This window comes from Myroides fluvii, from assembly GCF_009792295.1.
GTDB lineage: Bacteria > Bacteroidota > Bacteroidia > Flavobacteriales > Flavobacteriaceae > Flavobacterium > Flavobacterium fluvii_A.
Genome location: NZ_CP039934.1, coordinates 392,501 through 507,843, shown reverse-complemented (window position 1 = coordinate 507,843; position 115,343 = coordinate 392,501). Strand labels below are relative to the sequence as shown.

Here is a 115,343-nt window from a genome sequence, read left to right as displayed (position 1 = left end):
TGTCATTAATTAATTTAGGAATTGGACTAGGCTTTTTTGGTTTGCTGATTATCAGTAATTTACTGGGTATTAGAAATACAATCTATTATGCAATTATCGGTATTGGCGGAATTTGGTTGGCTTTTATGTTGTCTGGGGTTCACGCTACTATTGCGGCTGTATTAGCTGCATTTGCTATTCCGTCTACAGCCAAAATTCACGAGCCATTTTTCCGTAAAAAATTAGAACAGCTAAAAAATAGATTCAACAACATCGATCCAGATGATAAGATTCCAACTTTGACAGGAGAGCAAATGGATTGTGTCGGAGATATTCAAGATTTAGCAAAAAATAGTTTACCACCAGCGATTCGTTTAGAACACAGCATGCACAATTTTGTAGCTTTCTTTGTTATGCCTGTATTTGCTTTAGCCAATGCTGCTATTCCTATTAGTACAGGTGGAGGTGAAGGAGTAAGCGCTGTAACTTTAGGGGTGGCCCTTGGCTTGTTGGTAGGGAAAGTTTTGGGTGTTTTCGGCCTAACTGCTTTGGTTATCAAATTTGGCGTGGTAAAAATGCCGACAGGAATGACCTATAAAAACTTGTTTGGCTTAGGGTTGTTAGCTTCGATTGGTTTTACGATGTCGTTGTTTGTAACAGAATTGGCTTTTGATATAAATTTACATCCAGAGTTTCCTGGTCAAGCGAAATTGGGAATTTTAATAGCTTCTGGCTTAGGAGGATTATTGGGATTTATTGTATTGAGTTTGGCGGGTAAATCAAAAAAATAAGAGAAAATAGAATGCAATAAAAAAGCCGAAGATAAATGTCTTCGGCTTTTTCTATTTAGAAATATTAATCTTTCTTTTTCTTGGCTGCGCGTTTAGCGTCAACGGCGCGATTCCTAGGCTTTGTTTTTCTTGGTTTTCTCTTTCCGGGTCCACCTAGATTAACTTTGGCGTTCTTTTCTTTTTTCGCGTGAAAAGCAGCTCCTTTTTCAAGTGGTTTTTTCGATTTCACCAATTGTTTTGCTTTTAGTTTCGATTGCTCAAATTCCATTAATTTATCTGAGATTTCGACTGTAGCGGGAATTTCAATTTCTCTTAGCTCTTTTTCCATTAGCGCTTCCGCTTCAAAAAGCATTTCTTCTTCTTTTGGATCAACAAGAGAGATGGCAATACCCGTTTTATCTGCACGTCCTGTACGTCCAATACGGTGAACGTATTGTTCAGGTATGTCAGTAAACTGTAAGTTGACCACGTGACTAATATCTGAAATATCAAGACCACGAGACATAATATCCGTTGTTAATAATCCTCTTAATTCACTGGCTTGAAATTCTGCCATGGAACGCATACGGAAATTTTGCGATTTGTTGGAGTGAATCACTGTAAATTCATCGGGAAATGCTTCCTCTAATTGAGTCATAACAACATCAGCTAAACGCTTACTGTTGATGAAAATTAGTACGCGGTTGAAGGTTTCCTTATCTTTCAATAAGTGAATTAAAACGTTCATTTTAGTGTAGAAATTGGGAACGCGATAAACTTGTTGATCAATTTTCTCTAAAGGAGTCCCCGAAGCGGCTAAGGAAACCTCTTCTGGAAAGTCAAAAAAGTCTTCCAATACCTCATCTACTTCTTCTGTCATGGTTGCAGAAAACAATATATTTTGTCTTTTGCTTTTCATCATGGCTAGAATGGAGGTAAGTTGCGTTCTAAATCCTAAGTTTAATATTTCGTCAAATTCGTCAATGACTAGTTTTTGTAAGTTGTCAAAACGCAAAACACCATCTAGCGCTAAGTCCATCATACGACCAGGTGTTCCTACTAAGATGTCAACCCCATCGTACACGGCTTTGCGTTGGGTGTTAATATTGGTCCCACCATAAACGCCCAAAGAGCGAATAGACATATATTGCGTTAGTTTATTCACTTCATCAACAACTTGAACAACTAACTCACGGGTTGGTACAATAATAACAACGCGCGGTGTATCCACGTGGGCAAATTTCCATTGTTTTAAAATGGGAAGTAAATAAGCATAAGTTTTACCCGTACCTGTTTGGGCAATCCCTATTACATCCCTTCCTGATAGAACAACAGGAAATGATTTGGATTGAATAGGTGTAGGCGTCGTAATTTGAAGCTCATCTAGGGCTTTTTGTAAAGCTTTCGGTAGATTAAATTGCTCGAAAGTATGCATAAAATATCTTATTTGGACAAAGATACGTTTTTTTATGCTTGTAGTAAGTATTGGAATAAAATTGGATAAAAGACAAGTTGAAAAATTACAAAATCTTTTTGATCACGCGTAATTTATGGGTGTGTTTTCCTGAATCGACATTGTAAATACCCAAGTGATCCAAGCGGTCAATACGCACCTTGCCATGAGCGTGAATAATGTAGTTGTTTTCCATGATAATTCCAACGTGGATGATATTGCCTTCTGCATTGTCAAAAAAGGCTAAATCCCCTGCTTCACTTTCTTCTATAAAACTCAAGGCTTCACCTATGGTTGCTTGTTGAGAAGCATCTCGTGGAATTAAATGACCATTGATTTTATACACCATTTGCGTAAACCCAGAGCAGTCAATGCCGAAAGGAGTTTTTCCTCCCCATAAATAAGGGGCATTCAAATACATAAATGCTGTTTTTACGAATTGGCTTTTTGTGAAAGTTCCCGTAATGGAGCGTCCTTCAAAAGCAAATTTTAACGGATTGGTCGTAGCGTGTTTTAAGACGTTGAGGTTACTGCCTAAAGGGATAGACATTAATTGATTGTCTGAGGAATGCAAAAATTCTACAAAATCTCCTGCATAGATAGGAGCTGCTTGGTTTAAAGTGTCGTATTCGCCTTTTGATATTACTTGATATTGTTTATTGTCAATCCAGCCTTGGTATTGATCAAAAGTTAATTCAATCTTAGACCACTTTTCAGTTTGTTCTAGTATTGTAAACAATTCTCCAAACAGCAGTTGAGATACCAATTCGCTTTTATCACTAGGTTCTGCGCGCAGGGGAACAATAGAAAGGTTACAATAGGCAAACATCATATAGTTTTTTTGTATTAAAATGCAAAAATAAAGATGAGTTTGAATAAATCAAACCCATCTTTTATTCATCGTATTAAAAATCTTGATTTTGAATTAAGCTCTTTCAATAACAATAGCAGAAGCACCCCCACCACCATTACAGATAGCTGCAGCACCAATTTTAGCCTTGTTTTGTTCTAAAACGCTTAACAACGTTACAACGATACGCGCTCCAGAGCATCCTAGCGGGTGTCCTAAAGCTACAGCACCACCGTTTACGTTAATTTTGTCTGTGTTTAAATCTAAAAGCTTCGCATTTGCTAATCCTACTACAGAGAAAGCCTCGTTGAATTCGAAGAAATCAACATCAGAAATAGCTAAGTTTGCTTTTTTCAATGCGATAGGCAATGCTTTTGCAGGCGCAGTTGTAAACCAAATGGGTTCTTGTGCAGCATCTGCATAACTTCTGATGTAAGCTAATGGCTTTAATCCTAAGTCTTTTGCTTTTTCTTCGCTCATTAATACTACTGCAGCAGCACCATCATTGATTGTAGAAGCATTAGCAGCAGTAACCGTTCCTTCTTTAGTGAAAGCTGGACGCAATCCTGTGATTTTGTCTAACTTTACGTTTGAATATTCTTCGTCTTTTGAAACGATGATTGGCTCTCCTCTTCTTTGCGGAACTTCTACAGGAACGATTTCCATGTCGAATTTTCCTTCTTCCCAAGCTTTTGCTGAACGCTCGTATGATTGGATAGCGAAAGCATCTTGCTCTTCTCTTGTGATATTGTGTACGCTTGCTGTATTATCTGCAGCTACACCCATTGCTTGGTTGTCATAAGCATCAACAAGACCGTCATTTTGCAATCCGTCAACTAAAGTTGTAGGACCAAATTTTTGTCCGTTTCTCATGTGTACGTAGTGTGGAATTAAACTCATGTTTTCCATTCCACCCGCAACAACTACCTCAGCATCTCCAGACATAATTGCTTGTGCACCTTGCATGATTGCTTTCATTCCTGAAGCACAAACTTTATTAACTGTAGTACAAGGAACATTACTGCTTAATCCAGCGTAAATAGCAGCTTGACGAGCCGGAGCTTGTCCAACACCTGCTTGAACAACGTTGCCCATTAATACTTCGTCAACTAAATTTACGTCTAAATTAATTTTGTCAATCGCGCCTTTAATTGCAGCAGCTCCTAATCGCGTTGCAGGAACTGTAGATAATGAACCTAAAAAGCTACCGATTGGTGTTCTAGCAGCAGATACAATTACTACTCTTTTACTCATAATAAATAGTGTTTATCAATCCACTACTGGCGATAGAGTCGCGGAACAACTTAAAGATACAGGCAATTTGGTGTTGCAGGTAACGTCGTCACGCATGCTATTCGCGTTTGCGGATATTAGTTAGATATTTTTTGATTCAATGTGAAGGACAAATATACATTATAAATTTATTTGGTCGAATTGTCGGGGGGAAATAATCGGGTATATTAACATTAATCCAGCGATAAGGCTGTTTTTATCGATTTATGAGGTGGAGAAAAGGAAAGGAGAGAATGGAATGTGGAGGAATAAAGCAGGGATTTAGAAAGTATTTTATTTTTTGTTTCAAAAAATAAAAAAAAGATGAGGCTGTATCTGCTTGATAGATAATCGATTTGTTGAGGGAGCCTGTTTTTTTTGTTTTTTTCTCGTAGAAATATTTGGAAACAACGAAAACTCGTGCTACTTTTGCATCCGCATTACAGAAGATAAGTCTTCTTGAAAGCAACGGAGAGGTGCCGGAGTGGTAACGGAGCAGATTGCTAATCTGTCGACTGGTAACGGTCGCCAGGGTTCGAGTCCCTGTCTCTCCGCAAATTCGGGGTGTAGCGTAGCCCGGTCATCGCGCCTGGTTTGGGACCAGGAGGTCGCAGGTTCGAATCCTGCCACCCCGACCACTACAAGTAGTGTAGGGTCCAATAGCTCAGCTGGATAGAGCAACTGCCTTCTAAGCAGTAGGTCTCAGGTTCGAATCCTGATTGGATCACGAAAAAGTCTTAACGAAAGTTAGGACTTTTTTTGTTTTTGTGAGATTCGCACGGTTTGCTTTTTTGTGAAATTTTTTGGGTTATCGATCTATTGATCTGGTTAGAACATTTGAACCGTTAATCACTTCCTAGTTTAGTTCTAAAGAAAGGGGAATGACTAAAGAAATAATAGTACCTTTATTCCGCTCTAATAGAGAAGTCTACATAAAATAGCATACATTCAAGCAATAAGATTTGTCTTAAACGAATAAATCCCAATGAATATCATAACCCTTCCTACTGACCTGAATCTCGATCAATCTAAACCCATTCAAATTTTTGATTATTGCAGTGCTCAAGAAATCGATCGACAACAAATTGTACTGAATCAGCATACATTTAGTTTCTTGCTTGAAGGAGTTAAGGAAGTTGTTTTTGATCGTGCAATTCAATCTATCAACCCTTCCCGTTTTCTTCTCATGAAGTCGGGGCATTGTTTAATGACAGAGAAATTGTCGGAAGGTAAAAATTATAGAAGTATATTGTTGTTCTTTTCCAATGAGATGGTTCAACGATTTGCTTATAAACTTGAATTAGATTATTCGAAATCCATCGAATATCAATCCATTTATTCCTTTGAGTATGATGATTTTATTCATCGATTTGTATCGAGTTTACTCGATATAAACAAATTGTCAAAAGCGATTCAAAATCGCTTGTTAGAAGTTAAATTTGAAGAAATAATGTGGTATCTCGTGGAAATTTACGGACTGGGTTTTCTGCATTCTTTTCTGGGCAATAACGAAGATAGTATGCAAAAGTTTACGCGTACCATCGAAAGCAATCAACTTAGTAAATTAACAATTAAAGAACTGGCATTTCTTTGTAATATGAGTGTTTCTACATTTAAGCGAGTATTTGAAAAGCAATATTCCGAATCACCTATGCGTTGGTTTCAGAATAAACGCTTAGAACATGCTCACTATTTGTTGAACTTTGAAAAGAAAACGGCTACCGAAATTTATTATGAAGTAGGGTATGAGAGTTTGTCAAGTTTTATTCAAGCTTATAAAAGTAAATACGGTATAACGCCAAAACAGCAACCTAAGAATTGAACTTCTAGCAACAGTTTTTGAACGGATATCAAAACCTCTTACAGCTGTTCCAAAGTAACTTTGCTTGAAAATTTAATTCAATTCAAATGAAAAAAGCACAGGTATTAGTACTGCTAGTTTTGATGGTGTCAACGTCAGTATTGGCACAAAAAACATTTACCCTATCGAGTAAAAACTTAGGAGGATCAGGAACAAAAACAATGGAGTTTAATGGATTTGGTTGTTCTGGGGATAATCAATCGCCTCAGTTGTCTTGGGAAAATGCTCCAGAAGGGACGAAAAGTTTTGCTGTTACGATGTATGATCCCGATGCTCCAACGGGAAGTGGATTTTGGCACTGGGTGGTATTTGATATTCCCTCAAACGTAAATGAATTAGTTGCAGATGCTGGAAATGGTAGTCTTAATTTAGCACCTAAAGGAGCGATTCAAAGCGTGACCGATTATGGAATCAAAGGTTTTGGAGGACCTTGCCCACCAGAAGGACACGGGTTTCATCAATATATCATTACCGTTTATGCATTAAAAACGGATTCATTAGGACTTGATGCGAATGCGAACCCAGCGTATGTTGGTTTCAATTTGTGGAATCAAACCTTAACTAAGGCAAGTATCATCGCGTATTATAAGCGATAAATATCAACTAATGAATACAAAAGAGTCTTCGATTTTTCGAAGACTCTTTTGTATCTATCGCCTGTGTTATCCCAAAATGGAACAACTTGTTTCTTCTGGTGTATAAGTAATTTCTTTCTTTGTTGTTCCTGTTGCTTTACCCCATTTCGCAATCGCCTCAAGTAGTGGAATTAGCGTTTGTCCAAAAGCAGTTAATTCATATTCTACTTTTAAAGGTGGTTTACTGGTATAAACGGTTCGACTAATTAAGCCATGTTCTTCCATTTCCTTTAATTGTAAACTCAACGTGCGTTCCGTAATCATCGGAATAGCTTTTCTCAATTCGTTGTATCGTTTTTTTTCTATTAAATGAATGAGAATAACGGCTTTCCATTTACCACCTATATATCTCATTGTTAAGCTTGTACTGCATGGGAAATCTTGATTGTCTATCGTGTACATCTGTTACTATCCTTTTTGACCGTTCTTGCAAAGATAATTTACTATATATAAGTTTGCAACTATAAAAAGTATAGTATTAATTATAATTCCATTTTATATGAATTTTTTAGATCTTGCCCAACGCAGATATGCTACGAAAAAGTATGCTGTAACAAAAAAGATTTCGCCAGAACAAATAGAAGAATTGAAAAACATCCTTCGATTAAGTCCTTCGTCTATTAATAGTCAACCGTGGAAATTTACGTTTGTGACCGATGAAAAAGTAAAAGCTGAATTAGCCGCACAATCGTATACGAATGAAAATTCCATCAATACGGTTGGATTGGTCGTTGTGTTTAGTGTGATGGATGATATTGAACACTTCGAACAGCAGAATATTTCCATTCTACCTGAAGGATGGGTCAAAGGGTTTTATGAGCCACTGGTTAAATCTCGTGGAGAACAAGCCACAAAATCGTGGATGGAAAATCAAGTGTATCTTTCCTTGGGCTATTTTTTATCTGCTTGTATAAGTTTGGGGTTAGATGCAACGCCAATGGAGGGAATTAACCGTCAAGCCTATCAAGGGATATTGAAACAAGAGGGATTTGCTCCCTTGTTTGCGGTTACGGTTGGTTATGCTGATCTAACGGACCCTGCGCATCCAAGCGTTTTACCTAAATCTCGGTTTGCTTTGGAAGATGTGATTGAATCGATTTAAAAACAAAAAAGGGTGGTCTTTTAGGCCACCCTTGTATTTAGAAAATAAAATCTCTTATTTTTCATTACTTGTGTTTCTTTTCTTTCTTAAAAAAAGAGAAGCAGCATACACTATGGTAAAACCGCTGAAAATTGTACCAGCTATAATTGAACCATAATGAACTAGAAAAGCAGAAAAAGCCATTCCACTCATGATTATAATAAAAGCAAATAGAATTCCCATAGTATTGATTCTAATACTACCTTTTACATCATTTTCTAAAATAGTAGTCCTATGATTGAAAGCAGCAGGTCTAAAATCTTGTTCTTTTTCAGCTCTTGCTTTTAACCAGGTCATAATTTCAGGGTCCATTTCTTTTAGTTTTTGAATTTCAGTAGCGTCAGGTAGTAAATTATCATCAAAAACTTCGGTGTGTTCTTGTTGGTATCCGTTTCCATTCTTATGATCAACAGTTGTTTGTTTTTGTGTTCTCTGTTGTTTAGCCATAAGATTAACGTTCCTTCAGGTAGTATTCGAACGCTTTTTTATAATCTTTAGCTATATGATGAGCATCATTGCTAAGGTTATGTCTGTCGTCTTTAGTTGAAGGAATACGATTTTCTTCCCTTAATTTTTTCTCAATTGAATAACTTCTTTATTATCCGATTGATATGCTCCATTGAAACTATCTCCAACATTTTGGAAGAGTGAGTCAAAAAGAGATTCTATTTTAAAAATTAAACTACTCATTCGTTTTTTTTTGATTAATTAAGTATTTTACAAATCAGGATGACTTTTATATAAAAATGAATATAAAGATATATAGATGCAGCTGTAAAAACAATAAAATAATCAAATAATATATTGATTTATAAGTTGTTATGTTTGTTTTTTGTGTTTTTTAGACGTGTTGATTTGATAAGTTAATTATCAACCTGCTAGTACAACCTAGGATAAAAAGCTCAATGATAGCGTCAGGGTAAGTTGAAGTAGGCTAACTGTTTTAAAAAGTAAGGAAGAGTGAACTACCAAGCTCTTTTATCTGTGATAATCGGTTTTGTGATATCAAACACCACATTAAAACTCGTTTTAGATCCTGCGCGTTGTAAGTTATAACTGTATTCCTTGTCGTCAAGGGTCACCCACCAAAGATTAGAAGCTGCCGCAGGGATATCTAATGCGGTTTCTTGATCTGCAGGGAAATATTGGATATGTTCGGTTCCAGTATTGGTGGTTGTTCCGCCATACATGGTTATTTCGTCAGGTTGTCCATTGGGTTGACGGTGATCGTGTTTCAATTCGATTCGGTCTCCTTTTAGGGTAAATACCCAAGTACGCGATAAATCATCTCCAACGAAAAAAGCGATTTTTACTTCGCGTTTGTCGCATGCAGCTACGTACATAATTAATTCCTTGTTGTCAAAATCAGCAGGAACTGGGGAAGAAACAATACTTCCTTTGTACGCCTTACCACAGTGCTGTGCAAGGTTTTGGATGAATTGCGTTGAAGAATTTGACGTTTGCGCTTTTGTGTAAAATACACTGCTGATACAAAACAGCAGAACAAGTAAGTTTCTCATGATGAATGTATAAAAGACTAAAGATAGGAGGATAAACCATGTTTACCTAATTATCGACAGAAAGAAGAGCGTTTATCCTATGATATCTTGCCCTAATCCCCGACAAAAATCTTATTTTTGAGGAAAGCTAAAAAACAATGATTAGATTGATAGAGCAAACCGTTCAAGTGGATGGGCAAGCCATATTCGTGCATTTGTATGCTTGTGATACTTCCAAAACAGAGACGACTTTGGTTTTATTGCACGATTCACTGGGCAGTGTGGAACTGTGGAGGGATTGGCCTAGCTTATTAGCAGAACAATTGCAATGCAATGTTATGGTGTATGACCGCGTGGGCTATGGAAAATCACAGCCGATGCAAACGTCTTACCGGGCACAGGATTATCTAGAACAAGAAGGGGAGTTTTTGGAGCGTTTGCGTCAGGTTCTGCAATTGGGGCAACTTGCGGTATTTGGGCATAGTGATGGAGCTTCTATTGCGTTGTGGTACGGGGTTTTATATCCAGAAAACACGACGGCAATGGTGATAGAAGCGGGGCATGTTTTCGTGGAACAGGTAACTTTACAAGGAGTTGCCGACGCGAAAAAAGCCTATGAGGAAACAGACTTAAGACACCGCTTGGCAAAATATCACGGTGAACGCGTAGAGAAGCTGTGTTATGCTTGGTTTGACATTTGGTTGGATCCTGCCTATCGCCATTGGACGATGGTGCCTGAATTGCATCGTATAACCGCTCCTTTGTTGTTCTTACAAGGAGATTTGGATGAATACGGAACATTAACACAAGTAGAAGAGACAGTTAGTCACGTGAGCGGTATTGCTGAAAAATACATCTTTGAACAAGTGGGGCATATCCCACATAAAGAACAAAAGGAGAAAACCCTGACGTTGATTACCTCCTTTTTAAATCGTTACTTATAGTTTGAGTAAATGTTCAATTTTATCTAAAAACAATTGTTCTATTCGAGGGTCTTTGGCTTGTAAATACGAAGATTTTAAGCTGTTTAAGTATTGATCTAAATTGGTAATTACACTCCCTTGGGCCAATTCGAATGGCACTTGAAGGTTTTTGGCTTTGATTGTTTCTAGGGCGGTTTTGATATAGGTTTCTTTATCCATTGTGTTTGTTGTATCGGTCGCAAAGATATAAAATCATTTGCAGGATAAAAGAGTGACAAAAATAATAGCCTCATCTTGGAAAGAGATGAGGCTAGTTTTAGTTAACGAGGTAACTCGATGGTGTAGGTTTTACCTTTTGTTTTTACGCTGGTATTCACCAACCAAGGATTGTATAACTTCAATAATTTATAGTTAGAACCTTGTTCGATGGCGAACATCGGTAGGTCGTCAATATCCTTATCCAAAGTAACGGTGCGCATTGAAATAGGAGGATATTTCTCTGATTTAGGAATGTCGTAGCCGTATTTCTGAGGATTATTCATAATCTCTTTCATAGCTAAAATTCGAAATACATAGCGAGAGGTCTCTTGATTTAAAAATAAATCATAGTAATTGTCTACGTATTGAGCGTTCATAGCTTTAGTCATTCCACCCATTCCTCTGTTGTATGCAGCGGCTACCATCGTCCAAGAACCAAAACGAGCTTTGGCATCTTTAAAGTATTTACAAGCGGCTTCAGTTGCTTTTTCTAAATGGTAGCGCTCGTCAATATAGTCGTCTACCACCAAGTTGTATTCACCCGCTGTTCCCTTCATAAATTGCCAAAAACCAGAAGCCCCCGCAGAGGAAACGACATTAGACAACGTACTTTCAATTACACATAAGTATTTGAAGTCGTCGGGTATATTGTTTTTCTTTAAGATAGGTTCAATAATGGGGAAATAACGTTCTGCCCTTTTTATCACTAGCGTTGTGGATGAATGAAGATTGGCGTTGATGATCATCTCACGATCAAAGCGCTCTTTGACATCAATCACGTCTAGTGGCGTTTTCTCCCCTGCAAAATTTGCAGTTAATGGAAGAGGCACATGGTGATCCGTTGGATTTTTGGTATCCTCTGGATTTACAGTTTCATGCGCGGTAGCAAAAATAAAAGTAGAGGCTATACCGACAACTGCTGCTGTGTAAAGCACATTTTTGAGATTCTTTTTCATCGTTATTTCAATATAATTTTCTCTAAATTTTGGTTAAACCACTTGTGTTTGACAATAATCATCGCGTGCGTTCCTCCTGGAACTTCAATTGCATTTCGTATGTTTTTGAAGGGAAATACTTCATCTTTTGTGCCGTGAATATGAACTACATGGTCTAATTCTTCTTTTTGATTCCAAGTTAGAACAGCTTGTATGCACCAATTGAGATAATGGGGATCCCGAATAGACAAGTAACGGTTATAGAGCGCTACTCGTCTTTTTTGTTTATCCTTGCCATAGCGTTCAATTAACCGCAGTAAAAACTCAACTCCATGCGTTGGAATCAATTTGTATAATCGAGTATATTTTGCCCATTTAAAGTGTTTTGGAAATTCTTTGTTTGACCGTACACTAGAAATGATAACTACTTTTTGCACACCTATGAGCTTCGATAGTTCTTGTGCAAGAATCCCACCAAATGAAACGCCTACCAAGATAGGATTATTATGTTGAATGAGGGGAATGTATTTTTGGGTATAATTGACTAAGCTTTCTTTTTTATCACATGGCAACCATTCTAAAAAGTATAATTCAAAACGCGAAGTATCCCATTCCAATCGTTCAAAAATGAGGGAGGTTGACGACATTCCAGGAAAGAAATAAATTGGTATTTTGTTCATTTTAAATAAATTAACATACTAAATAGGGGTAATGTGGAAAAAAATGACGAACTTTGATAAATATAGGAATAAAACTTTTTGTATTCACTGTATAAATCCGCTAAAAATTTCTTAGGATCTAATTTTGTTATGGAAAGACTCTTTGAGAGTCTATATTTTTTTTTGCTGTGAAAAAGACATACGCCTAACATGAAAATATAAAATTTTAGTATAATGGAAATTAAAGACAATGAACTACTTCGTCAGTTTGAGCTCGAAACCGATCAAGGTTTGCTTAGTGTGGAGTATTCGCTTCAAGAAAGAAAAATCTTTCTTACCAAATTAAAGGGATTCGAAGAAGGAGTGCAGGCGCAATCCATCGATTTCTTAAAAGGAGTACTTGATATCGTTCGAGAAAAGAGATTGAGAGTCGTTCCTACACATCCAAAAATTGTTTCTTTCTTTAGGAAAAATCCTACGTATAAAGAAATGCTTCCTCCAGGGATAAGAATTTAATCCTGTGAGATTTAAAAACCACTTATAACATACACAACATACCCCTAATTGGGTGAAAAAAGCAAAAAACCTGTTTGAACTTCAATTCAAACAGGTTTTTTTATTTAATCTAGAAAATCAAATCGAACGATACCGTCTTCATCAATCTTGGTTAACTTTATAGGTCGTAGTGTATTCACTAAAGCGGGATTCCAAGGGGTCTTTACTTTGACGTAGTTCTCAGTAAAACCGTGGATGTATCCTTCTTTGTTTTCACTTTCAAATAAAACTGTTTTATCTAAGCCCAATTGTGACTCGTAGAACGCTCGACGTTTCTTTACTGACAATCCACGCAACATTTTACTTCTTTTATTTCTCACTTCCATTGGAACAACATCTTCCATATCGACTGCTTCTGTATTATCGCGTTCTGAATAGGTGAATACGTGTAAATACGAAATGTCTAAATCGCTCAAGAAGGTATAAGTCTCGAGGAATTTTTCATCTGTTTCACCCGGAAATCCAACAATCACGTCTACACCAATGCAGCAGTCGGGCATTACTGAACGGATTTTGTCTACGCGTTCAACATAGAGTTCGCGCATATAACGGCGTTTCATTTTCTTTAAAATGTCGTTGCTTCCCGATTGTAGGGGAATGTGAAAATGCGGAACAAAGGTTCTACTTTGTGACACAAACTCGATGGTTTCGTTTTTCAATAAGTTAGGCTCAATCGATGAGATACGCAAACGCTCGATACCTTCTACCTTATCCAATTCTTGTACCAATTCCAAAAAGGTGTGTTCGTGCTTTTTATTGCCAAATTCACCTTTTCCATAATCGCCAATATTTACCCCTGTTAAGACAATTTCTTTGATATCTTGAGCCGAAATCTCCGCCGCATTTTTCAAGACATTTTCCATCGTATCGCTACGAGAAATTCCTCGAGCTAATGGAATGGTACAGTACGTGCATTTGTAATCACAACCGTCTTGAACTTTTAAAAAGGCTCTGGTTCGATCTCCGATAGAATAGGAACCGACATAAAAATCAGCTTCTGAAATTTCACACGAATGTACCTGACCCATTTCATTTTTTGAAAGGTCATTGATGTAATCGGTCAACTTGAATTTTTCCGTTGCACCTAAAACCAAATCAACCCCATCTACATTGGCTAATTCGGCCGGTTTTAACTGCGCGTAACAACCGACAGCGGCAATAAAAGCCTTGTCGTTTTTCTTTTGCGCTTTCTTTACTATTTGTTTGAATTGTTTATCTGCATTTTCGGTTACAGAACACGTATTAATTACATAAATGTCTGCCACATCCTCAAATTCAACACGATCAAAACCTTCATCTACGAAACTTCTTGCTATTGTTGAGGTTTCAGAAAAGTTTAGCTTACATCCTAAGGTGTAAAATGCTACTTTTTTTCTATTTTCCATAATCATTCTTTACTATGAGTAGTAACTTTGAAGTATATTTACTCTTTGTTGTCACAAAGCTTGCAAATTTACGTACAAAATTCGGTTTGATGAAATCAATAATTTATTATATATCAATTCTTTGCGTTGTCTTCACTGTTTATTCTTGTCAAAATAAAAGAGATAAAAATGAGAGAGGGGCAGTATTTCGATACAATGAAAGTTCAAATATTCAAACACTTGATCCTGCATTTGCGAGAAGTATGGCTATTATTTGGCCGTGCAACCAGTTGTTTAATGGATTGGTTCAACTTGATGATCAATTGAATGTTGTGGGAGATATTGCACAGTCATGGAAAGCTTCTCCGGATGGTTTGACGTATGATTTTACCTTGCGTCAAGGAGTCTATTTTCATCCGCATTCTGCTTTTGGACCTAAGCAAACTCGAGCAGTTACCGCAAGTGATTTTGTTTATAGCTTGGATCGATTAACCGATGCAAGAACAGCTTCTCCTGGTGCGTGGATTATGCAGAAGGTCAAGCGCTATACAGCACTAAATGATACCGTGTTTCGCTTGGAATTAAAAGAATCGTTTCCCGCAATTTTAGGGTTGTTATCCATGCGTTATGCCTCTGTAGTTCCCCGTGAAGTAGTGGAAGATTCACAACACGATTTCAGAACGCATCCCATCGGGACAGGCCCTTTTTATTTTAAATTTTGGGAAGAAAATGTCAAGTTGATTTTAAGACGCAATCCCCGTTATTTTGAAAAAGATGAAAAAGGGGTGCAATTGCCTTATTTAGAGTCGGTCGCTATCACTTTTTTACCAGATAAACAGAGTGCTTTTTTGCAGTTTATTCAAGGTAAATTAGATTTTATTTCGGGATTAGATCCTTCGTATAAGGATGATTTAATCACCCTAGAAGGACAATTGCAAGAGAAATATCAACCGGTGGTGCAAATGGAAACAGGACCTTATCTCAACACAGAGTATTTGGGTTTTAATATGGAAGAAAAACAAAGTGCTATTCAGGATAAGCGAATTCGACAAGCACTAAACATGGGATTCGATCGCGAAAAAATGATTAAGCATTTGAGAAGCGGGATGGGAACGACGCAAGTAGGAGGGATAATTCCCAAAGGACTTAAAGGCAATATTCAGCCAAAAGTGCGCTATGATGTAACAACCGCTAAAGCTTTAGTAGAGGAGTATAAAAAAGAATACAAACAGTCTAAAGTGGTGATTGCTTTATCTACCAATGCGGGTTACTTAGATATTGCGGAATATTTGCAAAGAGAGTGGCAAAAAATCGGGTTGACTGTTGAAATTGACGTAATGCCACCAGCAACATTAAGGCAAGGGATGGCATCAGGGAAAATAGCTTTTTTTCGCGGTAGTTGGATTGCAGATTATCCCGATGCGGAGAACTATTTATCGCTATTTTACAGTAAAAACAAAGCTCCTAATGGGCCTAACTATACTTTTTTTTCCAATACAGGGTATGATCAATTGTATGAAAAAGCACTTCAAGTTACGGATCAAAAAATAAGAGAGCAATTGTATGAACAGATGGATCAGTTAATCGCTGAAGAGGTACCCGCACTTATTCTGTTCTACGATCAAGCCGTTCGTTTTAGTCGAAAAGACATTCGTCAGTTGGGAATAAATCCAATGAATAATTTATTCTTGAAAAAAGTTAGTAAAGATTAGAGGAAAAGATTTTCTTTTAGTGGAGAATTCTTTCGGATATAGTATCTTTGAATGCACAGCAAATCAAGGAGATATTCGATTTGCTATAGTACAACCTTACATACGAATTATTATTATGAATGAATTAGTCGTTCTAATTGTGGATGACGAGATGAAAGTTGCCGAAGTATTAAAACACCGATTGCTCCATAGCATTCGCAGTCAACATAAGATGGTGTTTTATACCGCAAAATCAGTCGAAGAAGCAATAAAAATGATTGATCAATATGCGCCAGATTTAGTTTTTTTGGATATTCAAATGCCCAGAGAAAACGGATTGGCCTTGTTTGACTATTTTAAAGAACCGCTTCCGTTCGAGGTGGTAATCACCACAGCTTATAGCCAATATGCATTAGAAGTACTGAACCAATATGCTTGTTTACATTATTTGTTAAAACCAATAGCTGTTGAAGAACTGCAATTGGCTTATGATAAATTTGTTGAAAGAGAGGATCAACAATATTTCATCAAATTGATTAAAAATAATCAAAAGAGAGAGGCAGTTTCCGTAGAAGATATTATATACTGTAAAGCGGATGATAATTACTGTGAGATTTACCTAAAAGACCAAAAGTTTTTGGTATCCAAAACATTAGGGGCAGTTTCATCTAAGTTACAACACCCGCAATTTCATCGTGTAGGACGTTCTTATGTGGTTAATATAAAGCATATTAAACATATTGATATGGGAACGAATCGCATTGTATTTAAGGATAAAATCATCATTAATGAGCAAGAAGTCAATCACTATATTACAATTTCAGCTGCTAAAATGAAAGAATTTAGATGGCTTGAATTATGAAATGGGGGATTGCATTTCTACTGTGCTGCTTTAGTTTTTCCTTACTTTATGGACAAGCAACAGTTACCAAGCGTTATACGGCTGAAGATGGACTGATTGCCAACGATGTTAGAGCATTATTGTTAGATAGTAGCGGTGTACTTTGGATTGGGTCAAGAGCAGGATTAAGTGTGCGTCAACAAGGGCGGTTTGCGATTGATGAGGAGGCGTTGCATTATCGTTTTACCAATGTAACTTCTTTAGTCGAAGATCAAGATCAAGGCATTTGGATTGGAAGCTATGGCCAGGGAATTTTGTATAAAGGCAAGAAGCAAACGCTTTTGTTTAATGAAAAACAAGGCTTGGCAGCCACCCGGGTTAATGCGCTCTTTGTATCGGGTACTACGCTGTATATTGGAACATCAGAAGGAATCTCTTTACTCGATATCCAAAAGTTGACATTTGAAACTTACCAAGGAAAGTATGTGCTTAAAACCCCAAGTCCAGTCTCTAGTTTTTATCAAATTGGACAGGCTATTTTTGTCACGACGATTAATCATGGTGTTTTTAAAGTAGAAGGAGAAAAGTTAATCCCTCTAAGTGAGAATAAAGAAATAGTAGCTTCTCTTTTTAATTCAAAGGATCAAACGCTATTCTTGGGGTTGAAGTTTGACATAGAAATGCACCAACTTCAGTCGAAGCAGGCTGTGGTTAAATACCCAATTAAAGGAACGCGATTTTTTCAACAAGTGGAGAATCAAGTGTATTGGGTAGGGGCTGATATATTAAATGAAGGTGGTGGAATTTATGCCTGGGATGGTAAACAAATAAAAAATCTCAATCAAAAGTATGGCATATTCAATACAGAGCTCCTTAGTTTAGCCTATGATGCAAAACGGAAATTTTTATATGTAGGAAGTGAGAAACAAGGATTATTCCAAGTTGATCTAACTTCTCCTTTGCGTTTCGATTCGCGTTTTGGTTCCATAGAAGCCACGGCGTTACACCAGCATACCGTTTATGTATTTGGAGTACAGGGACTATACTTGTTGCAGAACAACCAAGTAGTACATACTGTCGATAAAACTGCGTTTAAAGCTTTTCAATTGGCGCATAACAAAAAGTTTATCGGCTTAACAACGCGAGCCAATCACTTTTTTGAAATCGAACATCGGATTCCAGCTGAAAAAATCCAGTTTTACAAAGCGATTCCAGCTCTAAATTCCATCTGGGTGAGTACCAATATTGGTCTTTTTCAGTTGAATTATCAAGGAGTTATTGAAAATTATCTCGGTATTCACACCTATCAGTATGACTTTATTCAAGAAAAATTAGTAGAGACAGATCCGTACGGAGGGGTAAGACTTTATCAAAACATCCCTGATTTTCAATATCAGTTTTTCGATCGAGCGGAAGGAGATTTTGTTCCTCGTGATATTGTAGCTATGCAGGCGATTGGAGATAAAATGTACTTGGCAGGTGCATTGGATGGATTGTATGTCTATGAAAATAATCGATTCCGCTCTTTATTAGGCGAAGGAGTATTTGTAGAAAACCGCTTGAAATACCTTGAAAAAGGAGAAGGAGAAACGCTATATGTAGCCACGGATTTTGGTGATATTTACTGTTTAGATGTCAGTGGTCAATCCCCAAAAGTCATCCGGAAAATCCCACAACAAGCTATTTTAGGTCATGGAATAACCTTCTTGCACTATCGCAAAAATCAATTGTTGATTGGAACGAATAAGGGTGTTACAGTAATAGATCCCGAGGGAACTTTTCTGTTTAATATTGAACAAGGATTAGATAATTATAACGTAAAAAGCAGTGCTATTTTTGGAAATCAATTGATTTTGGGAACAGATGCGGGACTCTATACGTTGAATCTGGATTACTTTAAACCCCAAAAAGTAGCGTATAACCTCGTTCTCTCGTCGATTAAGGTAAACGAAACAAAAGTAGATCTACAAGTCTTAGCGCATGAAAAGCAAAGAAAGTTAGAATTGCCCTATGATCAAAATTCTATTTTTGTCAATTTTGTGCTGTTAGGAGCAAAATATCCTGAAAAATTAAGTTTTCAATATCGCGTAAAATCAACAGCAGAATGGATTGATTTAGAGCAAAACACAATTTTATTGAGTTTTTTAAATTCCGGAGAATATGCGATTGAAATTCGAGTGTATGACTATGACAAAGGAACAGAGCAAATCATGCCTTTACTCTGGCTTACAATTCAACCTCCCTTTTATTATAGCTGGTGGTTTTTTAGTTTAATCGGACTTGTTGGAATAGGTGTTGTAGTGCTTGTTGTCCAACGAATGAAACGCCAACAAGAAATAAAAGATAAGCAATTGCGCTATGAGAAGAAAGTAGCTGAATTAAAAGTATTGTCGATTCGAAGTCAATTGAATACACATTTTATTTTCAATGTATTGAGTTCGTTTCAATATTTTATCATTGCACACAAAGACGAAGAAGCCTTGTATTATCTCGAGCGTTTTGCTGCTTTAATACGAAAAACATTGAATTTATCTATGATGGATGAAGTAACCCTAAAAGAAGAATTAGAGTATATAAAAGGGTATTTTGAGTTGGAAAATATGCGATTGGACGAACGGGTTCAACTGGATATTACTGTTGATCAAGGCGTGTGTTTAGATCAAATTAGGATTCCCCCTTTACTACTACAACCCTTTGTTGAAAATAGTTTGATTCATGCCTTTCCAGAAAGTATTGAACATCCCATAATTACAGTAAAAGTGTATCAAGAAGGTCAGGATGTGATTTTGGAATTGATTGATAATGGAATAGGAAAGCAACTAATACCACAATCGTTGCCAATACACGATTCGAAAGGACTATTTTTAGTGAAAGAACGCATGAAGATGATTCAAAACTATTTGGATGAACACATTAGTATTGAATCTACAGCAGCAGGAACCCGTGTTCGCTTGGTTTTAAAGGACACGTTGAGTAAAGAAATCAAATAAATTCACGTCAATTATTTGTTAAGAAAACGGGGGAATAAAAGAAAGGATTGTATTATTGTCGTGAGGCAATTGAAAATCCTGATGAAAGAGGATTGTGCTGAATTAATATTTGTTTTATGAAAGGAAGATTGTTGTTTGTAGGAATTTTTATTGCCTATTTTTTAGCTAATATCTATTTGGGAATTCGCGTATATCCCTTATTTGACACCGCGATTTGGAGTGTTCAAGTTCTCTACGGATTGGCCGTTGCTTTTTTGGTGATTTCCCCTATTTTGTTTTTTGCCTTTAGAAAACGCGTTAGTGTACCTAAAGCGGCAATCTTGTATAAGGTAGGAGCGGGATGGTTGATGTTGATTATCTATTCTTTTCTCTTGGCTTTAGTTTCGGATTTACTCCTCTTCATATTATCTAGATTCTCAGACGTAACGAAGGCTGTATCAGGAAGGATCGATCAATATCAAGCAGGATGGATTGTTCTAGGGACGCTTTTGATTGCCTTGGTTGGCAATATAAATTACTACAAAAAGAAAGTCGTACGGCTAATTTTGGATACTCAAAAACCGTTAAATCAATCCATAAAGATTGTTGTTGCAAGTGATTTACATTTAGGTCATGCCATCAGTCGAAAAGAATTAAAACGATGGGTCGCCTTCATCAATGAACAACAAGCAGATGTTGTTTTATTTGCAGGAGATATCATTGATAATAGCTTGTTGCCTTTGACCTATTATAAATTAGATGAATTGCTACGCGAAATACAAAGTAAACACGGGGTATATGCTTGTTTGGGCAATCACGAGTATTTAGCTAATGTCGAGATGAGTTTGGCCTTTTTGGAGAAATCAAATATTACAGTTTTGAGAGATGAGGTTGTTGAAATCTTAGGTGGGCAAATTCAGCTTATTGGGCGAGATGATAAATCCAATCCACATCGAAAAGCACTCAAAGAGTTGATACAGCCAAATCCCAATGCAGTTCAAATTGTATTAGACCATCAACCCTACACCTTGGAAGCAGCAGCAGAACAACAGGTTGATTTTCAGTTTTCTGGGCATACACACCGCGGACAAGTCTGGCCTTTTTCTTGGGTGACAGACTATCTCTTTGAAAAATCTCATGGTTATTTGAAAAAAGGGACGACCCAATACTATATTAGTTCAGGATTGGGGATATGGGGAGGAAGATATCGCATCGGAACACAGTCAGAATATGTGATTGTTACCCTATATACGAAGAAGAATACGGAGAAAGTGTAAGGGGTGGGAATACAAACTTTTTTAATGGAGAATAAAAGGCTATTTTTGTCAAAATTTTGTCACAGTGAATTATTTATCAGTAGAAAATATATCGAAATCTTTTGGGGCACATAACTTGTTTGAGAATGTGTCATTTGGTATTAATAAAGATCAAAAGATTGCCTTTGTTGCAAAAAACGGATCCGGAAAATCGACGATCTTAAAAATATTGAATGGCTTGGATGATCCCGATAAAGGACAAGTTGTTATCCGCAAGGGAATTCGAATGGAATTCTTATCTCAAGAACCCAATTTACAAGATGAATTGACGATTGAAGAAAGTATTTTTGCTTCGGATAGTGCCATTTTAAAGGTAATTGAAGGCTATGAAAAAGCATTAGAGAATCCAGAGGATCAAGATGCCTATCAAAGTGCTTTTGAACAAATGGAAATTCACAACGCGTGGGATTTTGAAACCCAATACAAACAAATCTTAACCAAGTTGAAGCTTGATGATTTGAAAATAAAGGTTAAAACCCTATCTGGAGGACAAAAAAAGCGTTTGGCTTTGGCGATTATCTTAATTAATAAACCCGATTTATTAATTCTCGATGAGCCGACGAACCACTTGGATTTGGAAATGATTGAGTGGTTGGAGAATTACTTTGCCAAAGAAAACATCACCTTGTTTATGGTAACGCACGACCGTTTTTTCTTGGAGCGTGTGTGCAATGAAATTATCGAATTAGACAATGGATTGATTTACCAATACAAAGGGAATTATTCCTATTATTTAGAGAAGAAAGAAGAGCGTATTGCAGCTGAAAATGCTAGTATTGATAAGGCACAGAACCTTTTTGTCAAAGAATTATCTTGGATGAGAAGACAGCCGAAAGCCCGTACGACCAAATCGAAATCGCGTATTGATGATTTTTACGTGATCAAGGAAAAAGCGAGTAGCAGAAGAAAAGAGCACCAAGTTGAATTAGAAATCAACATGGAGCGCATGGGAAGTAAAGTAGTCGAATTACACAAGCTGAATAAATCATTTAAGGATAAAGTAATTCTGAATGACTTTAGCTATATGTTTAATCGCGGCGAGCGCATTGGTATTATCGGAAAAAATGGATCTGGAAAATCGACGTTTTTAAATATTTTGACTCAAGGGGTTCAACCGGATACAGGAAAAGTAGTTATTGGAGAAACAATCAAGATTGGGTATTATACACAAGGTGGAATCACAATTAAGCCAGAACAGAAAGTAATTGATGTAATCAAAGAGTTTGGAGAGTATATTCCTTTAGCAAAAGGACGTTCAATCTCTGCAGGGCAGCTTTTAGAGCGTTTCTTATTTGATCGCAAGAAACAGCACGATTTCGTTGAAAAGTTAAGTGGAGGGGAGTTAAAACGCTTGTACTTGTGTACGGTTTTAATTCAGAACCCCAATTTCTTGATTCTCGATGAGCCAACGAATGATTTGGATATCGTAACCTTAAATGTATTAGAGAGCTTCTTATTGGATTATCCAGGCTGTTTGGTGGTAGTGTCACACGACCGTTACTTTATGGATAAGATTGTCGATCACTTATTTGTGTTTAGAGGTGAAGGGGAGATAGAAGATTTTCCAGGAAACTATTCTGATTTTAGATCCTATGAAGATAGTATCGAACCGGTAAAAGACGAAGAACCGAAAGAAAAGGTAAATTGGAAAGCGAATCAAGTGAAAAATGGATTGAGTTTCCAAGAGCAAAAAGAGCTACAAAAAATTGAGCGTGAAATGGCGAAATTGGCAGAGCAAAAACAAGCAATTGAAAAAGAATTTGCCGATGGAAAAGTAACCGATGATCAAATTGATGTGAAAGCAAATAGTTTAAAAAAGATGATCAAAGAGCTCGAAGAAAAAGAGGAAAAATGGTTTGAATTATCAGCCAAAATGGAGGGGTAATTTGAGACGTGAAAATAGAAAAAAAGAGGGTGAAAAAAGTTTTTTCATCCTCTTTTTTTCTTTTTGAGATCGAATAAAGCTATAAAATATAGTGAAATTTTAAGATTTTAACAAGAGTTGAAATGTTAAAGTTTTTTCTTCTATCTCTTTGTTAATCAGTGTTTGTGTGTAAAAGTAAGGTTAAGGGAATGTAATTTAACGATTAAAAAATAGGCAGATTTAAAAAAGGGGGTAACTTTGCGGAGTGAAATTTCAAGTGGTGACAGGGCTTGAGAAATTAATTTTAATGAGGAAAAAATGTTCTTTTTTTATTGGTTTATTACTGCTTTTAGGTGGAGTTTTTTCGGGTTTTAAAAAGTATGAAGTCATACTTTTAGAACAGTATAAAATTGTACCTACAGAAGCGCTTTCTTATCATCTTCCTGAAGAAAAAATCACGGAAGTAAAGAAGGCTGATCAAGCTGCAGTAATACCATTTACAGGGAAAACCTATATAGGGTTTAAACAGGCCCTAGGTGCACGTGAATCAAATGGATTGTACCGAATTGTCAATTCGTTTGGTTACATCGGAAAGTACCAATTTGGAAGGTTAGCTCTACGATCAATTGGAATTTTTGATTCTGAAGAGTTTTTGAATGATCCGCAATTACAAGAAAAAGCATTTGATGCTTTAATTGCAAAAAACAAATGGATTCTGAGAAACGAGATTAAAACGTTTGAAGGTCGAAGAGTTGATGGGATCAAAATCACGGAGTCGGGGATACTAGCCGCTGCTCACTTAGGTGGTGCAGGATCTGTGAGAAAGTATTTAAGAAGTAATGGAGCTAATTCATTTAGCGATGGATACGGAACTTCAATCAAGACCTACTTGAAAAAATTTAGTGGGTATGATGTTTCAGAGATTGATCCAGAGAAAAATGCATTAGTAATGCTGTAAAAGTATAAAAGGCGGTCTAACTTTAGACCGCCTTTTTTTATGTATAAAAAAGCAAGATGCATTTAGCGATTCCGTGAAGCTATCTTCTCGTGCCTTCTTTTATGGATTTCTCATTTTATTTGGTAGATAGAAAATAATTTTTACCTTTACACCTTCAAAACAAAGAAAAATGAATTTTAAACATACAAACAATTGGTGGTGGAACAACTTACGTCAAGACGTCGTGAGCTGTCCTGCTATTGGTATGTATGAAGAAAAAATATAACGGAACGCGTATATTATTCCTACACCTCTAAGGGCTTGTCATCACGACAAGCCCTTTTTTTGTGCCCAAAATTTTTAAATCAATTGTGAATATAAAACAAACAAATATGAAGTATCAAGTCAATCAAGAAGGATTTTATGGCGATTTTGGGGGAGCTTTTATCCCTTCAACCTTGCAACCTATTGTAGAAGAACTACAAGCCAAGTATCTAGAAATTATGGAAGAGCCTGCGTTTCAGGCAGAATATCAAAAGCTATTAGCGGATTATGTAGGTCGGCCTACACCGCTTTATTTTGCAGCTAGGCTATCCGCCCTCTACAATACCAAAGTGTATTTAAAACGAGAGGATTTATGCCATACAGGCGCCCATAAGATTAATAATACGATTGGTCAGGTATTGTTGGCTAAACGCCTAGGAAAGAAGAAAATCATTGCTGAAACAGGAGCAGGACAGCATGGCGTAGCTACAGCAACGGTTTGTGCGTTAGCAGGATTGGAATGCGTGGTCTTTATGGGGGCAACAGATATTGAACGTCAAGCGCCCAATGTAGCGCGTATGAAGATGTTGGGTGCTGAGGTTCGCGCTGCAAAAACAGGAACACAAACCTTAAAAGAAGCGGTGGATGAGGCGTTGTTGTACTGGATTGAAAACCCAGTTGACACGTATTACTTAATCGGTTCTGTGGTTGGGCCTCATCCGTATCCGGATATGGTCGGGCGTTTTCAATCGGTGATTTCCAAAGAGATTAAAAAGCAGTTGCTAGAGAAAGAAGGCGTGGATAAACCCAACTACATCATCGCTAGTGTGGGAGGTGGGAGTAATGCAACAGGTGCGTTCTATGAATTCTTAGAAGAGGAAGAGGTGAAGCTTATCGTTGCAGAAGGGGGAGGTTTGGGCGCTAATACCAATCAAACGGCTGCTACTTCTTTTATTGGGAAACCAGGGGTATTACACGGAAGTAAAACGCTATTCATGCAAGATGATGCAGGGGAGCCTTTAGAAGCGTATTCGATTTCTGCAGGATTGGATTACCCTGGTTTTGGTCCGTTATTCGCCTTGATGAAACAAGAAAATAGAGCGGAGTTCTTCGCTATTAAAGATGATGAGGCAATGGAAGCCGGTTTAAATCTGTGCAAAATGGAAGGGATTATTCCTGCCATAGAAAGTTCACATGCTCTCGCAGCTTTACAACATAAAACATTTTTGCCAACTGATATTGTAGTTGTAAACCTTTCCGGTAGGGGGGATAAGGATTTACAAAATTATACTCACTACTTTCAGTTATAGTTTTTTCAGGAAAAGGCCCACGTAGGAGTGGGCTTTTTTTTATGGATAGAGATGTTAATCAGAGTGCTCAAAATTGATTGGTAGTTTTATAAAAAAGTTTCAGTCCATTTGTAAAATCATTTTGTATTGTGTAAATTTACACTATACGTTTTTGAAAAGTGAGTATTTTTAATTTAAAGAGAAGAACGATTGCATGATAAAAACATTTAAGAGTAAGAATTTAAAATCCGTTTGGGAGACTGGAAATGAAAAAGGATTACCTCCAAATTGTGTTCGTAGAATTGCTAAAATTCTCAATTTGATTGATCAAGTGAGTGATATTACTGATTTAGGTGCTTTCGGAGCAGCATATAGAATCCATAAATTGAAATCACCTCCTTACATAGGATATTATTCAATGGATGTGACGGGGAATTTTAGAATCATTTTTGAAATTGAAAAAGGAAATGTTTATCATGTTCATTTTCTAGATACACATTAGAAGAGTCTATTTTAGAAATCTTTTTACTAGTACATCATTATAATTATCTAAAAAAGATACAATATCAAAAGTAAGTAGAGCACTTTTTATAATTAATATACCACAACGAAAGAATTGTCAAAATAAAAAGCCCAAATATGAAATCTAATCTCATTATACATCCTGGTTTATATTTAAAAGAGGATGTAATAGAAGCAAATCAGCTATCTGTAACGAAAGCAGCAGAACTTTTAGGTGTAACGCGAGTTAATTTATCTAATATTCTCAATGAAAAAACGAATATAAGTGCTAGTATGGCTATTCGCATAAGTCAAGTTTTTGGTGGAACGGCTGATATTTGGCTTAAACTACAAATGCAGTATGACCTAGTAGTAGAGCAAAAAAAATTTGAAGAAAATAAGATTCATTTAGCTAAGTATGAACCTGTTTTATAATTGAGTTCTATTTGTTTAAATATAAAAATGCCAAACGCATCAAAGTGGTTTTTTATACCTATATATAAGGTATAAAAATCATCTCCATAAAAATATCCCATCCAAAACAAACAAATACTATATTTGCACCGGTTTAATAAAAATACAATATGATAACAGTTAATGATGTTGCTGTCCAATTTGGTAGTACAACGCTTTTCAGTGGCGTAAGTTTCTCGATTAATGAAAATGACAAAATTGCCTTAATGGGGAAAAACGGTGCAGGTAAATCTACTTTGCTTAAAATTGTTGCAGGCGTTGACAAACCTTCGTTAGGGTCTGTTGCTGCACCAAGAGAAGCCGTAATTGCTTATTTACCACAGCATTTATTAACTGCGGATGATTGTACGGTTTTTGAAGAAACATCCAAAGCGTTTGCGCAAATTTTCTCGATGAAGAATGAAATTGAGCAAATCAATGAAGAATTAACGGTGCGTACGGATTACGAAAGTGATGCGTATATGAAGTTGATTGAACGCGTATCGGAACTAAGCGAGAAGTTTTACTCGATTGATGAGGTAAACTACGAAGCTGAGGTAGAGAAAGTATTGAAAGGATTGGGATTCTTGCGCGAAGATTTTACGCGTCCGACCTCTGAATTCAGTGGAGGGTGGAGAATGCGCATCGAACTAGCAAAAATTTTATTGCAAAAACCCGATTTAATTTTATTGGATGAGCCAACCAACCACATGGATATAGAGAGTATCCAATGGTTAGAGGAGTTTTTGTTAACACAAGCTAAAGCGGTAATGGTCATTTCCCATGACCGTGCGTTTGTCGATAATATTACCAATCGCACCATTGAAGTAACAATGGGTAAAATTTACGATTACAAAGCGAAATATTCAGATTATCTAGTTTTGCGTCAAGATCGTAGAGCACATCAGCTCAAAGCATATGAAGAGCAACAAAAGATGATTGCCGAAACGACAGAGTTTATTGAGCGTTTCAAAGGAACCTATTCGAAGACTTTACAAGTGCAATCACGCGTAAAAATGTTGGAGAAGTTAGATATCATTCAAGTGGATGAGGTAGATAATTCAGCTCTTCGCTTAAAATTTCCTCCAGCAGCGCGTTCAGGACAATATCCTGTTACGATTGCTGAAATGGGTAAAACCTATGGGGATCATATTGTGTTTAACGACGCGAATTTAGTGATAGAACGCGGACAAAAAGTTGCCTTTGTAGGAAAGAATGGAGAAGGTAAATCAACGATGATCAAAGCGATTATGAAAGAGATTGATTATACGGGAACCATCGAATTGGGACACAATATTCAAGTGGGGTATTTTGCACAGAATCAGGCGTCTCTATTGGATGGGGATATCACTATTTTTGATACGGTAGATCGCATTGCAGAAGGAGATATCCGCACGCAAATCAAAAATATATTAGGAGCATTCATGTTTTCTGGAGATGACATTCAGAAGAAAGTAAAAGTACTTTCAGGAGGAGAGAAAACCAGATTGGCCATGGTGAAGTTATTGTTAGAACCGTATAACTTATTAATCCTGGATGAGCCAACCAACCACTTGGATATGAAAACAAAAGACATCATCAAAGCAGCGTTGAAAGATTTTGAAGGAACCGTTATCTTAGTTTCTCACGATCGTGATTTCTTGGATGGATTAGCAGAAAAAGTATTTGAATTTGGAAATAAACGCGTCAAAGAACACTTTGAAGATATCAAAGGTTTCTTAGCACACAAAAAGATGGAAAGCTTACGCGAGATCGAAAAATAAACCCCTCGATTCGCTGAATTTTTAAAAACTCCTTCTCTTAAAAGACTTATGGCATGTGTTTTGTTAAGTTTTTTAAGGGAAGGAGTTTGTTTTTTTAATATTTACAAAAGATTTTTAGAAACGCTACGAATCAAAACGCTCTTTTTCTTTCTCCATCGGAGGATAGTATTATATTTGTAAAACGAATGAAAATAATGCTTCATAAAATGAAAAAGGTCGTATATTTATTGAAGCATTTAGGTGTAATTAACAACATTAAGTGAATGAAAAGAATAAACTTAAAACGTTTTTTTCTGCTTATCGGAGGAACTGTACTTTATTTTTCTATGTCGGGAATTAGCTATGGACAACGTTTGTCTTTTGCTGATGCGATGCGCGTGATGAATGAGGAGAATAGCTTGATTAAAGCGATGGAAAAACAAGAGGAAGTTCACCAATATGAATGGAAAGCCATGAAAGGCTTGCGTTCACCATCGGTTAAAGCTTTCGGAATGGGCCTTTACATGGATCGTTCTTTAGGATTAGATTTTAATGGACTTCGAAACCAAGTAGGTGATTTTGTGCATTTACCCAACTCAGAAGTATTGGGGAATTGGTCTGTAGATTTCAATAAACGAGACATGGCTTTTGGTGGTTTTATGGCTACTTGGCCTTTGTTTACTGGAGGAAAGATTAATGCCGCGGTAAAAGCAGGGAAACTAAAAAGTGAAATTGGAGAAAAAGACTTGGAGCAAACCAAGCATAAATTAATATCTGAACTTGTTGTCCGCTATTATTCGGTGAAATTAGCTGAACGCGCTTTAGTGGTGCGTCAAGAGGTTTTAACGGGTATGGAAAAGCACCAACACGATGCTTTGAAATTAGAAGAAAATGGCATGATAGCTCCTGTGCAACGCATGGCGGCGGATGTTGCTGTTTCGGATGCGAATCGCGAATTTGAAGCGGCTAAAAAAGATGCCACATTAGCGCGTTTAGCCTTAGCCAATACAATGGAAGTAGAAGAAGTAACCGAGGATTTAAGCAGTGATTTTTTTGTGCTCCCTCAATTGGAAAGTTTAGACTACTATCAAGTTTCAGCTACGGATCACTATCCTGCTTTGCAAAAAGTTGCCTTGCAAAAAGAATTGGCTGATCAAGGAGTGAAAGCCAAACAATCAGCGAATTATCCGACGGTGGTTGCTTTTGGACAAACGATTTTAGCGCATAATAATCCGATTAGTGGATTGGATGTGCTTTATGATAATAACAAGCCTTGGACTGTTGGTGTTGGTGTTACGTATACCTTATTTGAAGGATTTCGCAATAAAAATGAAATCAGAGCAGCTAAAGCAACGAGAGAAAGCGTAGCACTTTTTGAAGAAAAAGCAAAGGCTGATATTAAAATGTTAGTGGCTAAATTGTATCAAGATATCCAAAAACAAAACGAACAGATTGTGAGTTTAACCACTCAAGAATCGATGGCTATCGAATATCTCAGAGTGCGCAACAAAGCATTTGTTGAAGGTTTTGCTACCTCGACGGAAGTAGTTGATGCAGAGTTAAATTTATCGGTGGTTAAATTAAAGAAATTACAAGCGCATTTTAATTATGTAGCCAATGTAGCTTCTCTCTTTGAATACACCGGATTGAGTAATGAATTTGTCCAATTTGCAAAATAAATTGAAGGTAAGATGAAAAATAAAGTAATAAGTGCTATTGTTGGAATTGTGGTTGTCGCGATTGTTTTCGCTGTTTCTATTTGGTATATGAGTGCGCCCCAAGAGAGCTACATTCAAGGACAAGTAGATGCCACTCAAATTAATGTATCGTCTAAAATTCCAGGAAGAATTGACAATATTCTCGTAAAAGAAGGAGATAAGGTTCAAGCAGGACAAGTATTGGTTCAGATTAGTACACCTGAGATAGATGCTAAATTACAACAAGTAGAAGCCTTAAAGGCCGCTGCACAAGCACAAGATGCTAAAGCCAATACAGGAGCGCGTAAAGAAGAAATTCAAGCGGCTTATAATATGTGGCAACAAGCCAAAGCAGGGGCGGATTTTGCTCAAAAAACCTATGCAAGAGTAGAAAATTTATACAAAGAAAAGGTGATACCTGCACAGCAAAAAGATGAGGCCTATGCGAAATATACAGCAGCACAAGAGGTAGAAAAGGCAGCACATGCAACCTATCAAATGGCAAAGAGTGGAGCGAGATCGGAAGATAAAGCTGCGGCTTTAGCTGTCTTCAATCAAGCGAAAGGAGCCGTGGAGGAAGTGTTAATCTACAAAGGAGAAGGAGCTGTAAAATCACCCCAAGAGGGTGAGGTTTATACGATTATGCCTAATAAAGGAGAAATCGTTAATTCAGGTTATCCAATTGTTAACCTAGTGGATTTAAATGACGTCTGGGTGAATTTTAATATTCGCGAAGATTTGATGAGCAAGTTCAAAATGAATACCAAATTTCAGGCAAAAATTCCGGCTTTAGGCAATCAAGAAATTGAATTAGAAGTACAATATATTGCGGTACAAGGGGATTATGCTACTTGGAGTGCAACCAAAGCAAAAGGGGATTTCGATATGAAAACCTTCTTAATCAAGGCGTATCCTACACAAAAAGTGGAAGGATTAAGACCAGGAATGAGTGCTTTAGTAGTAGAAAGTAGTTTGAAGTAAAAATACAAATAACGTGAGTAAAGGTTTTTTATCCCTATTGAAAGAAGAGTGCAAGCGAATGCTGACAACACCTCGTATTTTGGTGTTGATTCTTGGCATTCCCTTGTTGCTGTTTCTATACTATGGGGCGTTGTTACAAGAAGGGGTTTCTCGAGATTTACCGGTAACAATCCTCGATTTAGATAAAAGTAGTACGTCACGTAAACTAGCGAGTTTTATTGATGCCAGTTCAGCTATGCAAATCGTTTATGAAGTAAATGACGAGCTAGAAGGACAAAAAACGGTGCGAAGCGGAGATTCTTTTGCGTTAATTATCATCCCTAAAGATTTTCAGAAAAACGTACAGAAAGGAGTGAAAACCAATGTAACTTGTTATTACAATGGGCAATATTTACTGCCCGCAGGTTTAATTCAACGCGACTTTCAAACAGCTGCAGGTTATCTCGCAGCTGGAGTTCGTACTATATCGTTAGAGCAAGGAGGTCTAATGCCTAATCAAGCTTTAGCGGCGGTAGCACCAATAAAGGTAGAAGAACACGTACTTTTTAATCCCTATACTAGCTATGAATATTATTTAGGCTTGGCTTTTATGCCCATGGCCTTGCAAATTATTATGCTAGTTGTTTCAATTTACGTTTTTGGTGTGGATTTAAAATACAGACGAGGAAAAGAACTACTAGAACGAGTGGACAACAAGATGTGGATGTTAGTTTTAGCAAAAATATTGCCTTATACCTTGGTTTTTATGGTATTGGGACTGTATATGAATAGTTATGTATTCTATAAGTTGAGTATGCCATTCAAGGGAAATTTCTTCGTTTTGAATGCCTTTTTCTTCCTGTTTATTTTGGTTTGTCAAAGTATGGCCTTTTTTCTAGCGTCGGTGATGAATAGCTTGAGGATTGCCTTAACCATAGGTGGAGCTTATGCGGCAGTAGCCTTCTCTTTTGCAGGTTATACGTTTCCGCCAGAAGGAATGAGTGGTTTTGTACGTGGGGTAAATTATGTATTTCCCTTTCATTCCTATATGCGTTTTGTTGTGAATTATGCCATTCGCGGTATTTCTTTCAATGCAGAACAAGCCGGGTATTTAATCGCTTTTGCAGTATTCATCTGTTTGGGGTTGATTGGAATCCCGTTTTATTATAAAAAATTACAGAAAGGAGGCTATGATGCTTAGAGGATTTATAGCAAATTGCACGTTGATTACGGAGTCTTGCAAAAGAGAAATCAAAATGATTTTCAAAGATTCTGCGATTGTGATTACGTATCTTGTCTGTGTGCTCCTAGTTGCTTTTGTGTATTCGTATGTGTATTCAAAAGAAGTGATTACAGCATTACCTGTAGCCATTGTTAACCAAGATCAATCGAAGATGAGCTTTCAACTTGATCGCATGTTGGATGCTACGCCTCAATTGAAGGTGGATTTGCGTACGGCGAGTATGGACTTGGCTCAGGAAGCATTTTATCAAGAGAAAATTAAAGGAATAATCGTTATTCCAGAACATTTCGGACGCGATTTGCAAAAAGGTAAAGTACCTACATTGGGTGCTTACTGCGATGCTTCTTATATGTTGTACTACAAACAAACCTTAGGGGCTGTTATGGTTACTGCTGGAACTTTAGGCGGACAAGTAGAAGTGAATAAGATGATGGCAGGAGGAATGCCGATGAAGCAAGCAGCAGCCACGAGACGTCCTTTTGATGTAACGGCTAAGCCTTTGTTTAATATTAATGGTGGGTATGCTACCTTTTTGATGCCTGCTGTATTCTTAATTGCTATTCAGACTTTACAATTGAATGGAATGGGAATTTTAGCGGGTACGCTGCGTGAAAAAAGACGTTTTGGTCAAGCCTTTGCCTATGCAACGGGACGATTTTCGAATTTCTTTTTAACGATAGGAAGAAGTTTGGCCTACCTCATATTATCTATGCTGATGATGTGGTTCGTACTGGGTGTGGTTATGCATCTTTTTACCTTTCCTCAACGTGGAAATTTAGTTGAAATTACCTTGTTTTTAATTCCATTCTTGTTAGCTGTTTCCTTTTTAGGGATGACGTTAGCGAATTGCTTTAAACACAGAGAAGATTCGATTATGACTATTACCCTTTTTTCTATTCCGACTTTGTTGATGACGGGATTGTCTTGGCCCACTACTGCTTTTCCGACGGCAATTAAGGTGATTTCCTTTTTTGTACCCTCTACAGTGGGAACGAAAGGCTTTGTAGCGTTGACTCAATTTGGGGCTTCTTTACACGATATAAGGGATTTATTTATGCAAATGTGGTTGGTCTGCCTCTTTTATTTTATGTTGGCTGTATGGACCAATTGGCGCTTGAGAAGAAAAGAAGAGGAACTTATTTCCCCAGAGATATAAAAAAAATAGGATCGTATATACGATCCTATTTTTGTATGGTTAATTGATAAATCGATGTGGGTAAGGTTGGATTGTCTGGATCAGTGCATAGGAAGAAGGATACTTCTTTCTTGCTGTTTTTATAAACGGTGATCCCTTCGAATTTTTGATTCGTACTGATGGTCTTCGTTTTCTCGAGCTTCATTTTCTTGGTGTTGATTTTTCCTACAATGGATCCTTTAATTTCACCATCTGCATAGGTAGAACCCGAATCTTCTGCTGTTGCAATGAAATAAAGCTCTTGATCGACTAAAACAGCATCCGTAAATCCTGTTTGTACGTTGTCTAATTTGGGCAATTTGATGGGAGTATAGGTAATTCTGAAATTGTCCAAAATACTCTCTCCTGTTACCACAAATACGCCATTTTGCTGTTTGGGACCATTGCCTCGATTGAAGAAGTACCAGGTTTCACTGTCGTAAACAACACCTTCAATATTAAAATCCGCGTCGTCTAAGTGAGCGAAAGCTTTCATGGATGCATACAACAAATCCAAGGATTGTTTACTCACAGGTTCATTCGTCATTTGATGAATTTCATACAAATCGGTTCGATTGGGTTTAGAGCCCGAACCAAATAAGTAGTAATTAACACCATCGAACGTCATGGATTCTAAATCGGGTTTTTCTGCTTTTGCAATGTGTTCTTGCCCGATATAATCCTCCGTGAGAGCTGTCTTGTTCAGTTGCTTTGACGGTATATCGTAGTGATATAAATAAGAACTATCGTCCGCAATTAAATGGAGTTTGTCTTCCGCATAGTATAAACCCGATGCCGCACTTAAGCCAATAATATGATAGAGGAACTCTAAAGTTAGTTTTCTCATGGTTACTTGAATTGAATTTTATAAATTTAATACATCCGAACTACTTAATGAATTAATTTGATATGAGTTTTGAAAATAAATACAAGGCAATAGGGAAGACTGATTTAAGTAAATTATCGACGGTTCCCGATTTTGAGATGAGCCCCAAAAAAGCCATACGTAAATTAGAAGAAGTAAGTAGACACTTGAGTAAGTTTCAAGAATTGATGTATGCGCACAATCGCTATAGTGTTTTGATTTGTATTCAAGGGATGGATACGGCAGGTAAAGATAGCTTGATTCGAGAAGTATTTAAGTCATTCAATGCTAGAGGCGTGGTGGTTCAGAGTTTCAAGAAGCCTACTTCTACAGAATTGGAACACGATTATTTATGGCGACATTATATCGCCCTACCTGAGAAGGGGAAATTTACAGTGTTCAATCGCACGCATTACGAAAATGTATTAGTTTCTCGTGTGCATCCCGAAATTATTTTGAATGAGCGTTTGCCTCAAATTACGCATACAGATACTATAGGGGATGAGTTCTGGGAGAAGCGATACAAGGAAATAAGCAATTTTGAAGAGCACATCAGCAATAATGGCGTAATTGTACTTAAATTTTTCTTGCACTTGAGTAAAGGCGAACAGAAAAAACGCATTTTACGTCGTTTGGGCAAAGAAAAACACCATTGGAAATTTGCGCCTGAAGATGTTCGAGAACGCGAGTTTTGGGAGGATTATCAAAAGTACTATGAAGATGTTATAGAAAAAACAAGTACAACAGCTTGTCCTTGGTATGTTATTCCAGCCGATAACAAATCGCTGTGTCGCTATATTTTTGCCAATATACTGCTCGAAGTAACGGAGCGATTAACGGATGTGAGTTTGCCCGAATTACCGGATCATATCAAAGATAATTTATCCAAGTATAGAGAGCGTTTGCTCAATGAACAATAAAATTTAGAATTGATTATAGGAGCGTTTGACTCTCCTCTTTTTGTGTAACTAGGGGATATGGAATGAAATGGTTTTGTCATTCTTTACAAAGAATTTGTTAACCTGACTAATTCTTTTACTTTCAAGTCAGTATATTTGCACAAATTTTAGTGCATGAATCTTTCTATTTATATTAAGGAATTTCGATATAATATTCAATTAGCTTACCCCATTATTTTAGCCATGTTAGGACATACGGTGGTTGGAGTGATCGACAATATTATGGTAGGTAAAATTGGACCAACAGAATTGGCTGCCGCTTCTTTAGCGAATAGTTTTGTTTTTATTGCGATTTCTTTAGGTGTAGGGTTTTCTACGGCCATTACACCTTTCGTAGCAAAGAGTGATGCGGCAAATGATTTAGAAGGAGGACGATCAACTTTTGTAAACGGACTTTTTCTGTGTACACTTTTAGGTGTGTTTTTATTTTCTATCATCTTTTTGGCTAAGCCTTTTTTACGCTATATGGGACAACCAGAGGAGGTTACTACTTTAGCTAAGCCTTTTTTGGATATTGTTGCATTATCGATTATTCCCTTGGTTATGTATCAAGGTTATAAACAATTTGCAGATGGAAAGTCTCAAACCAAAAATTCAATGTATGCGACGATAATTTGTAATACAGTAAACCTATTATTTAATTATTTACTGATTTACGGGGTGTGGTTTTTCCCTACACTAGGTATGTTAGGGGCGGCTTATGGCACATTGATTTCGCGGGTTGTCATGATTATTTATATGCATTTTGCTCTAAAGAGACAAGTCTTGTTTATGCCTTATATGAGTAACCTTCGTTTTGCTGAAATTAAAAAATCAGTACTTACGCAAATTACTAAAATTGGCATTCCTTCAGGTTTGATGAGTTTTTTTGAAGTAGCTTTATTCGTGGGAGCTGTTTGGTTGTCGGGAATGTTAGGTACTGTTTCTCAAGCGGCGAATCAAATCGCCTTGAGTATGTCATCTATGACGTTTATGTTTGCGAGTGGGTTAGGCGTAGCCGCTACGATTCGCGTAGGAAACCAAATGGGACTGAAGAATTATACGCATATGCGAACCGTTGCGCGTTCGATCATGCTAATGGCATTGATTATTTATGTGATTTTCGCACTTTTATTTGTCTTATTTCACAACTATATTCCCCTGCTTTTCTTGGATGCAAAGGATGCAACTAATGCGGTGATGAATGAAGAAGTAATCAAAATAGCCGGACAACTCTTATTAGTAGCTGCTATCTTTCAAATTTCAGATTGTTTGCAAGTAGTGACTTTAGGAGCTTTACGCGGTTTGCAAGATGTAAATGTACCGATGATTATTACCTTTGTATCGTATTGGATTGTAGGGTTCCCAATGTCCATTTACTTAAGTTTATACACCGATGTTGGAACTCCAGGCATTTGGATTGGGCTACTAGCGGGATTGACAACCGCAGCCATTTTGCTTTATGCGCGTTTTCACCATATATCGAATCGATTGATTAATACTAATTTAAAATAACTATATAATGCAATTACCAAAATTTGTTTTAGCAGATAATACAGATCATTTAGATGATATCTTTATTATACACTTAGAGTTTCCTCGTTTCATCATCAACTTAAATACAGATGAAATTGAGTTTTTAGAAACAATTGAAGAGTCAGAAGAATCAGAAGTAGAAGCAGAGATGGAAGCTTTAGTGGTACAAGCGGGAGAATTCTACGAAAGAGAAATGGCAAGATATGTGGAATCAGAAGAGTTAGAAGACTAATTCCATCTGAACAAAAGGTATAAAAAACAGCGGTAAAGAATTCTCTTTAATCGCTGTTTTTTTATTTTAATCTAGCAGTGAAAGTGCTGTTTGTTGAGGTTTTATTGAGAATTGTGGATTTTTGGTCTTCGGTTTTTGGTGTAAATGATGCATTTAAGTAAAGTTTTTGGTGTATAATTTTAACTATTAAAACGATTGTGAAAAAAACACCACGCTTTTGGTAGTAATGCTATTTTGAAACAGTAAAAAGAATGAAGGAATGAAAATTCGTTACCTTTGTATACTTTAAAATTTAGGGTATGAACAAAATTTTAAGTATCCAGCATAAGGTGTTGGATAAGGTTAATAAACAAACATTATCGCATCAGACCGTTTATCCAATCTTATTGGCTATTAGTTTCGGACACTTATGCAATGATTTACTACAAGCGATCGTTCCTGCAACGTATCCGCTCTTGAAAGAAAATTATCAATTGAGTTTTGCACAGATTGGATTGATCACGTTCTTTTATCAAATGTCCTCTTCCTTATTGCAGCCTTTAGTAGGAAATTATACCGATAAAAAACCGCAACCGTATTCGCAAATTTACGGTATGTTGTGTACTACTTTGGGAGTTATCTTGTTGGCCTTTGCACCGAGTTATATTTGGGTATTGGTAGCGGTCACTTGTATTGGAATAGGATCGTCTATTTTCCATCCCGAATCATCTCGTGTTTCTTATGTAGCCTCTGGAGGAAAGCGAAGTTTAGCCCAATCCATTTTTCAAATTGGCGGAAATACAGGTACTGCTTTAGCACCCTTATTGGTTGCTTGGATTGTTTTGCCAACCGGACAACAGCAATTACTGTGGTTTGTTGCCATTGCGATTGTTGCTCAGTTTGTTTATTATGCGATAGGAACTTGGTATAAAGGAGTGTTGAGCCATGCTGCAACTAAACAAAAAAAGAAAATATTAATTCCAGAATTATCTTCATTCCGCGTAAATAGTGCTATTGTAGTACTTTTACTATTGATCTTCTCTAAGTATTTTTATGTAGCGAGTATTTCGAGTTATTTCCAATTCTATACGATGGATAAATTTGGCATTACAGAAGTTCAAGCCCAAGTATATCTATTTTACTTCTTGATTGCCGTAGCCTTAGGTACGTTAATTGGAGGGTTTTTAGGAGACAAAGTCGGACGAAAATACATCATTTGGTTTTCAGTTCTTGGGGCGGCACCATTTACCTTGTTGCTCCCTCATGTGAGTTTAGCGTGGACGGGTATCTTAATTGTTATCATCGGATTTATTATCTCTTCTGCTTTTCCTTCTATTTTAGTATATGCACAAGAATTGTTACCTAAGAAAATCGGAATGGTTTCTGGGTTGTTCTATGGATTCGCTTTCGGTATGGGAGGACTAGGTTCAGCACTTTTAGGGTGGTGGGCGGATCATACGTCAATTGAATATATCTATAGCGTATGTGCGTATTTACCTTTATTGGGTATTATTGCTTGCTTTTTACCCAATATGAAAAAAGTTGCATTTAGAGAAGAATAATTTCGTAACTTATTGAAAAATAACAAGATGAAAATATATTCTTTTTTAATTGCTAGCGTCGTATTCGTTGCAGTTGCTTCTTGTCAAACGCAAAGAGAAAGTGTTCAACAAGGGGTATCTTATGCAGATGATTATAAAATGCACATTGAGAGCTATCAAGATTCAGTAAATCTCCAGTTGTATTATCAGACAGATCGTCAACAAGTATTTGTTCCAGAAGGAACAATAATTAACATAAAAAAATCCGATGCGAACTAACGCATCGGATTTTTTTATGTGATTTATTTTCTTTGTTATAATAGTTTTCCAGAGAGGAATAGCGCGGCAATGGTGAAGTAGATGATTAAACCAGAAACGTCTACTAAAGTGGCTACAAAGGGTGCAGAAGCCGTTGCGGGGTCCATACCAAACTTTTTCAAGACGAATGGGATGATCGATCCCGATAAGGTTCCCCAGAGTACAATGAACAGTAAGGAAACGGAAACACTTAAACCTACATACAACCAAAACTCACCATAATCATAGATACCAGCTTCTTGCCAAATAAAAATACGCACAAAACCGATAACTCCCAAGATACCACCTAACATCAATCCAGAGGCAATTTCTTTGCGCATGACATACCACCAATCACTTAGTTTTAATTCACCTAAAGCCATGGCGCGTATAATTAAGGAGGCGGCTTGTGAACCTGAATTTCCTCCACTGGAAATAATTAGGGGTACAAATAAGGCTAAGACAACCGCTTTTTCAATCTCTTGATCGTAATAACTCATGGCCGAAGCCGTTAGCATTTCTCCTAAAAAGAGCACAATCAACCATCCGGCACGTTTTTTAACCAATTCAAACAGGGGGGTATGCGTATAGGATAGATCCAATTCTTCCATCCCCCCAAACTTTTGGATATCTTCTGTATCGCGTTCTTTAATTTTATCCAAGATATCGTCAAAGGTAACAATACCAACGAGTACTCCTTTTTCTGTGATAATCGGTAAAGCAGAGCGATCGTATTTCTCAAAGTCGTCAAAGGCTTCTTCCATTGGTGTAGTCGTGACCAAAGAAACAAAGGTGTGATCAATTAAATCAGCAATCAAGGTATCTTCGTCAGCCAATAATAGCTGCCCCACTTGTAAGTCGTCAATTAATACATTGTGGTCATCAACTACGTAAATATAATTTAGCGTTTCTGCCTTCTTCCCGTATTTTTTGATGTGCTGAAAAACTTGTTTAACCGTTTTATTGGCTTTCGTTTGAATATATAAAGGCGTCATCAAGCGCGCAATACTGTCTTCTTTATAGCCTATTAAATTTAACGCAATTTGCTTTTCGGTGTCATTTAATAAGTTGATAGAATATTTGATTAATTCATCAGGAAAATTCTCTAGTAATTCTGTTCTATCATCAGGTTCTAGGTTATTGAGTACTTCAGCATAATCTTCTCGTGTCATGCTGCGCACAATTTCTTCTTGAATATTAATCTCTAAAAATGAAAACACTTCGACCTTCAGTTCGGGGGAAAGCTTTAGAAAATGAAGATTTCGTTCTCTCCTTCTCATTGCTGAAATAGCTTCAGCAACGTCGGCTGGGTGCATATCTTTAAAAAACATAGTTAGAATTTTATAAAGTGTTTAACAATCATTTTTTCAATTCGAATGCAAAAGTAAAGCTTAGATATAGGAAATTAAAATTTCTAATCATATTCTAATAATAAAAGTAATCAAAATTAAGCAGACCTGATGGTAGGGAGAGATTATATTTTGTGAAGTTGTTGGTTGCTTTTTTGTCAGGCGATGGGATGGAGAGGCGATGAGATTTTCGTCCTTTAAAGCAAATACCTTCTACGTTTTTCACAACTCACAACTCATCAACTCACCAATAGTTATTCTTGAAGTAAATCGGGATCAATTGTCTTTTTTGTCTTGGCTCCCATGTCTTTTAATTTCTGAACTGAAGTCAGTAAGTTACCTTTTCCTAGGCTGAGCTTGTTGAATGCACTGTCGTATTCATTTCGCGTTTCGTCTAATTTTCTACCTATTTTGGTTAAATCGTTGATTAATCCAACAAATTTATCGTGTAATAAACCTGCTTGACGCGCTATTTCATAGGCATTTTCCTGTTGTTTTTGTTGTCTCCAAATCGTTTCTACCGTGCGTAAAGTAGCGAGTAGAGTGGAAGGAGTAACGATGACGATATTCTTTTCGAATGCTTTGGTATACAGTGTATTATCTGAGTTTATTGCGATGGAGAAAGCAGTTTCAATTGGGATAAATAACAAGACAAAGTCTGGGCTGGTGCCTTTGTATAGCTCGTAGTAATTCTTGTCGGATAAGTTTTCGATATGTCTTTTAATTGACAAGATGTGTTCTTGTAAATAGCGGTTTTGTTCCTGTTTTTCGGTGGTGTTGATGTATTGCTCATACGCAACCAGGGAAACTTTGGAATCCACTACTAAATGACGATGGTCTGGTAGATAAATGACTACATCAGGCTGTAAGCGATTGCCGTGATCACTGGTGTAACTTTGTTGCGTTTTGTATTCTCGATCTTTTTCTAAGCCCGATTTTTCCAATACGCTTTCCAAAATCATTTCTCCCCAATTGCCTTGCATTTTATTATCGCCTTTCAAGGCTTTGGTTAGATTCAATGTCTCTTCACTCATCTTGGCGTGTACTTGTTGCAAACCAAAAATTTGCTGACGCAAAGCGGCATGATGATCAATACTCTCCTTGTGTGTTTGCTCCACTTTCTGTTCAAATAAACCTATTTTCTCTTGTAAAGGCGTTAAAATAGTTTCCATTTGAGCTTTGTTTAGCTGCGTGAATTTATCGCTTTTTTCTTCGAGTATTTTATTGGCTAGATTTTCAAATTGCGTTGTAAACTTCTCTTGTAATTCTAGGGTTTGTTTTTGCTGAAAATCAAGCTTTTCCTTTAAATGAAGTAGTTCTGTTTCGCGAATAGAAATACGTGCGATGAGTTCTTGATTGTCTTGTCGAAGGATTTCGGTTTGTTCTTCAACCTTTTTTTTATCGTTTTCTACTTGATTTATTTGTTGTGCGAGGAATTCTTTTTCAGCTAGTAATTGGATTACTTGGGAAGAATCATTCCCCTTATTTGTTGTCTTTTTTCCAACGAAAAAGGCAATAATAAAAGTAGCGAGAACTAAAAGACTTAAGATAATTTCTTGTGACATGGTATATAATTCGATTCAACTCCAAAAATAGGTATTATTCGGTTCTTAGGTATCGTTTTGTTTGTGCTTATTTATCGCAAAAAGAAAGGGGGGTGTTTATTTTAATTAACGAACAGAACAACCTTTTATATTTTTGTACACGGAGATATTTGTGAGAAGACAGAGTATTGCCGAAAACACTTTACGAACTGGAACAAACGTATTATAATGAAATAAAGTGGTGTAGTTTATACTAAAAACAGCGTCAATAAAGTTAGGCAGGTGGAGAATGCAGGGCATTCGAATTGTGCGGAGGCTTCGGATGTTAGGCATATTAATAGCAGATGCAACACTGAAGATGCTCGTTTCAGATACAAACAAGTGAAAAAAAAAATCCCGCTCATAGGAAGCGGGATTTTTAATCTTATTTGCTTAAGTACATTTTTCTACGTGAATAGATTTCATAGAATTGATCATCTCTTAAGTTGTCAATAAACAAGATGCTTTCTCCTGTTGATTTCATCTCTGGGCCTAAAGCTTTATTTACATTTTTAAACTTGTTAAAAGAGAAGACTGGTGTCTTAATTGCATATCCACTTAATTGTGGGTTAAAAGTAAAGTCAGTTACTTTGTTGTGACCTAACATTACTTTTGTTGCGTAATTTACATAGGGTTCACCATACGCTTTTGCAATAAAAGGAACCGTTCTAGAAGCTCTTGGATTGGCTTCGATGATGTAAACGATATCGTCTTTAATGGCAAACTGAATGTTGATTAAACCAACTGTTTGTAAGGCAACTGCAATCTTTCTTGTGTGGTCTTTGATTTGATTTAAAACAAATTCTCCTAAGTTAAATGGCGGTAACATAGCGTGACTATCTCCTGAGTGAACTCCACATGGCTCAATATGCTCCATGATTCCGATAATATACACGTTTTCACCATCGCAAATCGCATCTGCTTCTGCTTCGATTGCTCCATCTAAATAATGGTCTAATAAAAGCGAGTTACCTGGGATTTGGTTTAATAAATCAATTACGTGTTCTTCTAATTCTTTTTTGTTGATGACAATCTTCATTCCTTGTCCTCCCAATACATAGGATGGACGAACTAATAAAGGGAAGTCTAATTGATCTGCTAACTGCAACGCTTGATCTGCCGTTTTAGCTACGCCGAATTGAGGGAATGGGATGTTTAACTCTTCTAATAAGGTAGAGAAACGTCCGCGATCTTCTGCTAAGTCTAATGCGTCGAAGCTTGTTCCGAAAATTTTGATTCCGTGACGGTGTAATTTTTCTGCTAATTTTAAAGCCGTTTGACCTCCTAATTGAACAATTACTCCCTCTGGTTTCTCATGGCGGATAATATCGTAAATGTGCTCCCAGAATACAGGTTCGAAATACAATTTGTTAGCTGTATCGAAATCCGTTGAAACCGTTTCAGGATTACAGTTAATCATGATGGTTTCATATCCTGCTTCTTCTGCAGCTAAAACTCCGTGTACACAAGAGTAATCAAACTCAATCCCTTGACCAATACGGTTAGGTCCTGATCCCAAAACCACTACTTTTTTCTTGTTTGTCACAACACTTTCGTTTGACACGTATCTCGTTCCGTCTGCCTTTTGAATATCAGCTTCGAAAGTAGAGTAGTAGTATGGTGTTTTTGCAGGGAATTCAGCCGCACAGGTATCCACTAATTTGAATACGCGTTGAATGTCCATTTTATCTCTTAAATCGTGAACTTTACTCTCTAATGTTTTCAACATATGAGCAATTTGTCTATCAGCAAATCCTTTTTGTTTTGCTTCTAGTAACAAATCTTTTGGTAGCGTTTCGATGGTATAGTTTGAAATCTCTTTTTCTAATAGATATAGTTCTTCATATTGTTTCAAGAACCACATATCGATTTTCGTGATTTCGTGGATTCTGCTCAATGGAATACCGTGTTGAATTGCATCGTAGATGACGAATACACGATCCCAACTTGCATGCGTTAGTTTGTCGATGATTTGGTCGTAGTTCGTATTTCCTTTACCATCTGCTCCTAAACCATTGCGTTTAATCTCTAACGATTGCGTTGCTTTGTGTAGGGCTTCTTGGAAAGAACGTCCAATTCCCATTACTTCTCCAACCGATTTCATCTGTAATCCTAAGGTTCTATCTGCTCCTTCGAATTTATCAAAATTCCAACGGGGGATTTTTACAATTACATAGTCTAATGTTGGCTCGAATAAAGCAGAAGTAGATTTTGTAATTTGGTTTTGCAATTCATCTAAAGTATATCCTAAGGCTAATTTCGTTGCGATTTTAGCAATTGGGTATCCCGTTGCTTTAGAAGCTAAAGCCGATGAGCGAGAAACACGTGGGTTAATCTCGATTGCAACGATATCTTCTTTTTCATCTGGTGAAACAGCAAACTGTACGTTACATCCTCCAGCAAAGTTTCCGATACTGCGCATCATCTTGATAGATAAATCACGCATTCTTTGGAAGGTTCTGTCCGATAAAGTCATCGCTGGTGCCACTGTGATACTATCTCCGGTATGGATTCCCATAGGATCCATATTTTCGATGGTACAGATGATGACTACGTTGTCATTTTTATCGCGTAATAATTCTAATTCGTATTCTTTCCAACCTAATAACGCCTTGTCAATTAAAACTTCGTGAATAGGAGAAGCCTCAAGTCCATTTGTCAATAGATCGTCAAAATCTTCTGCGTGGTGAACAAAAGCTGCACCTGTACCTCCTAAAGTAAAGGAAGGACGAATAACTAAAGGAAAACCGAATTCTTGTGCGATTTCTTTTCCTTGTAGGTAAGAAGTAGCTGTTTTTGCTGGCGCAGCAGGTACATCGATACGCTCTAATAACTGTTTGAATTGTTCGCGGTCTTCTGTAACATTAATCGCGTTAATGTCTACACCAATTAAACGAACACCAAAGTCTGCCCAAATTCCCTTTTCATCACATTCCAGACATAAGTTTAGCGCTGTTTGACCTCCCATAGTTGGTAATACAGCATCAATTTCTGGATGAGCAACTAAAATTTCAATAATTGAACGTGCAGTTAATGGCTTTAGATAAATATGATCCGCCATCGATGGGTCGGTCATAATTGTTGCGGGATTCGAGTTAACTAAGATAACTTTAATTCCCTCTTCTCTTAATGATCTTGCTGATTGTGAACCTGAGTAATCAAATTCGCAAGCTTGTCCGATGATGATTGGTCCTGAACCAATGATTAAAACGGTCTTGATAGAAGTGTCTTTAGGCATTTTCTTGTGTTGTTTATTATGTACTACTTTAGTAAAAAAGTAAGTATAGTGTGTGTGATTGTATTGTGATGCTTCCGACAAAGTATAAAAAAAGGCGTTACCACCAAATGAGTAACACCTTTATTTATATTTTAATCAAAACATTAATGTTTATGTTTTGTTTCACAAGAAACAGTTAATTTATGTCTTCCTTTAGCTCTTCTTGCAGCTAATACTTTTCTACCGTTAGGAGTAGACATTCTTTCCATGAAACCATGTTTGTTTCTTCTTTTTCTATTTGAAGGTTGAAACGTTCTCTTGCTCATTGCGTTTATCTTTAAATCTTAGTATTTTACTTTTCAAAAAATTCAGCTTTGATATACTTGCGCCAAAACCGAGTGCAAATATATAAAGTCATTTGATTCTTACAAAGTCTTTTTGTAAAATATTTTTAGAAACTTGCGATTATGTCTTATTTAATCCCTATTTCTAAGGAGAAAAGAATAAGTCATCTGTCCAAAGATAAGAAAAATATTTTTTTTAAGGCCTGAAAATAGGGTTTTGTAGCGCATATAACCGTTTTTTCTGTTAAGAAAATTAAAAAAAATCTTTGATGCCAAAAAATAGCGGTTTATTTTAAATCTGGACTTGTTGCTTCAATTTTATGCTTTTTTGATTAAACCATATTCAATGGCTAAGGTAATCACCGAACTGAGGTTTGTTGTTTGAAATTTTTCAATCAAATTCTTGCGATGACTATCTACCGTATGTGTACTGATAAACAGACGATCGGCAATCTGTTGAGTTGTGAAACCTTGTGCTGCTTCTACCAAAACTTCTTTTTCACGTCGGGTGAGCTTTGGAATGGTGTTTAATCCATTTTTATTTTTTTTCTCTAATACCACCTGTGTTTGCGAACACAAGTAGGGATTGTGATGGTATACCGTATAGATGCCTTGTACAATTTCATCTACAGAAGCATTTTTTTGAATATATCCTGAAGCTCCTTCCTGTAGTGCACTATTAATTACCGCATATTCATTGTGAACACTAAGCATGATGATTTGCATTTCAGGCTGTTTTTTCTTCAAAGGTTTAATCCAATCTAAACTATTAATGTCTTCTAAATTAATATCGAGCAATAAAATATGAGGGGGATTTTTTTTCAGCCCCTTTTGCAAGTGGTCTATGGAAGGATAACAACCCGTGACTTGAATATTCTCCTGTTTGTTTAAAATATTTTTTAATCCTTCTAATAATAAAGGGTGGTCGTCCGTTAGCGCTACTTTTATCATGTTTTATTGTTTTGGGAATTGAAAATCGATACTTGTTCCAAGGTTTTGTTCCGAATGAATGTGTAATTCTCCTTTCAAGAATTGCACGCGTGATTGAATGTTGTGTAATCCTGCAGATTGGGTTTGTTGTACTTGGGGTAGATCAAAACCACAACCGTCATCTTCAATGGTAACTAAATAGGAGTTCTCGCTTTCAACGAGTTGAATAATGATTTGTTGAGGATTTGCATGTTTTAAGGCATTGTTGACTAATTCTTGAATAATGCGATATACTAATAACTGCTTGTCTTGTTGTAAGGTATCGGTATAGCCCAAAAATTGGACATCAATATCCAATTGATCGGTAGACATGCGATTGGCATATTCTTTAAGTGCTTCTTCCAAGCCATATTTGAGCAGTAAGTCAGGCATTAAATTATGAGCTACTCGTCTTAACTCATCCACAGCATTATCTAAATGCTCAATGGATTTTGTCATTTCAAGCTTATTGGCGTCGGTTATCTTGTTGTTTAATGTACTCAGTTGAATTTTAGTCCCAGAAAGGAGTCCTCCTAAACCGTCGTGTAAATCTCGTGCTAAACGGGATCGCTCTTGTTCTTGCCCATCTAGCAAAGCTGTCAGCGTTGCGATTTTAGCGTGTTGTTTTTCTTTTTCTAAAGCCAAGTTATATAACTCCTTTTGTTGTTTCATACTCTTGGTTCTCTGTTTGTACACATAGAGTAAAACAAGAAGTAAAACAGCCAAGGCAATCGCTAGGGATAGAAAGTAAAACTTGACCTTTTCTTGAAAGGAAAGTGTCTTTTTAAAGTGTTGGATATCCAATAGTTTATTGTCGTTTTCCAACTGAGAGAGTTTTAATGCTTGGGCATGTGTCTCGGTTTCTAGTTGACTAATCTCAAGTCGTTTGCGCTGGTTCTCCTCTGAGAGTTTTAGATTCTCCAACTCTTGCTTTTGCTGTAAACCTATGGTTTTCATTAGCTTAATTTGTTGCTCTTTTTTTTCAGATGATAATTGCAACGTCAGCAATTGCTGTTTTTGTTGTTCTTTTTCATATTGAGCCTCTAGTCGTCTGCTAATTTCTAGTTTATCTTTATTGTATATTGATTGATACGTTTGCAAGTATAGTTTTTGAAAATGTAAAGCGCCTAGATAATTTTCTTCAGTCTCATTTAATTGCGCTAAACTTTCATAAATGGAAAGCAAGGTGTTTTTATCTGGTAAATGAGTACTGTTAATGGTCGTTAAGGCAGAAAGCAAATGAGCCGTGGCCGTTTTTCTATCATCTGTTTGTAGCGCAATTTCAGCCAAAATCCCATAGGATGAGGCTAGGAAATTTACCTGATGCGTCTCTTTGGCTTGTTGTAGGGCTAGGTTAGCATAATAAGAAGCTTGTTCGTTGTATTGTTTCGGAAAAGCGCGCAAGTAGAGACTCGCTAAATTATTAGCTACAAAGGCCAAATCGGATCGAAAAGGAATCGTTTCTCGATTGTTTTCATAGGTTTTGATGGCCTTTTTATAATATTTTTCGGCTAAATCTCTCGCATAAATATTATGGGTATTTTGAGCAAATTCACTTTCGTATAAATACCCCATCATCATATAGGCGTCGAATAACGCATTTGGATTATTTTGTTGAATGGCAATATCGAGGGTAAGTTTGCTGTATTTTTCTTGTAATTCATAATCATCCCAACTCGCATAAATGCTAGTTAACTCTTTGTATGTAGCTGACAATCGAACTAATTTTGTAGGCGAAGGAGGGGCTTTCTCATAAAGTGAAATTGCAATCAACAAAGAGTGAACAGCTTTAGCTTCTTGATTATCTCGGACATACATCCAACCACGACAATAGTTAACATAGGCCTTGATTTCATAAGCGTCGATTTGTTGCGCATAATCCAAAGCCTTTGTTATCGCCTTCTTAGCCTCTGTTGTATTTTCATTGAGTTGGGCGTTCATCGCTAAAATTGAATAAAGATAAGCCGCATTGGTTTTGTCTTCTTGTCTTTCAGCGATGCGAATGTTTTCTTTTAGTACTTGTGTCGCTTCTTGTTGTTTTTCTTGGAAAAATAACGCTTGGGCGTATTTTCCTACCAATTCAAAGCGCTCCGCACTTCCAGCTACAGTCTTGTCATATTGTTCTTTATAGGTTGTCACTATTTCTTGCCCATGCATTGCAGTAGGAGCGCACCAAAGAAGTACGCACCAAAAGAAAGAAAGTAGAAATAAGTGTGCTCTAGGAGAATTTGACATGAATAAGTACTTAGAAACGAATGATGTTGGTTATTTTTGAAAAGAGATTCGAATTAAATGATGTTCATCCGAATCGATGCTATTATTTAAATTACGATCAACAACAAAGTAAAGATATAATTCGCCAATGCGATAATTTTTCCAAGCAATTTCATTCCCGTCAATCGTTACCCCATCGAGATTCCATTGATAAATATCCCATTCTCTTTGTTTGCCAATTTTGTTGATGCGGTGATCGCTATTCGACGCATAATACAAGTATTGATGTCCATCCTCGCTTAAATTTGGGAAAAACTGATTTTCATCAAAAGTCGCTGCAAATCCCGTCCCTGGACTAAAAAATGCGATGTCGTCAAAGGACATCGATTCGTATGTATTGGAAAATTGACTGTTGTCGGTTAATAGTGCTTTGGCCGAATAGAAAAGCTCTTGTCTTTCTTGATACGGCTTGTTCAAAAACTCTAGGCTAAAACGCTCGGGTTTTAGGGTGATGTTTTGTGTTTTTTGGTTAATTTCAATTGTTGTGTTTCCTTGTCTAATCAAGATGTTTTTAGTTGAAATTTCTTGAGCATGCGTCAAGCTAAAAGCACCCAATCCTAGGGCTAAGGTTAATAAAAGCGTCTTCATAAATAGAAAGATTGTTCGTTGATTACAAAAATAGCGAATCTACACTTTTGTTGTACTCCCTATAAATGATGAATTTAAGTGGATCCTAAAACGTGTTTGGTTTACTTCTTGAATTTTCCGTAGTTAACTGCTTCAAGACTACCGTCTTCTTTCTTGATAAACGTCTCTTTTCCACTTTGTACTTCTGCATTTTGAGCAGCGAGGCAAAACCAAATTCCGTCTATTTTTTGAACCACAAATAAGAATAAAGTGTTTCGGATATGCGGAGGGACATTTTCCGCTAATGCTGTCTGATTGCTGAGTCTTATTCGAGCATGTACGGTGGCAATATCATCAGTAATATATCTAACTTTGGTGCGCTTTGATTCCAATTTGGAGTGGTTGAAAATAACGCCTAAACCATAGGCATGAGCTTGATAGATAGCTTCTTTGTTATGCCACCACAATCCTGTAACATTAACAAAATCCGCATCATCAACAAAGATTGCGGCTAATTGCTCCGCATCATATTGATTCCATGCGGCAACAAACTGTTCGGCAATATGTTCAGGTAAGGTTCTAGTCATGTTATGTTTTTAAATATCACACAAAAATAAGTAGAGGGTTTGATTTTATACCGCGAATTAACTTACTCGTAACGAAGTGCCTCTACTGGATCTAATTTCGATGCTTTTATAGCAGGGTATAAGCCCGAAATAACCGCAACAACTAAGGTGGTAATAAAAGCCGCTGAAATAGCCTCCCAAGGAATGGCAAACGTAAAATGAAGGAGGGAAGTCATCAGGTAAGCAGTGCCAATACCTAACATTGTTCCTATTAATCCACCTAATTGACCAATGATTAGCGTTTCAGTAAAAAATTGCTGTGCGATTGTCTTTCTTTTTGCCCCTAGTGATTTGCGAATGCCAATTTCTTTGGTGCGTTCAGTAACAGAAACAAGCATGATATTCATCAAGGCAATAGAAGACCCCAAAATGGTAATCATTCCAATTAACCAAGCTGCCATATTCAAGATGTCTACTTGCTTTTCTAAGGAGCGAATCATATCATCACTGCGTTCGATACCAAAATTAGAAGGATTTGCGGGAGCGAGATTGCGACTCGCTCGAAAGTCTATCGTTGCTTGGTCAATTGCTTCGTTGAGTAAGCCTTCTTGGAGTACCCCAACTTTAAGGGTATAGTTGATGTTCGTTTCGTTGAAAATAGTACGCGCAAGCTGAAGGGGAATAAAAACACGCTGATCTTCATTCTGCCCAAATGTACTTCCTTGCTCTTTTAAAATACCAATGATTTTGAATTTATAACCGCGAACTGAAATCTGTTGGTTGATCGGGGATTGTCCCTTAAACATGTTCTTGGAAAAATCGGAACCTACCACACAAACAAAGTGATTGTTTTTACTGTCTGTATAGGTTAACCCCCTTCCTACTTCCACTTGTAAGCCACTGTTAGACAGGTAATTCTCATCACAACCTACAATACTAACCTCAGGATCACTCTTTGCGTAATCATTTTTGACCTCAATATTACTCGCTGCAGTAAAAGACAGGGAAACTGAAGAAAAAGGATAGGCATAACGCGTTTTAAAATCTTGTGCTTGTGCATAGGTAATCGGTGGATTCTCTACTTGAGTGGATTGGTTTTTTGCGATTTTACCTGCTGTATCATATTGACTTAAGGTAAAGGTATTTGCCCCCATGGAAGAAAAGTCCGCTACAATCGTATGTTTTAATGCATTAACAACCGATAGAATCCCTACTAAAGCCCAAATACCAATAGCAATAATAAATACCGTAATACAGGTACGAAGAAGTTGACTCTTAATACTCGTTGCTGCAATTTTTATATTTTCAAGCGTTATTTTCCACATGTCTGATTAGTAGCTGAAAGGGGTGAACTGTTACAAGTAAAGGTAGGGAAAAGTTGTTAAATATGGAGAGAAGAGAGAAGAGAGGGGAAAGGGGAACGTCCTGAACGTCCCTAAATAGGGTTGACCGTTTTAGAATAGACAATTGGACACCTCCCAACAACAAACTCCCAGTCAACAAAAAAGCAAAAGCACGAAAAAAGTTGTTTTTTCAAATAAAAGAGAATATTTTCTTTATTTAGAAAAATTCTCCGCTCTCTTCTTTATTTCATTAGGTTTATATTTTATATTGGTGAGCAATGAATATATCTCACCTATTTTATATTTATTTTAGTGTTCGATGAATCTTCACTACGTTTCGATTTGCACTACGTTTCGATTTCTTCTTTATCTCACCAAGTTATTATTTTATTTTGGAGTTCGATGAATATATCTCACCTATTTTATATATTATTTTAGTGTTCGATGAATATATCTCACCTTATTTTATATTTGTTTTAGTGTTCGATGAATCTTCACTGCGTTACGATTTTCACTACGTTACGATTTTCACTACGTTTCGATTTTCACTTCGCTCCGATTTCCTCTTTCTAATTAAAAATAGTTTTATTTAAACGGAAATTTACAAAAACACAAAAAAGCAACTAACAAAAAAGCAAAAGCACGAAAAAAGTTGTTTTTTTCAAATAAAAGAGAATATTTTCTTTATTTAGAAAAATTCTCCGCTCTCTTCTTTCCTCTTTCCTCTTTCTAATTAAAAATACCTATTTTTGTATGATTAAATAATTTGAAAATTAATTGAAAATGGCAAAGAAACCAGGAATTCCAAAAGGGACACGTGATTTTTCTTCGATTGAAGTAGCAAGAAGACAATACATAATGCAAACAATCCGTCATCATTTTGAGCATTTTGGTTTCCATCCCATAGAGACACCCTCTTTTGAAAATTTGGAGACGCTCTTAGGGAAATATGGAGAAGAAGGAGATCGATTGATTTTTAAAATTTTAAATTCAGGTGATTATTTGAGTAAAGCAGATCAAACGCTGTTAGACGAAAAGAATAGCTTGAAGGTAACCAGTCAGATTTCTGAAAAAGCGTTGCGTTATGATTTGACGGTGCCTTTTGCGCGTTATGTAGTGATGCACCAAAATGAATTAGACTTTCCTTTTAAACGCTACCAAATGCAACCCGTATGGCGCGCAGATCGCCCGCAAAAAGGACGATTCAGAGAGTTTTACCAATGTGATGCTGACGTGATTGGATCCAAATCCCTTTGGCAAGAAGTAGAACTAGTTTTGTTGTATGATCGTGTATTTACTGCTTTAGGAATAAACGGAGTAACCATTAAGTTAAACAACAGAAAGATTTTAGCGGGAATTGCGGAGGTGATTGGAGCAAGTGATAAATTAATTGATTTTACCGTTGCTTTAGATAAGCTGGATAAAATTGGTGAAGAAGGCGTGAAGAAAGAAATGATTGAAAAGGGAATTGACGAAAAGGCGATTGAAAAAGTACAGCCTTTATTCAATTTTACGGGATCATTTGAAGAGAAAATAGAGAAATTACGCCAATTATTAGCCGAATCGGAACAAGGAACAAAAGGAGTTGAAGAGCTGACTTTTGTAGGAAAAGAGATTGCTCAAATTGGACTCTCTACTGCGACATTGAATTTAGATGTTACCTTAGCACGTGGGTTAAATTACTATACAGGCGCTATCTTTGAAATAGGGGCACCTGATACAGTTCAAATGGGTTCAATCGGTGGTGGTGGACGCTATGACGATTTAACGGGTATCTTTGGATTAAAAGACATGAGCGGTGTTGGAATTTCATTTGGTTTGGATCGCATCTATTTGGTGATGGAAGAGTTGAATTTATTCCCTGCAACGGTAAATGCGGCTTCTAAGGTGATGTTTTTAAATCTTGGAGAGGAAGAAATGAGTTATGCGATGCAAGCGGTAGCCCGATTGAGAGATGCAGGAATTAAAACTGAAATCTATCCCGATAAAGCAAAAATGGGAAAACAATTCCAATTTGCAGATAAGAAAAATATTCCATTTGCCGTATTAGCTGGAAGTGAAGAAATTCAACAACAAAAGTATACGGTGAAGAATTTAGTTTCTGGTGAACAACAGACGGTAAATTTAGAAGAATTAAAAGACCTTGTGAGATAAGATACAAGGACAAAGAAATCGAACATAAAAAAAGATAAGGGTTGCATGCTGAAGCATGCAACCCTTATCTTTTTTGTATTTTGTTGATAGACAGGAGGTACTAAATTGTACGTATCAAATGCGCTCAAGTGCTTTATTGTAGTTGTTTGCTGTATATTTATTAGAATGAAAAAGTATGCAAAAAATGCTATACAAAAAAAGGAGACCAAAATTTATGTAGTACCTTAGCAAAAGGAAAAAATGAATTTAAATATGGGAGTATGACGGTAGAACATGTTGGAATCCAGTCTTTTATTGAAAATTATGATATGGCAGATCGCGATTGGTTGGAATTAAAATGGAACGGAAAATTTGGGGCGAAGTTCAAAGATGAAAATTACATCTTTAGACAACAGATCGCAAGTATCGTTTGCGATCAGATACACACGGTTAATATTGATCTAATTCGCGATTTATTTATTGAATTGGGCAAAGTAGCTCAAGTGAGTTTTTCTGTCTTTCAAAATTACCACATCTTGGCTCAAGAACTCCTCGAAAGAGGAGGTAAACACTACCTTTTTGATTACGTTTGTGCAGCCCATATTTCGTTTGATACGTTTTTAAGCACAGCTAATATTCAACTTTCACCAAAGCGAACGGATGAAATACTCTCGCATTTTGATTTTTTGAAACAAACCGAATCCGATCCTCAAGTGCAAAAAATGCTAACGGATCATATTCGAAGTCGGTTTATCTTACAATAATTGGGTGAATAAGTATATCAATAAACCCACTAATCCGCCCACTAAGGTTCCATTGATTCGAATAAACTGTAAATCTTTTCCCACTTCGAGTTCAAGTTTATCGCTGAGTTCACGGCCATCCCATTGATCCACTGTATTGCGGATTAAGGTACTCACTTCTTGGGTGTTGCGCAAAGCCATGCGATATAAGGTAACTTGTGTCCAATGATTCAAACGGTGCTGTAAATCTACATCCTGATTAATCGTATCTGCAAGCGATTGAATCGTGTTTTTTAAATAAGAGCGAAAAGTAGAATTTTCCGTTTTTAATTGGATGAGAAGGGATTCTTTTGTTGTTAGCCAAAAATCAGTTAAGTACTGCCTAATAACGTCCTTCGTTACAAATTGATGCAACATAGCTTGTAATTTTGTCTTCCATTCCAAGGAAGATTCAATATCCTTGGCTAATTGAATCAACTGAAGGCCAATTTCTTCTCTTACTTTGTGTTTTTCGTTGGTTTGAATATCAGCTAAAAAAGCATGTAATCCTTTGATTAATTGATTGGTAACCGTTTTACCTCCGACTAATCCTAAAAGCGGTTTCTTTTCTATAATTTGCTCGTAAATTTCTGTGCGATGATGCTCAACATAGTCTTGTATTTTTGGTAAGACTAAAGAAATCAACCGATTGTGCTCATTCTGTTTCAAAGCATACTGTAATCCCTGTGCAATAAATTGTTGTATGTTGATTTCATTCATTCCCTCTTCTGCCTTCTGAGATAGAAAATCAATGATTTTTTTCTCATCTATATCTTGGATAATGGATTGAAGTAAAAAGAGCAATTCCTGCTCTAAAAGCTGTTGGTTTTTGGGTTGATTCAGCCATTGTGATAGAAAATGGGCTACTTCAAGTTTGTTAATATAAGGGCGGATCGTGGATGGCGTTAGGAAATTCTCCGTGACGAAATTGCCTAAATTGTCTCCAATATCATTTTTCTTGTTTTCAATTAGATTGGTGTGGGGTATTTTCAATCCCATAGGATGGCGAAACAAAGCTGTTACAGCAAACCAATCGGCCAAGGCACCCACCATAGCTGCTTCAGCAAACGCTTTAACATAACCCATCCAACTCGCAGGACTATATTTCAAAAGGTATACCATGAAGAGGTATACAACAGCCATGACTAGAAATAATCCCGTGGCAATTCGCTTGTGTAGCCGAAGTTGAGCTTTTTTATCTCGCATAACCTTGTTTATTTTAGCTAAAGATAAGGAGTTATGAGAAATGAGTGACTTTTCTGATTAAAGAAGAGCTATTTTTTAACCGAAAATGGAATAAAATCACAACGAATAAAAAAGCAACTAGCAAAAAAACAAAAAACAACCGCTATCAAAATTGCTCTTTCACTTGAAAAGAAACCGTTTCATAGGTTTTCGGATGTTTAAACGTAATTGATTCCGCGTGTAAAAACAAACGACTACTCTTGGTGCCATAGAGATCATCACCTACAATAGGCGTATTCAGTCCCAGGGGATGAGAAGCATGCATGCGCAATTGGTGCGTTCTCCCTGTAATGGGATAAAAATACACTTTGGTTTTGCCCTCTTTTCGTTCGATCACCTCCCATTTTGTTTTAGCAGGTTTACCGTGTTCGTAGCAAACCATCTGACGCGGGCGGTCTTCTAAATCGACACGCAGCGGTAAATCGATAACGCCTTCCTCTCCTTGGATGATTCCGTCTAAAAGAGCCACATAACGCTTCGTTACTGTTTTTTTGATAAACTGACTTTGTAAGGCCTTATGTGCTTCTTTGTTTTTGGCTATGATTAAAATACCAGATGTCGCCATATCCAAGCGGTGTACAATAAGGGGACCCGTCGCTTTGGGATAGCGTATTTTCATGCGCTCATAAATGGAATCTTGAATGTAAATTCCAGGAACGCTTAAAAACTCCTCGGGTTTATTGACAATAGCAAAGTCCTCATCCTCATAAACAATTTCAATCGGGCGCTGTAGCTCTGGATTGATTAGCAGTGGATTTTCATCCACATCTAACCCCTGTAACATATGCCCTAAGATCGGTTCACATTTACCACGACAAGCCGGGTAGTAGTGCTGGTGTTTGCGAATCTCTGATTTAGGTGATTCACCCCACCAAAATTCCGCCATAGCAAGGGGTTTATAACCGTTGAGGTAAGCGTATTGTAATAATTTAGGTGCCGCACAATCACCCGTTGCTGCAGGAGGTTGTTGAAGTGCTGTTTGCTCAAAAATATCCAGTAAATCTTGCTCTTCTTTGTTGTAGTTGAGAAAGCGATATTGCTGAAAAAGCTTGCGCTGCAAAGCATTGGATTTCTGCTTTCGCTCTTCTTTTAAGGTCGCAATATGCAGTTCAAAATCAGCAATGCGCTGTTGTGTTGCTTGGACTTGTTCTTGCCAATAGGCGGTGAGCATGCGCAGTTCATGTTTATCGCGTAAACTTTGTTTGATTAAATCGTCATGTAATAGTTCAAATTCTGCCGAACTAAGGATTGCTATTTTTGCGTCTCGTTCCGTTTTTCGCTCCTGTTTTAGCTGTTTCAGTGCTGCCTTTTTTTGAGTCAAAGCCTCTTTTTCCTCAGCTAGTTGTCGTTGGAGGAGGTCCGTCGCTTCTTTGTAGGTCTGATCTTGTTGTACTTGCTCCAGTTGCGCATTAATAGCATTTAATACCGCTTCTTCTTTAGCAAAAAAACTGTCCTTATTCCATAAATCAAATACAGGAGGAACAAATCCTTCCAAATGCGTATAGGAGCCTAGTTTACCCGAAAAACCACGTAAATAACCCAATTCTCCGCTTCGATTTTCAACAAGTAATACCCCAAACATTTTGCCTGAAGGTAAACCTAGCGGGTGAGAAGCGTCAAAAAGAGGAAGAAATATTGCATTGCTTTCCAGTTCACGTTGTAGTTCTTCACAAGCCACAATACTCAATGGATGAGGTTCGTAGTAAAAAGGAAACGTGAATTTTTGAGGTTTGTTGATTAGCGAAATATCCGATTGAAATCGTCTAAAAGCAGCATCGGTGTTGGACATGATTTTGAATTTGGTTGCTGCAAAATTACATATTATTCACGGGTGTACAATTGGAATTTTGAAGATCAAGTGGGAAAGGGCGTTTACGCTTTGATTGGCTTACACAGCTAATACGTTGATCAATTAAGAGAGAATCCTTTACGTGTATGTTGGAAGAGTATGGATTAGTCAGAAAATGGTTTATTTCTTATTGGAAGATGAACACAGAAAAACAGCAGTTCAGTCAAATAAAAAAATCAAGCCATCCTATTACGGGATGGCTTGATGCTTTATAAGAAAATAAGGAAGGGGTTATAAACGATAAGCTCCCATGGTTTTACTTCCTTCTCTTGATTTCGCATTTAAATCAGAAGTAAAAACTTCAATAGGAATGGCGATTCCCAATCGATTGCGAAGTTCCATTAGTTCTTCTACACTCATTCCTTTAGTAGCAATCGGACTAGATGCATTACTAGGCATAATTTGTACCGGATTTGCCGTTTGAATATCCTGAGCTGTAAAAGTTCCCGTTAGGATATTTTCTGCCCCAAAAAGTTGGTTGTGTACTGCCGATGCTGTAACGCTTAAGGTTCCTGCTGGATTAATTCCGTTGTTATTGACCGTACTTGGGTTGTCAAACAACAAGCTGTTGTAGAGGTAAATGGTATTGTTTGCTTGGTTGTTGATAGCACCATATAGTTTTTGAGATTCGTTTCGGTACAACGTGCTGTTAATCAGGTGTAATACAGCGCCATCATGAGTGGAGATTCCTCCCCCTTCTGTTGCGGTATTGTTATAGAAATACGAATTGATGACTACAGATTTTGAATTGCCTCTGTGGTAGAATCCACCAGCATTACTATTGGCTTGGTTATTTGTAACCGTTACGTTAGTCAAGTTGATTTCCGAATTGTTCAACGTTTGGATTCCACCGGAAACCCCACCTGCTTTGTTGAAAGAGACATCCGTAAAGGAAAGGTTCATCGTCGAATTATTAACAAAAATTCCACCAGCATTAGCGTTACTGTTTACCCCTGTATTCTCATTAACGATGCTGTGCGTGATGTTTACGATACTTTTTTGTGTAGCAAAAATTCCAGCTGCATGACGTCCAGATTGGTTCTTGATAATTTTACAGTTGTTCATTGTTACTGCAGATTCCATGATGATGATTCCCGCTCCGTGATCACGAGGCACACTGAATCCTTTGAGTGTTAAATTGCTCGCTCCTGCGTCGCCATTTCCTTGCGTTATTGTTAAGTTTTCTAGCATGACTGTTAAACCAGTTATTTTTTGAGCCAAAATAGTCATAACATGTACACTTTGATTGGCACCCGAAAGGATAGATTGCGCATTGGGGGCAGGTTTACTACCCGTTGTAGCTGTTTTAGGGTAACCGCCAATTAGTTTGATATTTGCTTGAATCAAAAATGTTTTGTCTTTATCTGCTGTATTGGGAATGAGTTCATGAGCCCCAGGATAGTAGATTCCTTCCGTTAAGTGAATGACATCATTGTTGTTTACCGCGAGTTGTAAGGCTTGATCTAAGGTAGTGGCTTGTTCCCAACTACTACCATCACCCGTGCCATTCTCTTTGACATAATAATGTGTATAGGTATCGTCAATACTCGCTTTGGCTTGTTTGATGGTGATCTTTTCCTTGCTGTCATCCGTAATTTTGATAAGCAGTGTGCCGAGGCGATCTTCTAAAGCGAGGTTTTTGTTGTAGGTTATTTTTAACGTATGTTTACCCGCATCCCCACGGAGGAGATTAGAGGTAATCCAATTGGTGTTGGATTCCACACGCCAAGGTAAATTGGATTCAAAACTCACTTCCAATTCTCCTTGTTCCTTACTTACTTCAAATGCTTTTTGAGCAAGGGATAAATTTGGATTGGTTGGGGTAAAGCCATAGCGATTATCGTCTGCACTACAACCAACAAAGAAAAACAAAAGAGAATAGAGTACCCCTAAAATAAAGAGTGGTTTGATTGACTGTGTCTTCATGTTTATTTGGTTTTAGTGATGATGATTCCATTTCCAACAGCTCGTTCAATTCCTCCATTGTCTGAAGGTAAGTTGCGGATAAGAAATTTATTAACAGCAAAGTTGGGGTTGATAAAAAAGGTTGAACTTCCCCCGCCATCAAGATTTAAAGCTCGTTCAGAACCAATGCTACGCATAAAATCACCTAAATCTTCGTAATTCATCCCATTAGACCAAGTGTAGTTTCTACCATCTACAACCATCAATAACAATTGATTCTTAGCCGTGATTCCAACCGCTGTACGCGGGTGAATTTCCTTGTCTGATTGAACAACCGTTTGTCCATTCTTAACCAACCAAACACCCCCTGATACGGCTTGTTGGAGTTGACTTGCCTGTTCATCGAAGTTTTCGATTTCTTCCAAACTTACTTTGTTTTGTTTATCGACTGCAAGATATCCTTCATTTCTAGCGATATAAGATGCTCTTAAAATTATCCCATTAAAAACAAATATTCCTCTAGGAACCCCCGTTGTCATATCGTAAAAATCACCATTTACACCTCCGACAACCTCAAAATTGGGGTTGAGTAAAGCGGTAGCTTGTCCCGTCATGGGTTGCATGGCAAATTCAGGCTTGTTGTGCGGCATAGAGGCAACCACACTTAGTTGAGGATTGTTTAAATCTACGGTATACACATAGGTTTTCATGGTATATCCTTTTTTAGCTAAGTACGATAATTCATTGACCTGAACGCCACTTGTTAGGGTATAGGTTGAATCCTTGAATATTTGTGCGATTAAATTGCTATTTCGAACCAATTGAGTACCCATTTCCGTTTTTGGAATCGCCTCATAAGTTGTGAAAGTGTCGTCCGATTTGGTTTGACACGATACTTGAAAATGGATGAATAGACCGAATAATAAAAGTTTTAAAGATCTCATTAGTAACCAGGATTAGGAGTTAGTTTATCATTTAATTGTAGTTCACCACCAGGAATAGGCAGTACGTGTTGGTAGTTCAAAAGGCCTAAGTGTTGGGTCGCCGTATTGGTACGTACATAGTCATAGTAAGCAAATCCTTCCGCTAGAAATTCTTTTCGTCTTTCTTCAAGAACTAAGGCCACCATTTCAGTTTGTGTAGCTGGGTGTACTTGGGGTAAACCTCGTGCCGTTCGAACGGCGTTTAGTCGTTGTGTACCTAAATCTAAAGAAGATGCCTCTGCACTAATTAAATACATTTCAGCAATTCTCGAGATAATCACAGGATCTGTACCCGTTTGTCCACTAGGGTATTTATTGATGCAATCTTGTCCTCCAAATACACCAAAAGAAATAGCCCTTCTTTTATCATTGGTCGTAATGAGTTCTAAAATCTCTTTGGAAGGAGCGTACACATAACTTCCTTTGTTGGGATGACCATAGTTGTAAAAAAGCGTACTAATAGTATTGGATGATTCAGGCGTCAAGTTTTCAAAAGCAAAAATAATTTCCGTATTGGCTTCTTTGCGGAAGATTTTTTCAAAGGCATCTAAAGCATATTTGCCATTGGTGATTAAGCTTTCTGCTAAAGTGGAAGCTTCTTGCATTTTGTTTTGACTAAGCATTACTCGAGCTTGTAGTGCGGTTACAGCATCTTGAGACACATAGTAATAACTTTTGGATGCAGCTAAAAGTTCTTTGGCTTGAGTTAAATCTTTCTCAATTTGTTCCCAAACCTGTGCTTTAGGAGCACGAGAAGGTTTTTCTAAGGAGTTTTGAGTTAATAAGGGAACATCACCCCATCGCGTGACTAAACTATAGTAGATATAGGCTCTGAAGTAATGAGCTGTTCCTCTTACTCGACGGGTGTTTTCATCTAAAGGCAATGCCTCAGCAATAGCAATGACATTGTTCACTTGATATAAAGCGCTGTAATATCCCTTCCAACTGCTTACAATAATACCGTTGAGTGGATTGAGGGTATTGTTGATCACATCCTTACTCGTTGTACTCGATCCTTGTACGTTTCCTCCAATAATGTCATACATAATCCAAGCTTCTCTTTTTGGATCATTTTGAACGTTATTGTACATCCCATTTTCTAGTGCTTTGAGGTCATTCGGTGTAATAGCCTCGGGTGAAATGCCCGTTCTTGGGTGTAAATCCAATTCACTGCTACAAGCGAAAAACGAAAGACTAACGGCTAATAAAAGTATTTTTTTCATGTTGTTGTTCGATTAAAAGTTGACATTTAAACCAATAGAAAAGTTGCGTGTAGGAGGAACTCCTAAGGCATCATTTCCATAGAAACGAGCGTCTAAACTCGGACTTACGCTAGGATCCCAGCCCGAATATTTTGTTAGTAGTAGCAAGTTTGTTCCTTGAACGTAAACGCGAAGTCCTTTGATTTTTAGGCGATCCAATACCTTTTGGTCAAAGTGGTAGCTCAACGTGGCAGATTGAATTTTGAAGTAGGAACCATCTTCTAGCCAACGATCGGAATTTCTGTTGTTATTGGTATCGCCCATCAAAGCTCTCGGATAGCGATCGGTAGAACCAGGACCTGTCCAACGATTGTCATAGTATTCATCTAAAATAGGGAAGCGATCTCCTAGTTTTCCTAAAACTCCCGGCTTCCATCCAGCATAAACATCATTGCCATAAGAAAAAGTCGTCAGGATATCGAATTGGAAATTCTTGTATCTAAAGCTGTTGTTCCATCCTCCAAAAAAATCTGGATTAGAACTGCCGATAACCTCTCTGTCGTTGTCGTTGATGATGTTATTTCCATCTCTATCTCTCCATTTTACATCCCCAGCACGAACACCGCGTTCATATTGTTCTTGTGGTACTTCGCCATCGTATTGGTAAATGCCCTCTTGAACAAATAGATAGAAAGCACCAATATCCTTTCCTACTTGTAAGGCGCGATTGCCACCTATGGATAAAGGCTCTCCTTTGTTGTCAATTAGTTGTGTGATTTTGTTTTTATTCGTAGCAATATTGAAATTGGATTGCCATTGAAAATCGTTGAACGTTAAATCGGTTCCTACCGCTATTTCAATTCCTTTGTTTTCCATAGAACCAATATTGGTCAAGATACTCGACATCCCTGAAGTTGCGTGTATAGGCATAGAATACAGTAAGTTGTTGGTTTTCTTCTTATACATATCCATGCTAAAGGTCAATTGTCTATTGAAAAAGGCTAGATCCATACCAAAGTTTGTCTGGTTGGCCTTTTCCCAAGTCAAGGTGTTATTTCCAAAACTAGAAACTGAAATTCCACTTTCTAAACCATAATCATTTCCTCCAGAAAGCAATGATAAATAACCGTAGTTGTTGATTCCCTCTTGATTTCCAGTACTACCATAACTCAATCTTAATTTTGCATCAATTCCCATTTCTTGCATAAAATCCTCCTGGTCGATGTTCCATCCTAAGGATACAGAAGGAAACCAGCCCCAACGGGTATCAGGAGCAAATTTGGAAGAACCATCCGTTCGAATAGAGGCATTCAAAATATATTTGCTTTTATAGTCTAAGGTAACCCTAGAAAAATACGACTCCATCGCATATTCCGTGACATAACCCGTTGCGCCTGTAATTTCAGAGGCCACATTGATCACATCAAAAGAAGGAGAAGGGAAACCACGTCCGTCAATTCCTGTTGTATTGTTGGTTACTTTTTGGAAGGTATGCCCAGCCATAGCCGTTAAACCAAAATCATTAAAATGCTGGTTGTAGGTTAAAACATTTTCCGTTTCTAGATTTAAAATGGTTCGTTTAGAATCTACTAAACGCCCCACCCCAGTACCATAAGGATGCTTCTCGTTGTAGTACAAATAATCATACGTATAGTTGAAATCGGTATTGATACTATTGCGAAACGTAAGGTTGGGAAGAATTTGAATATCCGCATAGATATTTCCAATGTAGCGAAACAGATCCAAATAGGTTTTTTGCTCGTTGAGGATTTGAATAGGATTGTGTCGAAGTAATTCTTCTGTACCACCTATGTAGTAATCGCCATTGGGTTTGTAAGGACGATCAAAAGGACGTTGTTCAATGGCTCTCGCAATAATTGTAGTTCCCAAATTCGGACCCGGTACTTGATTGTTGCGAACATAAGATAAGTTGTTATTCGTACCAATGGTTAACCAAGGCGTAACTTCCGTTTGCAACTTTGTATTTAAGTTATACCGCTTCATGCTGTTGGTTTTGATTACCCCATCTTGTTGTAAGTAAGAAGCACCAAGGTAATAGGTTGTCTTTTCAGAACCTCCTGAAAAAGAGAGGTCAACATCTGTAAATGTTCCTCTTTGGGTGATTAAATCCAACCAATTGGTGTCGGGTAAATTGCCAAAAGGATTGCTAATCGGACTTTTGTAATCTTTGTCGCCAACTTGTAAGTTATATTGCTTGTTGTAGTTGGATACCCCTTCGTTGTATTGCGCGATGTATTTGTCTGAATTAGTAATTTTGAGTTTGTTTTTATTGGCAAATTCAGAAATTCCCGTATTAATATTAAAACGAACGTTACTGCTGTTCTTCTTACCTGATTTTGTGGTAATGATAATCACTCCATTGTTGGCACGTGAACCATAGATAGCGGCAGCAGCAGCGTCTTTCAACACTTCAATTGATTCGATGTCTTTCATGTTGATGGTATTCAACGAACTCATTCCTTCCCCCATATTAAACAATTCAGCTGATGGATTGTACAACGGAATACCGTCAACAACATACAAAGGCTCGTTGCTTGCACTAATAGATGAAATTCCACGAATGGAAACGCGTTCTCCCGTTCCTAAGTTCCCTGAACTCGTATTGACACTAACTCCCGCCATTTTTCCTTGTAGTAATTCAACGGGAGACGCCACCGTGCGCATATTCTCATTGGTGACACTCATTTTGTCAATGGCGGTCGTGACCAATCGTTTTTGTTGGGTACCATATCCCACAATAATGATTTCATCCAAATCATTGGTACTTTCACCTAACTGGATTGTCATCTTGTTTTTAGCCACTAGGACTTGTGGTGTATAACCAACAAAAGAGACGTGTAAATTATCTTTTCCAATTATCGCTTTGATGCTAAAGTTTCCATCAACATCACTTAATGTACTCGCTGTTCCACCTTGCACTTGAATAATAGCGCCAGGTAACGCTTCTCCATTTGAATCCACTACTTTTCCCGTAATCGTTTGTGCCGCTTGTGCTGTGATTTGCGAGCGTTGAGCTTCGCGTTTGAAGGAAATTAAATTGTTGTTGATGCGATAAGCCGTTGTGGTTTCCTTAGCAATGACATCCAATACATTTTTGAGTTCAGCCGTGGTGTTTGAAAAGGAGATAACAGTATTGGTATCGACCATCTCAGAAGAAAAAACAACTTTATAGGAAGTTTGCTCTTCAATGGCTTTAAAAACATGGCCTACATTCGTTTTCTTAGCGGCCAATACAATATTCATCGTTGTTGCACTATGCAGGTGATCTTGACTGAAGGCATAGTTGTATTGAGAACCTAGAAGAATACAACAAGCGATGTACAGGCGTATTCGCATACGCAGTTTAGTGTTGTTAATCATGTGTGTTTGCTTCGTTTATAGTTATTAAATTGTTTTGTTGGCTATAGCGTAAATTGTTGATAAAGCAAAAGCTATCGAGGATATCTTGTAAATTACTATTGCGGTAATCTCCTGTTATTTTGATGCGTTGTATCGCTTTGCTTTCAGATTGGATAAGGATGTCAAATTCGCCTTCAATACTGGCTTTCCAATGCGCAAAAGAAGCATTCAACATGTTTAGCGAGGAATTCCAAGAAGACATTCGATCCTGCTGCGCATTGTATTTTTGAAGCTTGTGATTTTCAAAACGCGCCGATTCTTGGGGTTGAAGAATAACATAGTCTGTATGCGCTTTCGTTTGCACTTTTACTTTTCCAGTGTGCACGGCAATGGAGGTCCTAGTTAAATCTTCCTCAACAAGAAAAGAAGTACCCAAAACAGACGTTTCCAAATCAGCAGTGAGAACCGTAAAAGCAAGTTGTTTGTTTTTGCTGATAGCAAAAAAAGCCTTTCCCTTCAGCTGAACTTGACGATCCGTTTGGTTATACGCCTTAGAAACGATTAATTCACTACCGGGAAATAACGTAACTTGAGATTGATCTGCTAGGGTGATGATTTGGCGATCACCTGTTGAGGTATAGGTTTGAGAAGAGTCAGTTAACGTATAGTACCCTAAGGTGCCGAGTGCAATGAAAAAGAATAAACTACCTAGGATCAAGGTGTTTTGTTTCTTTTTTTTTCGTCTTTTCTTTGCTGAAGTATGGGCGAGAATAGAGCGATAAACGTTGTTTTTTAGAGAGGTGTTTTGCTGGACTTCCACTAGTGGAATACCTTCCTCATTCATTTTTTGTGCAAAAGATTCGACGGCCTCTTTTTCCTGAGTAGAGGCTGAATCCTGTAGGTATTGTTCTAAAATAGTTTTGAACTTTTTCTCCATTGTTTTGGTCTTATATAGGAAAGAGCACAAAACAGGAGCATGCCCCTATGTTAAAAAACAAGGGTAACGATTTCTTAATTTACATTACAATTTGGTAATAATCAGAAGTAGGGAAGAGGTAGAGTAGTAAGAAATAAAAATCTAAGGTATAAGGCAAGGTTGATTTTAAGGTTTTCAATGCCTTGGATATTTGATTCTCAACCGTGCTTTCTGAAATGGATAGTTTAGAGGCGATTTCCTTGTAATTCTGATGACTGTAGAAGCGAAGGTTGAAAATCTCTAAACATCGTGTAGGCAATACTTCTTGAGCTTTATTGTAAATCAATTGCAACAATTGCTCTTTGAATAAACTTTCTTCCTCATTCGTTAGTAATTCGTGTTCTGTCAATACGTGATAAACCGATTCGAGTTGTATAGTATTGAATGGAACTTTCTTGAGGTAATAGAGGCTTTTGTTTTTTACCGCTGTGATTAAGTACGCCTTGCTATTGTCAATAGTTAAGCTATCAAAGTTGTCCCAAATGGAAATAAAAACATCTTGAACCACATCCGAAGCCAAGGTCTGATCTCTTAGTATATTATACGAATATTGGTATAAAACGTCCCAATGTAAATTGTAATGGGTGTTAATCCATTTGTCTTTTGCTGTATTCATACGAATCAATTATTTTAGGCTAAAGTAAGGTTTGTAGCCTATTCTAATATTAAGCCAATATTAAAGCACCGTTATATAAATGAAGGAAATAAGGACGAAAAAATAGAGAAGTAAGTAAAACAGCAAAAAAAAACGAGTTACCTTGTCGCTTTAAATACAAGTACATGAAAAATCCATCCACCTATCAAGCACCAACGTATTTGTCTTCTTTTATAACTTATGATACATCAAGGTATTTTCAAGAGATGATCGCTATTGAATGGCGCGGACAAATTCAATCTTCTACTCAAGGAAGACGGTTTAAAATTTATTACTGTGGCGAATATGCCGCGGATATTAATCTCTTGGTTGACCAGGATGATTTTCCCGTTGTTGTCTATGCAGAAGATGTAGAAACGCAAGAGCGCATCTTGCTCTTTGATTATGCCAAACACGGCTATAATGCAATGTTTTGCGATGAATACGAGGAAGAAGTACTTCAAGCAAGAGAAGGGAAAGTACAAGAATTAATTTTAAATGGAGAAAATGTATTTGAAGTCCTCGTTTATGCGTATCACAATATCGATTATGACGATGAAATGGAAGAATTCTTAAATGAAGAAAATGAAATCGAATTGCTATCTGGCGAAATTATTACGGAGAATGAGTTAAAGCGCAATGGATTTGATTTTTTTGGGATGGATGTTATCGATTCAAACGGAAATCGACAAACCCTTGTAGAGTTTGAATTGGCCTAACTAACCGATAATACGAAGAGAAAAGAAAGGGAAGCTTTAAAAAAAACACAGTAAAATTCACACTTACAAGATTATTTTTAAAAAAGACTATTTTTCCTGCTTTTGCTTTTTGTGACTTAAGGAGTTAAGTAGTATCTTTGGCGCTTCAAAGTATTAAATAATACCGATATGTTTGATAATTTAAGCGATAAATTAGATAAAGCCTTTCATATTCTTAAGGGACATGGTAAAATTACTGAGGTAAACGTTGCAGATACCTTAAAAGAGGTGCGTAGAGCCCTTTTGGATGCCGACGTTAACTTTAAGATTGCCAAGGATTTTACGAGTAAAGTAAAAGATAAAGCCCTAGGACAAGATGTATTGACTACGCTTCAACCCGGCCAATTAATGATTAAGATCGTAAAAGACGAACTTACAGAATTAATGGGAGGAGAAGCTGCTGGAATCAACTTATCTGGAACTCCTTCTGTAATTTTAATGTCTGGTTTACAAGGATCGGGTAAAACCACCTTTTCTGGTAAATTGGCCAACTTCTTACAAACAAAAAAGAATAAAAAACCTTTATTAGTAGCGTGTGACGTATACCGTCCTGCGGCTATTAATCAGTTACACGTTGTTGGAGAACAATTGGGTGTTGAGGTATATTCTGAAGAAGGAAATAATAATCCGGTTCAAATTGCTGAAAATGCAATCAAGCATGCAAAAGCAAATGGATTCAACGTAGTTATCGTCGATACGGCAGGTCGTTTGGCTGTGGACGAGGAGATGATGACTGAAATTGCCAATATTCACAAAGCAATTACACCACACGAAACCTTATTCGTTGTGGATTCCATGACGGGACAAGATGCCGTAAATACAGCAAAAGCATTTAACGATCGTTTGAATTTTGACGGGGTAATCCTAACGAAATTAGACGGGGATACACGAGGTGGAGCTGCCATTTCAATTAAATCAGTCGTAAACAAACCAATTAAATTTATTGGTACAGGAGAGAAAATGGATGCAATAGACATTTTCTACCCGGATCGTATGGCGGATCGTATCTTAGGGATGGGAGACGTTATTTCCTTAGTTGAGCGTGCACAAGCACAATACGACGAAGAAGAAGCGCGTAAAATCCAAAAGAAAATTGCGAAAAACGAGTTCGGATTTGACGATTTCTTGTCGCAAATTCAACAAGTGAAAAAAATGGGTAGCATGAAAGACTTAGTAGGCATGTTACCAGGAGTTGGAAAAGCGTTGAAAGACGTAGAAATCGAAGATGACGCCTTCAAGCACATCGAAGCGATTATCCACTCGATGACACCCAAAGAAAGAGCTACACCTTCAGTCTTAGACGCAAAACGAAAACAGCGAATTGCCAAAGGATCTGGAACGGATATTCAACAGGTAAATCAATTGTTGAAACAGTTCGATCAAATGAGTAAAATGATGAAGATGATGCAAGGAGCGAAAGGAAAGAATTTGATGCGCATGATGGGACAAATGAAAGGAATGCAATAAAAATACAAAAGAAGGTTTAAGGTTCAACGCGAAGTTTAAACCTTCTTTATTTTACATACAACAACACACTAATTAGTACGATTTAATGCAACTACTAGACGGAAAAAAGGTATCGGAAGATATCAAGAATGAAATCGCTGTGGAGGTTCAACAAATGAAAGCTCGCGGTGAAAAAGTACCTCATTTAGCAGCAGTGCTTGTGGGAAGCAACGGAGCAAGTTTAACTTACGTAGGAAGTAAGGTAAAATCATGTGAGCAAATTGGATTTGAATCTACTTTGGTTGCTTTACCTGAAGAAACAACAGAAGCTGAATTATTGGCAAAAATCAAAGAATTGAACGCTGATCCTGCGATTGATGGGTATATCGTTCAATTGCCATTACCGAAACACATTGACGAACAAAAAATCTTAATGGCTGTAGATGCAGATAAAGATGTCGATGGATTTCACCCCACCAACTTTGGTAAAATGGCCTTAGAAATGGAAACATTTTTACCCGCTACACCTTACGGAATTATGGAATTACTTGAGCGTTACAAAGTGGAAACCGCAGGTAAAAACGTAGTGGTAATCGGTCGTTCACATATTGTAGGACGTCCAATGAGTATCCTATTGAGCAGAAAAGGATACCCTGGAGATGCAACAGTAACTTTAACACACAGTCGTACCAAAGATATCGCCGCTATTACAAGAGAAGCAGATATCATTATCTCGGCTTTAGGTGTACCTTATTTCTTAAAAGCAGATATGGTAAAAGACGGAGTAACGGTAGTTGACGTGGGAATCACACGCGTACCAGATGCAAACGCTCCAAGAGGATATGTAATCGCTGGAGATGTGGATTTTGATGAGGTAAGCAAAAAAGCAGCGTTCATCACTCCAGTACCAGGCGGAGTTGGTCCAATGACCATTGCCATGTTATTGAAAAATACACTTTTAGCTCGTTCAAGAAGAGCGAAAAAAGGAGAATAATAAATAATACTGAAAAAGGCGCATCGTGGATGCGCCTTTTTTGTACAGTTTATTTTTTAACCGAATTTCGCAACAACTTCCTCCCACGAATTTAGTCGATTCGGATAGTTAATTTTAGCATTGTGATAAGCCGTAAATAAAAAACCGCTAGAACCAAATGCAAGCAGATTTTCTGTCATATCATCTAGCAAGTAATCGGCCTTAATCAACGATTTATTGGCACAAAAAATCAGTTTGTTTAGTGTGATTTCAGGAAAGTTTTTCTCTATAAAGGTACATCTTGAAGGAAGAGAATTTGGGAATTCGAGCGCAGCTGAAACAATATAGATGTCATATTTTTCTGAAAGGATAGCGATACCTTCTTGTGCCCCTTGTATAACAGAGACTTCTTGATAAAACGTTTCGCTATTTTGTAGTTGCTTGATAAAAGGGATGTGAGAAGGAGGTAAGCACTCGTAAATGGTTTTTCCAAAAAGACCCGATTTATTCCAAGTAGTGTGATGTGCTTTATTATAGTGCTCTAATACCAAGGACATTGAATCTGCAAGAACTTCATCCATATCAATAGCTAGCACAGGTTTTTTTAAAATATCTCTTTCATTCATTATCTCGCTGTTTAAATATTTTTATTAAAAATAATTCATTTAGTGTATATGAAATACTATTTAAAATTGATTTAATTTAATTTTAACCCAATAGTCTGACATAAAAAATATAGGTTATTGTTAATAAACAAAAGACATTAGTTTTATTATTCAGTTTTATAGAAAGATATCCGGTTTAAACCAAATAGGATAATAACTCTAATAATGATAATAGAACCTGCTCTTTTAGTGTAGAATATTACCTATTCGAGTTGTATCTTTATCTTTTATACCAAAAACCATGAAAAGCGAAAAGGTAAAATGGGCAGCTTTAGTTCCCGAATTAGTTGTATCAGATCTAACCGCTAGTTTGCAATTCTGGTGTGACTATCTTGGGTTTACCATTTTATACGATCGCCCCGAAGAATCCTTTGCCTATTTGACTTTAGGAGAAGCCCAAGTGATGCTCGAACAATACGATCCAACCGACCGCAGTTGGGAAACAGGTTTTATGGAAAAACCCTATGGAAGAGGTATCAATTTTCAAATTGAAGTAGAAGCAGTTGAACTTATTCTAAATCGACTGCAACAAGTCAATTATCCGTTGTTCATTCCAGTAGAAGAACGGTGGTACAGAGCCGATGATATTGAATTCGGACAGAAACAATTTCTAGTGCAAGACCCCGATGGGTATTTGGTGCGTTTAATCGAAGACTTAGGAGAACGCCAAGTGAAAAACTAAATGTTCTTGTATAGCTTAATTACTTCTTTGATTCAGAATATGGCTTTATAATTTCTTTACCCGAACTGATTTTTATTGTATGATATATGATTCATAATATATATGTTTTAGGTTTTGTGCATTATATTTCGTACATTAGTTATGTAATAATATAATGTATGATATTTCATTCGTTATAGGATAAAAATGAGTATTATGAATGATATAGTAAACATTGATTTGCTTTCTGATAAAGCGATTATGAAAAGAATAGGTTTATTCATTCAACAAACGCGAATTGATCAAAACCAAACGCAAGCTGAAGTAGCTACTCAAGCGGCTATTAGTCGTTCTACACTGAGTTTAATAGAACGTGGAGATAATATATCGCTAACAAACTTAATTAAAATCCTCCGTACGTTAAACGCCTTGTATGTGTTGAAATCATTTGAAGTGATTGAAGAACTAAGTCCGTTGAAGTTAGCAAAAGGGGAAATAAAAAGGCGAAAACGCGCATCGAAAATACAAGAAGAAAACCCGAATAATACTGATTTAGGATGGTAACTACCGCTTTTGTTTCCGTGTATGGACAGCGTGTAGGGGCTGTAGCCTGGGATCCAGAAAGAGCGATGGCTCTTTTTGAATATGATCCCAAATTCAATTTGGAACAACTTCCCATAGCTCCGATCAAAATGCCTGTTAAAAATAAGATTTACAGCTTTCCTGAATTTAGAGACAATGAAACCTTCAAAGGTATGCCTGGTTTATTAGCAGATGCCTTACCCGATCGTTACGGGAAAGAGTTAATCAACGCTTGGTTAGCTAGACAAGGGCGTCCAGATAATAGTTTAAATCCGGTAGAATTATTGTGTTTTATTGGAAAACGTGGGATGGGAGCTTTGGAGTTTGAACCCGTCTTAACAAAAGAAGTTCCTTCTTATGAGGTGGAATTAACAGAATTAATTGAAACCACTAAAGCACTGTTAGCGAAGAAGGAAAATATCGTTCTCACTACCAAACAGAAGATGGAAGATGTGATGATGGATATATTGAAAATGGGTACATCTGCTGGAGGAGCCCGCCCTAAGGCTATTATTGCCTATAATGAAAAAACAGGGCAAATTAAATCAGGGCAGACTTTGGTTGATGAAGGTTTTGAACATTGGTTGATTAAATTTGATGAGGTTAGTGATGTACAATTCGGTACATCAACAGGTTATGGACGCATAGAAATGGCCTATTACAAAATGGCAACTGATTTTGGGATTGAAATGATGGAATCGAGATTGATTGAAGAAAATAAGCGCGTACATTTTATGACCAAACGCTTCGATCGTCTCGAGGGAAATCAAAAGATTCACAGTCAAACGCTTTGTGCGTTGCAACATTACGATTTTGCCAATATTACCTCGTATAGCTATGAACAGGTTTTTCAAACCATGCGACAATTGAGATTGTCTTATGTGGAAGCAGAACAAATGTTTAAGCGAATGGTATTTAATGTGTTGGCGCGAAACTGCGATGATCACACCAAAAATTTTTCTTTTTTGATGACAAAAGAAGGCAAATGGAAGTTAGCACCTGCTTATGATATTTGCTTCGCTTATCGCCCTGATAGTACTTGGGTCAGTCAACATAATCTAAGTATCAACGGAAAGAGAAAAAATATCACGCGAGAAGATTTTTTGCGCGTTGCAGAACAAAATTCAATTCGCAACCCAAATGAAGTGATTAATTCCTGTTTAGCGGTAACAAGCCAATGGAGAACCTATGCTTCTGCTTATCAAGTAGAGCAAGAAAAAATGACCGCGATTGAACAAATACTGATTCAAATGTTAGATTAGTGGTGACCAGGTAAATGAGATTTTTACAGCAAGAAGCCGCTTGTTTTTATAGGAAATATCCATAATTGTAGTGATAGGCATGGATACAAATAATAGTACCTTTCCACTATAAAAAAAGTCAGTATGAAACTAGGAGATAGCAATACAACAGCCCTTCAACAAGAATGGCTAGCAAAAGGAGAGCAATATGCCAAGGGAATCAATGAGATGGTTGCTTTTGGAAAGGAACATGGATGGGAAAATTGGAAAGGCGAAGAACCCGAAGATAAAAGAGATCATTTAGGTCAAGCGATTCTCGATTTACTAAAACAAGCCAATGCAGAAGGAAATGTAGAAGAATTTAGAGCGGCATTTCCACCCGCTTATCCGCCGTTCATTCCATTCTTAGAGGAAAAATCACAATACATAGGAGATTTAGTAGCCATTGAGGCAAACAGCGTTGCCTTTTTAGCAGGTACTTCGTATGAAACGCGTACCGCTTATTTGCTTTCCGGTACAACGGTTCACGTATTGGATGAGTCCATTAAAGGATTAGGAAAGTCGATGCGCAATGGCGTATTTGCAATCGCTTATGCGGATACCCTTGTTACATACCAAGGATGGAATGGTCCTGAAATTGCCACCTTTCAGTTGGGAGAATTAGCGAATTTGGGGATTTCTAAATTAATTCCCTTTAACGATGGAAAACGCGTTTTGTTTGTAACATCAGAAGGAGTGTACCTGTTGGAAGAGCAACAACAACAATTGATTCATCCTGTTTTATCCGAAGAGGAACAAAAGGAAGCGGAAGAAGAAGGGTACGATTTCTATATTGATATGGAAAATGCAACCCTGTCTCACGATAATACTTATATTGTTGTTGGAGATCAAGATCGCGATCACCGCATTTTACACGTAGATGGAAAGGAAATAGGAAGCGTAGGACCGCAATCGTCTTATCCTCATTTTTGTTTGTTTTCGAAAGACGATCAACAGTTAATTACCAATTCTTGTCACTTCTACAATGGGGTAACCATTGGAGTAGATGCTTCGAAACTAGAAGGCATGCAAGTAGAAGCCTATGAAGAAAGCGATGATTTTATCTGCATGGATGAAGGGATGCGCGTGTATCAAGGGGTTGCCGTAAACGATTATTACGTTTTGGGTGATGCCTATGGTTATATTCGCTTTATCAATCAAGCAGGAGAAGATATCGGACAATTTTTTGTTGGTGGAACCATTAGTGGAATTGCAGTTTCAGAAGATGAGACAGTACTGTGGGTAGGAACCTATTCAGGTGCTTTACATAAATTAGAACTAGACAAAGCCATACGCGATACACATACCATCGGAACTCGTCCGTTGTACGAGCAATTCCGTTTGCTTATATGGAAAGACGAACCACAAGTGTGGCGTTGGTAAAAAAAGAAGAAAGATAAAGATGCAAGAGAATCATGTAGAAGTGCTGTTAACTCACTTAAAGCAGACTATTGTTTTAAATGAACAAGAAATACAGCGAATTAGCGAGGTAGTAGAGCTTGTATCGCTCAAGCGAAAAGAACTGCTATTACAGCCAGGACAATTATCACAACATATGCGATTTATTGCGCAAGGAAGTGCGCGTTGTTATTATCTCGATGAAAATTCACAAGAACACACCCTGCAAATCGGAATCGAAGAGTGGTGGATCAATGACTTATACAGCTTTTTGACTCAAAGAGAATCCAAACTGTTTATTCAAGCCATCGAACCCGCTGTGATTGTTCAAATTAGTAGAGAAAATCTCGAGCAATTGTACACTGAAATTCCCGCTATTTCTACCTTCTTTCGATTAAAAATACAAAGTGCTTATGTCGCCCTACAAGAGCGAACGATTGAAAACATGAGCACCGATGTTTATACGCGTTATCAGCGATTTATCAAAGAATACCGCAACATCGAACAACGGGTGCCCCAATATATGATTGCTTCATACTTGGGCGTAACCCCCGAATTTTTGAGTTACCTCAAGAAAAAACACCTAGACAGTCTTTCTTAAGATATCTTAAGAACCACCTTTGAGCGAGCGAATACATTTGTCCTATGAAAGTAAATAAGCATAGACAAATGAAATTCGCTCGTTTTTTTATGGTCCTAATCGGACTCTTACCTCTTGTTGTTTTTGGACAAAAAACAACCTTTACTCCCGATATGATGGTCGGAAATAGAGCTTATGGATACACGCATACCCTGAACCATCAACTATCAGATAAAATTACCTTGCAAAACCTCGTTTTATTCGATTCAGAATACCAAGACGACAAGCACAATATCTTTTTTATCCGCAATACCATCGCCTATAAATTACCTAAAAACTTCATTTTAAATGCAGGTTTTGGCGTAAAGAATCCCGGGAAATTTGCCAGTGTTTACCTCCAATACCAATGGAAGGAAAACGACTTTCAGTTGGTGTACGGCATAGGGACAACCTATCAAAAAGGATTCACCTTAGAACAGTCTTTGTTAGTAGAATACACACCAAAATTAACCGAAAAATGGCAGGGATTACTTCGTTTATCTGCGGTAGGAAATGTTAATCGACAGGAATACACTCGTGGATTTCAACACCTTCGAATGGGAGTGAAAAAAGATAATCTTTCACTGGGATTGGCTGTCAATTTGGAACAGTTTAATATGAGCTGGAATCACTTCGAAAATTACGGCGTTTTTGTAAAAGTTAATTTATAAATAGAAATAAGATGAATAGAAAAGTAGACACAGGTCTTTTGATTAGTAGAATTGCCATTGGATTTCCCATGTTGTTTTACGGAATTGGCAAAATGATCCACGGCATTGGTTTTATCCAACAAACTTTGGTTGATAAAGGATTACCCGCTTTTTTGGGTTATGGAGTGTACGTAGGGGAAGTGATAGCTCCCATTTTATTGCTTTTAGGATGGAGAACGCGTTTGGCGGGTGCTGTTTTTGCGATAAATTGTGTGACGGCCATTTTATTAGTGCAAAGCGCAGCCATCTTTAGCCTAAATGAAAATGGCGGTTGGCAAATCGAGCTCTTAATGCTTTATGCTTTAGTTGCCCTTAGTTTGTTTTTTACTGGTGGAGGGAAATACGCATTATCGACAACCCATCAATGGGATTAACAAAAGCTTCTGGAAAGAAGCTTTTGTTGTGAACTACAAGTAGAGGAAATAAAAAGGAACAGCAAGCCATTTCTTTTATTCTCCAAGCAAAGTCCACTAGCATTATTGTGTATATTTGTTAACCGGTACGAATCAAACCAATTGCAAAACGATAACAGATGGAAATTTACGCTAAGAGACACGCTCTTTTTCAAGATAAATACAATGAAATTAGAAAAAAATACAAATTAGTAGGTGCCTTGCGTTTACTTGCCTTTTTGGGAATTGTTTATTGTTTTTATTTGTCCGTTTCTCGTGCGGATTACCAGTATTTGTATGTAACAGGCGGTTTGGTTGTTGTATTCCTTGTTTTCTTGCGTATCCACGCTTCTTACTCGTGGAAAATGCGTTATGCCGAAGCTTTAATGCAGATTAACCAAGAAGAAGATGTTTTTCTGAAAAAAGATCAATGGGTTTTTGAAGATGGAGCCGAATTTCATACGCCTGATCATCCCTATACCTTTGACTTGGATATTTTTGGACCTAAATCCATCTACCAATACCTCAATAGAACCGCCTCCTATAAAGGAAAGGAATATTTAGCTACGCTTTTAAAAAGCAGAGGTAATAAGCAAGATATCCTTAAGAATCAGGAAGTGATTAAAGAATTATCTCAGAAAGTAGAATGGCGACAAGAGATTTACGCCTATAGTAAATTATCCAATCTAAACAAAGAAGCGTATGAGCGATTGAAAACCTGGAGTGAATCCAAGGTTAAGGAACTAAGTAAAGTTTCTTTAGTTTTAGCCTATGTATTGCCTTTGATTTTTGTTATCGCTTCTATCGGATTTTTTATTGATTCGACCAATATCGTTTGGGGGTACATCGCTTCAACTGTTTTCTCCTTTAACTTAATCAGTGCACTTTCTAAAGTACGAACGATTCAAATTGAACTAGGAGGAGTTGAAAAAATACACGAAACCATTGAGAGTTATAGCTCCATCATCAAGCGAATCGAAAAAGAAGAATTCGCTACGGAACGCATGAAAGCCTATTTGAAAGAAATTAAAAGCGATTCTTTTAAGGCGAGTACAGAATTAAAGAAATTATCGCGCTTGTTTGAGCAATTGGAAACCGTAGCTAATTTATTTGTTTCGATTTTGTTTAATGGCTTGTTTCAGTTTCACGTACACGTGCTGCATAAGTTCTTGAAATGGAAAAAAGAAAAAGGAGGATTAGTATTAACTGTTATTGATATTGTGGGAGAGGTAGAGGCTTTTAACTCTCTTGGAAACTATTCTTATAACAACAGAAGTTATACCTTTCCTGTGTTGAATGATACCAAACAAATGTCGTTTCAAAACTTGGGACATCCCTTGCTAAATGCCAAGAAACGCGTGACGAATGACATAGATTTTTCCAATCAGCGCTTTGTAATTCTAACGGGATCGAATATGTCCGGAAAGAGTACGTTTTTGAGAACGATAGGAGTGAACCTCGTTTTAGCGGGAATCGGAGCTCCTATTTGCGCTACAAAAGCAACCTTCTTTCCGCTGCCTTTGCTGGTTTCTATGCGATTGACCGACTCTTTAGAAGACAGTGAGTCTTACTTCTATGCGGAGGTAAAACGCCTAAAAATGATTATCGAACAAGTGCAAAGCGAATCGTGTTTTGTTTTGTTGGATGAAATTTTGAGAGGAACCAATTCAGACGATAAACAAAGTGGAACCATTGGAGTAATTCTCAAGCTAATTCGCGAGCAAACCTATGGCATGATTGCTACGCACGACTTAGAAGTGTGTAATACTACCCATGATCATCCCGCTATCTTGATGAATAAGTGCTTTGAGGTAGAAATCAAGAATGATGATTTGCATTTCGATTACAAAATAAGAGATGGGATTTGCCAAAATAAAAATGCAACCTTCATTATGAAGAAAATGCAGATTATTGATAGTTAGTTATCGGTTATCAGAAATCTGATTATCAGTAGGTTTTTCTGAAATAGGTGATGTTTTCTTTAAACGATAATCGGCAAACGACAAACACCAAACATAAACTTTGCAAAAAAACAAAAAAGGCTCTCCAATACAATGAAGAGCCTTTTTTTATATCCTAATTAATTTGTTATAATTTAGAAACCAACGTATTGATTAAGTCACGAGCAATAGGTTCAGCCGCTTGTACTGCTTTTAAAACCTCGTCGTGGTTGACGTCAGCAATTCCCTCTTCATTTCCCATATCGGAAATTACAGAAATACCAAATATTTTCATGTCCATGTGACGGGCAACAATTACTTCCGGCACGGTTGACATTCCCACACAATCTCCACCTACTGCTTTTACCATTTTGTATTCTGCTAAAGTTTCGAATGTAGGGCCTTGTAAACCATAGTAAACCCCTTCTTTAATATCGTAATTTTTGGCTTGTGCAATTGTTTTGGCTTGTTCAATAATGCTCTTGGTGTACACTTCGTTCATATTGACAAAACGCGGACCAAAACGCTCGTCATTGTGACCGCGTAAAGGATGATCGGGAAAAGCGTTGATGTGATCTTTGATAATCATGATATCTCCTACTTTAAACGAAGGGTTAACTCCTCCAGAAGCATTGGAAACAATTAGCGTTTCTACACCTAAGTATTTCATTACGCGAATGGGAAATACCGTAGTTTTGATATCGTATCCTTCGTAGTAGTGAAAACGACCTTGCATAGCAACAATCTTTTTACCACCTAACGTTCCAAAAATCAAAGCCCCTTTGTGTCCTTGAACTGTCGATACTGGAAAATTGGGAATATCAGCATACGAAATCTCATGTTCGATGGCGATATCCGCGGTTAGATTACCCAATCCAGAACCTAAAACAATACCAATTTCAGGTTTAAAATTCGTTTTTTCAATGATGAACTGAACGGTTTCTTGTACTTTCTCCCACATAGTTTAAAATTTTAGTATCAAACGCTTCGCTATTGTTTAAGAAAGCAGTTTGAATAGGTAAATAAAATAATTGGCTTTCAGGAAGAAGACCTTGGAGTCGAACGTAATCCTTTTCCGTGGTGATGATTTTCTTTCCTTGTGCTTTATTCAAAATTAGTTCAAGATCTGCAGGCGAAAAATGATGATGGTCAGGAAAGGTTAAACACAATGTATCTTCTTTTTTGAGGTGATCAAAAAAGGATTGTGGTTTTGCAATGCCTGCCACTAAGATAAAGTCGTCCTGAATTAATCGAGTAACCTCCACTGAATCAGACTTTGAATATGCAATTTTACTAAAATCAATATACGTAAAAAAAGACAATTGTCCTTGCTTTAGATGTAATTCTTGTGTTATGCTTTTTTGTTTTGCTTCGCTGAGGTCTTTGGGGCATTTGGTCATCACGATGATATCAGCGCGTTTGGCTCCTTGTCTTGATTCGCGTAAATTTCCAGTAGGCAGTATAAAATCCTCAAAATACGGATCGTCATAGGTGGTGAGCAGGATGTATAATCCCCCTTGAAAAGCGAGGTGTTGAAAGGCATCATCCAACACAATTACTTCTGTATTGGGTTTGCGTTGCAAGATATTCTCAACCCCGTTCACGCGCTTAGCATCCACTGCAACGTTGATGTTGTCAAACTTACAGTGGTACTGAAAAGGTTCGTCGCCAATCTGCTCCATGGTTGTTTGGGCATCGGCCAAGAAGAATCCTTCACTCTTTCTTTTATACCCTCGACTCAAGGTAGTGGTTTGGTATTGATCTTTCAACAAGCGAATGATGTATTCCACCATGGGCGTTTTTCCCGTTCCCCCCACGCTGAGGTTTCCAACCACAATAGATGGAATAGCAAAGGAGGTACGTTTGAAGATACCTATTGTATAAAACCAATTTCGTATATTGGTAATCAAACCATACAAGATGGCAAAGGGAAAAAGAAGGATACGCAGTAATTTCATCCTACGAAAGTATCAATTTTTTACCGTTTAGAAAAAAGAGATGATTCCCTGGCTGTGTTTTTTGTTTGATGAAGTAATAAGACGTAGGGAGTAAGGGTTTATTTTAGTTTTTGTTGAACCTCTTTTATTTTCCAATGTGTATCGTTAAAGTATTTGGTATAAATTCCCAAGGCTTTGGTGTAGTTCACTTGAGCTGTTTGGGCTTGTCCCTGTTTATGAGCTAAATCACCAAAGGCAACGTGTAAATCGCCAAAGATAGGGTGATCGGCTTTGAAAAATTGCTGGTTGATTTTTAAGGCTTGATGTAATTTTGTTTGAGCCTCAGTTAATTTTCCCTCTCTTAGATTTAAAATACCGTAGTTTAAATACACTTGAGCGGTGTACGGACTTTGATCTGATACGATGTTTTGATGAATCAGTAATGATTTTCGGAAATGTTGATCCGCAGTTGAATAGTTTTTTCGATTCATCTCAACAAGTCCTAAACCATTGAGTGAGTTTGCTTTGAGCAAGGAAGTAGAAAGATTATAGCTGTCTGCAATGAGGACAACTTTTTGATATAAGGTATCCGCTGTTGTTAGGTTACCTCGATGGTATGCAACGTGGGCAGCATGGCTGTACAAAGTTGCCATATTTACCGAATTGGGAATGATGGACGTTGAAGCAATGTCAAGAGATTCATCAATTAATAGTTGTGCTTTTACAAGGTTACCCTGAAGTAAAGCTAGATCTGATAACCCCGCTAATACCAACGGAATATTATGTGTTTGCATAATTTGTCCACTGTTGTATAAATCTAAAGCGGTTTGATAGTTTTGAGCCGCAAGGGAGTAGTGGCCAAGTACTTTATTTAAATCTCCGAGAATGTTTGAATCATATGCATAAAGTTCGTTCGTTTTGCCCCTAGATTTTTCGATCACATCCAAGACTAACGTTAATTGCTCTTTCGCCTCTTCAAACTGTCCCAAAGCAAATTGAATCTGCCCTAGCACTGATTGTGCCTCAAATCCTTTTAGTTTATTGGAGGAGGGGGCTTCTTCAAAACAGCGAATACAATCTTTAATGGTTGTTTCTGCTTGTTTAAATAGGTTGGATTTAAACTGATAATAAGCGAGACTGAGCTGTATGCTACAAGATAGCGTACTATTTTTTTCAACTAGCTCTTGTGCCTTAGTAATATAGGTAAACACTTGCTGTAAACTATCGATAGCTAGGTAGTTGTAAATTTGACCTTGATAGTTGTTTAAAATAATTTTGCTGTGTTCGGGTGTTTGCTTTTCTTTGAGCAAAGCGGTATTAATCATCTCAAGGATTTGATTTGATTCGGTAAAGCCATTTTGAGCACTCACCATAAAAGCCATATTGCCAATATAAGAGGCAGAGGTTAAATCAATTTCTGTTTTATTTGTTGCTTTGCTATAATTATCAAAGGCACTAACATAGAAATAACCCGCAAGATCAATTTTATTCAATTGTCTGTAACAATGTCCAATCATGTTTAAAGCATCTGATTTTTGCTCTTGCCAGTAAATAGATTTAATCGTTGGAATTGTCAAGTATTTATAAGCTTGTACATAGTGAGAGAGGGCTTCTTTATATTGCTTAGCACTATAAAGTGTTTCAGCCTTGCAAAAATAGGCTTTAAAGAGTGTCGAATACGTTCTACTGATGGGATATAGATGCTCTTCACCTTCGTATTGGTAAAGCATTTGAATTGTTTCGATACTAATGTCTTCGATGTTGTCTTTCAGCAGCTCGTGAAAAATAAATTCTCTTGTTTGGAAATTTTGTTCTTCCATTTCTGTTTTTTCGACGAGTAGCCTGGCATATTGATTCGCTTTTAAAGCAAAGCTAATTGCAATATCACAATTGTTTTCGTCAATAGCAGCTTCTGATTCATAGGTATTGTCCATCATCAAAATATTATTGCTTATAAAAGTATTTCCATTATTTAGAGCAAGTAACACTTTTCGATAGGGCTTGAATGATTCTGGAGTGTATAAAAAAAAGGAACTGATGATCGAAATTACTAATCCTCGATAAAAAATGGATCGAATATCTGGGGCAATTGCTCCTTTTTTTCTAGCTAAAAATATATAAATGCCTAATCCAAGTGTGAAGACAATAGCAGGAATAGGTAGGTATACAAAATAGTCTGGTTGTTGTAGCTTTGTTGAAAAAGGCAAAGTAATAACAGCAGGAGCTAAGATTAATCCAGCAACTAAAGGTAGATAGGCTTCTTCCTTTGGTGTGGAATGAAACATGCTGTGTCCTCCAAAAAAATAGGAAAGTCCCAAAATCCAAATACTACAGAAAAAAAGCATGAAACTAAGGACAGAATGAGTAAAAAAAATGGTGCTTAAGGTGAATACTCCGATAAGAAGTAACAAGATTTTTTCGTATTTTTTCAAAATAAGTGGATTAGGTTAGGGGTGATTAGGGGAAACAAAACTATTAATTTAAATATAATTAACATAAATTGAAGGACTTTGTTTCGTCATTTTTATTTATTACATTCAAGATATAATGGAGAGATGAGGTAGAAAAGTACAGTTGCTATTATCTTGTAAAAGGGAGTAGAAGGCTTTTTGTATCTTTGAAAAATAAATAAGGAGAACAGATTGTAATTGAATATGAAAGTAAAAAATATTATTCCCATTTTAGAAGAGTTAGCACCTTTGGGCTATGCAGAAGATTTTGACAACGTTGGTTTGTTGGTGGGAAATATGGAACAAGAAGTAAGTGGGATTTTAGTTTGTCACGATGCATTGGAAGCAGTAGTGGAAGAAGCAATAGAACAAAATTGTAACTTCATTGTTTGTTTTCATCCCATTCTGTTTTCAGGATTGAAAAAGATCACAGGAAAGAACTACGTTGAACGCGCGGTGATCAAAGCCATCAAAAATGACATTGCTATTTATGCGATTCACACGGCCTTAGATAATCACCAAGAAGGAGTAAACAAGATCTTTTGCAACACGTTGGGATTGGAAAATCCCCGTATTCTTATTCCTAAAGCTAATTATATTCAGAAATTAGTAACCTATGTACCGATACAAGATACAGAAAAAGTACGTCAAGCGTTATTTGCTGTAGGAGCAGGAGCAATAGGTAATTACAACCATTGTAGCTTTGTATCGGAAGGAAAGGGAAGTTTTAAAGGCAATGAAAAGAGCAGTCCTGTTATTGGTCAAGTTGGGATAGAAGAGGTTGTGGCAGAACACAAAGTAGAAGTAACCTATGAGAAACACTTACAAGGAAAAATTTTAGAGGCTTTATTTCAATCGCATCCGTATGAGGAAGTGGCTTATGAAATCTACAACCTCGAAAATAAATTGCAAAATGTAGGAATGGGAATGATTGGGGAACTCAAAGAGCCTATGGATGAATTGGCGTTTTTACAACTGCTAAAACAACAAACGGGTACAGGAGGAATTCGCCACAGCGCTTTGTTAAACAAACCAATTCAAAAAGTAGCCGTATTAGGTGGTTCAGGAAGTTTCGCAATAAAAGCGGCTATCCAACAAAAAGCAGATGCATTTATCACCGCAGATTTAAAATACCACCAATTTTATGAAGCTGAAAATCAGCTTGTTTTGGCTGATATTGGCCATTTTGAGAGTGAAAGATATACAAAAAATTATATAGTTGAGTTTCTTTCAAAAAAAATGACTAATTTTGCAGTTATTTTATCAACAGTAAATACGAATCCAGTTAACTACTTATAACGATGACAAAGAAAAAAGAATTAACGGTTGAAGAGAAATTAAGAGCGCTTTACGACTTACAATTGATTGACTCAAGAATCGATGAAATCAGAAATATGAGAGGAGAGCTACCTCTTGAAGTTGAAGATCTAAAAGACGAAGTTGCTGGACTTAACAAACGCTTAGAGAAACTTCATGTAGATTTAAATAGCATCGAAAGTGGCATTAAAGACAAAAAGAATGCCATTGAAGAATTTAAAGAAGCTATTAAAAAGTACACGGAGCAACAAAACGAAGTGAAAAACAACAGAGAATTCAACTCTTTAGAAAAAGAAATTGAATTTCAGAAGTTAGAAATCGAACTTGCCGAAAAACACATCCGTGAAATGAAAGTGAGTATTGAGAATAAAAAGAGCAATATTGCACAAACAGAAGAGCGTTTAACTGCACGTAATGAACACTTGACTCACATTGAGGCAGAGTTGAAAAACATTATGTCAGAAACAGAACGTGAAGAGCAAACATTGTTAACTAAATCGGACGAATTCAAACAAGATATCGAAGAGCGTTTATTGAATGCTTATATGAGAATCAGAGCTGGAGTAAAAAATGGATTAGCCGTTGTTTCGATTGAAAGAGGAGCTTCTGTAGGATCATATTTTACAATTCCTCCGCAAACACAAGTTGAAATTGCAGCTCGTAAGAAAATCATCACCGATGAGCACAGTGGACGTATTCTTGTTGATAGCGCTTTAGCTGAAGAAGAAAGAGATAAAATCGATGCGATCATCGCAAGTTTAAAATAATAGTAGAAGCCTCTTTTTAGAGGCTTTTCTTTTTATATGGAAAAAGTAGTAGGAGCTTTAGTGAATCTTCTTAGTTTATACTCGATGCAGTCAGCCGTGTACTGGGTGCATAGACTCTTTGCTACTCCGCGAAAAGGAAAATTGAAACCCCAACAGCTTCCAGTATTTTTACAACAAGCGCATGTAGACTTTTTTTGGTATAAGAATGAAAAGGTCTATACCTATCAATGGAATGTCGAGGCTAAGGATAAACCCTTGCTATTGCTTATTCACGGATGGGAGAGCAATAGCGCACGATGGGAAGCCTTATACACATACCTAGGGAGTACATTTCAATTTGTAGCTTTGGATGCCCCTAGTTTAGGGATGAGCAAGGGGAAAAATCTCAGTGTCAAAAACTATCAAGAAGTCATCGCTCTTGCATTGAATACCTTCAAGCCTCAGTTTGTAGTTGGGCATTCTCTAGGAGCATTTGCCCTTTTTCAGCAATTAGGTGAAGGCAACTATCCTTGGATTAAAAAGGTAGTTCTCATGGGAGCCTTTGATCGCTTTGAGGTGATCTTGTCCCATTATTACAATTTATTAGGGTACTCCAAACGCCTAAGAGGGGCTTATCACCACTATATTGAACACTTAATTAATAAACCTTTATCCACGTATTGCAGTGCGGATGCTGTTCCTTTTGTAGATAGCCCTGTATTGTGTATACACGATCTTCAAGACCCTCAAGTGTCTTACGAAGAAGCAGCAAGTTTTCATCGTGCTTTACTGCAAAAAAATAACCTAGTAGTTTCTACAACTAATTTGGGACATAGCCTGCAAGATGAGGCTGTTTTTAAAACAATTCAAGCGTTTTTTAGCTAGAACGTATTTCTTTTTATAAGGAACGAAATTTATTATTTACTTTTGCGCTATGGAAAATCAAGAAACGCGTTTAAATAAATATTTATCAGAAGTTGGCTTTTGTTCAAGAAGAGAAGCGGATCGATTAATCGAAGAAGGACGCATTACAGTCAACGGAAAAGTACCCGAATTGGGATTGAAGGTTACCGATGCAGATGAAATCCGCGTGAATGGCAAACTGATTCGCCAGACCGATGAGGACTTTGTTTATTTAGCTTTCAATAAACCCGTAGGGATTGAATGTACAACCAATAAGAAAGTAAGAGAAAATATCGTAGACTATATCCATTATCCAAAGCGTATTTTCCCTGTGGGACGCTTGGATAAAGACAGTGAAGGCTTAATCCTCATGACCAATGACGGTGATATTGTCAATAAAATCCTACGTCAAAAAAACAACCACGAAAAAGAATACATCGTAACGGTGAATAAACCCCTCACGGATCGCTTTATTCAGCGCATGGGACAAGGTGTACCTATCCTGGATACTATCACTAAAGAATGTAGAGTGGAACGAATCAGCCGCTTTGTGTTTCGAATCTTTTTAACCCAAGGATTAAACCGACAAATTCGACGCATGTGTGAGTATTTTGATTATGATGTGGTTGCTTTAAAACGCATTCGAATTATCAATATTAGCCTTGACGTTCCTGTTGGACAATATCGCGAAATTACCGCTGCAGAATTAGCCGAATTAAATCGTTTAATCGAACCTTCAAGTAAAACTGAAGAAGCGAGCTTGGCTCAAGAGCAAACCAACCAACATAGTCAGCATTCAACCGAACATACAGCCCAACAAGGCGAAAGAAAACCCAAGAAAAAGTTCGAAAGAGAGCGAAACAATTCAAAAAAAGCAGGTCCAACCTTGCGAAATGAAAGAATTTCAAGAAGAAGAGAGAATTAATTTATAATTCTCTCTTTTTGTTTTTTTATACTACATCCCTAAAATATCCCTTCCTTTTCCTTCTTTTTAGAACTTCCCTGGACGATACAGTCCGAATATCACGTACGCTAAAAATGGCTTATTTATATTTAGTCTAATTTATTTTAAATAAGTTAAAAAAATCTATATATTTGCTATTGTTTATAATAAGTCTAAATAAAGACATTTACTAATCTACCTCAATTTCTTAGTAATGAGAAAATTCCTACTACTAACAGCATGTATTCTCGGTCAGCTATTTGTTGCTCATGCTCAACAAAAACCTACTATTATAGCTGGAGTCGTACAAGATGAGAAAGGAAGTCCTATTGATTTCGCAACCGTCATATTAGTCGATACCAAGAAAAGCGATTTGACCAATGAACAAGGAGCGTTCAAAATAAAAATGGGCCATGGCGGAACCTACAAACTCAAGATTCAACACGTTAGTTATGAGTCTACAGAGTTAAACGTACAAGTAGAAGCAGGGGGCCAAGTAAATAAGCGAATCGTCCTAAAAGCTAAGGAGGCTATTTTGGATGACGTTGTTTTACGCGTAAAGAGTCCAGTCGAAAAAGTAAGAGAATCAGCCTATAATGTAATTGCTATTGATGCGAAACCACTGTATAATTCTTCTTTGGATGTTTCAGGAGCGCTAGACCGCGTTTCGGGTGTCAAAGTGAGAAGAGATGGAGCTGAAGGTTCTGATTTTACGTTTTCGATGAACGGTTTCAGCGGTCGTCATATTCGGTTTTTTATGGATGGAGTTCCGATGGAGGGTTTTGGAAGTGAGTTTAAAATCAACAATCTCCCGATTACCATGGTGGATCGAATTGAAGTTTACAAGGGCGTTGTGCCAGTAGAATTTGGATCGGATGCTTTAGGGGGAGCGGTTAATATCATCACCAATAAAGCCAAAGAAACGAAAATAGATGCCTCTTTTGCTACGGGATCATTCAATACCTATAAAAGTCATCTGAATGTGAGTAAAGTATTTGATAACGGGATGACCTTTCAAGTGAATGCTTTTCAAAATTATTCCGATAACAATTACAATGTTTACGTCCCTGTAGCTAATTTAAAAACAGGGGTATATTCAAAAGAAAAACAATGGGTTAAACGATTCAATGATCGCTTTCAAACTGCGACAGTTGTCACCAAAGTAGGAGTGATAGATAAGTCGTATGCCGATCGTTTGTTATTTGGATTTACCTATGGAGAAGGAAAAAAGGGGGTGCAAACCGGAACGATTATGGAAAAGGTATTTGGACAGAAAAAACGCCGGTCTGTAACCATCATGCCTTCTTTGGAATATAGTAAGCGCAATTTATTTACAGAAGGATTAGATGTCGCAATAACATCAACCTACAATGCAGGGTACAATCAAAATATAGATACCTCAAGGTATAAATACAACTGGGCGGGTGAGCGCATCAAAACGATGAAAAAAGGAGAGTCTGGAGGAGGCCCTTCTTTAGTGAAGTTTTTTGATCACAATGGATCTACTACAGCTAATGTGAGCTATAAAGTAAATGATAAACATGCTTTTAGTTTAAATAATGTTATTTATTACTTCAATAGAAAAACGGAAGATCCGCTAGCTGTAAAAGAAACAGAAAGTGAGAAGAAAAGTGAAACGACACGCAGAAGCTTAAAAAATATTACAGCTTTATCCTACCGATACAACATACTGGATAATTTCAATGTATCCGTATTTGGCAAGCATTATTCCATCAAACATACCTATTTGAGTGAAAGCACAAGTGTAGACAAAAGTGGTTATGGGATTGCTGCCACTTATTTATGGAATGATTTTCAAGTAAAATCCTCTTTCGAAAAAACCTACCGTTTACCCACAGATAGTGAATTATTTGGAGATGGCGATATGGTATGGGGAAACACTGATTTAAAACCAGAAGCAGGAAATAATTACAATTTCAATTTAAGCTACTCAACAGTATTGGATAAGGTTCACGCCGTTTTTGCAGATGCTGGATTTGTATACCGAAAAACAGAAGATTATATCCGCAGCAACCCTTATGGATCAGGTTCTAGAGCTTCTAGTGTCAATATTGGAGGTGTTGAGAGTATCGGATTAAATATAGAAGCACGTTATGTTTACAATGATTTTTTACAACTAGGAGGAAGTTTAACTACGCAGAATATTAGAAGTAAACAAAAATATGCGATCGGTACTTCTGTTGCCAATTCTTATTATAACGAACGTATTCCGAATGAGCCTTATTTCTTTGGGGCCTTAGATGCAGGTCTTCTTTTTAAAGATTTAGGCAAAAAAGGCAACAATTTAAATGTAGGATATAACGTAAGATACATCGATCACTATAGCTATGACTTCAGCAGTATTGGTGTAGAGCCCATTTGGATTCCCTCTCAAGTTGTTCACGATCTAAGTGCTTCGTACAGTATGTTCAACAATACATTACACCTTACCGTAGAAGCAAATAATCTATTTGATAAACTCGCGTATGACAATTACAGCTTCCAAAAACCAGGCAGAAGTTTTATGTTTAAAATACGCTACAGCTATTAATAAAATTAATAATAATCTATAATATTAAATAAAATGAAAAGAAGAGTTCTATCTACCGTAGTATTAGCTTTTTTAGTTAGTGCATTTACCTTGACAAGCTGTTCAAGTGACGATAATTCAAAACCAGGAGGAAGTGAGGAAGAGGAGGTAATCGATGATGGCGAAAGAAATCAGGAAGATTTAATAGGTACAAAATATATAGTGGGTGCAAGTGCCTCTAAAACTAACTTATTGTTAGAAGTAGATGATTTAAAACAAGGGTCAATCAGTGTAAGGGGGAATGGGCAAGTAGCTTTAGGTAAAAATATCTATATGTTTAAGGACTTACGCGCTTATGTTTTCGAATATAGAAAAGGAGATCCTTCGGGAATGCAAAGTTGGATGTTAAACAAAGATTTGCGTTTGCAACAGAATACTTTGGTTGATTTACCGAATAGAGAAGAGTTTATTACGCAATTTGGAAGATTTATGATTTCTACAACAGGCGGAATCACCCTAGACAATGGTAAAAAAGCACAAGCTTTTAACTTTATTAATGGAGTTACTGGGGGAATTGAATTTACTTCATTTGTCAATGTAGAAAACATTGCCGAAACTGGTGAATATGCCAACTTTGCTGGTTTAGAAGATATTGGAAATGATCGTTTCGTCATGGCAATTGAACCATTTAAAATTACTGCTAATAGCGATGATGATAATACTTCAGCATTCAGAGATCGCGTGTGGTTGGCTATTTTTAAATTAGATATGTCACAAGCACCAGAAAACAGAGTGGTGTTGGAAAATGTAGTGAAAGATGACCGTATGAGTTTTGCGGTAGCTCGTTATAGATCAAGTCGTGTATCTACCATCGGAAAAGGAGAAAATGGCGATATTTACGTATACTCACCTTCTGCTATGATTAGCAAAGACAAAGGTGCATTCTCTACTAAACCTTCAGCTGTATTGAAATTCGACAAAAATACATTGAAATTCGATCCCGCATACTATTTCAATTTAGAAGCAAAATCAGGAGGACACAAAGTGTATAAAGTATATGCCATTGGTAAAGATCAGTTTATCTTGAATATGTTTGCCCATGCAGATCAAGCTTGGAATATGGCTCCTGCCAATAAATTAGCCTTATTCAATGCAAAAACAGGAGATTTTAAATGGATTGAAGGCTTAGATACTCCTGAATCAATTGCAGAAATTGGAGCTCCTTATGTAGAAGGTAATGAAGTGTTTGTACCAATTACAGCTTCTGCTAAATCCTATGTGTATCTGTTAAATAGAACCACAGCAACCTTTACAAAAGGACTCGAAATTAAAGATTTAGGTGATGGTACAGTTGGAAACGTTGTGAAAATAAACGCGTATAAATAATTTATTTATTGTTATTCATTTGTAATTAGTTAGCCAAAAGAGCTTAACAAGTATTTGTTAAGCTCTTTTTTTATTTGGGATATTCGATATACGCTTTTAATAAATTCCACAGGGTAACAACAATATTACTACTGCTTTCAGCAGTTGATTCGAGGTTGCTTTTCTTTCTCCCTCGGAAGGAGATTACTTCCAAGGGCGTGTAAAGTGTGCCTTTTACTTCGTTCGGATTTATAAAAGTAGCCTCATATAAAACGGGTTGATCTCGAGAAAAAGAAGATAAAACAAAACCGTTTTCTGTCAAAATCCCTTCGAATCCTTGGGAGTAATAGCCATTGGCAACGAGTGTAGAATCTGTTTTATAGAGTTGAAGTTGACTGAGCTTTTGATATAAACCGAGATTGGGACTCGTCAGATCTGCTTTAAATACAAATTCCCAATCCCCTGTTGGATTGTTACTACTTGGTTTTGTTACGGGTGTAAAACGGCGTTCACTCGTTGGGTGGGCAGTAAAGGCAATTTCAAGAGGTGGCTTGCTTTTTTGATGTTGAAACACCCCAGTAATTTGCTGATCTTTGAGGATTCCCTTTAAGTGAACTTCGCCAAAGTAGTCCAATTTTACACTGATGCTATCGCCTATAATCTTGACGATTTCCTTCTGGTTTTTTCCAGGGCCGTCGATAAAACGAACGCGATACCCATAAATATTTAAAGGAACCGTATCCAACTCAAAGATAATGGGAACCACTCGATCTTGAATCTTAAAATTTGCCTTCCATCGATTAGGAGAAGCTGGTTGATCTTCATTTCGAATATAATCCGTACATCCCCAAGTCCCCAAGCTTAAAAGGAGCAGTAGAATAGTCTTTTTCATTGCTTATATTGCTATAGCATTCCAAGATACTACATTCTTTTCCCTTATCAAATAGTAAGATAGCAATAGAAGAACATCTACTTGATTTGGTTATATTGAATCAGGAATGAATGAATTTATTGGGGCAATGAAAAAGAATGTAGGAAGTATTAGAAGGAAAATAAGATTTTATATTCAGATTTTTCTGTTAAATTTGTTAGGATATATTGAAATATACCTATGAAACAGAATCCCTTAAATTTTCGTTTTTTTATTCTACTGCTTTTTTTGCTTTTAGAAACTTTTGCTTTTGCTACGGGTAAAAACAAAAAAACAGCAACTACAGCAGCAGAAAAAGTTGAGGCTGTGCAACCTGCGTTTATTGTGTTAGAAAAAACACCTGTCGTAGTGATGCATGATACGCTGTTCAATGTCTATGGAAATATTGGGTCCTTTACTTCTAAACAACGCGCAAAATCAATCGAAAAAAAGATTGCTTCCTTGGTGGATAACTATCTGTTTGAAGGTGATTCTATCAAATTAGTGGATACGGGTAATTATTTGAACTTGATGTATGAGAACGAGATTTTAATGAGTGTAGATACCATTCAAGCCACACAAGAAAATAAAACCAAAATTCTAGCCGCACAGTTTTATAAGAACAAGATTATCGCTACTGTTGAAGAACAACAACACAGCATGAGTTGGCAACAAGTGCTCTTGCAAATTGCGGGTACAATCGGAATCATCATTGCGGAAATATTTATCATCAAATACATCTACTACTGGTATAGAAGAGTTAAAGTGATGATCTGGAAACAACGCGGTAAGAAAATTAAGGGAATGTTCGGTATCATTGACGATCATCGAGCCATGTTGACCACAATTTCAATGGCAAAAGTAGTTCGTTTCCTTATTGTATTGATTTTTCTCTACTTTGGATTACTAGCCGTATTTAAACTTTTCCCCTTTACCAAACACATTTCCGATCAGTTGTTAGACTATGTCATGTCTCCACTAAAAGCAGTAGGAAGAAGCGTCAAAGCTTATATGCCTAAGTTGTTTACCATCTTAGTGATTGTGTTTATATTTAAGTATATACAAAAATTTGTACGCTCCTTAGCTGAAAAAATAGCTACGAATAAGATTACCATTAAAGGATTTTATCCCGATTGGGCATTTCCTACTTACAATATCATTAGTGCCTTGATGTTTATATTCATGTTCATTTTGATATTTCCATATTTGCCCAACTCTGACTCTTCTATATTTCAAGGAGTATCCGTATTTGCGGGGATTGTTTTATCTTTAGGATCAACTTCAGTGATTGGAAACTTAGTCGCTGGATTGGTGATTACCTATATGCGCCCGTTTAAAATTGGCGATCGCATTAAATTAGGAGAGTATACTGGTGATGTTTTAGAAAAAACGGCCTTGGTTACCCGTATTAAAACCCCTAAAAATGAGATTATTACCATACCGAATTCTAATATTATGTCGGCTCATACGGTGAATTACTCTCAATCAGCCAAAGAACATGGGCTAATTTTACATACAAGCATTGCTGTTGGTTATGATGTGCCTTGGCAAAAAGTACACGAAATGTTGTACGAAGTAGCTAATCGTACGGAACACGTATTGAAACGCCAAAAACCATTTATCTTACAAGATCAATTCAGAGATTTTTATGTGGATTACCAATTGAACGTGTATATTAAGGAAGCAAAAATGACAGCTAAGATTTATTCAGATTTACGTCAACATGCCCAAGATGTTTTTGCAGAAAACAATATCGAAATGGCCTCTCCTCACTTTATTATTAGTCGAAATGTAGATGGAAATCACACAACAGTTCCACCGAAGTATGTGAAATAGTTTACGGTTATCGGTTTATAGAAAATATGCAAGTAAAAGAAGAACCATTCCTTTGTTGGAGTGGTTTTTTTTTGGTGTTGTAGGAGGAAGGTTTGTTTTTACTTAGGAGAAAAAATTAGGCAGTTCAAAGTTGGCAGCTAACTAACGCAAAAAAAAATAGTTAAATAAATTGTTTACTTACTAATTAGTAAGTAATATTGTTTTGTTATTAAATCAAGAATTATGTCGGGAACTAGAGAACGCATTTTAGAGTTAGGAGAAGAATTAATCTTGACCAAGGGATATAATGGTTTTAGCTATCAAGATATTTCTACGGCTTTAGGGATTAAAAATGCGGCTATACATTACTATTTTGCGAGTAAGGAAAACTTGGGAACGAGTATTGTCAAAACGAATATTCAGCGTTTTGAAGAGATGATTGCCAACATGGATGCCTTGCAATTTGATCCCAGTAAAAAGATAGAAACGTTTATTAAAATCTATATTAAAAGTCAAAGAGAACGAAAACTCTGTATCGTTGGTGCTTTGTCAACGGATATTGAAACGTTATTTCCAACTACGCAAGTAGAAGTGACGAAAATTGTTGATTTAATCGTGCATTGGTTAGCTGGAGTTTTGATGGAAGGAAAGAAGTTAAAGGTTTTTCATTTTGAAGAAGAAGAAAAACAACGTGCTTTTTTAATCTTGTCAAGTTTGGTGGCTAGTTTACAATTGTCAAGAGTAAATAAATATGTTGATTACAAAGGATATTGTTATTCTCTCTTGGAACAATTGAAATAACGAATTGTAGTTTGTAAGAGAATACACTAAATTTTTTTAACCCCATCACTTACTTATTAGTAAGTATAAAAAAAATGAAAATTATGAAAAGAGTTGTTATTACGGGCTTAGGTGCTATTACGCCTTTAGGAAATAATGTAGATGCGTTCTGGAACAAGGCCATTCAAGGAAAAAGTGGAGCTGCATCGATCACGCATTTTGATGCTACTCATTTTAAAACCAAATTTGCTTGTGAAGTAAAAGGATTTGATCCTTTGCTCTATTTTACTAAGCCTGAATCGAGAAAAATGGATTTATTTACGCAATATGCTATTGCGGCTAGTGAAGAATGTATCTCGGATGCTCAATTAAATTGGGAGCAGATCAATCGCCATCGATTTGGAGCAATTATCGCTACGGGAATTGGCGGTTTAGAAACGTTAGAAGAGGAAATATTGAATTTTGGAAAAGATACAACTCAACCTCGATTTAATCCTTTCTTTATTACCAAGATGATTTCGAATATGGCAGCAGGGCAAATTTCTATCCGCTATGGTTTAAAGGGAATTAGCTATGCCGTAGCTTCAGCTTGTGCTGCGTCAAATAACGCAATTGGCAGTGCTTTTGATGCTATTCGCTTAGGCAGAGCAGATTTAATCTTAGCAGGAGGAACGGAAGCTACGATTTGCCAATCGGCTATTGCAGGGTTTAATGCGATGAAAGCTTTATCTACGGCCAATGAATATCCAAGCCAAGCATCTCGTCCTTTTGATGCCCACCGAACAGGATTTGTGGCGGGTGAAGGAGCTGGTATTTTATTGCTGGAGGAACTAGAGCACGCGCAAAAAAGAGGAGCTAAGATTTACTGTGAGTTAGTTGGTTATGGCTCTGCCTCTGATGCCTATCACGTGGCGGCAACACATCCCGAAGGAGAAGGAGCAATTGCAGCGATGCAACAAGCTTTAACTGACGCAGGCCTCCAGGCACAAGCGGTCGATTATATTAACGCTCATGCAACTTCTACTCCAGTTGGAGATATTAGTGAATGCAAAGCGATAGAACATCTTTTTAAAGACCATCTTAGCCAACTGCATGTGAGTGCCACCAAATCCATGACAGGGCATCTCCTTGGAGCAGCGGGTGCTATAGAATCAATTTTGTGTATTAAGAGTATAACGGAGGGAATGATTCCACCTACGATTAATTTAGATACTTTGGATCCCGCAATTAGTGAGGCCTTAAATTTAACGCCTAATGTTGCTCAGCATAAAGTGGTTAAGGTTGCTATGAATAATACTTTTGGTTTTGGGGGACATACCTCAAGTGTTATTTTTAAGAAATTAGAAGTGGATGCAAGGTGATTTTGTAGAACAGTGAGAGGAAATCGAAACGAAGGGGAGATTGCGATGTGTTATCAAGTTGTCGCGGAAATCTTCTAAATATTGAGAGTTTGTACAAAAAAGCAAAAACACAAAAAAGCAGAACTGATTACCTCACCACGGCTCCCTTCTTTCTATAAAAAAGAGGAATAAGTAGTTTTTAGTATATCTTCCAATTTATAAGGATAATTTTATTAAATTAGTAAGAAATACAACATAATTATGGCGACAATTATTGAAACAGATCGTTTGATCATTCGAGAGATAACAAAAGAAGATGCACCGGGAATTTACAATTTAGACAGTGACGAGCGCGTAGTAAAATATGTGGGAAGTATGGTTATTACTTCGATGGAGGAAGCAAATGAAATCATTGAATTTATTCAAAAACAATACGCTGATTTTGGCGTTGGACGTTGGGCAATTATTGAAAAGAACACGGGGGAGTTTATCGGTTGGTGTGGGTTTAAATTAGTTGAAAATGGTTTAAACGGCCTGCGTGAATATTTAGATTTAGCGTATCGTTTTCGATTTGATGCCTGGGGAAAAGGCTATGCAACTGAAGCGACAAAGGCATGCTTAGATTATGCTGCTAAGCACTTCAAACAACACCCCATCTTTGCCGTTTCTGAAGTGGAGAATGAAAGCTCTATACGCGTGTTGGGTAAAATTGGCTTTCACGCTGCTTATACTTTTGATCTGGATGGCGTTGATCACTATTGGTACATGAGAGAATAAATAGAAACAAAGAAATTAAGCACGTTAAAATACGGCGGTGATTCTTCTTCATGAATGAATCTAGCTTACCTTTGTTTTTTAATCATGTAAACGGTGAAAAACTTTCTTTTCTTACTTATTGCTATCGTTAGTGAGGTAATCGCAACTAGTGCCCTAAAAGCATCCCATGAGTTTACCAAAATTATTCCAAGTATTATTACAGTAACAATGTATGCGGTAGCTTTTTATTTTTTGAGCTTAACGCTTCGTACCATTCCTGTTGGAATCGCGTATGCTATTTGGTCTGGAATAGGAATCGTATTAGTCACCGTTGTCGCAATTCTTGTCTACGGTCAAAAACCAGATGTACCCGCAATTATCGGTATGGCTTTTATTATTTTAGGGGTGATTATCATTAATTTATTTTCTAAAATGAATGCACATTAAAAGAAAATTGATTTTAGTACCATCACCTATTTAAAAACGGAACCCGCCTTTGCAAAACTCTTAGGATTAACAGGTGATCCCTATGAAAGCTTACTTTTGTGTCCCTTAAAAATTAGTGAACCAAAGGGATAATATCTCCTCTAAATTGTAATGGGGTTTGCTTCACGTGCTTTTTAAATAAACGCGAAAAGTAAGTGTGATCCTCATATCCTAAAGCAAAAGCAATCTCCTTAACCGATTTGGTCGTGTAATACAATAAGCGTTTGGCTTCATCAATAATGGATTTCTTTAACCAATAACTCACGGTTTTTCCGGTTGTTTTTTTGACACAGTCATTTAAATGCGCAGGAGTGATAAACAATAAATCAGCAAAATAAGAAGGTTGCTTCAAATGGGTTTGCGTTGTAATTAAACGTTTAAATTTGGATGTAATTACGTTGGATTGGTTAATAGCAGAAACTTCAGGCACTCGAGTAGTTTCTTTATAAAGAGAGCCAATTTTATAGATAATTGCCTGAAATAAACCATTGGTCATTTCTGTAGTATACTCTTCTTTCTGCGTTTCATATTTTGTCAATAGATGAATTGTTTCGAGTAAGGTTTGACAAGCTGCTGTTTTCAAGGAAATGCGCTGTTGCGTATTGGGTAAATTGAAAAGAAGATAGGTTAACTCATCCGGAATTCGAAAGTCTTGAATGCTTAAAAAATGTGCAAAAAAATCTTCACTGTATTCTTCAATCGTGTGAATCTGATAGGGTTTGATTAGAAATAAATCTCTCGTTTGAAGTTTGTGTGATTGTAACTCACAATTGATGCGGAAGGTTCCGTTTAGAACCAGGATAAACACATAATAATCGTCGCGATGGGTTAAACCTATAATGTCATCTGCTAGCGTTTGCGGAGCTAGTTCTTTTAGAAAAACACCATTTTTAACTGATTTATCTTGGCTATATGTTACAATTTCTTGATTATAGGACATCGTGTAGTTTTTATTTGTGTAGCACAAAGATACTAAATTATTTAGAATCTTTATAAATAACAAAGATGAAAAATAAAAAAGCCTATCTGCAATAGATAGGCTGAGATATAAAAGATTGATTTTTTTTAAATTGCTGCAACGATTGCTGCGAAATCGCTAGCTACTAAAGCCGCTCCACCAATTAGACCACCGTCAACATCGGGTTTAGAGAAAATTTCTTTTGCATTAGTAGGTTTAACACTACCTCCATAGAGGATAGATGTATTTTCTGCAACTGTTTTATCGTATTGACGTTCAATTTCTTGGCGAATAAAAGCGTGAATTTCTTGTGCTTGTTCTGGTGTTGCTGTTTCTCCAGTTCCAATAGCCCATACAGGTTCATAAGCGATTACAATATTCTCCCATTGCGCCTTGCTTAAATGGAATAATCCATCTCTCAACTGATTGAAAATAACATTGAGGTATTGTTTGCTTTCACGGTCTTTTAACTCTTCACCAATACAGTAGATGACACGCATATTATGTTTGAATGCCGTATTTACCTTATCTGCTAAAATAGCGTCCGTTTCTTTAAAGTAATGTCTTCGTTCCGAGTGTCCGATTATGACAGTTTCAACACCAACGCTTAACAACATTTGAGCAGAAATCTCTCCTGTAAAAGCACCACCTTCTGCTTGGTGCATATTTTGAGCTGCCACTTGAATGTTTGTTCCTTCTAAGTGATCTACTGCACTCGCTAAGTTTGTAAAAGTAGGAGCTACAATCACTTCTACTTCTTTACCTGTAGGCAATAGTTCAATTAACTCATCTAATAGCACATGAGTCTCTGAAAGAGTTTTGTGCATTTTCCAGTTTCCAGCAACAATTGGGTGTCTCATAATTATTGTATTGTATTTAATAAGGCTTTTATGTCTTCAAAGTTTTTCTCTGTAGCATTGAAAAGCTCAATTTTACCTTCTTTATTTACTACCATATAGCGAGGAATCCAGTTTAACTGAATCGCTTGTCCAAAGGTTCCTTTCATTCGCTTCTCGTCGTTGAGGTGGAATTGTTCCCCTTCAATACCGTATTTTTCAATCGCTTCTTTCCAAGCTTCAGGTGTTTTATCTAAAGATAAATTGACGAAAACAACTTCTGGAAATGCAGCTTTAATTTTTTTTATTTCAGGAAGTGCTTTGATACAATCCGGACACCAAGCAGCCCACACGTCAATGAGGATGTTTTTACCTGCGTATTGTGTGAGTATTTCTTGAAAGCTAATTGTATTTCCATCTAATTTGTGAAATACTTGATTCAAAGCTGCTGGGGCAAATTTTGTGGTATCAACATTTGCATCTTCAGTTGTTGTAGCTGTTGGAGTTGGTTCTTCAGTTGAAATAACTTCCAACTTCTCTGTTTGTTGCTTACAAGCAGTAGCTGTTAAAGCAAGTATAGAAAGGGCAATAAAAATTTTCTTCATAATGGGTTAATATTTATTCGTTTAGCTTTATTCTAGGATCTAAATAAGCATAGATCAAATCTACTAAAATTGTTAGGATTACGAAAGCTGTTGCAATAGTAAGTACAGCTCCCATGATAATGGGAAGATCTAAGGTGTTTAAGGCTTCTACAATTTCTTTACCCAATCCATTCCATCCAAAAATATACTCTACAAAAACCGCGCCAGCTAACATGGAGGCAAACCAACCAGAAAGTGCTGTTACAACGGGATTAAGTGCGTTTTTCAACGCGTGTTTATAGATTACTTGTGTGGTACTCATCCCTTTCGCTTTGGCTGTTCGAATATAATCCAAACTCAAAACTTCTAATAGGGAGTTTCGCATCAGTTGAATAACGACAGATAAAGGACGAATTCCCAAAACAAGTGCGGGTAAAATGATGTTTTTCAACGCTAAATAACGTCCATCGCCGTAATCATCCACTTCATACAAACTACCTGTCATGGGCAATTGGGTATAGGTGTGCAGGAGATAACCGAAAATCCAGGCGAATAAAATCGCACTAAAGAAAGAGGGAATGCTCATTCCAAAGGTACTCACAACGGAAATTAGACGATCCAACCACGTATTGACATGTAAAGCGGAAAATACCCCTAATAGTACACCAATACAAAGGGCAATCCCAATAGCCACTGTGGCCAATAGTACAGTATTAGGCAGTGTTTCTGCCAAAATACTACTAACCGTTTTTCCGTTCTTTTGAAAACTCTCTCTTAAATAGGGAGCTTTGAGCATCAATTCAGTTTGTCCTGTCGTGAATAAAACCAAACCATGATACTTGTTTTCATGTCTAAAACTGTAATCTTCAGCTAATGTACTATGCAGTGAAAGGGGAGATAAATCATTCAAATATAGCGCGTATTGTTTGCTAATGGGTTGATCAAATCCATACTTCTTTTTTATAGCCAATAGTTGTTCAGCACTTTCATTTTGATCCAACATCATGCGCGCTGGATCACCAGGTAAAATGGTAAACAAAAAGAAAACTACACTAACCACCCCCCAAAGAGTGAGTAGGGCGTAACCTAATTTTTTTGTGAAATAAGTCAGCAAGATGGTTCTATTTTAGGGTAACCTGATTGCGGTCTTTCCAGTGTTTCTTTTCAACAATGACTCCTTTTTCTACTACGACAATACTCGGATTTGCTCTTTCAATGGTTTTAAGCGTCGTTGCATCAGCAGTATAATAAAGGAAAGGCAATTCGTATTTTTTAATTACGCCGTCGATAATGGCATTACTAGAAGCTGTTAGTCCTGCAACAACGTAACCTTTGACAATCGCTTTGTTTGCAAAGTCTTTCATTGCTTGTAATCCTTCCGCATCTGCACGCTCTAAATCGTACGAAATAATCCAAATTAACTTGGGTTCTTCTAACATTGCTGTCAAGTGCTCTTCTCCATCTAAATCCATCGTTAAATCGTGAATAGCCGGTTGGTATCCTTCGCTTAATTGAATGTCTTCGCGACGAACAAATTCAGCACCTTCTGGAATATTACCTAGCTCTTTATCCGTGAATTTTTCTTCTTTGCCATTTACATTGTAGTAAAACGTCATTTGGTATTCTGCTTTCGGAGCATCTGCAGGAATTTCCATTCCCTTCTGAATATCCGTTCCCACTTTGTATGCTCTGAAATCTTTTAAAGGCAAGTGATTCAATACCCAATACCCCATAAAACAACTTAAAATCACAGTCATCATCAGGATTAAATTGTTGGTTTTGGCTTGGAATATAGGTTGAATAAACGATTTAAATTTGATGAGAATAAGAATGAGAATCAATAAGACAATATCTTTGGTAAACGATCCCCAAGGAGTTAAAGGGACAGCATCCCCAAAACAACCACAGTCTGTTACTTTATTGAAATAAGCAGAATAGAAGGTTAAGAATGTAAAGAATACAATCATTAAAAATAATAACGTCAACGTTAATTTACGCATGAAACCCAATAATAAAGCTACACCTAAAATGACTTCAGCAATGACCAGTACAACTGCTAGAGAAAGGGCATAAGGCGTTAAAAAAGGCAAGTTTAAAACTGCTTCTGAAAAGTATTCTTCTAGTTTAAAGGAAAAACCCGTAGGGTCATTCAATTTTACTAAACCAGATAAAATAAATAATACGCCTACAAAAATGCGCGACAGTTGCGTGATGAATTTCATAATTAGTGGGTTGATGGTTATTTATTCGTTTATTATTTCAAGGTGAATCAAAGCGAATACAGCATAGTTTAACATATCTTGATAGTTAGCTTCAATGCCTTCGGACGCTAGTGTTTTTCCTTTATTGTCTTCAATTTGCTTTACGCGGAGTAACTTTTGTAAAATTAAATCTGTTAGCGAACTAACGCGTAAATCACGCCAAGCCTCTCCGTAATCGTGATTTTTGTTTTCCATTAAGGCTTTAGTCTCCAATACGTGTTTGTCATATTGTGACTCTACTTCTTCTGCCGTTAAATCCGGGTATTTTCCCACGCCAATTTCAGCGTTAATTAACGCCATAATGCAGTAATTTACAATGCCTATAAATTCTGGGATTTCCCCTTCGTCCACTTTGCGTACAGTATTTTCTTGAATACTTCTCAAGCGCTGAGCTTTGATGTAAATTTGATCTGTCAATGAACTCAAGCGCATGATACGCCAAGCACATCCGTAATCGTGCATCTTTTTCTGGAATAACGATTTGCAAATAGCAATTACCTGATCATATTGTATAGAAGTAGTACTCATTTAAACTATATTTGTATTGGATTATTTTTCAAAAATAGTAATAATACTATGGTGTTGAAAATAATGTTACACCTTTTGGAAAATTAAATATAGATAAAAATAAGATAAAATATTGAATTGTGCTGTATGACAATAAATTGCAAAGGAGAATTGATTGATTTATCTACCCCAAAAATCATGGGAATTTTAAATATTACGCCCAACTCTTTCTATGACGGAGGACAGTACAAAACGGATGTTGACTTTGTAAAACAAACAGAAAAAATGCTGTCAGAAGGGGCCGATTTTATAGATTTAGGAGCTTATTCTTCTAAGCCCAGTGCCGAATTCGTCAGTGAAGAAGAGGAAATTAAAAGGTTAGTAAGTGTAGTGTCTTTGCTCGTTAAGCAATTTCCAACGATAAAAATATCCATCGATACCTTTCGAGCTAAAGTAGCTAAAGAGGCTATTGAAGCAGGGGGAGCTATTGTAAATGATATTGCTGCAGGCTTGTTAGATGAGCAGATGATTGACGTAGTAGGACAATTACAAGTTCCGTATATTATGATGCACATGAGAGGAAATCCTCAAACCATGCAAAGCATGACAACATACGATGATCTAATTGTGGATATGCGCTATTATTTTTCAGAGCGATTAGCGCAAGCTAGAGCAGCTAAAATTAATGATGTTATCTTAGATCCAGGGTTTGGCTTTGCCAAAACGATGGAGCAAAATTATGAGTTGATGGCTAAACTAGAGCATTTGCACTGTTTTGAATCGCCATTACTCGTGGGAATATCCCGTAAATCCATGCTGTATAAACTCTTGGATTGTACACCACAAGAAGCGTTGAATGGAACAACTGTGTTGAATACAATCGCCCTACAAAAAGGTGCGAAAATTTTACGTGTACACGATGTTAAAGAAGCAAATGAAGTTAGAAAAATTTTAAACCAATTGATGATATGAGAAAATTACTGTTTGTATTACCTTTTCTTTGCTTGTTTATGAGCTGTGATAAAAAAGAAATGAAATTAGCTCGTGCAGCCTATATTGTTGAAGAAGGAATTGACGATCACTCGCCAATTTATATCGAATATGCTGAGGATGGGATTCACCCTCTTTTAAACGATAACAACAAAATAGGAGGAACTAATTTTATCTTTCACATTGAGCGAGAACTCAATGCAAAAGAGGTATTGGAAATCGTGTCGGGAATCAAGAATAAAAAATACGACAAAGCGAATTTACATATGGATGAAAAAGGCGTTTTTTACAGCTATGCAGATACGCTAAACAAACATTTATCCTTTTTTCCGTTTAAATCATTAGATTATAGCTTTGAGCGTCCCGCCTCTACAGATAACTTGCTTTATGTCAACGCATCTAATGATGTTTTCTTTGAAGGAAAGGCAACGGATCGCAAGCAACTAGTAGAAGTAACGCAAGGCAAAGATAGCCTCCAATTGGGATTCAGTAAGGAGTTAGATTTCGAACAGTATCTACAACTGAGAATCTTGTTGGAAGAGTTAAAAATAAGCAAGCAGTTTGTAAACGAAGATCGTATATACTAGGTTACTGATGATGATAAGGCTCATTGCGCAAAATGGTAAATCCGCGATAGAGTTGTTCAATAATAAATAAGCGAATCATTTGATGGGAAAATGTCATTTTTGAAAGTGATATTTTCCCTTTCGCATTTTTATAGACTTCTTCTGAAAAACCATACGGTCCACCAATAACAAATACCAAGGTCTTGATTCCCGCATTCATTCTCTTCTGTAGTTCATCCGCAAAATCTACGCTTGTGAATTCTTTTCCCTTTTCATCGAGGAGAACCAAAAAATCAGTAGGGCCAATTTTACTTAAAATCAATTCACCTTCTTTTTGTTTTTGCTGGGCTTCGGATAGATTTTTAGCATTTTTGATATCAGCGATAATCTCCATGTCAAATTTGACGTAAAAAGACAAACGCTTCATGTAGTCATTCATTAGGGTTTGTAATTCCTTATTATCTGTTTTGCCGATAGCCAGTAGTTTGATATTCATCTGAAAAAATTGATTTGCAACAAAGGTACTATTTTCTTGTGATGCGAAAAAGAGTAACCTAAAACAAACAAAGCTATCGGTGAGGATAGCTTTGTTTGTTTTTTATTGTTTTGAAAAACCAGAATAATGTAAGTATGCATCAATATTCGGATCTTTACCTCTAAAATCACGATATAATTTATCTAAGGGTACTGTGTTTCCTCTAGAAAATAGCTTCTTGCGCAAAATCTCTCCATTTCGAGGGGTTATACCCCCGTTTTCCATTAACCAGGCGTAAGCGTCGAAGTCAATCATTTCTGACCATTTATAAGAGTAGTATCCCGCGGCATATCCGCCACCAAAAATATGACTAAAGTAAGAAGATCGATATCTTGGAGGAACTAAGGAAGTATAAATCCCGTATTTATTTAAAGCATCAATTTCAAATTGATCCACATCTGTAATTTCTGTATTTGCATCGATACTATGCCAAGCTAAATCCAAAAATGTAGCACCTAACAATTCCGTTAAACTATAGCCTTTATTGAAGCCCGCAGCAGCTTTAATGTTGTCTGCAAAGGCTTGAGGCATAATATACCCCGTTTGATAATGTTTCGCGTAATTGTCCAAAATAAGAGGGTCAAAAGCAAAGTGCTCGTGAAATTGAGAAGGAAATTCTACAAAATCACGGGAAACATTTGTCCCAGATAAAGTAGGATACTTTTGATCAGCAAATAGACCATGTAAAGCATGACCAAATTCGTGGAACAAGGTAACAACTTGATCAAGCGTTAACAAAGAAGCCTGACCTTCTGCGGGTTTTGGAAAATTAGCAACATTATAAATGACAGGCAATTGATTCATCAAGTACGATTGATCTACAATATTACTCATCCAAGCTCCTCCTTGTTTTGAATCACGTTGAAAATAATCAGTATAAAATAACCCTAACTTGCTGCCATCTTTGTTGAAGAATTCATATACTTTAACGTCTTCATGCCAAACAGGGATGTCGTTTCGCTCAATAAAAGAAATTCCATACAAGTATTTAGCCATAAAGAAAACACCATCTTTAAGCACTTTATCTAGTTCAAAATAAGGTTTTAGCTCTTCTTGATTCAAGGCGAATTTCTCCTGTCTTACTTGTTCTGCATAATAGGTCCAATCCGCAGCAGTTAATGGGGTTGCAGATTTATTAGCCCCTTGCAATAATTCGGTCTCTTCTTTTACCGCTTGCATTGCATGTGAACTCAAATTTGATAACATCGAAAAAACACGCGCTGGGTTTTGGGCCATTGTTCCTTGTAGACTCCAAGCAGCATAGGTGTCGAATCCCAATAATTTTGCTTTTTCCGCTCGTTTTTTAGCTAATGCAACAATAGTTGAACGCGTGTCATTTTTGTCCTTTTTTTCCGCTCGGATCCACGCTTGTTGAAATAAATGCTCACGGGTTTCTTTTTGCTGTAACTGACTCAATGCTGGTTGCTGGGTAGTATTGTTCAAAGCAAGTAAATACTTTCCGTCTTTTTGTTGTAAAGAGGTGAAATCCTCCTCAGGTAAACCTTGTAATTGCTCTTTGGTAAATGAAACAGAACCAGCCTTTGTTGCAGCTAAGAGTTTATCGCTAAATTCGTTTGTCAAGGTCGCAATCTCCTGATTGAGCTGTTTTAATTGTTTTTTAGCTTCTGCACTTAAATTTGCACCTGCTTGCACAAAGCGCTCATAGTATACGTCAATAAGCCTTACTTGTTCCTCATCAAGACCTAAAATAGTGCGATCCTTGTGCAATTGCTTAACACGCTCAAATAAAGCGTCGTTTAAGTAAATGCCATCTGTATGGGTCGCAAATTTTGGTGCTAGTTCACTGTTAATCTCAATTAATTCATCATTCGTATGCGCTCCTGTTAATAGATGAAAAACATGGCTAACACGCGTAAGAAGGGTACCTGAAAGTTCTAGTGCCTCAATGGTATTAGAAAATGTAGGCGCTTCGCTATTTGATGCAATCTTCTCAATGGCTTCTGCTTGCTGACGCATACCTTCTAATAGGGCAGGTTTAAAATCTTTGTTCTGTATTTTTGAAAAATCAGCCGTATGGTAAGGCAATTCACTTTCTTGAAAAAAAGCATTGGTTTCATCCCATTTAGCCTTGTTTTGACAAGAGATAGAAAATACAGCAGCGCCTAATGCAGCGCCCATAATCACTTTTTTTATATACATAAGGTAGAATAGTTTTTGATTTAATGAATGTCAAAGATAAAAATATATTGCAATTGACTTAATTTATTATAAATTTAAACCTCACTTTTAAGTTGAAAAACACGATCGTGTTAATTAGTAATTTTTCTAAATCAAAGTTATGCCGAAAATGTCCGCGTTATGGAGTATTCTTTTTGTTCTTGGAGGGGTAAGTTTATCTGCTCAATCACCTGCCATTCGACAACAATTGCAGCAGAAGTACACAACAGAAGACGCGGAGCATATACAGCTGCAAATAGAAAAAGAAGCAGCTTCAGCAAGCGAAAAGTTACGAGAATACCAAAAGCACAATCGTTATTTTAAAGCTCAATTTACGGATGAAGTAAATTATTATCAAGCTCAGCGTATGGAGCGAAATACAGTTATTTACTTTAAGACGCATAATGTGATTTCTAGAGCAAGTAGTGGAGTGAATCAACTGAGTGAATCAACGAACCCTACCTTTAATGCGTTATTAGGACAGCAAATGGTAGTTGGTGTTATTGATGGGGATTTAGTTTTTCCCAAACACAAAGAGTTTAGCGGACAACCACAAGGACGCGTAAAAATACTTGATAAATGGGAAGTGAATACGGAAGAAGGGACTCGTACTTTTGTAGACCTAGAAAGAAGGCGAAATCACGCTACACATGTTACAGGGACTATACTTGCTGAAGGGAAAAATCGCGAAGCGAAGGGGATGGCTCCTAAAGCAGAAGCACTGAGTTACCAATGGAATAATGATATGGTTAAGTTAGGAAACTTAGGCAGACAAGGCATCTTAGTGTCCAATCATTCCTATGGCATTGCCGCAGTTGATGATAACAAACAACCCCTTTTACCTAAAGAGTATTTCGGAACTTATAGTATCGATGCGGTGCACCTAGATCAATTGACGTATCTATATCCTTACTTACAACCCGTCATTGCTGCAGGGAATGATAAATTATATGCGAATATTGTTAATCCAGAGAAACAAGGAATGGATTTGCTATTGGGACATGCGAATGCCAAAAATGCAATTGTTGTTGGTGCAATAAGTTTACAGGCCTCAGGTATTTTCGAAGAAACGGAATTTAGTAGTAATGGACCTACTAATGATTTTCGCATTAAACCCGATATTGTGGCTATAGGAAAGGATGTGTTATCAACGGCGTATCAGTATCGTTTTACTAATGGAGATATTGAAAAAGATAATCTGTACACAACTTTGAGTGGAACTTCTATGGCGGCTCCATCTGTTGCTGGAATTTTATTATTGTGGCAACAATGGAGACTCAATCACAGTCATTTTCCATACAAAGCAGCTACAATAAAGGGAATCATGATAAATAGTGCTAAGCCTTTTTCACAAGAAAAAGGACCGAATGCACGAACAGGTTGGGGCGTTGTGCATGCTTGGAATGGAATTCAATTACTAGATGCTGCCAACAATAAACAAGCGGTTATAAGAGAGGAGACCTTGCTAAACAAAGAATCAAAAGTTATTCGTATAAGCGTAGAGGAGCCAATGGACCAACTGTCATTTACTATTTGTTGGACGGATGTTGCGGGTACCTTTAAGGAAGAAAATTTTTCTGAAACAAACGCAAGCAAAACATTAGTAAACGATTTAGATTTACGCGTGTATAAAGACGGAATAGTTTATTTTCCTTGGAAGTTAACTGAGCGTTTTGTCGAAAGCAAGGCTGTTCAAGGAGATAATCAAGTTGACAATGTGGAGAGAATCGACATTGAGAATCCAGCATTGGGCGTTTATGAGGTTGTCGTTTCTCATAAAGGGCAATTGAAAAATCAAGTACAAGACTACAGTCTAATTGTCAATGGAAATACGTATAATGGGGTCGTTTTACTTGCAGAACAAGAGGAAAAAGACGTCGAACAAGTTGTTGCTTGGCCTAACCCAGTAGAGGAAATCCTCAATATAGAGATTCCGCAGCCCTTTGTTTTTACAGCACTTGAAGTTGTAATTTACGATCAATCTGGAAAATACATCACTAGCTTGCCTATACAAGCAGCGAATAGACAAAGCTTGAATGTTTCCTTTTTATCAAGAGGAATGTATTTTCTCACCATCACGGGGGCATTTAAAAAGTACCAAGTGAAATTTATTAAAAGATAAAATGAAATTGAATTGAAGGTAAGCTAATATTTGTGTTGTAAATGATTCGTTTTTCGTTTTAAATAATTGGGATTCTTTTATATTTCAATTAAAAGTTAAAAACGGCATGTTATTTGATTTTTAGTCAATTGTGATTTTTTAGGATAAAATTCGATTTTAGAAACGAAGATTATGTAAGAGAAACACAAGGAAAAGGATTAAAAATTAAAATAACAATGAAGATATGAAACGACTTGTGTGTTTAATCTTGATAGGAATATCAACATTTGCTTTTGGCCAACAGAGTAGTGCCAATGATTCTCTAACCAACCCTCTGATTCCCGTAAATAAACAAAATCTACTGAAAGATTTTGATTTGGTTTTTTATATGCGATACGGTCTTGACTCTGATTTTAAGCAAGACAAATTAGCAACTAGTCGTTTTAGTGGTAATGAATTGCGTATTGATTTAAGTGCGAAAGTGCACGAAAAAGTTGGTTTTCGATTTAGAAATCGCTTTACATCAGCTCCTATTCCGGGTACTCTAGATAATGTTAATTCAACAGTAGATATTGCTTTTATTGATGTGAAGGCAACGGATAAATTAAATGTGACCTTAGGAAAACTTTCTGCAGATTGGGGAGGATATGAATTTGATCTAAATCCCATAGAGGTTTTAGAGTATAACGATATATTAAATCATTCCGAAAACTATCTTGTTGGAGTTGGAGTTGGTTACCAGGTGAATGAAAAACATCGTTTCAATGTACAGGTACTTAATGCCAGTGCTAATCGATTAGATAAAAAGGGAACAATTATCCTACCTAAAGGAATTGAAGAAACAAAAGTTCCGTTGGCTTTCGTTGGTAATTGGAGGGGGAGTTTTTGGGATAATCAATTTCAAACTTCTTATAGCTATAGCTATTTTACGCAAGCTAAAAATAAAGGAATGTATTACATCGCGTTAGGAAATAAATATCAAAATAAACAGTTAACCTGGATGTACGATTTTCAATATACACATGATGCCATTGATAGACATGGAATTATTAGCTCCATGTCTCAGGAAGAAAAACCAATCATGGCTAAGGATGTTGCATATCTTGAACATTGGACAAGACTAGACTATCAAGTATATCCGAAGTTGATTTTTTCCTTAACCTTGATGACAAGTAATGCTTATGCACAGCATACTACTGTAGAAAACGCTGGCAATAGTCATATACGCGTAAGCTATGGTGCGAGTCCGATGATTCAATATAGCCCATTTAAAAAGTTAGACTTGCGATTTTATGCGGCTTATGTAGGGCGTTGGTATGCGAACTCTTCCTATGCAAAAACTGAGTTAGGGCAAGTAGACGGCAATACTGGTCGTATTAGTATTGGTTTTATTTCTCCTTTACAGCTCTTGTAGAATATAAAATAACGGGTCCACTTGTTTTTTCTGTTAAAATTAACCAAAGGGTATCTTTTTTTGAGATATATATTTTACCTTTCCACCCGTGAATAAAAATACCCTATAGAAGTTAAACAAAATATCATGAAAAAAAATATTGTTTTAGTATTGAGCTTTGCCGCATTTTGTAGTTTTAGTATGCATGCTCAAAATCAAGAGCAAAAGCGAAAAATAGTGAATAGCTATAAAGAGAGTGTTGTTGAAGAAAAACGCACTAATTTGCTATCAAAATTTAGAGTTGAAAAGCAAGAAGCTCATGAGTTGGCCAAAGCAAATAATAGACCAATAGAAGGCGTTACAGAAGATGGTAGAGCCTATTCGTTACAACGAGTTGAGGAAGATGGCACCTATATTTACTATATCACTAGTAATGCAGGAAGTCGAGTAACAGCAAGAGTGAATGATATAGCTACTGGTGGAGATTTAGGTTTGAATTTAGATGGAAAAGGAGTTACAGTAGGGGTGTGGGATGGTGCTCCAGGATTGGATTTACATGTCGAGTTTAAAGGTGTGGAGGGATTCTCAAGAGTAAATATGAAGGATGCATTACCTGATCTAAATAGAATCAGTCAAGCAGCCTTAAATAGGTTTGTTAAAGGACGTTCGCATGCAACACATGTTATCGGTACAATTTTAAATAAAGGAGTGAATGCTAGCGCTAAAGGTATCGCACCAGAAGCAACTGTAGTAAGCTATAATTGGGAGTACGATACAGAGAAAATGGATTTGGAAGCGTCTGAAAATGGATTGTTAGTTTCTAATCACTCTTATGGTGTTGCCGCAATTAGTGATGACGGAAGTGTGGTGTATGTGCGTGCAAATGATTTTGGTACTTATGACAGGAGTGCTCAGGCTTTTGATTGGATTACACATACTTATAAATACTATCAACCTGTCGTAGCAGCAGGTAATGATCAAGATTATGCAGGAAAATTGAATCCAACTAAAAATGGTGCAGATTTGCTTTTAGGTCATACCGTTTCAAAAAACGCAATTGTTGTGGCTGCTGTGTCTCAAGTTGCTAATTATACTGGACCAGCAAGTGTACGTATTGCTTATTTTAGTAGTAATGGACCGACGAATGATTTTCGTATTAAACCCGATATTTCAGCTAAAGGTGTAAATGTCTATTCAAGTAATTACGTTTTGCCAACACCTGTAATAGGAGTTCCGAGAGCTGATGCGTATGCAACATTTGGAGGAACCTCAATGGCTGCGCCAGCAATTACTGGGGTCATTGCGCTTTGGCAACAGTGGGCAATAGGGAATAAACCAATGCCTTTTAAATCGGCAACGATCCGCGCATTAATGGCGCATACTGCGGATGAAGCTGGTGATGCTCCAGGTCCTGATCATAAATTTGGATGGGGATTGATTAATGCTAAAGCAGGTGTTCAGGTTATGCTGGGTGCAAATGCAGGAGTTGCAATTGTGGAAGAAAATGAGTTAATGCAGGAGGGTGTTTATGAGAAAGAATTTATTGTAAAAGAAAGTGGAGGGAAAATTATTGCTACATTATCTTGGACTGATCCAGAGGGTCTGTATCATAGAAATAATTCAAATGAAAATTATGTGTTATTTAATCCCTCTTTGGTGAACGATTTAGATTTGCGCGTTTTTAAAGACGGAGTAGAATATTATCCATGGAGATTAAACAAAGACTTTAATAATCTTTTCGCGTTGCAAGATGATAATGATGTAGATAATATTGAGAAAATAGAAATTGAAGGGGCTGAAGCGGGAACTTATACCATAAGAGTATCTCATAAAGGAGTATTGCAAGATGGTGGTCAGGAATATTCGCTTATTGTAAGTAGTGCGGATTTCAATAATCTATCCACGGAGGAGTTTGAATTGAACGATTTGTCTTTCTCTATTTGGCCTAATCCTGTAGTGGATCAGTTGAATGTAACAATTCCGGAAGAGATTCAGGTGCAAGGGATGTCTATTCAAGTTTTTGATATGACAGGACGTTTGGTTAAAAATGTACCGACACTTACTTCAAACCAAGTGGAGTTAGATATGAAAGGGTTGTCTTCAGGGACCTATTTTGTAAAGATAAAAGGCAATGGCGTTGATAAAACAGAACGCATTGTAAAGAAATAAGACAATAGTATATTGTTTTTGTATAAAAAGGAGAGCTTAGGCTCTCCTTTTTTTTTCTCCTTTATATATAAGAGAGGTAAACCCCTCCTTTCCCTTTATTTTTACAGCAGCCTTCTTTTTTCTGATTAAAAACAAAGGGTTTCTCTTTAGGTTCTTTTTAGGTGCCTGTTCATTTAGCTCGAGAGTTCTTCGACTTTCCTTGGAGTATCCTAGGAAAAAGGGTGTTTTTGTCGAGGGAATGTCCAAGGAAAGTCCACTGAAAGTCGATTTTAGTCAAAGTACCCTTAAACTAAACTTCAACTGAACCCTATATAAAGTAGAACACGAACGCCTTTTTTTTAGCTATTCAGCGAATCCGAACCCTATTTTAGCATTGTTTTCCTTTTCTCCTTTATATAGGTGTAGGAGGTAAAAAAAGCTAAATGTTTGAAAATGAATACAAAACCAAAATCCCTTGAAAAGTGCTCAAAAAAGAGATAAAGCATCGTTTTGGTTCAAAATAACTAAATGAGACTGTGTAGACGTAAAAACTCAGCAAAAAAGCAAAAAAACTTCAAGGTGTAAAAGGTAGCATAATAGCGAGTTGCGAATAAAGGTGTAAAATCATTGCAAAAAAAGCAACAAATAATTTGGAAGTGGCAAAAAAGGTGCTACTTTTGCATCCGCATTAAACAAGCAGACGTTCATAGAAAAGCAGAGGAAAAGACGACAGATTGGTTCAGAAATATTTTTCAAAAATAAATTTGGATTAATGAAATAAAGAGTCTTATCTTTGCAGTCCGCTTCAGTAAATACTGAGGATTGGCAAAAAGGGAAGAAAAATTTTTTCTCAAAAAGTTTTGCCAGTTCAAATAAAGTTTTTACTTTTGCACTCGCTTTAGTAACCGACTGGTTGACGAGGGATACAGAAAAAAAATCAAATTTTTTTTTGTCAAATCGAAAAAGTTGATTACTTTTGCACTCGCTTCGAAAATCAAGTAGTAGCGAGATTGAAACACGATCATAGACATATTGGACAACAGCATACAAAATAAAGAGAGTAAGGTGATTTTAGGATCACGAATAAACTAGCTAACTTTTTACAATATTAAAAATATACGATGAAGAGTTTGATCCTGGCTCAGGATGAACGCTAGCGGCAGGCCTAACACATGCAAGTCGAGGGGTATAGAGAGCTTGCTTTCTAGAGACCGGCGGATGGGTGAGTAACGCGTATGCAACCTACCTTTCACAGAGGAATAGCCCGGAGAAATTCGGATTAATGCTTCATGGTTTAATTGGATGGCATCATTTGATTAATAAAGATTTATCGGTGAAAGATGGGCATGCGTATCATTAGCTAGTTGGTGTGGTAACGGCATACCAAGGCGACGATGATTAGGGGTCCTGAGAGGGAGATCCCCCACACTGGTACTGAGACACGGACCAGACTCCTACGGGAGGCAGCAGTGAGGAATATTGGTCAATGGAGGCAACTCTGAACCAGCCATGCCGCGTGCAGGATGACGGTCCTATGGATTGTAAACTGCTTTTGTACGGGAAGAAATGTATCTACGTGTAGATATTTGACGGTACCGTAAGAATAAGGATCGGCTAACTCCGTGCCAGCAGCCGCGGTAATACGGAGGATCCGAGCGTTATCCGGAATTATTGGGTTTAAAGGGTTCGTAGGCGGTTTAGTAAGTCAGTGGTGAAATCTTACAGCTTAACTGTAAAATTGCCGTTGATACTGCTAGACTTGAATAGTATGGAAGTAATTAGAATATGTAGTGTAGCGGTGAAATGCTTAGATATTACATGGAATACCAATTGCGAAGGCAGATTACTACATACTTATTGACGCTGATGAACGAAAGCGTGGGTAGCGAACAGGATTAGATACCCTGGTAGTCCACGCCGTAAACGATGGATACTAGCTGTTCGGTTTTCGGACTGAGTGGCTAAGCGAAAGTGATAAGTATCCCACCTGGGGAGTACGTTCGCAAGAATGAAACTCAAAGGAATTGACGGGGGCCCGCACAAGCGGTGGAGCATGTGGTTTAATTCGATGATACGCGAGGAACCTTACCAGGGCTTAAATGTAGATTGACAGGTTTAGAGATAGACTTTCCTTCGGGCAATTTACAAGGTGCTGCATGGTTGTCGTCAGCTCGTGCCGTGAGGTGTCAGGTTAAGTCCTATAACGAGCGCAACCCCTATTGTTAGTTGCCAGCGGGTCATGCCGGGAACTCTAACAAGACTGCCGGTGCAAACCGCGAGGAAGGTGGGGATGACGTCAAATCATCACGGCCCTTACGTCCTGGGCTACACACGTGCTACAATGGCCAGTACAGAAAGCAGCTACCAGGCAACTGGATGCGAATCTCAAAAACTGGTCTCAGTTCGGATTGGAGTCTGCAACTCGACTCCATGAAGCTGGAATCGCTAGTAATCGGATATCAGCCATGATCCGGTGAATACGTTCCCGGGCCTTGTACACACCGCCCGTCAAGCCATGGAAGCCGGGGGTACCTGAAGTCGGTCGCCGCAAGGAGCTGCCTAGGGTAAAACTGGTAACTAGGGCTAAGTCGTAACAAGGTAGCCGTACCGGAAGGTGCGGCTGGAACACCTCCTTTCTAGAGAAAAAAAGAGGTTGGTTTATTTACTCTCGCTGTTTGTTCAAATATAAAATAAGTAATATACAGAGTCTCGTAGCTCAGCTGGTTAGAGTACTACACTGATAATGTAGGGGTCGGCAGTTCGAGTCTGCCCGGGACTACTAAGTATTACAAAGGAAATTCTAGAGGTTAGTTAAACCGTTGAAAGTTACTGTTAACCGTAAACTGTTAGCTGTTGACCTAAAAACGGGGGATTAGCTCAGCTGGCTAGAGCGCCTGCCTTGCACGCAGGAGGTCATCGGTTCGACTCCGATATTCTCCACTAGGACTACGGTCCAAAACGATCATTGACATATTGTAACGACAAATACAGTTAGATAGTAATTTAATATTATTGTTTAATAAAAATTTTATAGAAAGTACGATTCGAAAGAATTGTAAGCACATAAGCAAAATAAGGGCGTATGGGGAATGCCTAGGCTCTCAGAGGCGAGGAAGGACGTGATAAGCTGCGAAAAGCTACGGGGATTGGCACACACGATTTGATCCGTAGATATCCGAATGGGGCAACCCACTATGTTGAAGACATAGTATCCGAATAGGAGGCGAACCTGCTGAACTGAAACATCTAAGTAGGCAGAGGAGAAGAAAACAAAAGTGATTCCGCTAGTAGTGGCGAGCGAACGCGGAATAGCCCAAACCAATGTTGTTACGGCAATATTGGGGTTGTAGGACCACGACATTTCTTGCGGATTGAATTAGAATTACCTGGAAAGGTAAACCGAAGAGGGTGATAGTCCCGTATAAGTAAGAGAAGATAAGGATAGTGGTATCCTGAGTAGGTCGGGGCACGTGAAACCCTGATTGAAACTGGCGGGACCATCCGCTAAGGCTAAATACTCCTGAGAGACCGATAGTGAACCAGTACCGTGAGGGAAAGGTGAAAAGAACCGTGAATAACGGAGTGAAATAGATCCTGAAACCATACGCCTACAAGCGGTCGGAGCCCCTTTGTGGGGTGACGGCGTGCCTTTTGCATAATGAGCCTACGAGTTACCGTTGCTGGCAAGGATAAGTGATTAAGTCATGGATCCGTAGCGAAAGCGAGTCTTAATAGGGCGCTTTAGTCAGTAGTGGTAGACGCGAAACCGTGTGATCTACCCATGGGCAGGTTGAAGTTTAGGTAACACTAAATGGAGGACCGAACCGTTTAACGCTGAAAAGTTTTCGGATGACCTGTGGGTAGGGGTGAAAGGCCAATCAAACTCGGAAATAGCTCGTACTCCCCGAAATGCATTTAGGTGCAGCGATGATCATAGTTACTTAGAGGTAGAGCTACTGATTGGATGCGGGGGCTTCACCGCCTACCAATTCCTGACAAACTCCGAATGCTAATTAATGATAATCATCAGTGAGGGCATGGGTGCTAAGGTCCATGTCCGAGAGGGAAAGAACCCAGACCATCAGCTAAGGTCCCCAAATGTATACTAAGTTGAAAAAACGCGGTTTGATTGCCCAGACAGCTAGGATGTTGGCTTGGAAGCAGCCATTCATTTAAAGAGTGCGTAACAGCTCACTAGTCGAGCGATCGAGCATGGATAATAATCGGGCATAAGTATACTACCGAAGCTATGGATTTACGTTTTAAACGTGAGTGGTAGGGGAGCATTCTATCGACGTAGAAGCCGTACTGTGAGGTATGGTGGAGTTTATAGAAAAGAAAATGTAGGCATAAGTAACGATAAGGGGTGCGAGAAACACCCCCGCCGTAAGACTAAGGTTTCCTGAGCTATGCTAATCAGCTTAGGGTTAGTCGGGACCTAAGGCACACCCGAAGGGGGACGTCGATGGCCAACGGGTTAATATTCCCGTACTACTAATAATTGTGATGGAGTGACACAGTGATGAAAGCACCGCGAACTGACGGAATAGTTCGTTGAAGCACGTACCTATATCAGCTATAGTAAAATGCGTAGTTGATGGAGAAATGCGATAGTACTCAGCGTTTTCGAACAACGAGATAGTGTGCCTAAGGGCTGTCAAGAAAAGCTTCTAAACTTAGATTATTAGTACCCGTACCGTAAACCGACACAGGTAGTCGAGGAGAGTATCCTAAGGCGCTCGAGAGATTCATGGCTAAGGAACTAGGCAAAATAGACCTGTAACTTCGGGAGAAAGGTCGCCAGCGCAAGCTGGCCGCAG

The 115,343-nt window shown here is 37.3% G+C and carries 98 protein-coding genes, 5 tRNA genes and 2 rRNA genes (2 of these 105 running past the window's edge); 63 read left to right on the top strand and 42 right to left on the bottom strand.

Going from position 1 to position 115,343, the window contains the following annotated elements:
- Positions 1-770 carry the 3' portion of a Na+/H+ antiporter NhaA gene (gene nhaA, locus FBR08_RS02405; RefSeq protein ID WP_158961240.1) on the top strand. 571 nt of this gene lie to the left of the window's left edge, so 770 of the gene's 1,341 nt are visible here — the last part of the coding sequence; the start codon falls outside the window, past its left edge; the stop codon is at positions 768-770.
- A gap of 64 nt (positions 771-834) precedes the next feature.
- Here nhaA and FBR08_RS02400 read toward each other — a convergent pair whose 3' ends face one another.
- The 3 genes from FBR08_RS02400 to FBR08_RS02390 form a co-directional block, all read right to left on the bottom strand.
- Positions 835-2,184, bottom strand: coding sequence for a DEAD/DEAH box helicase (locus FBR08_RS02400; protein WP_158961239.1), 1,350 nt, complete (start codon positions 2,182-2,184; stop codon positions 835-837).
- Positions 2,185-2,269: 85 nt separating this feature from the next.
- Positions 2,270-3,031 carry a C40 family peptidase gene (locus FBR08_RS02395; RefSeq protein ID WP_199268655.1) on the bottom strand — a complete coding sequence of 254 codons (762 nt, stop codon included), beginning with the start codon at positions 3,029-3,031 and terminating at the stop codon, positions 2,270-2,272.
- 96 nt (positions 3,032-3,127) lie between these two features.
- Positions 3,128-4,306: an acetyl-CoA C-acyltransferase gene (locus FBR08_RS02390; RefSeq protein WP_158961237.1), complete on the bottom strand. Its 1,179-nt coding sequence runs from the start codon at positions 4,304-4,306 to the stop codon at positions 3,128-3,130.
- Between the two features lie 488 nt (positions 4,307-4,794).
- Here FBR08_RS02390 and FBR08_RS02385 point away from each other — a divergent pair.
- From FBR08_RS02385 to FBR08_RS02365, 5 genes are all read left to right on the top strand, one after another.
- Positions 4,795-4,878 (top strand) — tRNA-Ser (locus FBR08_RS02385).
- A gap of 6 nt (positions 4,879-4,884) precedes the next feature.
- Positions 4,885-4,962: transfer RNA gene (locus tag FBR08_RS02380), tRNA-Pro, on the top strand.
- Positions 4,963-4,977: 15 nt separating this feature from the next.
- Positions 4,978-5,051: transfer RNA gene (locus FBR08_RS02375), tRNA-Arg, on the top strand.
- 258 nt (positions 5,052-5,309) lie between these two features.
- The gene (locus FBR08_RS02370) at positions 5,310-6,146 is read left to right on the top strand and encodes a helix-turn-helix domain-containing protein (RefSeq protein ID WP_158961236.1); all 837 of its coding nucleotides are present in this window, start codon (positions 5,310-5,312) and stop codon (positions 6,144-6,146) included.
- An 86-nt stretch (positions 6,147-6,232) separates the two neighbouring features.
- A complete protein-coding gene (locus FBR08_RS02365) occupies positions 6,233-6,781 on the top strand; it encodes a YbhB/YbcL family Raf kinase inhibitor-like protein (protein WP_158961235.1) in 549 nt (182 codons plus the stop codon).
- Between the two features lie 66 nt (positions 6,782-6,847).
- On the opposite strand, the gene FBR08_RS02360 is transcribed toward FBR08_RS02365, so the two are convergent.
- Positions 6,848-7,222: a winged helix-turn-helix transcriptional regulator gene (locus tag FBR08_RS02360; protein ID WP_158961234.1), complete on the bottom strand. Its 375-nt coding sequence runs from the start codon at positions 7,220-7,222 to the stop codon at positions 6,848-6,850.
- 97 nt (positions 7,223-7,319) lie between these two features.
- Here FBR08_RS02360 and FBR08_RS02355 point away from each other — a divergent pair, with 97 nt between their 5' ends.
- Entirely contained in the window at positions 7,320-7,922 is a 603-nt protein-coding gene (locus FBR08_RS02355; RefSeq protein ID WP_158961233.1) for a nitroreductase family protein, read from the top strand.
- Positions 7,923-7,976: 54 nt separating this feature from the next.
- Here FBR08_RS02355 and FBR08_RS02350 read toward each other — a convergent pair whose 3' ends face one another.
- The 3 genes from FBR08_RS02350 to FBR08_RS02345 all read right to left on the bottom strand — a co-directional run bounded on the left by FBR08_RS02350 (position 7,977) and on the right by FBR08_RS02345 (position 9,481).
- The gene (locus tag FBR08_RS02350) at positions 7,977-8,408 is read right to left on the bottom strand and encodes a YrzE family protein (RefSeq protein ID WP_158961232.1); all 432 of its coding nucleotides are present in this window, start codon (positions 8,406-8,408) and stop codon (positions 7,977-7,979) included.
- Positions 8,409-8,528: 120 nt separating this feature from the next.
- Positions 8,529-8,651 carry a hypothetical protein gene (locus tag FBR08_RS17065; RefSeq protein ID WP_262885175.1) on the bottom strand — a complete coding sequence of 41 codons (123 nt, stop codon included), beginning with the start codon at positions 8,649-8,651 and terminating at the stop codon, positions 8,529-8,531.
- Between the two features lie 275 nt (positions 8,652-8,926).
- Complete coding sequence (locus FBR08_RS02345; RefSeq protein ID WP_158961231.1) at positions 8,927-9,481, bottom strand: hypothetical protein; 555 nt, start codon at positions 9,479-9,481, stop codon at positions 8,927-8,929.
- A gap of 137 nt (positions 9,482-9,618) precedes the next feature.
- On the opposite strand from FBR08_RS02345, the gene FBR08_RS02340 reads away from it, so the two are divergent.
- The gene (locus FBR08_RS02340) at positions 9,619-10,404 is read left to right on the top strand and encodes an alpha/beta fold hydrolase (protein ID WP_158961230.1); all 786 of its coding nucleotides are present in this window, start codon (positions 9,619-9,621) and stop codon (positions 10,402-10,404) included.
- On the opposite strand, the gene FBR08_RS02335 is transcribed toward FBR08_RS02340, so the two are convergent.
- From FBR08_RS02335 to FBR08_RS02325, 3 genes are all read right to left on the bottom strand, one after another.
- Positions 10,399-10,602: a hypothetical protein gene (locus FBR08_RS02335; protein WP_060875036.1), complete on the bottom strand. Its 204-nt coding sequence runs from the start codon at positions 10,600-10,602 to the stop codon at positions 10,399-10,401. The two genes, FBR08_RS02340 and FBR08_RS02335, sit on opposite strands and share 6 nt — an antisense overlap.
- A 101-nt stretch (positions 10,603-10,703) precedes the next feature.
- Positions 10,704-11,597, bottom strand: a complete 894-nt coding sequence (locus FBR08_RS02330; RefSeq protein WP_158961229.1) for a lytic transglycosylase domain-containing protein — start codon at positions 11,595-11,597, stop codon at positions 10,704-10,706.
- Between the two features lie 2 nt (positions 11,598-11,599).
- Positions 11,600-12,256, bottom strand: a complete 657-nt coding sequence (locus tag FBR08_RS02325) for an alpha/beta hydrolase (protein ID WP_158961228.1) — start codon at positions 12,254-12,256, stop codon at positions 11,600-11,602.
- Between the two features lie 213 nt (positions 12,257-12,469).
- Between FBR08_RS02325 and FBR08_RS02320 the strand changes: the two genes are divergently transcribed.
- The gene (locus FBR08_RS02320) at positions 12,470-12,751 is read left to right on the top strand and encodes a GNAT family N-acetyltransferase (protein ID WP_158961227.1); all 282 of its coding nucleotides are present in this window, start codon (positions 12,470-12,472) and stop codon (positions 12,749-12,751) included.
- Positions 12,752-12,855: 104 nt separating this feature from the next.
- On the opposite strand, the gene mtaB is transcribed toward FBR08_RS02320, so the two are convergent.
- Complete coding sequence (gene mtaB, locus FBR08_RS02315; RefSeq protein ID WP_158961226.1) at positions 12,856-14,175, bottom strand: tRNA (N(6)-L-threonylcarbamoyladenosine(37)-C(2))-methylthiotransferase MtaB; 1,320 nt, start codon at positions 14,173-14,175, stop codon at positions 12,856-12,858.
- A gap of 89 nt (positions 14,176-14,264) precedes the next feature.
- Between mtaB and FBR08_RS02310 the strand changes: the two genes are divergently transcribed.
- The 14 genes from FBR08_RS02310 (at position 14,265) to FBR08_RS02245 (ending at position 33,077) form a co-directional block, all read left to right on the top strand.
- Positions 14,265-15,866: an ABC transporter substrate-binding protein gene (locus FBR08_RS02310; RefSeq protein WP_158961225.1), complete on the top strand. Its 1,602-nt coding sequence runs from the start codon at positions 14,265-14,267 to the stop codon at positions 15,864-15,866.
- Positions 15,867-15,981: 115 nt separating this feature from the next.
- On the top strand, positions 15,982-16,707 hold the full coding sequence (locus FBR08_RS02305; protein WP_233266203.1) for a LytR/AlgR family response regulator transcription factor: 726 nt from the start codon (positions 15,982-15,984) through the stop codon (positions 16,705-16,707).
- Positions 16,704-19,676, top strand: coding sequence for a sensor histidine kinase (locus tag FBR08_RS02300; RefSeq protein WP_158961224.1), 2,973 nt, complete (start codon positions 16,704-16,706; stop codon positions 19,674-19,676). Before FBR08_RS02305 ends, FBR08_RS02300 begins: the two co-directional genes overlap by 4 nt.
- A gap of 116 nt (positions 19,677-19,792) precedes the next feature.
- Complete coding sequence (locus FBR08_RS02295) at positions 19,793-20,932, top strand: metallophosphoesterase (protein ID WP_158961223.1); 1,140 nt, start codon at positions 19,793-19,795, stop codon at positions 20,930-20,932.
- Positions 20,933-20,996: 64 nt separating this feature from the next.
- Positions 20,997-22,856, top strand: coding sequence for an ABC-F family ATP-binding cassette domain-containing protein (locus FBR08_RS02290; RefSeq protein ID WP_158961222.1), 1,860 nt, complete (start codon positions 20,997-20,999; stop codon positions 22,854-22,856).
- 286 nt (positions 22,857-23,142) lie between these two features.
- Entirely contained in the window at positions 23,143-23,793 is a 651-nt protein-coding gene (locus FBR08_RS02285) for a peptidoglycan-binding protein LysM (RefSeq protein ID WP_199268620.1), read from the top strand.
- Between the two features lie 371 nt (positions 23,794-24,164).
- A complete protein-coding gene (gene trpB, locus FBR08_RS02280; RefSeq protein ID WP_158961220.1) occupies positions 24,165-25,346 on the top strand; it encodes a tryptophan synthase subunit beta in 1,182 nt (393 codons plus the stop codon).
- A gap of 193 nt (positions 25,347-25,539) precedes the next feature.
- The gene (locus FBR08_RS02275; protein WP_158961219.1) at positions 25,540-25,827 is read left to right on the top strand and encodes a type II toxin-antitoxin system RelE/ParE family toxin; all 288 of its coding nucleotides are present in this window, start codon (positions 25,540-25,542) and stop codon (positions 25,825-25,827) included.
- 137 nt (positions 25,828-25,964) lie between these two features.
- The gene (locus FBR08_RS02270) at positions 25,965-26,261 is read left to right on the top strand and encodes a HigA family addiction module antitoxin (protein WP_158961218.1); all 297 of its coding nucleotides are present in this window, start codon (positions 25,965-25,967) and stop codon (positions 26,259-26,261) included.
- Positions 26,262-26,410: 149 nt separating this feature from the next.
- On the top strand, positions 26,411-28,042 hold the full coding sequence (locus FBR08_RS02265) for an ABC-F family ATP-binding cassette domain-containing protein (protein WP_158961217.1): 1,632 nt from the start codon (positions 26,411-26,413) through the stop codon (positions 28,040-28,042).
- Between the two features lie 263 nt (positions 28,043-28,305).
- Positions 28,306-29,700 (top strand): TolC family protein, encoded by a 1,395-nt coding sequence (locus FBR08_RS02260; RefSeq protein WP_158961216.1) that lies wholly within the window; start codon positions 28,306-28,308, stop codon positions 29,698-29,700.
- A 12-nt stretch (positions 29,701-29,712) separates the two neighbouring features.
- Positions 29,713-30,699, top strand: coding sequence for an HlyD family secretion protein (locus FBR08_RS02255; protein WP_158961215.1), 987 nt, complete (start codon positions 29,713-29,715; stop codon positions 30,697-30,699).
- Positions 30,700-30,712: 13 nt separating this feature from the next.
- A complete protein-coding gene (locus tag FBR08_RS02250) occupies positions 30,713-31,879 on the top strand; it encodes an ABC transporter permease (protein ID WP_158961214.1) in 1,167 nt (388 codons plus the stop codon).
- Between the two features lie 55 nt (positions 31,880-31,934).
- Positions 31,935-33,077, top strand: a complete 1,143-nt coding sequence (locus tag FBR08_RS02245; protein ID WP_233266201.1) for an ABC transporter permease — start codon at positions 31,935-31,937, stop codon at positions 33,075-33,077.
- A 25-nt stretch (positions 33,078-33,102) separates the two neighbouring features.
- Here the strand turns inward: FBR08_RS02245 and FBR08_RS02240 are convergent, their stop codons facing one another.
- Positions 33,103-33,942, bottom strand: coding sequence for a DUF6929 family protein (locus FBR08_RS02240; protein WP_158961212.1), 840 nt, complete (start codon positions 33,940-33,942; stop codon positions 33,103-33,105).
- 62 nt (positions 33,943-34,004) lie between these two features.
- Between FBR08_RS02240 and FBR08_RS02235 the strand changes: the two genes are divergently transcribed.
- The 5 genes from FBR08_RS02235 (at position 34,005) to FBR08_RS02215 (ending at position 38,465) form a co-directional block, all read left to right on the top strand.
- Complete coding sequence (locus FBR08_RS02235) at positions 34,005-34,880, top strand: PPK2 family polyphosphate kinase (RefSeq protein ID WP_158961211.1); 876 nt, start codon at positions 34,005-34,007, stop codon at positions 34,878-34,880.
- 153 nt (positions 34,881-35,033) lie between these two features.
- A complete protein-coding gene (locus FBR08_RS02230) occupies positions 35,034-36,413 on the top strand; it encodes an MATE family efflux transporter (protein WP_158961210.1) in 1,380 nt (459 codons plus the stop codon).
- Positions 36,414-36,420: 7 nt separating this feature from the next.
- Positions 36,421-36,666 (top strand): hypothetical protein, encoded by a 246-nt coding sequence (locus FBR08_RS02225; protein WP_158961209.1) that lies wholly within the window; start codon positions 36,421-36,423, stop codon positions 36,664-36,666.
- A gap of 299 nt (positions 36,667-36,965) precedes the next feature.
- On the top strand, positions 36,966-38,207 hold the full coding sequence (locus FBR08_RS02220; RefSeq protein ID WP_158961208.1) for an MFS transporter: 1,242 nt from the start codon (positions 36,966-36,968) through the stop codon (positions 38,205-38,207).
- A gap of 27 nt (positions 38,208-38,234) precedes the next feature.
- Complete coding sequence (locus FBR08_RS02215) at positions 38,235-38,465, top strand: hypothetical protein (RefSeq protein ID WP_158961207.1); 231 nt, start codon at positions 38,235-38,237, stop codon at positions 38,463-38,465.
- 35 nt (positions 38,466-38,500) lie between these two features.
- Here the strand turns inward: FBR08_RS02215 and mgtE are convergent, their stop codons facing one another.
- The 9 genes from mgtE to FBR08_RS02170 form a co-directional block, all read right to left on the bottom strand.
- Positions 38,501-39,814 carry a magnesium transporter gene (mgtE, locus tag FBR08_RS02210; RefSeq protein ID WP_158961206.1) on the bottom strand — a complete coding sequence of 438 codons (1,314 nt, stop codon included), beginning with the start codon at positions 39,812-39,814 and terminating at the stop codon, positions 38,501-38,503.
- 272 nt (positions 39,815-40,086) lie between these two features.
- Complete coding sequence (rmuC, locus tag FBR08_RS02205; RefSeq protein WP_158961205.1) at positions 40,087-41,397, bottom strand: DNA recombination protein RmuC; 1,311 nt, start codon at positions 41,395-41,397, stop codon at positions 40,087-40,089.
- Between the two features lie 403 nt (positions 41,398-41,800).
- Positions 41,801-44,653: a carbamoyl-phosphate synthase large subunit gene (gene carB, locus FBR08_RS02200; protein WP_158961204.1), complete on the bottom strand. Its 2,853-nt coding sequence runs from the start codon at positions 44,651-44,653 to the stop codon at positions 41,801-41,803.
- 143 nt (positions 44,654-44,796) lie between these two features.
- Positions 44,797-44,958 (bottom strand): 50S ribosomal protein L34, encoded by a 162-nt coding sequence (gene rpmH / locus FBR08_RS02195; protein ID WP_002990519.1) that lies wholly within the window; start codon positions 44,956-44,958, stop codon positions 44,797-44,799.
- 336 nt (positions 44,959-45,294) lie between these two features.
- Entirely contained in the window at positions 45,295-45,927 is a 633-nt protein-coding gene (locus tag FBR08_RS02190; RefSeq protein ID WP_158961203.1) for a response regulator transcription factor, read from the bottom strand.
- A 3-nt stretch (positions 45,928-45,930) separates the two neighbouring features.
- The gene (locus tag FBR08_RS02185; protein WP_158961202.1) at positions 45,931-48,180 is read right to left on the bottom strand and encodes an ATP-binding protein; all 2,250 of its coding nucleotides are present in this window, start codon (positions 48,178-48,180) and stop codon (positions 45,931-45,933) included.
- A gap of 30 nt (positions 48,181-48,210) precedes the next feature.
- Positions 48,211-48,807, bottom strand: coding sequence for a hypothetical protein (locus tag FBR08_RS02180; protein WP_158961201.1), 597 nt, complete (start codon positions 48,805-48,807; stop codon positions 48,211-48,213).
- Positions 48,808-48,908: 101 nt separating this feature from the next.
- Positions 48,909-49,373: an SgcJ/EcaC family oxidoreductase gene (locus FBR08_RS02175; RefSeq protein WP_158961200.1), complete on the bottom strand. Its 465-nt coding sequence runs from the start codon at positions 49,371-49,373 to the stop codon at positions 48,909-48,911.
- A 62-nt stretch (positions 49,374-49,435) separates the two neighbouring features.
- Positions 49,436-50,677, bottom strand: coding sequence for an ABC transporter permease (locus tag FBR08_RS02170; protein WP_158961199.1), 1,242 nt, complete (start codon positions 50,675-50,677; stop codon positions 49,436-49,438).
- Positions 50,678-51,478: 801 nt separating this feature from the next.
- On the opposite strand from FBR08_RS02170, the gene hisS reads away from it, so the two are divergent.
- Positions 51,479-52,849 carry a histidine--tRNA ligase gene (gene hisS / locus FBR08_RS02165; protein WP_158961198.1) on the top strand — a complete coding sequence of 457 codons (1,371 nt, stop codon included), beginning with the start codon at positions 51,479-51,481 and terminating at the stop codon, positions 52,847-52,849.
- 260 nt (positions 52,850-53,109) lie between these two features.
- Positions 53,110-53,592 (top strand): hypothetical protein, encoded by a 483-nt coding sequence (locus FBR08_RS02160; RefSeq protein WP_158961197.1) that lies wholly within the window; start codon positions 53,110-53,112, stop codon positions 53,590-53,592.
- Here FBR08_RS02160 and FBR08_RS02155 read toward each other — a convergent pair.
- Together FBR08_RS02155 and FBR08_RS02150 are read right to left on the bottom strand one after the other, a co-directional pair.
- Positions 53,584-54,816, bottom strand: a complete 1,233-nt coding sequence (locus FBR08_RS02155; RefSeq protein WP_158961196.1) for a DUF445 domain-containing protein — start codon at positions 54,814-54,816, stop codon at positions 53,584-53,586. The two genes, FBR08_RS02160 and FBR08_RS02155, sit on opposite strands and share 9 nt — an antisense overlap.
- A gap of 145 nt (positions 54,817-54,961) precedes the next feature.
- Positions 54,962-56,644, bottom strand: a complete 1,683-nt coding sequence (locus tag FBR08_RS02150; protein WP_158961195.1) for an RluA family pseudouridine synthase — start codon at positions 56,642-56,644, stop codon at positions 54,962-54,964.
- 146 nt (positions 56,645-56,790) lie between these two features.
- Here FBR08_RS02150 and FBR08_RS17060 point away from each other — a divergent pair, with 146 nt between their 5' ends.
- Positions 56,791-56,919, top strand: coding sequence for a hypothetical protein (locus FBR08_RS17060; protein ID WP_262885174.1), 129 nt, complete (start codon positions 56,791-56,793; stop codon positions 56,917-56,919).
- Positions 56,920-56,935: 16 nt separating this feature from the next.
- Here the strand turns inward: FBR08_RS17060 and FBR08_RS02145 are convergent, their stop codons facing one another.
- The 6 genes from FBR08_RS02145 to FBR08_RS02120 all read right to left on the bottom strand — a co-directional run bounded on the left by FBR08_RS02145 (position 56,936) and on the right by FBR08_RS02120 (position 65,746).
- Complete coding sequence (locus FBR08_RS02145) at positions 56,936-58,630, bottom strand: BACON domain-containing protein (protein ID WP_158961194.1); 1,695 nt, start codon at positions 58,628-58,630, stop codon at positions 56,936-56,938.
- A gap of 2 nt (positions 58,631-58,632) precedes the next feature.
- The gene (locus FBR08_RS02140) at positions 58,633-59,553 is read right to left on the bottom strand and encodes a phosphodiester glycosidase family protein (protein WP_158961193.1); all 921 of its coding nucleotides are present in this window, start codon (positions 59,551-59,553) and stop codon (positions 58,633-58,635) included.
- On the bottom strand, positions 59,553-60,815 hold the full coding sequence (locus tag FBR08_RS02135) for a RagB/SusD family nutrient uptake outer membrane protein (protein WP_158961192.1): 1,263 nt from the start codon (positions 60,813-60,815) through the stop codon (positions 59,553-59,555). Before FBR08_RS02135 ends, FBR08_RS02140 begins: the two co-directional genes overlap by 1 nt.
- Before the next feature lie 12 nt (positions 60,816-60,827).
- Positions 60,828-64,175 (bottom strand): SusC/RagA family TonB-linked outer membrane protein, encoded by a 3,348-nt coding sequence (locus FBR08_RS02130; protein ID WP_158961191.1) that lies wholly within the window; start codon positions 64,173-64,175, stop codon positions 60,828-60,830.
- Entirely contained in the window at positions 64,168-65,091 is a 924-nt protein-coding gene (locus tag FBR08_RS02125) for a FecR family protein (RefSeq protein ID WP_158961190.1), read from the bottom strand. Before FBR08_RS02125 ends, FBR08_RS02130 begins: the two co-directional genes overlap by 8 nt.
- Positions 65,092-65,170: 79 nt before the next feature.
- Positions 65,171-65,746: a sigma-70 family RNA polymerase sigma factor gene (locus FBR08_RS02120; protein ID WP_158961189.1), complete on the bottom strand. Its 576-nt coding sequence runs from the start codon at positions 65,744-65,746 to the stop codon at positions 65,171-65,173.
- A 164-nt stretch (positions 65,747-65,910) separates the two neighbouring features.
- Here FBR08_RS02120 and FBR08_RS02115 point away from each other — a divergent pair, with 164 nt between their 5' ends.
- The 3 genes from FBR08_RS02115 (at position 65,911) to FBR08_RS02105 (ending at position 68,962) form a co-directional block, all read left to right on the top strand.
- Complete coding sequence (locus FBR08_RS02115) at positions 65,911-66,483, top strand: hypothetical protein (protein ID WP_158961188.1); 573 nt, start codon at positions 65,911-65,913, stop codon at positions 66,481-66,483.
- Between the two features lie 168 nt (positions 66,484-66,651).
- Positions 66,652-67,989 (top strand): signal recognition particle protein, encoded by a 1,338-nt coding sequence (gene ffh, locus FBR08_RS02110; protein WP_158961187.1) that lies wholly within the window; start codon positions 66,652-66,654, stop codon positions 67,987-67,989.
- Positions 67,990-68,074: 85 nt separating this feature from the next.
- The gene (locus tag FBR08_RS02105; protein ID WP_158961186.1) at positions 68,075-68,962 is read left to right on the top strand and encodes a bifunctional 5,10-methylenetetrahydrofolate dehydrogenase/5,10-methenyltetrahydrofolate cyclohydrolase; all 888 of its coding nucleotides are present in this window, start codon (positions 68,075-68,077) and stop codon (positions 68,960-68,962) included.
- Positions 68,963-69,018: 56 nt separating this feature from the next.
- Here FBR08_RS02105 and FBR08_RS02100 read toward each other — a convergent pair whose 3' ends face one another.
- Positions 69,019-69,567 carry a 5' nucleotidase, NT5C type gene (locus FBR08_RS02100; RefSeq protein ID WP_158961185.1) on the bottom strand — a complete coding sequence of 183 codons (549 nt, stop codon included), beginning with the start codon at positions 69,565-69,567 and terminating at the stop codon, positions 69,019-69,021.
- 280 nt (positions 69,568-69,847) lie between these two features.
- On the opposite strand from FBR08_RS02100, the gene FBR08_RS02095 reads away from it, so the two are divergent.
- The 8 genes from FBR08_RS02095 (at position 69,848) to FBR08_RS02060 (ending at position 77,170) form a co-directional block, all read left to right on the top strand.
- Positions 69,848-70,288: a bleomycin resistance protein gene (locus FBR08_RS02095; RefSeq protein ID WP_158961184.1), complete on the top strand. Its 441-nt coding sequence runs from the start codon at positions 69,848-69,850 to the stop codon at positions 70,286-70,288.
- 195 nt (positions 70,289-70,483) lie between these two features.
- A complete protein-coding gene (locus FBR08_RS02090; protein WP_158961183.1) occupies positions 70,484-70,831 on the top strand; it encodes a helix-turn-helix domain-containing protein in 348 nt (115 codons plus the stop codon).
- Positions 70,825-72,111 carry a type II toxin-antitoxin system HipA family toxin gene (locus tag FBR08_RS02085; protein ID WP_158961182.1) on the top strand — a complete coding sequence of 429 codons (1,287 nt, stop codon included), beginning with the start codon at positions 70,825-70,827 and terminating at the stop codon, positions 72,109-72,111. Before FBR08_RS02090 ends, FBR08_RS02085 begins: the two co-directional genes overlap by 7 nt.
- Before the next feature lie 123 nt (positions 72,112-72,234).
- Positions 72,235-73,512, top strand: coding sequence for a hypothetical protein (locus FBR08_RS02080; protein WP_158961181.1), 1,278 nt, complete (start codon positions 72,235-72,237; stop codon positions 73,510-73,512).
- Positions 73,513-73,531: 19 nt separating this feature from the next.
- Positions 73,532-74,128 carry a Crp/Fnr family transcriptional regulator gene (locus FBR08_RS02075; RefSeq protein ID WP_158961180.1) on the top strand — a complete coding sequence of 199 codons (597 nt, stop codon included), beginning with the start codon at positions 73,532-73,534 and terminating at the stop codon, positions 74,126-74,128.
- 44 nt (positions 74,129-74,172) lie between these two features.
- On the top strand, positions 74,173-74,817 hold the full coding sequence (locus FBR08_RS02070) for a hypothetical protein (protein WP_233266199.1): 645 nt from the start codon (positions 74,173-74,175) through the stop codon (positions 74,815-74,817).
- An 11-nt stretch (positions 74,818-74,828) separates the two neighbouring features.
- The gene (locus FBR08_RS02065; RefSeq protein WP_158961179.1) at positions 74,829-75,230 is read left to right on the top strand and encodes a DoxX family protein; all 402 of its coding nucleotides are present in this window, start codon (positions 74,829-74,831) and stop codon (positions 75,228-75,230) included.
- A gap of 158 nt (positions 75,231-75,388) precedes the next feature.
- Entirely contained in the window at positions 75,389-77,170 is a 1,782-nt protein-coding gene (locus FBR08_RS02060) for a MutS-related protein (protein WP_158961178.1), read from the top strand.
- A gap of 166 nt (positions 77,171-77,336) precedes the next feature.
- Here the strand turns inward: FBR08_RS02060 and FBR08_RS02055 are convergent, their stop codons facing one another.
- The 3 genes from FBR08_RS02055 to FBR08_RS02045 form a co-directional block, all read right to left on the bottom strand.
- Entirely contained in the window at positions 77,337-78,149 is an 813-nt protein-coding gene (locus FBR08_RS02055; protein ID WP_158961177.1) for a purine-nucleoside phosphorylase, read from the bottom strand.
- Positions 78,109-79,146, bottom strand: coding sequence for a tetraacyldisaccharide 4'-kinase (gene lpxK / locus FBR08_RS02050; RefSeq protein WP_158961176.1), 1,038 nt, complete (start codon positions 79,144-79,146; stop codon positions 78,109-78,111). The genes FBR08_RS02055 and lpxK overlap by 41 nt, the downstream gene beginning before the upstream one ends.
- Before the next feature lie 98 nt (positions 79,147-79,244).
- Positions 79,245-81,410 carry a tetratricopeptide repeat protein gene (locus tag FBR08_RS02045; RefSeq protein ID WP_158961175.1) on the bottom strand — a complete coding sequence of 722 codons (2,166 nt, stop codon included), beginning with the start codon at positions 81,408-81,410 and terminating at the stop codon, positions 79,245-79,247.
- A gap of 369 nt (positions 81,411-81,779) precedes the next feature.
- Between FBR08_RS02045 and FBR08_RS02040 the strand changes: the two genes are divergently transcribed.
- The 6 genes from FBR08_RS02040 (at position 81,780) to FBR08_RS02015 (ending at position 89,400) form a co-directional block, all read left to right on the top strand.
- On the top strand, positions 81,780-82,874 hold the full coding sequence (locus tag FBR08_RS02040) for a Nif3-like dinuclear metal center hexameric protein (RefSeq protein WP_158961174.1): 1,095 nt from the start codon (positions 81,780-81,782) through the stop codon (positions 82,872-82,874).
- Between the two features lie 2 nt (positions 82,875-82,876).
- On the top strand, positions 82,877-83,659 hold the full coding sequence (locus FBR08_RS02035) for a zinc ribbon domain-containing protein (RefSeq protein WP_158961173.1): 783 nt from the start codon (positions 82,877-82,879) through the stop codon (positions 83,657-83,659).
- A 36-nt stretch (positions 83,660-83,695) separates the two neighbouring features.
- The gene (locus tag FBR08_RS02030; protein WP_158961172.1) at positions 83,696-84,523 is read left to right on the top strand and encodes an alpha/beta hydrolase; all 828 of its coding nucleotides are present in this window, start codon (positions 83,696-83,698) and stop codon (positions 84,521-84,523) included.
- A 49-nt stretch (positions 84,524-84,572) separates the two neighbouring features.
- The gene (gene rluF / locus FBR08_RS02025; protein ID WP_158961170.1) at positions 84,573-85,466 is read left to right on the top strand and encodes a 23S rRNA pseudouridine(2604) synthase RluF; all 894 of its coding nucleotides are present in this window, start codon (positions 84,573-84,575) and stop codon (positions 85,464-85,466) included.
- 232 nt (positions 85,467-85,698) lie between these two features.
- Entirely contained in the window at positions 85,699-88,035 is a 2,337-nt protein-coding gene (locus FBR08_RS02020; RefSeq protein ID WP_158961168.1) for a TonB-dependent receptor, read from the top strand.
- A gap of 33 nt (positions 88,036-88,068) precedes the next feature.
- Positions 88,069-89,400: a DUF4374 domain-containing protein gene (locus tag FBR08_RS02015; RefSeq protein ID WP_158961166.1), complete on the top strand. Its 1,332-nt coding sequence runs from the start codon at positions 88,069-88,071 to the stop codon at positions 89,398-89,400.
- 70 nt (positions 89,401-89,470) lie between these two features.
- On the opposite strand, the gene FBR08_RS02010 is transcribed toward FBR08_RS02015, so the two are convergent.
- The gene (locus tag FBR08_RS02010) at positions 89,471-90,271 is read right to left on the bottom strand and encodes a hypothetical protein (RefSeq protein WP_158961164.1); all 801 of its coding nucleotides are present in this window, start codon (positions 90,269-90,271) and stop codon (positions 89,471-89,473) included.
- A 219-nt stretch (positions 90,272-90,490) separates the two neighbouring features.
- Between FBR08_RS02010 and FBR08_RS02005 the strand changes: the two genes are divergently transcribed.
- The 6 genes from FBR08_RS02005 to FBR08_RS01980 all read left to right on the top strand — a co-directional run bounded on the left by FBR08_RS02005 (position 90,491) and on the right by FBR08_RS01980 (position 95,559).
- Entirely contained in the window at positions 90,491-92,125 is a 1,635-nt protein-coding gene (locus tag FBR08_RS02005) for a mechanosensitive ion channel family protein (protein WP_158961162.1), read from the top strand.
- Positions 92,126-92,347: 222 nt separating this feature from the next.
- Positions 92,348-92,905 carry a TetR/AcrR family transcriptional regulator gene (locus FBR08_RS02000; protein ID WP_158961160.1) on the top strand — a complete coding sequence of 186 codons (558 nt, stop codon included), beginning with the start codon at positions 92,348-92,350 and terminating at the stop codon, positions 92,903-92,905.
- A gap of 83 nt (positions 92,906-92,988) precedes the next feature.
- Positions 92,989-94,245: a beta-ketoacyl-ACP synthase II gene (gene fabF, locus FBR08_RS01995; RefSeq protein ID WP_158961158.1), complete on the top strand. Its 1,257-nt coding sequence runs from the start codon at positions 92,989-92,991 to the stop codon at positions 94,243-94,245.
- 240 nt (positions 94,246-94,485) lie between these two features.
- Positions 94,486-95,001, top strand: a complete 516-nt coding sequence (locus tag FBR08_RS01990; protein ID WP_158961156.1) for a GNAT family N-acetyltransferase — start codon at positions 94,486-94,488, stop codon at positions 94,999-95,001.
- A 93-nt stretch (positions 95,002-95,094) separates the two neighbouring features.
- Positions 95,095-95,427: a DMT family transporter gene (locus FBR08_RS01985; RefSeq protein ID WP_158961154.1), complete on the top strand. Its 333-nt coding sequence runs from the start codon at positions 95,095-95,097 to the stop codon at positions 95,425-95,427.
- A gap of 6 nt (positions 95,428-95,433) precedes the next feature.
- Positions 95,434-95,559 (top strand): DUF4269 domain-containing protein, encoded by a 126-nt coding sequence (locus FBR08_RS01980; protein ID WP_317165374.1) that lies wholly within the window; start codon positions 95,434-95,436, stop codon positions 95,557-95,559.
- On the opposite strand, the gene FBR08_RS01975 is transcribed toward FBR08_RS01980, so the two are convergent.
- The 6 genes from FBR08_RS01975 to FBR08_RS01950 all read right to left on the bottom strand — a co-directional run bounded on the left by FBR08_RS01975 (position 95,540) and on the right by FBR08_RS01950 (position 100,633).
- Positions 95,540-96,406 carry an AraC family transcriptional regulator gene (locus FBR08_RS01975; protein WP_158961152.1) on the bottom strand — a complete coding sequence of 289 codons (867 nt, stop codon included), beginning with the start codon at positions 96,404-96,406 and terminating at the stop codon, positions 95,540-95,542. The two genes, FBR08_RS01980 and FBR08_RS01975, sit on opposite strands and share 20 nt — an antisense overlap.
- A gap of 125 nt (positions 96,407-96,531) precedes the next feature.
- The gene (gene tpiA / locus FBR08_RS01970; protein ID WP_158961150.1) at positions 96,532-97,284 is read right to left on the bottom strand and encodes a triose-phosphate isomerase; all 753 of its coding nucleotides are present in this window, start codon (positions 97,282-97,284) and stop codon (positions 96,532-96,534) included.
- A gap of 2 nt (positions 97,285-97,286) precedes the next feature.
- On the bottom strand, positions 97,287-97,865 hold the full coding sequence (locus FBR08_RS01965; protein ID WP_158961148.1) for a TlpA family protein disulfide reductase: 579 nt from the start codon (positions 97,863-97,865) through the stop codon (positions 97,287-97,289).
- A 13-nt stretch (positions 97,866-97,878) separates the two neighbouring features.
- Positions 97,879-98,958, bottom strand: coding sequence for an ABC transporter permease (locus tag FBR08_RS01960; RefSeq protein ID WP_158961146.1), 1,080 nt, complete (start codon positions 98,956-98,958; stop codon positions 97,879-97,881).
- A gap of 7 nt (positions 98,959-98,965) precedes the next feature.
- On the bottom strand, positions 98,966-100,066 hold the full coding sequence (locus tag FBR08_RS01955; RefSeq protein WP_158961144.1) for a BT_3928 family protein: 1,101 nt from the start codon (positions 100,064-100,066) through the stop codon (positions 98,966-98,968).
- Between the two features lie 21 nt (positions 100,067-100,087).
- Positions 100,088-100,633 carry a DUF1599 domain-containing protein gene (locus tag FBR08_RS01950; protein WP_158961142.1) on the bottom strand — a complete coding sequence of 182 codons (546 nt, stop codon included), beginning with the start codon at positions 100,631-100,633 and terminating at the stop codon, positions 100,088-100,090.
- Positions 100,634-100,759: 126 nt separating this feature from the next.
- Between FBR08_RS01950 and folP the strand changes: the two genes are divergently transcribed.
- Together folP and FBR08_RS01940 are read left to right on the top strand one after the other, a co-directional pair.
- A complete protein-coding gene (folP, locus tag FBR08_RS01945; protein ID WP_158961140.1) occupies positions 100,760-101,584 on the top strand; it encodes a dihydropteroate synthase in 825 nt (274 codons plus the stop codon).
- Positions 101,581-102,189: a hypothetical protein gene (locus tag FBR08_RS01940; RefSeq protein ID WP_158961138.1), complete on the top strand. Its 609-nt coding sequence runs from the start codon at positions 101,581-101,583 to the stop codon at positions 102,187-102,189. The genes folP and FBR08_RS01940 overlap by 4 nt, the downstream gene beginning before the upstream one ends.
- Before the next feature lies 1 nt (position 102,190).
- Here the strand turns inward: FBR08_RS01940 and rlmH are convergent, their stop codons facing one another.
- Positions 102,191-102,664: a 23S rRNA (pseudouridine(1915)-N(3))-methyltransferase RlmH gene (rlmH, locus tag FBR08_RS01935; RefSeq protein WP_158961136.1), complete on the bottom strand. Its 474-nt coding sequence runs from the start codon at positions 102,662-102,664 to the stop codon at positions 102,191-102,193.
- Positions 102,665-102,766: 102 nt separating this feature from the next.
- Positions 102,767-104,863: a M3 family metallopeptidase gene (locus FBR08_RS01930; RefSeq protein ID WP_158961134.1), complete on the bottom strand. Its 2,097-nt coding sequence runs from the start codon at positions 104,861-104,863 to the stop codon at positions 102,767-102,769.
- Between the two features lie 139 nt (positions 104,864-105,002).
- Between FBR08_RS01930 and FBR08_RS01925 the strand changes: the two genes are divergently transcribed.
- The 7 genes from FBR08_RS01925 to FBR08_RS01895 all read left to right on the top strand — a co-directional run.
- On the top strand, positions 105,003-107,003 hold the full coding sequence (locus FBR08_RS01925; RefSeq protein ID WP_233266197.1) for a S8 family serine peptidase: 2,001 nt from the start codon (positions 105,003-105,005) through the stop codon (positions 107,001-107,003).
- Positions 107,004-107,226: 223 nt separating this feature from the next.
- Entirely contained in the window at positions 107,227-108,396 is a 1,170-nt protein-coding gene (locus tag FBR08_RS01920) for a porin (protein ID WP_158961132.1), read from the top strand.
- 126 nt (positions 108,397-108,522) lie between these two features.
- Positions 108,523-110,544, top strand: coding sequence for a S8 family serine peptidase (locus FBR08_RS01915; protein ID WP_158961130.1), 2,022 nt, complete (start codon positions 108,523-108,525; stop codon positions 110,542-110,544).
- 1,097 nt (positions 110,545-111,641) lie between these two features.
- Positions 111,642-113,159, top strand: a 16S ribosomal RNA gene (locus FBR08_RS01910).
- 69 nt (positions 113,160-113,228) lie between these two features.
- Positions 113,229-113,302 (top strand) — tRNA-Ile (locus tag FBR08_RS01905).
- An 87-nt stretch (positions 113,303-113,389) separates the two neighbouring features.
- A tRNA-Ala gene (locus FBR08_RS01900) sits at positions 113,390-113,463 on the top strand.
- Positions 113,464-113,584: 121 nt separating this feature from the next.
- Positions 113,585-115,343, top strand: a 23S ribosomal RNA gene (locus FBR08_RS01895) (it continues 1,122 nt past the right edge of the window).
- Together the 16S and 23S rRNA genes with 2 tRNA genes alongside form the textbook arrangement of a ribosomal RNA operon.

What these genes read in the sequence shown, in the direction of transcription:
- FBR08_RS02400 (WP_158961239.1), bottom strand. Translation starts at nt 2,184, where the DNA reads ATGCATACTTTCGAGCAATTTAATCTACCGAAAGCTTTACAAAAAGCC.
- FBR08_RS02395 (WP_199268655.1), bottom strand. Translation starts at nt 3,031, where the DNA reads ATGTTTGCCTATTGTAACCTTTCTATTGTTCCCCTGCGCGCAGAACCT.
- FBR08_RS02390 (WP_158961237.1), bottom strand. Translation starts at nt 4,306, where the DNA reads ATGAGTAAAAGAGTAGTAATTGTATCTGCTGCTAGAACACCAATCGGT.
- FBR08_RS02370 (WP_158961236.1), top strand. Translation starts at nt 5,310, where the DNA reads ATGAATATCATAACCCTTCCTACTGACCTGAATCTCGATCAATCTAAA.
- FBR08_RS02365 (WP_158961235.1), top strand. Translation starts at nt 6,233, where the DNA reads ATGAAAAAAGCACAGGTATTAGTACTGCTAGTTTTGATGGTGTCAACG.
- FBR08_RS02360 (WP_158961234.1), bottom strand. Translation starts at nt 7,222, where the DNA reads ATGTACACGATAGACAATCAAGATTTCCCATGCAGTACAAGCTTAACA.
- FBR08_RS02355 (WP_158961233.1), top strand. Translation starts at nt 7,320, where the DNA reads ATGAATTTTTTAGATCTTGCCCAACGCAGATATGCTACGAAAAAGTAT.
- FBR08_RS02350 (WP_158961232.1), bottom strand. Translation starts at nt 8,408, where the DNA reads ATGGCTAAACAACAGAGAACACAAAAACAAACAACTGTTGATCATAAG.
- FBR08_RS17065 (WP_262885175.1), bottom strand. Translation starts at nt 8,651, where the DNA reads ATGAGTAGTTTAATTTTTAAAATAGAATCTCTTTTTGACTCACTCTTC.
- FBR08_RS02345 (WP_158961231.1), bottom strand. Translation starts at nt 9,481, where the DNA reads ATGAGAAACTTACTTGTTCTGCTGTTTTGTATCAGCAGTGTATTTTAC.
- FBR08_RS02340 (WP_158961230.1), top strand. Translation starts at nt 9,619, where the DNA reads ATGATTAGATTGATAGAGCAAACCGTTCAAGTGGATGGGCAAGCCATA.
- FBR08_RS02335 (WP_060875036.1), bottom strand. Translation starts at nt 10,602, where the DNA reads ATGGATAAAGAAACCTATATCAAAACCGCCCTAGAAACAATCAAAGCC.
- FBR08_RS02330 (WP_158961229.1), bottom strand. Translation starts at nt 11,597, where the DNA reads ATGAAAAAGAATCTCAAAAATGTGCTTTACACAGCAGCAGTTGTCGGT.
- FBR08_RS02325 (WP_158961228.1), bottom strand. Translation starts at nt 12,256, where the DNA reads ATGAACAAAATACCAATTTATTTCTTTCCTGGAATGTCGTCAACCTCC.
- FBR08_RS02320 (WP_158961227.1), top strand. Translation starts at nt 12,470, where the DNA reads ATGGAAATTAAAGACAATGAACTACTTCGTCAGTTTGAGCTCGAAACC.
- mtaB (WP_158961226.1), bottom strand. Translation starts at nt 14,175, where the DNA reads ATGGAAAATAGAAAAAAAGTAGCATTTTACACCTTAGGATGTAAGCTA.
- FBR08_RS02310 (WP_158961225.1), top strand. Translation starts at nt 14,265, where the DNA reads ATGAAATCAATAATTTATTATATATCAATTCTTTGCGTTGTCTTCACT.
- FBR08_RS02305 (WP_233266203.1), top strand. Translation starts at nt 15,982, where the DNA reads ATGAATGAATTAGTCGTTCTAATTGTGGATGACGAGATGAAAGTTGCC.
- FBR08_RS02300 (WP_158961224.1), top strand. Translation starts at nt 16,704, where the DNA reads ATGAAATGGGGGATTGCATTTCTACTGTGCTGCTTTAGTTTTTCCTTA.
- FBR08_RS02295 (WP_158961223.1), top strand. Translation starts at nt 19,793, where the DNA reads ATGAAAGGAAGATTGTTGTTTGTAGGAATTTTTATTGCCTATTTTTTA.
- FBR08_RS02285 (WP_199268620.1), top strand. Translation starts at nt 23,143, where the DNA reads ATGAGGAAAAAATGTTCTTTTTTTATTGGTTTATTACTGCTTTTAGGT.
- trpB (WP_158961220.1), top strand. Translation starts at nt 24,165, where the DNA reads ATGAAGTATCAAGTCAATCAAGAAGGATTTTATGGCGATTTTGGGGGA.
- FBR08_RS02275 (WP_158961219.1), top strand. Translation starts at nt 25,540, where the DNA reads ATGATAAAAACATTTAAGAGTAAGAATTTAAAATCCGTTTGGGAGACT.
- FBR08_RS02270 (WP_158961218.1), top strand. Translation starts at nt 25,965, where the DNA reads ATGAAATCTAATCTCATTATACATCCTGGTTTATATTTAAAAGAGGAT.
- FBR08_RS02265 (WP_158961217.1), top strand. Translation starts at nt 26,411, where the DNA reads ATGATAACAGTTAATGATGTTGCTGTCCAATTTGGTAGTACAACGCTT.
- FBR08_RS02260 (WP_158961216.1), top strand. Translation starts at nt 28,306, where the DNA reads ATGAAAAGAATAAACTTAAAACGTTTTTTTCTGCTTATCGGAGGAACT.
- FBR08_RS02255 (WP_158961215.1), top strand. Translation starts at nt 29,713, where the DNA reads ATGAAAAATAAAGTAATAAGTGCTATTGTTGGAATTGTGGTTGTCGCG.
- FBR08_RS02245 (WP_233266201.1), top strand. Translation starts at nt 31,935, where the DNA reads ATGATTTTCAAAGATTCTGCGATTGTGATTACGTATCTTGTCTGTGTG.
- FBR08_RS02240 (WP_158961212.1), bottom strand. Translation starts at nt 33,942, where the DNA reads ATGAGAAAACTAACTTTAGAGTTCCTCTATCATATTATTGGCTTAAGT.
- FBR08_RS02235 (WP_158961211.1), top strand. Translation starts at nt 34,005, where the DNA reads ATGAGTTTTGAAAATAAATACAAGGCAATAGGGAAGACTGATTTAAGT.
- FBR08_RS02230 (WP_158961210.1), top strand. Translation starts at nt 35,034, where the DNA reads ATGAATCTTTCTATTTATATTAAGGAATTTCGATATAATATTCAATTA.
- FBR08_RS02225 (WP_158961209.1), top strand. Translation starts at nt 36,421, where the DNA reads ATGCAATTACCAAAATTTGTTTTAGCAGATAATACAGATCATTTAGAT.
- FBR08_RS02220 (WP_158961208.1), top strand. Translation starts at nt 36,966, where the DNA reads ATGAACAAAATTTTAAGTATCCAGCATAAGGTGTTGGATAAGGTTAAT.
- FBR08_RS02215 (WP_158961207.1), top strand. Translation starts at nt 38,235, where the DNA reads ATGAAAATATATTCTTTTTTAATTGCTAGCGTCGTATTCGTTGCAGTT.
- mgtE (WP_158961206.1), bottom strand. Translation starts at nt 39,814, where the DNA reads ATGTTTTTTAAAGATATGCACCCAGCCGACGTTGCTGAAGCTATTTCA.
- rmuC (WP_158961205.1), bottom strand. Translation starts at nt 41,397, where the DNA reads ATGTCACAAGAAATTATCTTAAGTCTTTTAGTTCTCGCTACTTTTATT.
- carB (WP_158961204.1), bottom strand. Translation starts at nt 44,653, where the DNA reads ATGCCTAAAGACACTTCTATCAAGACCGTTTTAATCATTGGTTCAGGA.
- rpmH (WP_002990519.1), bottom strand. Translation starts at nt 44,958, where the DNA reads ATGAGCAAGAGAACGTTTCAACCTTCAAATAGAAAAAGAAGAAACAAA.
- FBR08_RS02190 (WP_158961203.1), bottom strand. Translation starts at nt 45,927, where the DNA reads ATGATAAAAGTAGCGCTAACGGACGACCACCCTTTATTATTAGAAGGA.
- FBR08_RS02185 (WP_158961202.1), bottom strand. Translation starts at nt 48,180, where the DNA reads ATGTCAAATTCTCCTAGAGCACACTTATTTCTACTTTCTTTCTTTTGG.
- FBR08_RS02180 (WP_158961201.1), bottom strand. Translation starts at nt 48,807, where the DNA reads ATGAAGACGCTTTTATTAACCTTAGCCCTAGGATTGGGTGCTTTTAGC.
- FBR08_RS02175 (WP_158961200.1), bottom strand. Translation starts at nt 49,373, where the DNA reads ATGACTAGAACCTTACCTGAACATATTGCCGAACAGTTTGTTGCCGCA.
- FBR08_RS02170 (WP_158961199.1), bottom strand. Translation starts at nt 50,677, where the DNA reads ATGTGGAAAATAACGCTTGAAAATATAAAAATTGCAGCAACGAGTATT.
- hisS (WP_158961198.1), top strand. Translation starts at nt 51,479, where the DNA reads ATGGCAAAGAAACCAGGAATTCCAAAAGGGACACGTGATTTTTCTTCG.
- FBR08_RS02160 (WP_158961197.1), top strand. Translation starts at nt 53,110, where the DNA reads ATGACGGTAGAACATGTTGGAATCCAGTCTTTTATTGAAAATTATGAT.
- FBR08_RS02155 (WP_158961196.1), bottom strand. Translation starts at nt 54,816, where the DNA reads ATGCGAGATAAAAAAGCTCAACTTCGGCTACACAAGCGAATTGCCACG.
- FBR08_RS02150 (WP_158961195.1), bottom strand. Translation starts at nt 56,644, where the DNA reads ATGTCCAACACCGATGCTGCTTTTAGACGATTTCAATCGGATATTTCG.
- FBR08_RS17060 (WP_262885174.1), top strand. Translation starts at nt 56,791, where the DNA reads ATGTTGGAAGAGTATGGATTAGTCAGAAAATGGTTTATTTCTTATTGG.
- FBR08_RS02145 (WP_158961194.1), bottom strand. Translation starts at nt 58,630, where the DNA reads ATGAAGACACAGTCAATCAAACCACTCTTTATTTTAGGGGTACTCTAT.
- FBR08_RS02140 (WP_158961193.1), bottom strand. Translation starts at nt 59,553, where the DNA reads ATGAGATCTTTAAAACTTTTATTATTCGGTCTATTCATCCATTTTCAA.
- FBR08_RS02135 (WP_158961192.1), bottom strand. Translation starts at nt 60,815, where the DNA reads ATGAAAAAAATACTTTTATTAGCCGTTAGTCTTTCGTTTTTCGCTTGT.
- FBR08_RS02130 (WP_158961191.1), bottom strand. Translation starts at nt 64,175, where the DNA reads ATGATTAACAACACTAAACTGCGTATGCGAATACGCCTGTACATCGCT.
- FBR08_RS02125 (WP_158961190.1), bottom strand. Translation starts at nt 65,091, where the DNA reads ATGGAGAAAAAGTTCAAAACTATTTTAGAACAATACCTACAGGATTCA.
- FBR08_RS02120 (WP_158961189.1), bottom strand. Translation starts at nt 65,746, where the DNA reads ATGAATACAGCAAAAGACAAATGGATTAACACCCATTACAATTTACAT.
- FBR08_RS02115 (WP_158961188.1), top strand. Translation starts at nt 65,911, where the DNA reads ATGAAAAATCCATCCACCTATCAAGCACCAACGTATTTGTCTTCTTTT.
- ffh (WP_158961187.1), top strand. Translation starts at nt 66,652, where the DNA reads ATGTTTGATAATTTAAGCGATAAATTAGATAAAGCCTTTCATATTCTT.
- FBR08_RS02105 (WP_158961186.1), top strand. Translation starts at nt 68,075, where the DNA reads ATGCAACTACTAGACGGAAAAAAGGTATCGGAAGATATCAAGAATGAA.
- FBR08_RS02100 (WP_158961185.1), bottom strand. Translation starts at nt 69,567, where the DNA reads ATGAATGAAAGAGATATTTTAAAAAAACCTGTGCTAGCTATTGATATG.
- FBR08_RS02095 (WP_158961184.1), top strand. Translation starts at nt 69,848, where the DNA reads ATGAAAAGCGAAAAGGTAAAATGGGCAGCTTTAGTTCCCGAATTAGTT.
- FBR08_RS02090 (WP_158961183.1), top strand. Translation starts at nt 70,484, where the DNA reads ATGAATGATATAGTAAACATTGATTTGCTTTCTGATAAAGCGATTATG.
- FBR08_RS02085 (WP_158961182.1), top strand. Translation starts at nt 70,825, where the DNA reads ATGGTAACTACCGCTTTTGTTTCCGTGTATGGACAGCGTGTAGGGGCT.
- FBR08_RS02080 (WP_158961181.1), top strand. Translation starts at nt 72,235, where the DNA reads ATGAAACTAGGAGATAGCAATACAACAGCCCTTCAACAAGAATGGCTA.
- FBR08_RS02075 (WP_158961180.1), top strand. Translation starts at nt 73,532, where the DNA reads ATGCAAGAGAATCATGTAGAAGTGCTGTTAACTCACTTAAAGCAGACT.
- FBR08_RS02070 (WP_233266199.1), top strand. Translation starts at nt 74,173, where the DNA reads ATGAAAGTAAATAAGCATAGACAAATGAAATTCGCTCGTTTTTTTATG.
- FBR08_RS02065 (WP_158961179.1), top strand. Translation starts at nt 74,829, where the DNA reads ATGAATAGAAAAGTAGACACAGGTCTTTTGATTAGTAGAATTGCCATT.
- FBR08_RS02060 (WP_158961178.1), top strand. Translation starts at nt 75,389, where the DNA reads ATGGAAATTTACGCTAAGAGACACGCTCTTTTTCAAGATAAATACAAT.
- FBR08_RS02055 (WP_158961177.1), bottom strand. Translation starts at nt 78,149, where the DNA reads ATGTGGGAGAAAGTACAAGAAACCGTTCAGTTCATCATTGAAAAAACG.
- lpxK (WP_158961176.1), bottom strand. Translation starts at nt 79,146, where the DNA reads ATGAAATTACTGCGTATCCTTCTTTTTCCCTTTGCCATCTTGTATGGT.
- FBR08_RS02045 (WP_158961175.1), bottom strand. Translation starts at nt 81,410, where the DNA reads ATGTTTCATTCCACACCAAAGGAAGAAGCCTATCTACCTTTAGTTGCT.
- FBR08_RS02040 (WP_158961174.1), top strand. Translation starts at nt 81,780, where the DNA reads ATGAAAGTAAAAAATATTATTCCCATTTTAGAAGAGTTAGCACCTTTG.
- FBR08_RS02035 (WP_158961173.1), top strand. Translation starts at nt 82,877, where the DNA reads ATGACAAAGAAAAAAGAATTAACGGTTGAAGAGAAATTAAGAGCGCTT.
- FBR08_RS02030 (WP_158961172.1), top strand. Translation starts at nt 83,696, where the DNA reads ATGGAAAAAGTAGTAGGAGCTTTAGTGAATCTTCTTAGTTTATACTCG.
- rluF (WP_158961170.1), top strand. Translation starts at nt 84,573, where the DNA reads ATGGAAAATCAAGAAACGCGTTTAAATAAATATTTATCAGAAGTTGGC.
- FBR08_RS02020 (WP_158961168.1), top strand. Translation starts at nt 85,699, where the DNA reads ATGAGAAAATTCCTACTACTAACAGCATGTATTCTCGGTCAGCTATTT.
- FBR08_RS02015 (WP_158961166.1), top strand. Translation starts at nt 88,069, where the DNA reads ATGAAAAGAAGAGTTCTATCTACCGTAGTATTAGCTTTTTTAGTTAGT.
- FBR08_RS02010 (WP_158961164.1), bottom strand. Translation starts at nt 90,271, where the DNA reads ATGAAAAAGACTATTCTACTGCTCCTTTTAAGCTTGGGGACTTGGGGA.
- FBR08_RS02005 (WP_158961162.1), top strand. Translation starts at nt 90,491, where the DNA reads ATGAAACAGAATCCCTTAAATTTTCGTTTTTTTATTCTACTGCTTTTT.
- FBR08_RS02000 (WP_158961160.1), top strand. Translation starts at nt 92,348, where the DNA reads ATGTCGGGAACTAGAGAACGCATTTTAGAGTTAGGAGAAGAATTAATC.
- fabF (WP_158961158.1), top strand. Translation starts at nt 92,989, where the DNA reads ATGAAAAGAGTTGTTATTACGGGCTTAGGTGCTATTACGCCTTTAGGA.
- FBR08_RS01990 (WP_158961156.1), top strand. Translation starts at nt 94,486, where the DNA reads ATGGCGACAATTATTGAAACAGATCGTTTGATCATTCGAGAGATAACA.
- FBR08_RS01975 (WP_158961152.1), bottom strand. Translation starts at nt 96,406, where the DNA reads ATGTCCTATAATCAAGAAATTGTAACATATAGCCAAGATAAATCAGTT.
- tpiA (WP_158961150.1), bottom strand. Translation starts at nt 97,284, where the DNA reads ATGAGACACCCAATTGTTGCTGGAAACTGGAAAATGCACAAAACTCTT.
- FBR08_RS01965 (WP_158961148.1), bottom strand. Translation starts at nt 97,865, where the DNA reads ATGAAGAAAATTTTTATTGCCCTTTCTATACTTGCTTTAACAGCTACT.
- FBR08_RS01955 (WP_158961144.1), bottom strand. Translation starts at nt 100,066, where the DNA reads ATGAAATTCATCACGCAACTGTCGCGCATTTTTGTAGGCGTATTATTT.
- FBR08_RS01950 (WP_158961142.1), bottom strand. Translation starts at nt 100,633, where the DNA reads ATGAGTACTACTTCTATACAATATGATCAGGTAATTGCTATTTGCAAA.
- folP (WP_158961140.1), top strand. Translation starts at nt 100,760, where the DNA reads ATGACAATAAATTGCAAAGGAGAATTGATTGATTTATCTACCCCAAAA.
- FBR08_RS01940 (WP_158961138.1), top strand. Translation starts at nt 101,581, where the DNA reads ATGAGAAAATTACTGTTTGTATTACCTTTTCTTTGCTTGTTTATGAGC.
- rlmH (WP_158961136.1), bottom strand. Translation starts at nt 102,664, where the DNA reads ATGAATATCAAACTACTGGCTATCGGCAAAACAGATAATAAGGAATTA.
- FBR08_RS01930 (WP_158961134.1), bottom strand. Translation starts at nt 104,863, where the DNA reads ATGTATATAAAAAAAGTGATTATGGGCGCTGCATTAGGCGCTGCTGTA.
- FBR08_RS01925 (WP_233266197.1), top strand. Translation starts at nt 105,003, where the DNA reads ATGCCGAAAATGTCCGCGTTATGGAGTATTCTTTTTGTTCTTGGAGGG.
- FBR08_RS01920 (WP_158961132.1), top strand. Translation starts at nt 107,227, where the DNA reads ATGAAACGACTTGTGTGTTTAATCTTGATAGGAATATCAACATTTGCT.
- FBR08_RS01915 (WP_158961130.1), top strand. Translation starts at nt 108,523, where the DNA reads ATGAAAAAAAATATTGTTTTAGTATTGAGCTTTGCCGCATTTTGTAGT.